This window comes from Candidatus Schekmanbacteria bacterium, from assembly GCA_016219965.1.
In the GTDB taxonomy this organism is placed as follows: Bacteria; Schekmanbacteria; GWA2-38-11; order GWA2-38-11; family J061; genus JACRJM01.
The window spans coordinates 403,700-519,042 of sequence record JACRJM010000015.1; the positions used below are offsets into that span (position 1 = coordinate 403,700).

The following is a 115,343-nucleotide window of genomic DNA, read 5'->3' on the forward strand; positions in this document are numbered from 1 at the left end:
AAGAACTACGAAGCAAGTGATTTCTTTTTTCAATGGCTTGCACGCAGAGGTTCTACCGTAATAAAAGAAGAAATTATGGAGAACAGAAATGAACCAAGATCTGATACAATAATTCAAAGGATGAACAGCATTCTTGCTGAAGTATTAGTGCCAATTATTTCCAGATCAAAAATGATAGGAGTGCTCTGTCTAGGTAAGAAGGCAAGCTCAGAGATTTACAATGAAAACGAATTAAAGCTTTTCCAGACACTTACAAATCAATTTGCGGTTTATGTTGAGAATGCCAAGCTTTACGAGAATTTGAAAGAGTCTAAGAACCTAATGCGCAGATCTGACCGTTTAGCTTCCTTGGGCCAACTTGCTGCAGGTCTTGCGCATGAAATACGCAACCCACTTGTTTCAATTAAAACTTTTTTACAGCTTCTTCCGGAAAGGATTGACGACGAGGAATTCAGAACATCTTTTCTTGGTCTTACAGTAGATGAGGTCGATCGGATTGGAAGGCTTTTAAGCGAATTATTGGATTTTTCAAAACCATCAAAACCTAATTTTACTGAAGAAAATCTTAATGAGATAGTAGACAAAATAATAATGCTTGTAGTAAATGAAGCGAAAAAGAAACATATTGAGATCGAAAGAAACTATCATGACTCATTAAAAAGGGTATTTATAGATAAAGAGCAAATAAAGCAAGTATTCCTAAACATTGCGTTAAATGCTATACAGTCAACTCCGGAAAATGGTAAAATAAGAATTGAAACAAGAAATATTTCTCCAAATGGAAAAACATATGTTCAGGTTGAAGTGTCAGATACTGGAGAAGGTATACCTCCAGATGATTTGGAGAATATTTTCAATCCCTTTTTTACAAAAAAGCATGGAGGATCTGGGTTGGGTTTATCTATTAGCCACCAGATAATACAAGAACATATGGGGGTTATAAAAGTAGAAAGTGAAGTTGGAGTGGGCAGCTCATTTTATGTGAATTTGCCAGTAGATCCATTGTCACTTAATCGAAGGAAGTATGAAAACAGACAATATGAAGAAGAAAATACTGATAATTGATGATTCTCCTGCATTTAGAGAATCTTTAAAGATTATCCTTAAGAATACATATGATGTAACAACATATGATGCTTTTGATAGAATTGATGAAATCCTTACTGATAGTGATGCTGATCTCTTTATTCTGGGTTCAAACTTCCAGTATCCTTCAAAAAATTTAGATTTAAAAAAAATTCATTTTCATGTTCAAGGTAGACCTGTTATTCTTATGTTCGGGGACGAACCGAGTGTTATCTCTCAAATACCTTCATTCAGAAATAATGAAGTCATTCCAAGAGATGCCAAGTCTATTCTCAATATTTTAGATTTAGTTGAAAAGATGTTGCTGAGAAATGTTCAGCAGATAAATTACCACTCTGATGATAATGGCAAGGCTCTAGATAATGAATTTAATTTACTTTCCTTGATTGATAACGGGTTGACAGATACGCTTATGCAGTTAGCGGGGAATACAGTTCCTGTTTTCATAGGTGGTGAAACTGGTACACCAAAGGAGATAATAGCGAGGGTTATACATGACAACTCACCTCTACGAAGTAAAACTTTTTTAAAAATATCCGGAAGAGATTTATCAGAGAATGGTCTCTATGAGCGTCTTGTTGGTTCTCTTCGTCAAGGCAATATATTGGCAGGAACTATCTACATTGAAGAGCTTTCCTACCTCCAGTATGCTGTTCAAGGGAAACTTGTAAGCCTTATTGATGGTATAATTGAAGATGAATTGAAAAGTTACGGGATAGACTCAATAAAAATTATGGTAATTGGTTCATCTCAAAATGAGTTAAGAACTATTTTAAAGGAAGGAAAACTTTCTGACGAGTTTTACTACAAAATTTCATCCATCCCATTTTTTATTCCTCCGTTGAGAGAAAGAACATCTGAAATTAAAAAGATTGCTGAAGAAATCGCTTTGCAAACAACTTACATCTACTCATTGCGGTTAAAAAGTTTTACAACTGATGCCATTAAGCTGATGGAAACTTATCTTTGGCCTGGGAATTTAGATGAATTTAAAAGTGTAATTGTAAGGAGTATTGCCTTTTCAAAAAAGAATATTATTGATGTTGATGATGTTAAATTCTTTTTTGGGAGTCGTGAGTTAAATTTTGTTTCTTCAATATTTGAAAATAATAATTCTTTAGTAAAAGAAGAAGTAAAATCATCAGAAGAATCTGATTTAAAGTCTGTTGAAAATGATATTAAACATAATGATATTATTATGAACCTTGCCCATGAAATAAAAAACCCACTTGTTGGAATAAAGACTTTTGCTAGCCTGCTTCCGCATAAATATAGTGATGAAGAATTCAGAAATGATTTTTACAAAATAGTTACTGCTGATGTTAATAGGATAGATAGCCTTGTTGAGAGGATAATCGAATTTAAAAATGCCAGTCTTGGGTTTGAAGAAAGATGTAATATCAATGAACTTATAAAAGAAGTTGCAGAGGAATCTGTAGAAATAATAGCTGAGAAAAATTTAAGCATTGAGGTGAAACTAGGGGATGATGTCCCTACTGTTGTTGGGTTGAGGAATGCCTTTAAATATGCACTTGATAATCTTATAAGAGTTGTAGCTGAAGATTGCAAAAGAGGAGGAAAGCTAAGGTTTACAGCTAGACGTTACAATGCTAATGGAGAAGGACCTATGGTTGAAGTCCAACTGTTAGGTGAAATGGAACAAGATAAGCCAATTGAAAACTCTCTAAAAATGGATGGCACTGCATTTCTTTTGGCAAAGAGAGCTATAGAGAGATATGATACAGCAGTTATAAGACACAATGAAGAAAAAGAAGGGTATTCAGGTTTTATACTTAAACTAAAACAGATTACTGATCCTCTTCTTGGAGAGTAAAGTAGATGAAAAAAATTCTTATAGTAGATGATGAGCTTAGCGTTAGAGAGTCTCTCAGGATTATATTCAAAAATGATTATAAAATTATTTTAGCAAATAACGGCGAAGAAGCAGTGAAAATCGTTGAAGGCGAATCTCCTGATGTTATGCTCCTCGATATTATCATGCCAGGGATAGATGGGATAGAAGTATTAAAAAGAATTAAGACAATAAATCCAAGTATAAATGTCATAATGTTGACAGCTACAAAAACATTAAAAACAGCTGTTTCTGCTATGAAGATAGGTGCTCATGACTATATCACAAAACCATTTGATATTGATGAGATAAAAGCTATTGTCAGCAAAGCCTGTATTATTAAGCGACATTCATTATATAGTGAATCTTCTGAGGATAGTATAGATCCTTTTAAAAACATAATAGGTGATTCCTTGAAGATGAAGCAGATTTCTGAAACTGTTGGAAAAATTGCTTCAACGGAATCAACTGTTCTAATAACAGGTGAAAGTGGAACAGGAAAAGAATTGATAGCAAAGGTTATTCATAGATTAAGTTCGAGAGAAAAAGGTCCATTTGTTGCGATAAACTGTGCTGCCATACCTGAAATGCTAATAGAAAGTGAATTGTTTGGTGCAGAAAAAGGTGCCTATACCAGCTCAGTTTCCATGAGAATAGGTAAATTTGAGCAGGCAAATGGCGGTACGCTTTTTCTCGATGAAATTGCCGATATTCCTCTCTCGATGCAGGCGAAAATTCTCAGGGCAATACAGGAGAGAGAATTTAACCGTATTGGGGGAGTGAGGACAATAAGTGTGGATATTAGGCTGATAGCAGCTACAAACAAAGACCTTGAAGAGGAAGTTGCAAAAAAGAATTTTCGTTCAGATCTTTTTTATAGAATTAATGTTGTGCCAATTAACATGCCTTCACTTGCAGAAAGAAAAGAAGACATTCCCCTGATTATTGACTATTTTATAAAAAAGAAGTCGGCAGAGCTTGGAATAGAGTGTAAAACCATAAGTGATGAGGCTGTGCAGGTTCTTAAGGAATATACATGGCCAGGAAACGTAAGGGAACTTGAAAATACCATTGAACGACTTATGGTTCTTGTACAAAACAAAGAAATCTTAAGGAGTGATTTGCCTGAACATCTTTCTAAACAAAATTTGCTTATGGAACTAAAAAGAAATGTAATTACAAAAAATATGCTTTTTTACGATGCTGAAAAGGAATTGGAAAAGGAGCTAATCGTTGACGCACTTAAAAAAGCTAATAATATTCAAACGAGAGCTGCTGATATACTTGGTATAAGCAGACGGATGCTTAAATATAAAATGGAAAAGCATGGAATAGAAGTTTAAGATTGTACATTTATGTAAATTTTTTAACAGCTAATTATATCAAATCTATCAATGTCTTATTGATTTTCTGCTGATATCTGTTCAATTTTGTACATCTGAAAAATTTTTTCAGAAATAAGTAACCTCAAGTAAAGCATTAATTGATGTATTGTTTCTCTATGAAATAATTAGCAATAATATTTACTGAAATATTTCTTTGTTTAGAGAAAAAACTGGCATATGTCTTGCTTGTTCAATATTGGTTCACTTCTGTTTCATAAATTATTGGAAAAAAGGAGACACATTTGTTTACAAATATTTTGATAGTAGACGACGAGATTGGACCGCGTGAGTCTTTAAGAATGATATTAAAACCGCTTTATAACGTATTCATAGCTGAGAACGGGACAAAAGCAATGGATATTATTAGAAAAGAACAAATAGATGTTGTTACATTGGATATGCGAATGCCGGGTATACAAGGAACAGAAGTACTTAAGTCTATAAAAAAATATCGCTCAGATATAGAAGTAATTATAGTTACTGGATATGGAACACTAAAAACAGCAATTGAAGGCATAAGGTGGGGAGTTTTTGATTATATTACGAAACCATTTAATGTCTCAGAGATTATTGCAGTTATAAAAAAAGCTGCAGACAGGAGAATATTAAATCTGCAATTTAAGTCGCTTCTGCAGGGTGTCAAGGACATGGAAATGAAGGTGGACTTTAATAGTGCTAAAAACACCCTTATTGAAAACCAGATGTTAATTGAAAGACTTAGAAAATTGTTTATTGAAAACACGGAGGATTCTAAAAAGGTAGAATTAGATTTTCTGGAGTTTATAAAGGTCTTATCAAGTACGCTCGAAAGCAAGGACGCATACACACATGGACATTCAGGAAGGGTTTCATATTACGCAAATGCTATTGCACAACATTGCGGTTTTGATGAATTAGAAAGAAAAGAGTTGCAGATTGCTACGATGCTTCACGACATAGGAAAAGTTGGAATAGATAATCAATGTCTTTTAAAGGAATCAGATTTAACTGAGGAAGAATGGCAGCTAATTAAACAGCATCCAGAGAGAGGAATAGAGCTTATTGAACCGCTTAAACTTTCTGATTTTATTGTGGATGTGGTTTTGCATCATCACGAACGTTTAGACGGTCTTGGTTATCCTGATGGTTTATCTGGTGAAAGTATAAGTCTTCCCGCTAGAATTGCTGCTCTTGCCGATTCATTTGACGTTATGACAAGTGACAGACCCTACAGAAAAGCTTTATCAAAGGAAGAAGTAATAAAAGAAATGCGGATTGGCTCTGGAACTCAATTTGATTCTCAGTTAATAGAATTAATGTTGAGCCTTCTTCAGGATAATAAATCAAATATATTCTTTTAATTATATTTATTTAGGAGTAATTATATGAAGAATAACTTGGTTGTTTGTTTTAACTGTAAAGAAGTACAGAGAATAACAGAGTACGATACTTGTCCTGAGTATGTTGTAAATGGTGAAACCTTAGAATATGAGATTATTGATAAAAATGATAGGGAAGAATTTTTTGAGCGTCATTTGAACCACAAAACAGGTTATGTTACAGAGCTTGAAGGTGAGATAATATCTAGGGGATATTTTTCTGACCCTTCATGTGAATCTTATTTGAAGGCAACTGATGGTACTCGTACGTATGTAGTTCGTGCATGGAGAGAAAATGCAGCAGATAAAATGAAATATGAACTTGTTGAGGAAAATATCCTGGTAAGACTTGAGCACATTGGCTTTGACTCAAAAGAGTTTCTTGATTCAATAGGGTGTCTCTTAAAAAAAGAACGTCTCGAAAGAAATTTGACCGAAAAAATCTTAGATATAATTGATAAAAACATGGGATCTGTACAGCAACACCTTCAACAATTAGAGGAATACGATCTCTCACAAGATAGGCAAATTGCAACTGTAACAAGAAACTGGAAAGAGAAAGTCTTATCTGAAATAAATGGTGTAGTAAAAAATATTTCAAGTGGTCAGGAAAATCCAGATGAGAAGATAAGCGAGATTATAAGAAAAAAGCTTGATGATATAAAATACGAGATTGTAAAATATATAGACCTTACTAATAACTTTTGAGTTGTCGCTTAGTATTTTCCTTCTTTTAACATTAGTTAAACGTTTAATCTCCCCTTATTTAGTCGCGGTTACTATACTAAAAGCATGTATTGGTTGGATAAAAGCCCCAAAATTTCCCACAAAACTTTTAATATTTTAATAATTATATCTCCGCTGCTAAAGATTAATACAAACTTTTCCTGAGATTAAGATAAAATAAACTTGATTTTTTCTTATGCCATCATTTATCTGTAACAAATTATTTATTAAAATAAACGTGTCATAATTATGAGAAACGATGAGGAAATAAGAAAGGACGTTCAGCAAATAAAGCTCCTTATTGAGCGTCTTCGTAGTATGCGTGAACGTGAAATAGTAATGACAAGGATGGGACGTATGCCCAATCATGGAGAAATCAGAGAAATGAACGATCTTAGTGCTTCTATTGAGGCATCAATAAAAAGAAATACTACTATTATTAATTTTAGCACTAGAAAGATTTTTGAAGCACTTAAAAACAGTTATGAAATGAATATGAAAAGCTGGGAAAACAGAAAAAAATTTGCACTTCAGGCTTTTGAAAGAGATATGAAAAAAAAGGTGGAATCTTGAAAATAAAAATAAAGGACATAAGCGGCGGAATAAACTCTGTTCCAGGTTATAAAGCTCTTGGAGTTAGAGCTGGATTAAAAAAGGCTAATAAACCTGATCTGGCAATGATAATCTGTGAAAAACCGGTTGTCACAGCTGGGATTTTTACAAGAAACAGGGTTTGTGCCGCGCCAGTCAAAGTTGCTAAGACAAAAATAAATAGGGGGTTTAAAAGATTAGTACTTATTAATAGTGGCAATGCTAATGCATGTACTGGAGATAATGGTATTATAGCTGTAAAACGCATTGAAAAATACACATCAAAAAAATTTAATATAAAAGAAGGTGAGATTATTTCCTGCTCAACAGGAATAATAGGGCAACAGCTACCGGTGGAAAAAATATTTGCAGGAGTTGATAAACTCGCAGAAAAACTAGCTAAGGGCGATTACTCTGATGCAGCTAAGGCAATTATGACTACTGATACATTTGAAAAAGAAGTAGCATTGGAAGTGAGGGTCGGAAGTCTCACTTCATTCAGAGTTGCAGGTTTTGCAAAAGGGGCTGGTATGATTGCTCCTAACATGGCAACAATGCTTGCGTTTATAGTAACTGATTGCTCTCTAAAAAGGGCAACGCTGAGAAATATCATGAGAGAATGTGCAGAGAGGACTTTCAATAGGATAACTGTTGACGGAGACATGAGTACCAATGATACAGTGCTTTGTCTTGCTAGTACAACTGATAAAGAGTCAATAGGAAATGAAAATAAAATTATTTTTGCGTTTAAAAGTGCCATTTCAGTGTGCATGGAGCGGCTTGCGAGAATGATTGTTGCTGATGGTGAAGGTGCGACTAAATTAATTGAGGTGGAAGTTGTAAATGCTAAAACCGAAAATGACGCTAAGAAAATTGCATCAAAGATAGCAAATTCAAATCTTTTTAAAACTGCTGTTTATGGAGAAAGTCCTAACTGGGGAAGGATAATTGCTGCTGCTGGAGCAGCTGGAGTTAAAATTGATGATGATAAAATTGATATAGCATTTGGAAATATAAAGACTGTCAGAAAAGGCATTGCTGTTCAAGGAACAACTCAAAAATTAAGAAGTTATCTCAAGGAAAAAATAATAAAGATAACCGTAAACATTAATAAAGGATCTTATTCATGCAAGTTTCTTACATGTGATATGACACCTGAATATGTTAAAATAAATGCTGAATACAGTTGAAAAAATATATTTCATCTTGACAGATATTTAGTGTATGTTACAGAACATATCAAATTATATTACTTATCAATAAGTTTGGAGTTATAGGAGGAATCAAATGACAAGGGAAGATCTTAAAGATAGAATTCGCGAAGAACTTGGATTGAGTAAACAAGAATCGTCCGAGATGGTTGAGCAGATATTAAATACAATAAGAGAAACCCTTTCCAAGGGTGAAGATATAATATTGAGTGGTTTTGGAAAATTTGAGATAAGAACAAAGCGTGAAAGAACAGGACGTAACCCCAAAACGGGTGTTCCATATACGATTTCAGCGAGAAAAGTGGTAAATTTCAAGCCTTCAAAACTTTTTAAAGATTTGTTGAACGGTTAAAAAAATATCACTTCTTCTGCTTCCTGGTGCCGGTAGATGGCACTGCAAGTCCGAGCTCAGATAAAACACATTTCAGATCGTCCCATGCATTTTTCTTTTCATTTGGATTTCTAAGCAGATATGCTGGATGGTAAGTGGGCATTAACTTTATGTCCCGGTAGTAATCAAATCTTCCTCGCAAATTTGATATTTTATTTTCAGTCTTAAGCAAGGTTTGTGCTGAGAAAGTTCCAAGCGCTACTATAACTTCAGGCTGTATTATGTTTATCTGCTCGACCAGGAAAGGTTCGCATTGTTCTATTTCATCCTGCATTGGATTTCGATTCTGGGGTGGCCGGCATTTTATAATATTGGCAATAAACACCTGTTCTCTGGAAAGCCCCATAGCGTTAATCATATCGGTTAAAAGCTTTCCAGCTCTTCCAACGAAAGGTTTCCCCTGTATATCTTCGTCACGTCCGGGTGCTTCACCGACAAACATCAGTCTTGCATTATAATCGCCTGCACCAAAAACAATTGTTTTTCTCTCTTCACAAAGTCTGCACCTCTTACAGTCGCCAATATATTCCTTAAGATGTGTAATACGCTCATTCTTTGAGAGCTCCGTCCCTGTATTTTTTTTCATTTCTGTATTGCGCGTGGTAGATAATAAATTTTTAACTCCAAGAGATTTTTGATATTCCAAAAAACTTATAAGATCATCAGTTGCATTCTTGATTTTGTCACTCATTGCTATTCCCTGTTTTTATAAAGCTCACTTCTTTTTTATATACAGCGAATTGCCACGGTCAAGCTTTATTCTTGATTTGAATGATGTTGTTGAAATAAAATAATTTAAATGAATAAAACTTTAAAAAATATTATTGGTCTTATGTTTCTACTCCCTGCCTGCGCAGTGTGTTCAGTCTGCTCTTATGCGTCAGTGAAAACGCTTGTTTATAACAGTAATCTTAATTTAATATTTGGAGCAGGTATAGCAACATATATAGTTGTGAGGCAGTTAATCTACTGGGCAGGATATGATTTCGTTGAGGTTGCGGAAATCCTGGTCCATGAACTAATGCATGGTTTATTTGCTCTTCTTTTCCTTGGAGATATAAAGGCGCTTTCAGTTTCAATTGGAAGAGGTGGCGAAGTGAGTGTTTCAAAGTCTAACTTCCTTGTTGAGCTTTCGCCATATTGTTTTCCAGCGTTGACTATTTTTATCTGCGTCTTAAGGCCTTTTTTCATAAAACAGGCAGACCCATATATAGTTTTCTTTGCTGCCTTCTTTCTTGGATTACACATCTGTTCTCTTATAAGGGATTTCCATTTTGGACAAAGAGATCTAATCAATAATGGAATAATTTTTTCTTTTTCTGTTGTCCTTTTCTTTAATGTGTTGTTTATAGGGATTGTTGCTGTATGCATAAATTCCGGAATATCAGGAGTTCCGCGATTTATGATGCAATTATATGAAACAGGTAAGAATGCCTCTTATTATGTGGCAAGTGCTGATTACACAGAATATATCAGTTCGTTGCAATCAATATTTGAAAGACTACGGACAATTAAACTGGGGTTTTAAAATATGAAAATGATAAATGGGAAAATAGCATTTTTCTTCATCATTCTTCCAATTATGTTTTCATCATGCATACCGGCCGGAGATATTGAACAAAGATTAAATGAGATTGAAGGCAGGGTTAAAAAGCTTGAAGATTATAAGAGTAAAGAGGGTAAACAGATTGAGGATAATGTGAAGAAGATGTCAGGAGAGCTTTCTGAAGCTAAGAGAAATATTGATGAACTGATGAGGAGAACTTCACTTGTTGGTGAATCAATTCAGGAAGAGAAACTGGAAGATAACCGCTAACTTATAACTTATTCTATAAGCAAATATGTATTATCCGGATTTCAAAGAATTTAAAAAAATGACAAAGATGGGGAATCTAATACCCGTCTATACGGAGATCTATGCTGATATGGAAACTCCGGTTTCCGCATTTATCAAGATAGATGACGGGAAATATTCATTCCTCTATGAGAGTATTGAAGGAGGGGAAAAGTGGGCGAGATATTCCTTCCTTGGCACTTCACCATCCCTGGTCTTTAAGTGTAAGGGGAATGATGTAGATATTACAATAAACGGAAAGACTGTAAGAACCGGATTTGTTAGCGATCCTCTGGAAATATTAAGAGGAATAATGGACAACTATTCTCCTGTCAAAGTTAAGGGATTGCCAAGATTTACCGGCGGAGCAATAGGTTTTCTTGGATATGATTTTGTGCGGTTCTTTGAAAAACTTCCGGATACGGCTCAGGACACACTGGATCTGCGTGACGCTGTTTTCATGCTCATGGATTCGATTGTTATCTTTGATAACCTTTCTCACAAGATGAAAATAGTGGCAAACGCGCATATTCCAGAAGGGAAGACCCCGGAAAGTGCCTATAGGGATGCCAGGAAAAGGATAGAAGGAATAATAGATAAACTTAAAAAAAGTAAGAGCCGCAGAGAAACAAAAAAGAGATCTTTTAAAGCTGGAAAGCTGCAGCCAATTTCTAATTTTACAAGAGAGAAGTTTGTCAAAGCTGTTGAAAAGGCAAAAGCATATATAAGAGCAGGCGATGTGATACAGGTGGTTCTTTCACAGCGTTTTTCGGCAGCTTTTGACGGCTCTCCCTTTGCAGTTTACAGAGCGCTTAGAATAATTAATCCCTCCCCATACATGTTTTTTCTGAAGCTTGGTGATATCTGCATGGCTGGCTCATCACCGGAAATACTTGTGAGGGTCGAAGATGGCATAATAGAACTCCGTCCAATAGCAGGTACAAGACCGAGAGGAAAGAGTGAAGATGAGGATAAGAAATTAGAAAAAGACTTGCTTGCGGATCCAAAAGAAAGAGCAGAGCATATAATGCTTGTTGACCTTGGACGAAACGATGTCGGTCGGGTTGCAAAGACAGCAACGGTTGAAGTTAATGAGCTCATGGCAGTTGAAAGGTATTCTCATGTAATGCATATTGTTTCCAATGTGAGGGGCAGGCTTGCAGATAACAATAATGTATTTGATGTCATAAGGGCGTGTTTTCCGGCTGGAACGGTTTCAGGAGCTCCGAAGATAAGAGCTATGGAAATAATTGAGGAACTTGAACCTTCAAGACGCGGAGCTTATGCCGGTGCGGTTGGATATTTCAGTTTCTCAGGGAATATGGATACCTGTATAAATATAAGGACACTGGTATTTCACAAAGGGAAAGTGTACATACAGGGAGGGGCAGGTATTGTTGCTGACTCAGTGCCTGAATCTGAATATACTGAAACCATGAACAAGATGAAAGCTATGCTTGAGGCTTTAAAACTTTCTGATGAACTTGGATATGACTAAAAAGAGCGACATATTAATAGATAATTACGATTCATTTACTTACATCCTCTTTCAATATTTTGGTGAGATGGGAGTAAAGTTCGATGTTTACAGGAATGACGAAATAACAGTAGATGAGATTGAACAGTTTTCACCGCGGAGAATCGTAATATCCCCAGGCCCATGCAGTCCTGAAAAAGCAGGAATATCAATTGAAACGGTAAAGCACTTTGCCGGCAAAGTGCCAATCCTCGGAGTATGTCTTGGCCATCAGTCAATTGGGGCTGCCTTCGGGGCAGATATAGTCCGGGCAAAAAAACTTATGCACGGCAAGACTTCGAAAATTTCTCACAACAACAAAAATGTTTTTAACAATATTCCCAATCCTTTTGAGGCTACAAGGTATCATTCTCTCGTCATAAACCGCAAATCCCTTCCATCGGAGCTTATTGTTACTGCGACAGCAGATGATGGTGAGATAATGGGCATTGTCCATAAGAAGTATAAAATATATGGGGTGCAGTTCCATCCCGAATCTATTCTTACAGATTATGGTAAAAAGCTCTTAAAGAACTTTCTTGATTTATCAAAGTAGGACGCCTGTGATTAAGAAAAGCATATCAACCCTGACTGAAGGCAGTAACCTTTCAGAGCACGATGCCTATCTTGCAATAAAAGAGATTTTGGAAGGGAAGGGAACACACGCCCAGATTGCATCATTTCTCACCGCTCTCAGGATGAAGGGAGAAACTCCTGATGAGATAACAGGGAGCGTGAAGGCTATGAGGGAGATGGCAATAACTTTAAAGCTCAATTCACAAGATGCCATAGACACTTGCGGGACAGGAGGCGACCGAGCAGGGACATTCAATGTATCAACAGCAGCAGCAATCGTTGCGGCAGGTGCAGGGGTTGTTGTCGCAAAACATGGAAACCGTGCAGTCTCGGGAAACTGTGGAAGTGCAGATGTTTTTGAAAAGCTCGGAGTTAAAATAACCCTTCACCCCGATGAGGTTGCAAACTGCATTAATACGGTCGGCATAGGTTTTATGTTTGCTCCAGAATTTCATTCAGCAATGAGACATGCCGCAGAGGTGAGAAGAGAGATAGGGATAAGGACTGTTTTCAATATTCTCGGTCCACTTTCAAATCCAGCTGAAGTGACAAGACAGGTGGTGGGAGTTTACTCATCCGATCTTGCCGGCCTTTTTGCATCGACACTGTTAAAGCTTGGAGTCAAAAAGGCTTACATAGTATACGGCGAGGATGGACTTGATGAGATAACCGTATGCGGAAAAACAGAAATTAAAGAGATTGACGGTGGGAAGGTACTCTCGTACACAATCAGCCCTGAAGATTTTGGAATGGTACGCCATAACAGAGATGAGATTTCAGGAGGAGATGCCGCTTTCAACAGGGACATAATCATAAGAATTCTTAAAGGCTCTGAGGGAGCAAGACGCGATATCGTTCTTCTCAATGCTGCTGCTGCAATAGCGGTTTCCGGCAAAGCTCCAAATATTAAAGAAGGATTGGTTCTCGCAAGGGAATCAATCGACAGCAACTCCGCTTACAAAAAACTTCAGGAACTGATAGAGTTTACGCAGAAGCAGTAAGTATTTCAAAAACCATATATTTTTGTTTACCTGATAAGGACTTACTATTGCACTGTTGATGTCTCGTGTTTTTCACCATCAAAGGTCATGATGACTTTGATATCGTTTATCCGCGTATGAATATTCACGGGCTTCTGCCAGATCTTATAAATATTTTCCAGTGTTGACTTTGCATATAGTGCATTTAGTTCAGCCCCGCTGAAATTGTGGGTAAGAAGAAGTTCTCCGCGGTTCTTGTAGTTGCTGCTATCAACGAGTATTACAGGTTTTCCGAAGTTTGTAAGAGACAAAAGAAGCTGACTCTTAATATTGCGGAACTCCCTGTCGGAGATTTCGTATACATTTTTTTCATTGTTGTAACTGTAAACGAAAAGCTTGTGTTCCAGGCAGAATTCCGGGGTGAGGAAGTCATCTATAAAGGTTATATCATTATGGGTTTTCCGCACTTCAAATATCTTTTCCATCCCGAGCCCGGTTTTCTTGTCCCATTTCCTCTTCTCCTCATAATCTTCGCATTCCATATATTCCGTTCCAAACTTTCCCTTATTCCATCTCTCCTCAATAGCCCTGAATAGTTCAAGCCCCAGTTTATATGGATTTATTGAACCGGGTCTTACCCCCAGAGTCCCCGAGTGATGGTCTGCATAGTCTATTATCTCTGCGTCATTTAAAGCCTTGCTGGTCATTATCTTTGAATGCCAGTAGCTTGCCCATCCTTCATTCATTATCTTGGTCTGTCCCTGGGGAGCAAAGTAATAGCTTTCTTCCCTTATGACCGAAAGAATGTCCTGCTCCCATTTCTGAAGTCTGGCGTTTTCAATAAGGAACTGAAGAATATCCTTCTGCGGTGTGAAGCGCATTTCTTTTTTCTTTGCAAGTTCATCTTCCTTTTTCTTCCTCATTCCTGCAATAAACTCAGGCGGGTTTATAAAACTTTCCATGTAGTCTTTGCTGCGAAGCCGGTCAACTTTTATCCTTGCATCAGCATCAGATTCAGATACCTGAGTTCTGCCGCTGAAATGTACAGAATGAACATCTATGAGATTCTCTATCGAAAGGCATATATCTATAAACTTCTCCACCTTTTCATAGCCGTATTTTTCAATGAATTTCCAGATACGTGAGGCGTGGTTTGCCATTTCATCCATCATTTTGCGGTTTGTTTTCTGGAACCAGAAATTGTTTTTAAAAAAGTCACAGTGTGCGTAAACATGTGCTATCACTATCTTCTGGTCAACAATGTTGTTTCCTTCAAGAAGATAAGCATAGCAAGGGTCATTGTTGATTACCATCTCATAGATTTTATGAAGTCCGTAGGCGTAGCTTTTGGAAAGCCTTTCGTATTCCATTCCGAACCTCCAGTGAGGATAACGGGTCGGAAAACCACCTCGGCTTGCAATCGCATTCATTTCGTCAAATTCAACGACTTCAAATACCACCGGGAAAAAATCAAGTCCCATTTTTTCTGCATGTTTCTCAAGCTCATATTTGATCTTTTTGAGCTCAGTAGGGAATCTCATAGTAAATCATACCTCCTTAAGATTTATTTTCCCTTCCCAAAGAATTCCTTAAGCGAGTCAAGCACTGCTTCTTTGCTGTTTATGCGGGAGAGGAGAAGATTGTCACGGCTAATGATTTCCTCCTTGAGTTCATCAATGAACCTTCCTCCGCTCTGGCTGGATTCTACCTGCCCGTATCCTACGAGGTTTGATATAGGAAGCAGATTATCAGAAAGAATCCTTATACACTTTGATGTGTCCTCTCTTGACCAGTTGTCGCCGTCAGAGAAATGAAAGACATATATGTTCCAGTCAGCGGGATAGTGTTCACGCATTATAATATCGTAGCAAAGCTCATAAGCGGTCGAAATGAGAGTGCCGCCGCTTGTACTTAGGCTGAAAAATGTTTCCCTGCTTACTTCTTTTGCTATCGCTTCATGGACTATGTAGCGTGTCTTTATTCCCTTGTAGTTCGCTCTTAGCCATGTGTCTATCCAGAAGGTTTCAAGCCTTACTATCTCTTTTTCGTTTTCTCCAATGGAGCCTGATATATCCATCATGAGAAATATCACTGCCTGACTGAAAGGGTTGAGCTTAAGCTTGAATGTACGGTATCTCTTGTCTTCCGGGATTGGCACAATTAATGGATTGTCAGGATCATAGCTGCCTGTAAGGATGTGGCGTCTTAGCGCCTGTTTGTAAGTCCTTTTGAAGTGCTTTAAAGATTCAGGACCAGTTTTGTTTATTCCGGTGTACTTTGCTCTTTCAGCGGTAAGGCCTTTTTCTGATTTTGGGACGATCCGCGGAAGTTCAAGCTCTTCAGAGAGGATTGAGGCAAGCTCTTCAAGTGTTATTTCAACCTCAAGGATATGCTCCCCCGGACGGTCTCCTGCCTTGCCATTTCCGCCCTCCTCAGGTTCTCCCACTCCGATAGGTTCTCCGATATCTCCTTCTCCCTGACCAACACCTTTCTGTTTGTTCCTGTCATACCTGAAGTCAGGTATATCTATCTCATTTACCGGAATTCTTACGAGCTGTTTCCCTTTCTTCCCGATAAGCTCGCTGTGGCTTATATACCGGTTGAGGTCTTTTCGTATTTTGTTCTTTACGATTTTTTTAAATCTGCTTAAATCCTGCTCTATACTTAAAACCATTTTACATCCTCCTGGCCATCAAATCTCAGGCATTAACTGTTAATGTTCAGAAACAGTAGCTCAGGCAGAGGATCAAATGCGTTTTGTTTACTTGATATCACCTCTTGCAAAGATGCTTGATACATAATTCAACGTATCTGTGGCGCATGTATCGCAATAACCATACTTTGATATCAGCCTCTCTTTCACGACGTCTATCTTCTTCTGCGTTTCCTTGTCCACAACCTGCGATACAAGAGATGAAAGCTTTATAAAATCTTTCTGGTCCTCAAAAAGCTTAAGTTCCAATGCTCTGTGAAGCCTCTCGTTCTTTTTGTAATCAAAAGCCTTTCCTTCTATTGCAAGGGCTCCTATGTAGTTCATGATTTCACGCCTGAAATCATCCTTCCTGCTGTCCGGTATATCGATCTTCTCTTCAATAGAGCGCATGAGCCTTTCATTGGGTTCTTCATCCTGTCCCGTATATTTGTTTTTCACCTTCTCCTTTTGCGTGTATGCTTTCACATTATCAATGTAATTGGCGCAAAGCCTTGAAATAGCCGCCTCGTCGGCAGAGATTGCGCGCTGGACTTCATTCTTGATTATGTTCTCATATTCTTCTTTAACTACTGAAAGAAGCTCTCTGTATCTTTTTTTCTGGTCTTCGCTTGTTATCAGCGAATGATGTGTCAATCCTTCTTCAAGTTCATTCATTATCATAAACGGGTTAACGCATCCTTCCCCCATATCAGATACAAGAGAGTTGGAAATCTTATCCTGAATATACCTTGGTGAAATCCCTTCCATCCCCTCCCTTAAGGATTCCTTCATCAGTTCTTTTATGTTGTCTTCGGTGAAACCGGGAAGTGATTTGCCGTTGTAAAGTTTCAGTTTCTGGATGAGTGTGAGGCTTGCCTTCTTCGGTTCCTCAAGCCTTGTAAGCACAGCCCACATGGATGCCACTTCTACCGTATGAGGAGCGATGTGCTTTCCCCTTATTTTTTCTTTGTTATAGTCTTTCTCGTAGATTTTCTTTTCATCGTCGAGCTTGACTATATATGGCACGTCTATTTTTACCGTCCTGTCCCGCAATGCCTCCATGTATTCATTGTTCTGGAGTTTGCGGTATTCAGGCTCGTTGGTATGCCCTATTATGACTTCATCTATGTCGGTCTGGGCAAATTTCTTGGGTTTTATCTGGTGTTCCTGGCTTGCACCGAGAAGGTCGTATAGAAAAGCCACATCGAGCTTAAGCACTTCTATGAATTCAATGAGCCCGCGGTTTGCAATATTGAATTCCCCGTCAAAATTGAATGCACGCGGGTCTGAGTCAGAGCCGTATTCAGCTATTTTCCTGTAATTGATGTCTCCCGTAAGCTCTGTTGAATCCTGATTCTTCTCATCTTTAGGCTGGAATGTTCCTATTCCTATACGGTCTTTTTCAGAGAGTACCAGTCTTTTTACAATAATATGTTCGAGAACTTTAACCCAGTCTCCTTCCCATTTTTTTAAAAGTTCCCTGAACTGGAACCTGCATGCAGGGCATAAATCACCCTCTATATGTATCTGTTGGGAACTCTCTTTTCCCTTGTTGAATTCCTCAAGGAACTTTCCCCTGAGATTTACAGGGATGAGGCGAAGAGGCTCTTCATGCATGGGGCAGTCCATATAATCTGACGATCTTTTTAGCTGTTCTGACTTTAGCCCCTTCCAGCTGAAGGTATAAAGTGCTCCCTCCCATCGCTTGGAATAGTCTTCAAATCCTTTTTTAAGAAGCCTTACGATAGTGCTTTTTGAGCCGCCTACCGGGCCATGCAGGAGAAGCACTCTCTTCTCAGTGCCGTACTTCATGGCGGCAGACTTCAAAAAATTAACAAGCTTCATTAATGACCTGTCTATCCCGTAAACAGCGTCTCTTCCTCCAGAGAATGGATCGTCAAAGAAGTGATACCTTACGATTGGCTCTTTATGCTCCCTGTACTCGGTGAAGCCGTGGGAAAGTATCATGTCATATATTCGTTCAAAGGCATTTCTGGTAATTTTTGGGTTTGCTTTTACTAACTCAAGATATTCATCAAACGCTCCTTCCCAGTTCAGCTCTTTGAAGCGTTCAATGTCATCGGTATTTCTGATTGCTAAAAGGTAATCTTCAGATTTGTTCATAATTATGCCTCCCACTTTAAATTGTTGGGATTAATAATTACTTTATTCAGTATATTATTTTATGTCCCTTTCTTTAATATAATATAGGAAAAAAAAACCCAATCTTCAAGAAATCGAAGGATATTAAGCATGATAAATCCTCATTATTTTGACAAAGAGCGGACAACGTGATAAAAAAATCAAATATATAAATATGGGCCTGATTACGACAGATGGAGTTGTTTTAAAGGCGCTCAATTCCGGTGAAAGCGATAAGATATTGTGTTTAATAACGCCGAGAATGGGAAAACTATCTGTTATGGCAAAAGGATCGAGGAAAATAAGAAACCGCTTTTCAGGGGCTCTTGAAGAAGGAAACAGGGTAAGGGCAACAATATACAGAAAAAAAGATGAATCACTTGGTTTCCTTAGCCAGTGCGACATCCTTGATACATGGAAAGAAATCAGGGAGGATTTAGATCACACGGCGGGGTTGTTTTATATTCTTTCTCTTGTAAATGAGCTTGTCCCTGAGGGCGAACCCGGAAGAGAGTGTTACGACCTTCTGGTTGATGTTTTGAAAGTGAGTATTAAAAGCAAAGATATATTTAAGATAATCACTTTTTTTGAGATGAATTTGCTGAGGCTCATGGGAATAGGGCCTGTTGTTACAAAATGTGTAATTTGCGGTTTGAAGACTGAGGAGAACAGGGTCGCTTTTTCGAACATAAAGGGAGGAATAATGTGCCCCAAATGTTCGGATGTAAATTTAAAGACAGGTTCAATATCGCTTGGAGCCTTGAAGACTCTCAATCTTATTGGTAAGCAGGGTTTAAGGATGGAGAATAATATAAGGATTTCCAAAGATTGCAGAAATGATATATCGAATTTTATTTATCCTTATATGGTCTATCATACGGGGAAGGAAATTAAAGCAAGAAAAGTATTAAAGCAGATGGATCTAATATAAGGGGGTAATGTAGATGGACAAAACCCAGAAAAATATGGCAGAATTCCTTGCCAGAGTGGTTGTTACGGAGCTCGTTAAAAAGAAGAAGATAAATCTCGCAACAGATGACCAGGCAGTTATAAAAATTGTTGCTGATATTATTTATGAGGATTTTCATGTTGAGGAAGAATTAAATGAGAAGGTGAGACAGCTATTAAAGGAACATAACAAGGAACTCCAAAGTTCCAATGCTGATTATAACAAGCTTTTTAACATGATAAAGAAGAAGCTCATAGAGGAAGAGGAATTGGACATATAAACTCTGGGCTTAGGGGGTACTATGCGATACAGCCAGGCACGTATTAATAAAGTTTCAAAGAAAATTACAGACACGCTGTTTGAGAAGAAACTAATATCAAACGGCCCGGAAGAGGCTGAAGATATTCGTTACAACATATCAAAAGTGCTGAGCGATGAGTTCAGGATAGAGGAAATTGTGGATGAAGAGGTAAGGCGGATCATAAGAAGTTATTCGCGTCCCATAGACGAGGGAAGCCGCGAATGGGATATCCTCTACAAAAAGCATTACGAAGAGCAGATGGGGAAGAGAAGAAGGTTTTAAGGCTCGAATTTTAAAAGCTCGAAGTTTTTTCCGTCAAACTTCAGATATGAAAAACTCGTGATCCAGTCCCCAAGGAATATCAGATGAACTTCCCTTCCGTTTAAATTTATTTTTTCAAGTCCCTGTTCATGGGTATGTCCGATTACCACTACATCAGTGCCGCTCATAAATTTCTCATTTGCAAATTCCCTGCATGCTTTTTTCAGGCGGGCTGTATTGTCCCTGATATTGTCCCTGCTCAACGCTGACATATAGGTTGCCGCGCGCCACCAGAATCCCGGATGTGTCATGTTCACAGCCCAATAGGAAAGTCTGTTCTTGAGGAAAAAATTCAATATTTTGTGTCCGCTGTCCTTGGAGTTTATATTATCTCCGTGGATGAGGTGAAATTTTACTCCCTCAATTTCCCTATCCATGTAGATGTCCTTTACATCTGCCCCAACAATATCTTTGAAAAAAAGGTCGAACCTGAATTCATGGTTCCCCTCAATAAGAGATAGTGCAGTTCCTGAGTCATGGAGTTCCATAAGTTTTGCAAGCACAGGCACGAACTGCGTGTAAACTACCGATTTATATCCGTACCAGAAGTCAAAGAGATCTCCCAGTACGTAAAGCCCAGTTGCCTTTCCTTTTATGCTGTCCAGGAATTTGATAAGACACTTCTGGTTCTTGTCATTTATATTTCTAAGATGCGCATCTGAAAGAAAATAATACTCTTTTGCCAAAACTGCCTCCTTAATTATCGTGTATTTCTTTTTATCATTATGCGGCGTTTACGGTCAAGTGGAGTGAAAGATGGATCAAGAACTAAAAGACCGTCCTCCGTCCCGGTGATGTCTTAAATCTTGTGTCAGAGTTAAGAGGGGTGCATCCTTAAGATGTTTTTCGGAAACAATTTAATTAAGGAGGTCACCCCATGCAGCAAAGAGCAGTTAAGTTTACGGTACAGGAAGCAATGAGAGAGGTCAAGAGTTTTGATGTTGAAGGGGATTATCGAGCAGCAGCGAGACAAGCGATAAAAGAGGTTTTAGAGAGCCGGATGGCAAATCGGGTAGATGAGTATTTATCAGAGCTTGATAGATTAGACATATCTGATCGTCGGAACGGCAGTTATGACAGGCATTTATTAACAGCTTGCGGCGATGTTTCCATATCAGTTAAACGGACTCGGCAGTTTAGCGGATTGGGTGTGATAAAGGCATTTGAGCGGAGAGATTCTTCAATAGATCAGTTGATTATGAATTGTTTTACACTTGGGTTGGCGACCCGTAAGGTTGGAGTGGCTTTGCTTCCGGTGCTGGGAGAGAAGATATCTCGATCGACTGTCAGCGAAGTATCCAAGCAGCTTGACGCTTTTGTTGATGCTTATCATAAGAGGTCATTGAATAATAAGTATCGTTTTTTGATGTTTGATGGAGTTGTTTTAAAGAATCGAACCGGTGCCGGATCAGTAAAGAAGGTCGTATTGGTGGCCTTGGGAGTTACTCATGATAATAAGAAGGAGGTAATTGATTTTAAGCTTGCCTGCGGAGAATCGCAATCTTCCTGGGAGTCATTTTTAAATGATTTATACCGTCGTGGAATAACAGGAGAAGGAGTAGATCTGATAGTGGTAGATGGAGGCACGGGTTTACTTGCTGCACTTGATATGGTTTATTCCGGAATCCCTGTCCAGAGGTGCTGGGCGCATAAGACCCACAATGTTATTAACTGTGTTAAAGAAAAAGATCAGAAAGCTGTAAAATATGATTTGCACAAGATAAGTCATGCATCCGGAGAAAGGGAAGCCCAGTCGATGTTTAAAGAATTTGCTTTAAAGTGGGGAAAGATATATCCAAAAGCTGTTCTCTGTCTGAGAAAAGATATAGACACATTGTTGAGCTTTTTTAAGATCAAAGACTTAAACCTGTGGAACACAATCAGAACAACCAATGCTATAGAAAGACGCTTCGTAGAGGTAAGACGAAGAACCAGACCTATGGGCGTATTTTCCAACAGAACAAGTATGGAAAGAATACTATTTGCAGTGTTTAGATATGAAAACATTAAAGAAGGTACTGCAACCCCTCTACTAATGACACAAAACTAAGGACGCAACCTCCGTCCCTTCCACCTTGACAGCTACAGGCTTATTTGTTAGCTTCCTGCCGGCTTTTAATGTAAAATCAAAGCGTTGAACAATAACAATCGAGGGTTGTAATGGCAGAAAAAGAGATTATGGAAAAGGCTTATTCTCCGGAGAGCATAGAAGAAAAATGGTATAAGTTCTGGCTGGAAAAGAATTACTTTCATGCGGAAGATTCTTCCGGGAAACCGCCATACGCAATCGTGATTCCCCCTCCAAATGTCACAGGTAGTCTCCACATGGGACATGCTTTAAACAACACAATGCAGGATGTGCTCATCCGCTATAAAAGGATGGATGGCTTCAATGTGCTCTGGATGCCGGGCACAGACCATGCAGGTATCGCAACACAGCATGTAGTGGAAAAGCAGTTGAAGGCAGAGGGGACGAGCCGTCACACGATGGGGAGGGAGAAGTTCGTTGAAAATGTCTGGGAATGGAAAAAGAAGTACGGCGGATTTATCATAAACCAGCTTAAGCGTCTTGGCTCTTCATGCGACTGGGAGCGTGAGCGCTTCACCATGGACGAAGGGCTTTCAAAAGCTGTGCGAGAGGTTTTTGTGCGGCTTTATAACGAGAATCTTATCTATAGGGGTAACTATATAATCAACTGGTGCCCTGTTTGCAGGACTGCCATTTCAGACCTTGAAGTGGAATTCGCGGAGAAAGACGGGAAGCTCTATTACATAACATATCCATACGCAAAAGGTTCAAAGGATGGCTTGATTGTGGCCACAACAAGACCTGAGACAATGCTCGGCGACACGGCGGTGGCTGTAAACCCTGATGATGAAAGATATACTGCACTTAAAGGAAAAAGCGTGATTCTTCCTTTGGTCGAGCGGGAACTGCCGGTTATCATGGATTCCTATGTTGACCCTGCCTTTGGTACGGGAGCGCTTAAGATAACGCCAGCACATGACCCAAATGACTTTGCCATAGGGCTGCGCTACAAGCTTGAGATGATAAACATCCTTGAAACAGATGGCACGTTGAATTCAAATGCCGGCGTCTATAAAGGAATCGACCGCTTTGATGCACGTGAAAAAGTTGTTGATGATTTACGAGCACAGGGGCTTCTTGTAAAAATTGAAGATTACAAACACTCTGTTGGGCATTGTTACAGATGCCGCTCTATAGTAGAACCCTACCTTTCGAAGCAGTGGTTTGTAAAGACTAAGCCATTAGCAGAAGAAGCCTTGAAAGTCGTAAGAGACGGAAGGGTAAAGATAATTCCTTCCATGTGGGAAAACTCCTATTTTGACTGGATGGAGAACATCAGGGACTGGTGTATTTCAAGGCAGATATGGTGGGGGCATAGGATACCGGTATGGTATTGCCTTGACTGTGATGGTGTGACAGTAGCGACCGAGACACCGTCAAAATGCTCAAAGTGCGGCTCATCAAAAATCGAGCAGGAAACCGATGTCCTTGATACATGGTTTAGCTCTGCCCTCTGGCCATTCTCAACGCTTGGCTGGCCTGAAAATACAGAGGCGCTTAAAACATTTTATCCTACATCATGTCTTATCACGGGCTTTGACATACTCTTCTTCTGGGTTGCCCGCATGATAATGATGGGGCTTAAATTCATGGGAGATGTGCCATTCCACGAGGTTTATATTCACGCTCTTGTACGTGATGAAGAAGGAAAGAAGATGAGCAAGTCCAAGGGGAATGTCATTGACCCTCTTCTTATGATAGATAAGTTCGGGACAGACTCTTTCAGGTTCACCCTGGTAGCCCTCGCTGCGCAGGGGCGCGACATCAAGATATCCGAGGCTCGCATAGAAGGCTACAGGCATTTTGTCAACAAACTCTGGAATGCGGCGCGCTTCGTGCTTATGAGTGTAGACGGAGACAGCGCCGGCTTTGATATGGAGAAGGCACGCAAAAATCTAGAATTGAAGGAAATAGACCACTGGATATATTCAAATCTTGACCAGCTTGTAAGCGATGTAAGGAGCGGACTTGACAGCTATAGGTTTAACGATGCGGCAGGAGCCATTTATCAGTTCCTCTGGCACCAGTATTGCGACTGGTTTATCGAGCTTGCAAAAACCGATCTATATTATGAAAATGATGATGAAAATGTAAGTGTAGCAAGGAAAGAAAGCATAAAGTTTGTGCTTGTCGATGTGCTTGAAAAAACTTTAAGGATGCTCCATCCATTCATGCCTTTTGTGACTGAGGAAATATGGCACAAACTCCCGTTGAACAGAGAAGGCCATGGAGAAAGCATAACGGTTGCCCCATTTCCTGTATGTGATGATGTCTCCTGTAATGAGTCACAGGCAGGGAAAATAGAACAGCTAAAAACAATTATTAATTCAATAAGGAACCTAAGAGGCGAGATGAACATCCAGCCGGCGAGCAGGATTGATGTCATAATTAATTTCAGTAATGGTGAAGATCCTGAGCAAATAAAAAAGCTTGAAAGATACATAGCGAGTATTTGCCGGACAAAATCAATCCAGATTGGAACCAATGTCGAAAAGCCTCCGCAATCTGCTGTTGCTGTGAGCCATTTCTTCGAAGCTTATGTGCCGTTGCGCGGTCTTATTGACATTGATGAAGAAAAGAAAAGACTTTCCAAGCAGATTATGAAACTCAGAAAAGATATGGAGCAGACTACACGAAAGCTTTCAAACAATGATTTTCTTGCTAATGCCCCGGAAGAGGTTATAAATAAGGAAAAACGGAAACTTGAAGAGGCGGAGACTGAGATCAAAAGCATAAGCCATCATCTGGCTATTCTTGGAGATTAGATGCCATGAAAATTGACTGGAAGAAAGTTGATCCTTTAATAGAGTGGTCAATTGAAGAGGACATTGGTACGGGTGACATAACTACAGAGGCAGTCCTTGTTGAACACATTCAGGCGAGAGGTGAGGTGCTTGCAAAGGATAATCTCGTCCTTGCAGGAATTGACATCATCCCCCACATACTGTCCAAAGTCACACATGATTTCGAGTTTGAGCCTTATTTCCATGACGGCGACCATGTGCCTGCCGGAAACGTGATTGCAGCAATAACAACAGAAGCGAGGGTGCTGCTTACGCATGAGAGAGTTATTCTTAATTATCTTCAGCGGCTCTCGGGAATAGCAACTAATGCTTCAAAGTTCGCGTCCCTTGTAGAGGGTACAAAGGCAAAGATTGCTGATACGAGAAAAACCACTCCGGGATGGAGGGTGCTTGAAAAATATGCGGTAAAAGTAGGCGGAGGAGAGAACCACAGATTCGGCTTGTTCGACGCTGTTCTTATAAAGGATAATCATATTAAATTGGTTGGCGGAATCGGAGAGGCGGTAAGGAGAATGAGAGGTTTTATACCCCATTACCTTAAACTCGAGGTTGAGGCTTCTACACCGGAGCAGGTAAGGGAGGCTCTTGAAGCAGGAGTCGAGATAATCATGCTCGATAACATGGATGACACTATCCTTGAGGAGATGGTAAAGCTGATAAACGGAAGAGCTGTAATTGAAGTTTCCGGAGGGGTTAACCTTGGCAATGTTAAGAGGATCGCTGAACTTGGAGTAGATCTGATTTCAATCGGAGCTATAACACATTCAGCTCCGGCAATGGACATCAGTATGAATATAAATGCATTGGGATAATTATCCGGAGATTACATGCAGATAAATATTTCAGGAAAGAAAATAAAAAAAGGTGACAGTTTTTTCCTGGTGGCAGGACCATGTGTAATTGAAAATGAGAAACTTTGTCTTGATATTGCAAAACAGGTAAATGCACTCTGCTCAAAGCTTGGCATCTTCTATGTTTTTAAATCTTCTTTTGATAAAGCTAACCGTTCATCTGTAACGTCATTCAGAGGGCCAGGGTTTGAAAAGGGGCTGGATATACTGAATAATGTAAAGGAAAAAGTAAGTGTCCCTGTCCTCTCAGATATCCATGAATCTTGGCAGGCAGAGCCGGCGGCTCATGTCCTCGATATTCTTCAGGTGCCTGCATTTTTATGCCGCCAGACTGACATTATCATTGAAGCAGGAAAAACAGGCAAGGCGATAAACGTCAAGAAGGGGCAGTTCATGGCTCCGGGAGATATCGGGAATATAGTGGAGAAAATACAAAGCACAGGAAACAGGAATGTAATGATAACAGACCGGGGCACGAGCTTCGGCTATCATAATCTGGTCGTTGATTTCAGAGGTCTTGAAATAATGAAGCGCGAGCCTGCCCTTGTGGGATTCGATGCAACTCACAGCGTACAGCTTCCGGGAGATAAGGGGAAAACTTCAGGGGGTGAAAAGGAATTTATAGAACCTCTCATAATGGCTGCATCTGCCGTAGGAATAAATTTCCTTTATGCGGAAGTACATCCAAATCCGCGCAAGGCTCTATGCGATGCCCCGAATACGATGAGTATTGATGAGCTTGAGAATGTGCTGAAAAGAGCAAAGCGCATAGAACGCGAAGCACGGGGATAGCTGATGGCTGTTGCCGGAATCGGGATCGACCATGTTGATATTGAAAAGTTTAAATCTGTCCTTGAGAAAAGAAAAGACAGGTTTCTTAACAGGGTATTTACCGAACGGGAACAGGAAGCGGCGAAAGAAAAAAATTTACTGTTAACTTTAGCCGGAAAATATGCGGCGAAAGAGGCTTTTTTCAAAGCTGTCGGTCCTTCCAAATTATCTGGTATCACATGGAAGGATATAGAGATTTTGAATGAAGAATCGGGGAAGCCAAAGATATTCCTTCATGGCAGAGCGTTAAAAATTGCCAACGCAAATAAGATAAAGAACATCTTCATTTCCATTTCCCACACAGACATTATTGCCATGTCACAGGTCCTACTTGAAACCGATGAGTGACGTTAAAGTTATAAAAGTATCTGCACCCGGAAGGATCTGTCTTTTCGGAGAACATCAGGATTACCTCGGGCTTTGCGTGATCTCGGCAGCAATTGACAGGAGGATTTCTGTTTCCGGTGTCAGGATTGATGAAAAAATCCTTGAAATAGAACTCCCTGATATTGGAGGAAAAGAAATAATCCATCTTGGGAAAGAGAACAGTCCAAAGAATAAACGCGATTATTTAAGAAGCAGTTTCAATGTCCTTCATAGAAGCGGGATTGAAATTTCTTCCGGATACAGGTGCAGGATAGAAAGCACCATACCAATCGGAAAAGGTGTTTCAAGCTCATCAGCGCTCACAGTGGCATGGATAAAGTTCCTGCATATTATCTCCGGCATAGAAAAACCATTATTAGGCTTTGAGCTAGCTGAATATGCCTTTAAGGCTGAGGTCCAAGAATTCAATGAGCCCGGAGGAATGCAGGACCATCTTTGTGCTGCTATGGGCGGGATGCTTTTTATGGATTTTTCAGAAGAGGTAAAAGTTTCAAAAATGTCGCATCTGCTTTCCGGTTTTGTTCTTTGCGACAGCGGCATAACAAAGGATACGATAGGAGTACTTGCGAGAATAAAATCTGAAGTAGCTGACGGTGTAAAGATAATAAAGAAACACATTGATGATTTCAGTTTAATATTTGCGCCGCTTGAAAATATACGGAGTTTAAAAATATATATGCCGGACAATATTTACAGGACAATATGCGCTGTCATAAATATACGGGACCTCACGATTGAAGCCAGGAGTGAGATTGAAAAGGATATACATGACAGTAAAATCATAGGTGAGCTTTTTACCCGACATCACGCACTTTTAAGAGATGGACTTTTGATTTCAACTCCTCAGATAGAAAGACTTATTGATGCTGCTATGAATGGGGGAGCTTTGGGATGCAAGATAAACGGCTCAGGCGGAGGCGGATGTTTTATCGCCTATTGTCCGGGACATGAAGAAGATGTGATAGAGCAGATAAAAAAGGCAGGAGGAGATGCTCATAAAGTAACAATCGATGAAGGAGTCAAAGCTGATGTTTCTTCTTGCCATTGAAAGCTCATGTGATGAAACAGCCGCAGCCGTAATTGAAGACGGCACACGTATTTTGTCCAGTATTGTCGCTTCCCAGACTGATGTTCATTCAAAGTACGGCGGCGTTGTTCCTGAACTTGCCTCTCGCGCTCATCTTGAATCAATTGTCCCTGTTGTTGACGAAGCACTCGAGCAGGCGAATATAGAGCTTGCTGATATTGAAGCTGTAGCTGTGACATATGGGCCCGGACTTGTAGGCTCGCTTCTTGTTGGAGTCTCGTTTGCCAAGGCAATCACATTTGTTAATAAAAAGCCGCTTGTTGCAGTAAATCACCTTGAAGGGCACCTGCTTTCAAGTATTATTGAATATGGAATACCTGAGTTTCCATATATTACTCTTGTTGTGTCAGGCGGTCACAGCAATATCTATCTTGTAAAAAACATAGGGGATTACCAGCTTCTTGGGTTTACAGTAGATGATGCCGCAGGAGAGGCTTTCGATAAAGTTGCCAAGATGCTTGGCCTTGGTTACCCGGGAGGACCATTGATTGACAAAGCCGCCACAAATGGCAGGGAAGGTGCGGTTCAATTCCCAAGACCTTATCTGCGCGAGAAAAAATATTGTTTCAGTTTCAGCGGGCTAAAGACTGCTGTGCTTACGTATCTGAAAAAAGAAGGACTTTACGATTCAAAAACCAAACTTCCTGTTGATGGAAAAATCACTGAGCAAATAAAATCTGATATCGCAAGAAATTTCCAGGACGCTGTTGTTGATGTCCTAGTTGACAAGACTATTTCTGCGGCCATTGAATATGGATGCGGTACTATTACAATTGCCGGAGGTGTTGCCTGCAACAGCAGATTAAGAGAAGAGATGAAACGCTTGTCCAGCGAGAAGAATATAAAAGTGCTTTACCCATCTCTCTCCTATTGTATAGACAATGCCGCAATGATTGGTATTGCCGGCTACTACCGCTATATAAAAGGCGAGCGCGCCGACATGACCTTAAATGCTGTTGCGCGGGTAAAGTTGTAAAGAACTTCTTACTGCTTACAACTCACAAATTATATAATAAGAAGAAAAACGATTGAGTAAAAAAATATTAGGAATTGATATTCCATCAGGGCTTTCAAAAAGAAATTTTTCTGCTCTTTTCATTTCAACGGGTTTAGTAATGATGGTCTATATGATTCCAACCATAATCCTCCCGAGGTTGCTAAAGGAATCTATAGGCATTCCTGAAGCAGATTTTGGGAGAATAAATTCCATCACTCAGAATATCGACACTGTAACTTCCATTCTCTTTCTCTCACTTGTGGGCTCCCTATCAGATAAACATGGGAGAAAGATCCTAATGCTCATAGGGCTTTTGGGCGTATCAGTCGCATTTACTCTCTATTCCTGTTCTCTTCCAGTAGGAGTTTTTTTTAAAGTTAATCCATTATGGTTTGTTTTCTTATTCCAGTTTGTCCTTTCCTTCTCTATGATTTTTGTTTTTTCTCAGCTTATGACGTTAGTTGCTGACTATACTGAAAGAAGAAGCAGAGGGAAAGCCATGGCAATTAGCAGCACTATGATAGGAATAGGGATTACCATCTCGTTTGTATTCTTCTCCCAGCTTCAGAAACAGATAGGTGTAACCAATCTCCTTCTGGTAGGAGCTTTACTCACATCATTAACTTTTCTGATCGTTAAGTTTTTTATTGTGGACAGGATGCCTCATAAAGAAAGAGAGATATCAGCCAAAAGAAATTCAACAATCAAAAACTGGAAAGAAGTATCTTCGGTGGTTGAAAAAAGTCCAGGACTTAAGGTCTGCTTTTTTACAAGCTTTGTAACCTCTTCAGCTAACATCATATTGGGAGCTTTCCTGACCATCTGGGCTGTAAAGGTAGCGGGAAATTTTAATCTAACCCCTGCCGAAGCCACAGCTTTTGGAGGGATGGTAATTGGATTATCAAGTCTGGTGGCTTTAGTTTCAACCTTCTTTTGGGGAATGCTCGTTGACAGGTTAGGCAGGATGCAGGTCATAGCGACAGGATTACTTTTAAATGGGATAGGCTTTTTCCTTATAGGCATGACATCAAACCCGTTCTCTTCGGAAGTAAAACTGTACGGAGTGCTGACAGGGCTTGGTTCAGCAGGAGTTTCTGTCGGGTTTACATCTCTGCTCGCAGATCTTGCTCCCAAAAAGATTCTCGGATCTATATTTGGTATTTCAACTGCTATAGGTTCTTTAGGGACTCTGTTCTTTTTCCAATTAGGAGGATTCCTCTTTGATTATGTCGGCTTCTCAAGCCCATTTTCTATTGTAGGTATAGCTGACCTGATTGCATTTACCTATGCCATCTCTAAGTGGAAGCAGGTATCGAGGATTTCAGAAACCGGCTAAAGATTGAATTACCAATCATAAATATGTGTTTTGAATCAATTGATAAAAATGAAAACTGTCGGGAAACTGAACATTTATTTGCATTTAAAAACAGTAAGTTAGCAAATCTAAAAAAAACTGTCGGATATCTGAACATTCCTGTTTTTGTTGACCAAATAACTCCTGAATAAATAAAGATAGAGATTTCAAAATGTTATGGTTTCTAATACGTTTTGGAACAATTATTGCAAATAAAAAATGCACATAGAAGGATAAAGCTTTTTTTGGGGGGGTGGGATGAAAAGAATATTTCTATTATTAGCGCTTGTCGCATTTTTGTTCACCGGAGTTTCTGCTAACGCAATAGTCATTGAACTTTATGCTGATTCAGCTCCAAATGCATATGGTTCACCGGATTGGCTTCCTTGGAAGACTGATACTTTTGCTGCTGTTGCAGGTGGGACTTTCACAAATATGAGCAATGGCACTTATGCCGGCACCAATACATGGGCGCCGACAGATGGTATAGTTTACAGCACAGGTGATTTGGGTCAAAGGCTCCAATGGATTTACTGGCTTCCCGGTGAAACTGTTGCTGGGCTTGATGGAAGATTCCAGGTTAAAGATGTGGCTGACTGGGATGGGGTTGCATATGCAGGAGGTGCAGTTGTCGATGGTCCGGAAGTTGGATGGTCACAGCCTTTAAGCTGGATGAATTATGACCCGGATGGAATTGCAGGGAGTGGAGATGAAGGTGTAATAGGAACATTTGGAAATGCATGGTGGGCATGGGACAATGTTGCTTTACCATATAGCACGGATGCCAATCCATACAACGAAACTAATATTGCTGATATAACAGGTTTAGCTGGACAGATGTCTGTTTACCAGACTTACTGGACAGGAATGTTCAGGTACAGAGATGAACCAGGCGGTGCGTGGACTCAGACTGGTGAACTTGCGCTATATTTAACTCCGGTGCCGGAACCTTCAACATTGCTTCTCATTGGCGGTGGTCTTGCAGGGCTTTTCTACATAAGAAGGAAAAAAGCCTAATAGACAAAAATCGTAACCTTAAAATCCCCTGTACTTTTATCAGTGCAGGGGATTTTCTTTTCAAATCCTACCTTTTCTTGACACAAGCTGCTTTGTAAAGAATAATACACAACATTATGAATATCCGGTTTGAGAAAAAAAAGCTTATTACCTTATCTGTTGCAAGTATCCTTCCTCTTATAATATGGACGACGGGGTGTAGTTTCTTTGGAGAAAAGAAAGTTGATATTTCCAAGCTTGCCAAAGTTACTATGATAAGAAACTTTTCAGGGAGCGGATATAGCAGGGTTGCAATTGATATGGACAAGGAAGCCCGGTATGAGATCCACAGGATAAACAATCCCAAAAGGATATTTATTGATGTATTTGATTCATATCTCACTTCTGACCTTAATAAGAAAAGCGTCAATGTATCGGATGGAGTTATAAAAACTGTCCGGGCTTCGTATTATAAACCAACTACTGTCCGCATAGTTATGGATGTTGAAAACTTCGACAACTACACAAGCTTCGTGCTCAAAGAGCCATACAGGGTGGTAATCGACCTGTTCGGACAAATCATGGCAAAGCCGGATGACAATGCGCCTCCGATAACTGCTGATAACCAGCCTGTAACTCCTCCCCCTTCCGAGCCTAAAACTTTGAGTCTCTCTAGACAGCTTGGTCTTGGTGTGCACACTGTCGCAATAGATGCAGGTCATGGAGGCAAGGACCCGGGTGCAATAGGAGTTAATGGTCTGCGTGAAAAGGATGTTGTCCTTGATATCGCCTTACGGCTGAAAAAGTATTTAACAGAGCAGTATGGAATGAAAGTTTTAATGACAAGGGCAGATGATGTCTTTATACCTCTTGAAGAAAGAACAGCAATGGCTAATGCGAACAATGCCGACCTCTTCATCTCAATCCATGCGAATGCAAGCAGGAATCTCAATGCTTCCGGTATAGAGACATACTATCTTAATCTTACATCTGATCCGGCAGCTATGGAAACAGCAGCAAGAGAGAACAGTGCATCCATGAAAAACATAAGTGACCTGCAGAAGATATTAAGCCAGCTTCTTGTGAGCACAAAAATTAAGGAGTCCACTTCTCTGGCATCCAGTATCCAGAAGGCTCTTCCTAAAAGTCTTGCAGTTAAATATAGCGATGTGAAGGACCTTGGTGTTAAAAAGGCTCCATTTTATGTCCTTATAGGAGCGAGAATGCCAAGCATACTTGTTGAAACATCTTTCATAACAAATCCGTCTGAAGGGATAAAACTTGCAAAGCCGGAGTACCGCGAAGCCCTTGCAAAGGGTATCCTTGAAGGGATAAGCAAATATATCGGAGACTTCCCTCAGCAGAAAAAAGCAGAGACAGTTAAGGAATCAAGTTCGCGTTAAAAGGAAAAGCACATAATGGAAACTCAACAAATTCTATCCCATTACAAGTCTGTGCTTAAGGCAGGGGAGGAGAAAGTGCGCGGGATGCACCGTGATGGGGCTTCAAGCGAAATAATAAGCGGATTGTTGACATCCCTTTGGGACAACATGCTGGTAAATATATACAGGGATGTATGCAGGATTTACAACCTGGGGAATCTGGATGACCTTATTTCTATTGTAGCTGTCGGAGGATACGGTAGAGAAACTTTGAGTCCTCACTCTGATATGGATATCATGTTGCTTTCATTCGACGGAGTGGACGGAGATGTGGCAGTCCTGAATGAGAAGATACTGCACCTGCTTTGGGACATCAAGGTTGATCTGGGATACAGCGTGCGTACCATAAAGGACTGTGAAGAGCTGTCAAAAACTGATTTTACATGTTTAACATCTATTCTTGAGTCACGCTATCTTCTTGGCAACCGCAGAAGTTTCGAAAATTTTCTTTCTGATTTCCGCAAGAGAGTGATCCACAAACGGATTGATGCGTTTTTAAGGGAAAAAATTCTCGAGCGTAATGAAAGATATGATGAAGTCGGCAGGATAATCCAGGTGCTGGAACCGAATGTAAAAGACGGCGCAGGAGGACTGCGGGATGTCCATACAATATACTGGATTGCAAAAGCTACTGACCAGATTGAAAGAATCACTGAAATAAACAGGATTTCATTCCTTTCAGATGATGAAAGAGGGAGACTCCTCAATGCCTTCAGTTTTATCTGGAAAGTCAGGAACGACCTTCATTATGTGTCGGGAAGGAAAAACGATGTCCTGAGTCTCCAGTTCCAAGCTCAGGTTGCCCATAATCTCGGTTACAGCGATTCAGGAAATAAACCCGCAGTAGAGCATTTTTTAAAGGATTACTATTCCTGTGCGAAGTCAATTGCCCAGGTCTGCACACTTTTCATAAGGAGGATGGTCAGCAGCAGGATGCCTCACGAAAATATGGAGATCGTTTTAAGACAACGACGGATGGAAAACGGTCTCATAGTGATTGGGAACACGCTATATCTGCCGCGTGCGGGTAAAATGCCTGATATCTCATCCCTCCCTGAACTTTTCAGGATTTTCAAATTTGTCCATGATCACGACATAATAATAAGCGAAAAACTTATGTTCTATATTGCAGAGCGCATAAGAAGTATGAAAATAAAAAAGAAGGATATAAGGGAATCTGTCCAGCTTTTCATGGAAATACTGGGATCAAAAAAGAACATTTCCGGTCTTATAAGACTTATGAACGAGATAGGGTTGATAGGTGCGGTTATCCCTGAATTTAAAGATTTGGAGAGTCTGGTACAGTTTGACATCTATCATCATTACACGGTAGATGAGCACGTATTGCTAGCCCTCGAAAAATTGGACGAGCTAATATCCAAAAGCACAAGGCATGATGATCTCCTGATAGGAATTGCAGCAGAACTGGAAAGACGTGACATCATGCGTCTTTCAATTTTACTTCATGACATAGGGAAATCAGGGGGAAAAGGACATGTGGAGCGGGGGACCGCAATGTCAAAGAAAATATTGAAACGGATGGGAATCCCCCGTGAAGAAGCTGACAAGGTCATCATGCTTGTATCTAATCATCTAAGCATGATGCATACGGCTGAGAAAAGAGACTTTTCTGAAAATCGGGTGCTTTACAATTTTGTAATCAGTGCCGGGACGATTGAAGGACTCAGGATGCTTTTTCTGCTTACCTATTGTGATGTGAATGCAGTTTCCCCCCACGCATGGAGCGATTGGAGAAGTGAGCTTGTGAGAAAACTTTATTTCAAGGCATACAATTATTTGTCTATGAGGCTTCATGAAAAGATTGATGAAAAAGGTGAAATCGTGCGTAAGATTGAAACAGTCATCAGAAAGGTAATCGAAAAATCAGACAATATCCTGACCGTTGAAGATGTCAGCAATTTTTTCGACAAACTCCCGCAGCAATATATTATCTCAACTCTCGCAAGCAGGATATTTACTCATCATCGTCTGCTTAAAACAATCCGTCAGGAGAAAAAATTTGTAACATGGGATGTAATACAGAACAAGAGGGCAGGGGTGACAGATTTCCTTGTCTGTTTTGAGGGAAAGATGGGGTCTTTTTCGAAAATATGCGGGGTGCTCACAGCAAAGGGGATATTTATATTAGGTGCTCAGATATACACGACTAATGACGGGTTTGCAGTTGATACACTTCAGTGCAGGCTCTATGACGGAAACCTTGTTTCTGATCCTGAGATATGGCTTGATGTGGAAAAGGAACTTGAAGGGGTACTTTCATCAAGAGTGAGCATGGAAACGGTAATGAGCAGAAAAAAAAGATTCATGTTTGAGGGGAAATTTGATATAGTAAAAATCAATACAGAGATAAGTATAAACAATACAGATTCAGAGTCCTATACTATTATTGAAATCCAGGCTAATGACAAGCTTGGCCTCCTGTATGAAGTAACAAACGCTATCGCTGCCATGAGCCTTGATATAAGCAGGGCAACGACGGTAACGGAAGGGAACAGGGCTGTGCTTGTTTTTTATGTGACCGATGACAGGGGAGAGAAGATAACTGCCAGGAGCAAAGTTGGAGAAATAACAAGTAATCTTAAAGCATTATTAGGAAGCAGAGAGGAGGAGAATAAAAATGTCAGGCCACTCTAAATGGTCTACCATTAAGCACAAGAAGGGTAAGGAAGACGCCAAGAGAGGAAAGCTTTTTACGAAGATTCAGAAGGAAATATCGGTTGCTGCAAGGCTTGGCGGCGGCGATGTTGAAGCTAATCCACGGCTTCGTTCTGCAGTTTTAGCGGCAAGAGGTGCCAATATGCCGGGTGAGAATATCCAGCGTGCGATTCAAAGAGGAACAGGAGAACTTCCGGGAGTTCATTATGAGCAGGCGGAATATGAAGGTTACGGACCGGGAGGTATTGCAGTTCTTGTTGAATGTCTTTCTGACAACAAAAACCGCACAGTTGCTGAGATAAGAAGCATATTTTCGAAGCACGGCGGGAATATGGGGGAAGCAGGGTGCGTTAACTGGATGTTTGAGAAAAAGGGCTTGATACATATTGATAAGAAGGTCGTACCTGAAGATGTGCTCATGGAAAAAGCAATAGAAGCCGGTGCTGATGACATGACTGTCGAAGAGGACGTATATGAGATAGTCACTCCTGTAGAGAATTTTGAGGAAGTTAAAGCCACCATTGAGAAAGCAAAAATACCGATTCAGAATGCCGAGGTTAACATGGTTCCAAAGACCACTGTGCGCGTTGAAGCGGATAAAGCTGAAAAAGTGCTTAGACTAATGGATTCGCTTGAAGACCATGAAGATGTGCAGAAGGTCTATTCAAATTTCGATATTCCGGATGAGATATTGCAGAACATGCAATAACATGGGAGATCATGAGAGTACTCGGCATAGATCCCGGAACAATAGTAACAGGCCTCGGCGTCATAGAAGAGGTTGACTCGACTCTCCGTTGTGTCTATGCAGGGAAAATAAGGACATCTCCGGATGCTAAGCTTTCTCTGCGTCTGAACAGGATTTATGACGGGATACAGGAAGTTCTTACTGCCTATCGCCCTGATGAAGTTGCGATAGAGGATCTTTTCTTTGCGAAGGATGCAAAAGCAGCTTTAAAGCTTGGACATGCTCGCGGTGTTGCCCTGCTTGCAACAGAAAGGAATTCTATCCCTATTGCTGAATATACCCCGACACAGGTGAAAAAGGCTGTTCTGGGTTATGGGCTAGGTACCAAGGACCAAGTGCAGCACATGGTTAAACTTTTGCTCGGGATGCATAACGAGAAGTTCACTGTAGATATAAGTGATGCACTTGCCGTCGCAATATGCCATATTCACAGCCGAAGTCTGCTTTCGAAATTATGCGAGGTCTGAATATAAGTGATAGGCAGGATAAAAGGGATACTCGAAAGAAGGAAACCGCAGGAAATACTCGTTGATGTCCATGGCATTGGGTATAGCATTCACATCCCGCTTTCCACTTTTTACAAGCTTCCGGTCGAAGGCACTGAGGTAGGGCTTGAGATATATACCCATGTCAGAGAGGATACGCTTGACCTCTTCGGTTTTTTATCGCTGTCTGAAAAACATCTGTTCCAATCTCTTATAAGCGTTTCAAAGATAGGGCCTAAACTTGCAATAAATATAATGTCCGGCGCAGAACCCGGCAGGATTGCAAATGCGATAAAGCATGAAGACGTGATTTTTCTTACCAGTATTCCGGGTATCGGTAAAAAAACCGCAGAAAGGCTTGTCTATGAGCTTCGAGGCAAGGAGATTACAGAAGCACTGGAAAAGGGGGATGAAGGAGCACCAATTTCCGGTACCGGAAAAGGAGGAGTGATTGCTGATGTGATATCCGCACTGGTTAACCTTGGCTACCCGGGTGCAGTTGCAGAAGGCGCTGTCTTAAAAGCAAAGAAACATGTGAGAGAAGAAAACTCCGTTGAGGAGATTCTAAAGGAATCACTGAAGTATCTTATAAAACACAGAGACTGACTGATTTTAAATTATGGAAAATATAGTTAAAGACAAAGAACTCCAGCCTGAGGAAAAAGAACTCGAACTTACCCTGAGGCCTTCTGCCTTTGATGAATACATTGGGCAGGACAGTGTAAAAGAAAACCTGAAAATATTCATTGAAGCTGCAAAAATGCGCGGAGAGGCGCTTGACCACTGTATCTTCTGGGGACCGCCTGGGCTTGGCAAAACAACACTTGCATACATAATAGGCCGCGAAATGGGAGTAAATATAAGAGCTACTTCAGGGCCGGTCATTGAAAGGCAGGGGGATCTTGTTGCAATACTTACAAATCTTAAAGAGAAAGATGTGCTTTTCATTGATGAGATACACAGACTCAACAGGACAGTTGAGGAGGTTCTTTATCCGGCAATGGAAGATTTTGAAGTCGATATAGTCATAGGCCAGGGTCCGGCAGCAAGGTCAATGAAACTCAAGCTTCCGCGGTTTACACTTATAGGAGCCACTACTAGAGCAGGGCTTTTAACTGCTCCGTTAAGAGGTAGATTCGGCATAAAACACAGGCTTGACTATTACAGCGATAAAGAGCTTTCAGAAATAATAAAAAGGTCGGCAAGGATAATGAACATCTCTGTTACAGATGAAGGGGCTGTATTGATTGCATCACGCTCAAGAGGTACGCCGCGGACAGGCAACAGGCTGCTGCGCAGGATAAGAGATTATGCACAAATCATGGGTGAGGGATTTATTAATGGCGAAATCGCTGAAAAATCCCTTAAGATGCTTGAGATTGATGAGCATGGACTTGACAGCCTTGACAGGAAGCTCCTTGTTACAATAATTGAAAAATTCAACGGCGGCCCCGTAGGTGTGGGAACGATATCAGCCGTGATAAGCGAAGAGAAAGACACGATTGAAGATGTTTACGAGCCTTTTTTGATACAGAAGGGTTTTCTTGAAAGAACACCAAGAGGACGTGTTGCCACAAGACTTGCCTATAAGCACCTTGGTTTTCCTACTCCTACACAGAATGAGAATCCATTGTTCTGAAAAGCTTAATAGAGTGTTCCCGCGATGCTATTTCTCTGCGTCTTTATCAAGGTCTTCTTCGACTACAACTTCTGACATTGTTTTGCCTTTATAAGCATCGTAAGCATCAATCATCTTTACTATCGGTGCAAAGGGGAAGATAAGGCAGAACTTCTCGCTCGTCCTTATTTTTCTTCCTTCATTGAACTCATAGGCGGCTCTCGGGCCGTAGATAAAAGAATAAAGGCAGGGTGTAAACCCTCCCGGTTTTTGAACATCTGGCCCCTGTTCATCACTATCCGGCATATTGTCGTCTGCAGCAAAGGCAGGAAGTGTCGGGACAAGAAGCAGAAACATCAGAATGACCAACATTACTTTTTTCATATTAAAAGATTTCTCCTTCATTTTTTTTGCGGATTATAATCAAATTACAGGAACTATGTCAAAGAAGTATGTCTGTCTCCATAATCATTGCTTTCACCCTTGCCGCAATCTGATTTATTTACTATTTAATTTAGTAACTGAAGTAAGGAGAGAATTGTGAATAAAAAAATTAAAAAAAACCCTTTTTATAGGGGAGGGTTTACTTATGGAAACAAAAATTAACTGGCGGACAGATTTTAAAAGAGCAAAGGAGGAGGCTAAACAAAGCGGGAAATTCCTTTTCCTTTTTTTCCATCACCCGGAATGCAATGGATGCAACAAGACCATAAAAGAGACTTTTAAGGATGAGAGTGTAATAAGGATGATGGATGAGAGATATATTCCAATGCAGTTTACTATTACAGAGGAAGAAGATCTTGCCTGTAAGTACTGCGTGGAATGGACCCCGACATTTCTGATTTCTGATTCTAGTGGAAATGAACTGGACAGATGGGAAGGTTTCCTCCCTTCAGAGGAATTTATCCCGCAGGTTATCCTGGCTGAAGGGCTATCCTATTTCAGAAAACAGGAATACGACAAAGCTGTATCATGCCTGAATAAAGTAGTTCACGACTACAGCAATTCAGGATTTGCACCGCAGGCAACCTATTATCTCGGCATTTGCCAGTATAAAGGAAGCCACGACACCTCCTATCTCAACAAGACCTGGGAGGAGCTGCATAAGAAATTTCCTGAAAGCTACTGGACCAAAAAAGCCTCTCCATTCCATGGGTAAAATTATAGAGTAAACTTATAGAATGGAGGAGCTTTAAGCCCTTCTCCCTGAAAAGAGAGAGGGGTTTTTCTTTTGTTTTATTTTATTATCCCTTCAAGCTTTCCGTATCCTTCAAACTTCAGATAGAGGGCTGAGGCTAAAAGGAGGGCGGCTATAATGTTTGCAATAAGGTCTCCCGTTCCTGCCTTAAGGCTGCGGTATTGTGTTCTCTTTTCTGTCCTTGCAAATCCGCGGGATTCAAGCGCCCTTGAAAGGGTATCAGCATTTCTCAGAGTTGAAAGAAATACTGGTCCCAGAAGGGGGACAAACTTTTTTATTCTCTCAATTATACTTCCTGAAAAAGGGTCAAAACCCCTTGAACGCTGTGCCTGAATAACAGTTACTGTGGTGCCTACAAATGTCGGGACTAGACGAAGCGCTGTTGTAAAGGCAAAACCAAGCCGGTATGGAACCCCAAGCTCTATAAGCCCTAGACCTATGTCTTCGTTGCGGGTAGTTGAAAGAAAAATAACTCCTGCGATTATAATGGAATTTATTTGCAGCGCTGCTGATAACCCGTAAAGCACTGACTCGACACTTGTGAATCCGAAAAGCGGGGTTATGCCTTTTATGGAAAAAGTCCAGATAGTTATGGAAAACAAAGTTATGATTATCATCAGCTTCCAGACTACTGATAATCTGTCAAGACATTTGCCAAGCGCTGCATGAGATAAGGTAATCAGAATAATGGCAGCATTAAAAGCAGGGTTCTCAAAAAGAAGGGACAGAACAAAGAATACGAGAAGTATGAAAAGCTTTGTCCTCGGGTCAAGCCTTGTGACTATGCAGTCTCTGTCTGTGTATAGAAAGTAATTCATCTTTTTATGATTGCAGATTTAAATTCTTCAATGTTAAGCAAAGTATGTCCAAGCATGGAAGATAATTTCACAACTTCAGGAAGTTTAATATGGCATTCTTTCAGAAGCTTTTCGTTTTTCATCCCATCTCTGGTCCTGCCGTCAAAGGCGATTTTTCCGTCCTGCATTATTATGAGTCGTCTTGCATATTTTGTGATCACATGCATTGAGTGAGTTACCATGATTATTGTGTGTCCTTCGCTGTTAAGCTTAAGGAGGAGATTCATCATTCCCGTAAGCTCAATGTAGTCAAGCCCTGTTGTAGGTTCATCGAGTATTATGATATCGCTCTTCGCCGCTAAAACCGATGCAACTGCAATCCTCTGCCTTTGCCCTTTTGTCAGTACAAAGGGATCATCATTGCGGTTTTCTTCAAGCCCTACTGCTTGAAGTGAATCGCTGACCCTTTTTCTTATCTCATCTTCAGAAAGGGAGAGAAGCTTGGGTGTAAAAGCGACCTCATCTTCAACTGTCTCTGAGAAAATCTGATAGTCAGGGTTCTGGAAAACAAATCCGGCTTTCTGTACAAGATCCAGATGGGTGTAAGTATTTATGTTTTTTCCGTCTATGGTTATTTTGCCTGAAGTGCCTTTAAGAAGACCATTGATCTGTTTAACCAGAGTTGTCTTGCCGCTGCCATTTTTCCCTGCTATGGCAATAATCTCTCCTCTCTTTATAGAAAGGTCTATATTGTCAAGGACAGGGCTTTTTTCATTCTCGTAGAAAAATGTGACTCCTTCCATATTGAGAATCTGCTCTCCATTTGAACTTTCAAATCGTTTATCTTCATTAATGATTTGCTGGACTTTTAAACTGTCAAGATGGAAGCCATTTGAAGTAAAATAGACGTATGCGTCATCAGCATTTTTAAAAGGTTTCCCTGCTCCCAATGTTTGAGCCAATACTGCAAGCTGAGGGGGCATGATTCCCAAAGTCTCAATCTTTGATATGTCCCGGAAAATCTCTTCCGGCGGGCCGTCAATGACAATTTTCCCGCTGTCTATGACTATGCAGCGGTCAGCTTCCATTAGCTCGTCAGTCTCGTGTTCAACGGCAATGATAGCTCGGGTCCTGTCTTTCCTGATGGTGTCAAGGAGTTTAAAGACACTGCTTTTCCCTTCAGGGTCAAGGTCAGTGGTCGGCTCGTCAAGACAAACAAGAAGAGGCTCCATTGCAAGCACTGCGGCGATTGCAAGCCTTTGTTTCTGTCCCCCTGAAAGAAGAGCAGGTTCTTTTAAATTGAAACCGGAAAGTCCAGCAAGGTTTAGGTATTTGTCTATTCTTGTCTTGATCTCTTCATATTCAACGCCGGTATTTTCAAGTCCGAATGCTATTTCAAGCTCAACGCTTGTTGAAAAAAGCTGTGATTCAAAATCCTGGAAAATAATACCTACCTCACCGGATATCTCTGCCACTGACCTGCCGGAGGTTGAAGTTCCATCGATTAAAACTGAGCCTTCAAAGTCTCCTTTTATAAAATGAGGTATCAGACCGTTTAGCGTTAAAATAAAAGTGGATTTGCCGGCTCCGCTTCTGCCGAGTATTGCGATAAATTCACCTTTCTCAATATTCAGTGTTATTGAATTTAGCGCGTGTTTGTGAGTGCGTCTGTATGAGAATGATAAATTCTTTATATCAAGCAGAGCATTTTTTTCAGAGGTCATGGCTCTATGATATAAGACAGCCAATAAGTAAAACCAGCAGAGAGGCAGCAACTGCCCCCGTGGTTCCAAATTTGGCCATCCATTGGTTTGAGGATAGAAATGGGATAGAAGCTGAAATACCTGAGGAAAGAATAAGACCTGCCCCAATGGCACAAAGGCTTCCGGCTATAATCAGGATTTTTCCTGCAAAAGGAGCTGTAGGCGCTTTAAAGTCTGTATCGCTCATAATCTCTGTCCAGAGCAAATCCCACTTTTCAATGCGGGGATAGAGGACTATAAAAACAACAGGACCTAAGATTACGGAAACTACGATGTTGTTGATAAATATTATAGAGCCCAATAATGCAAACGGCACAAGTCCGAGGGAGTCAAGACCTCCTGCTATTATGGATGCACATGCAGCGCTTGAAACGACTCCGATATAGAAAAAAGTCAATATGAATAATATCTTCTTCTTGCTCTTATTATAGATAGAATTGATTTTCCTTGCATCGAAGAGTTTGTAAGCTGTAAGACTATAAAAAAAATTACCAAAGAACCCAAATAATGTTCCTATTCCGAGAGTCCCGAAGAAGTCGCCTATCACGTTCCCGATGGCTGAACCCCATGCACCTGCAGGACCGAAGAGAATACCGAACACCACTGGTATTACTGAGGCAGGTCTTATTTCCGTTGAACCGGGTATTATTGGTATGCTTTTCATGGGAATAACAATAGCGGCGAATATGCCTGCTGTAATGGAGCAGAGCACCACCATCTTTGTATATTTCCACATTGAAAAGATTTCGCGCATATTTTTTTTAAAAATATTATAATCTACTTTGAAGGTAAAAAAAACAGAGAAATGCAATGGTCTTATTAAAGGCGAAAGAATATGGAAGGAACTCTTAAACTGACAAACGGCTCGAGAATTGCTGTCATCGGCGGCGGACCGGCCGGCAGTTTCTTTTCCCATTTTGCGCTGAAGTTTATCAGGAACCAGGGGATTTCCGCGACCGTTACCATCTTCGATGCCAAGTCATTTCTTACTCATCTTCCAAAAGACTGCAATATGTGTGCGGGAGTATTGGGGTTTAATCTGATTAAGAAACTCAAGGCAGAAGGAATTTCTATTGAAGGAAAATCAATACGGCAGGAGATAGCGGGTTACGCATTCCATCTAAAGAACAAATTCATAACTCTTTATAAGGCTCCTCATTCTCCTATTTATACTGTTTTCAGGGGTATGGGACCAGTATCAGACAGTGATGAACACATGAGTTTTGACAGGTTCCTTCTTGATAAGGTAGTTGCCGAAGGTGCACAGTGGAAGAAAGAACATGTTCGTGAGATCATTTCTTCAGGAAAAGAAAAGCCGCGCATTTTAACTGATGAAAATCCTGATGGGGAGGAATATGATTTTGTTGCAGGTGCATTTGGAGTAAATACAAGGCTTTCAAGGGAAATGAGTTTTGGTTATGTTCCTCCTAAGACATGGCACGCCTGTCAGGCAGAGATTCTTGTCGATGAAGAGTTTGTGAATGAGCGAATTGGGAACATGATTCACGTCTTCAATTTTGGTGAGAAAACGATAAAGCTCATAGCTATTACTCCCAAGAAGAATATTCTTACAATTACTGCAATCGGCGAGCATGTGAAGATCAAGGATCTGAAAGAAGCTTTATCATACGGAGAGCTTAAGAACTACATCCCGGCAGGCAGAGAAATAGTCTGCCACTGCCATCCGAAGCTTCCTGTTACGGCTGCGAAGAACCCATTCTCCGACAGAATGGCAATAATAGGTGATGCCTGCGATTCAAGGTATCTCAAAAATGGAATAGAGTCTTCTTTCTTTACCGCTTATTTCGCTGCGGATACTGTTGTTAATCACGGGATTGATAAGGAGAACCTCAAGCTGCATTATTTTAAAAGATGCCGCAAACTATTCGGCATAGATAATCTATGCGGGAAAATGATGTTTGCCGTGAACAACTATATGGCAAAAAACAGATTTTTCATTGCTGCACAAATTGCCATTGCGGATGCTGAGCAGCAAAGTGCTCCTTCAAAGCGGTATCTCAGCAAAAGCATGTGGCATTTCTTCAGCGGAGAAGCTCCATATCTCTGGATCCTCAGAAAGAGCCTGAAGCCGAGGCTTGTTATTAGCTTCATAAAGCAGGCAGGCAGGGCTTTCTTTTTAAACCTCTTTCAAAACAGGAATGTGACAGATAAAGCCAGAAATCTGAGGAAAAAGATTTCCAGGAAAATTGTTGCTGTCCCGACGTACACATGTGAGGAAGGTACACGTGTTGTGATAATAGGCGGCGGCCCGGCAGGTTCAAGCTGTGCCATAAGGCTTTTGAAATTAGCTAAAGAGTCCGGGAAAGATATAAAAGTGACAATATTCGAGGGGAAGGATTATTCTGTAGATTATAACCAGTGCATGGGGATTCTCTCACCTGATGCCATCCGTGTTTTTTTCTCACTTGTGGGGCAGAGGGCATCGGCGCCGCTTTTCAGGAACAGGATTGAACGTTACACGCTTTGTACTGAATCAGAAAAAGTGGATCTTATAAGACGTGAGGACAACAAGCCTTTTTATACAGTAAGAAGGTCGGAGATGGACAGCTTCCTCCTTGATTATGCAAAGTCTCTTGGTGCGGAAGTGATCAGGAGCAGGGTTAACGGCATTGAATTTCCGCAGACCTCGTTTACAGATGAAGTAAGGGTTTACAGCGAAAGCTGTTTCGTAAAGGCGGATGTGGTTGTCGGGGCATTCGGACTTGACGATTCCATGATGGAATGTTTTGAAAAAGCTACGGGCAAGGGGAAGGCTTACAGAAGACCAAAAAAATTCATGAAGACTTTCATAACCAAGATTCAAGCTGACACTAAATTTATAGAAGAAAAATTTGAAAATGGGATATTTGCTTTCCTTCTTTCCACCCTTCCAAGGATAGAATTTGCGGCAATGGCACCCAAGGATGACCAGATAATAGTAAATATTGCAGGAAGGAACATAACTTCACTTGATATGGATGCTTTCCTAAACCACCATGTTTTGCGAAAAATACTTCCTCCCGTAGATATCAGCAATCTTAAGTATTATGCCGGGAGATTCCCGATATCACATTCTACAGGCTCCTTCGGGAACCGTTATGTCATAGTGGGTGATGCAACAGGATGGGTAAAACCCTTTAAATCCCACGGAATTGATATGGCTTTGATTACCGGGGTGAGAGCTGCAGAGGTTCTTTTTAAGTACGGATTTTCCGAGGAGTCGTTCAGCTATTATGCAGACCTGTGCAGGGATTTGACTTCTGACTTCTACTATGGGGCAATGATAAGGTACCTTTCAGGGCTTGGTACTGACTTTAATGCCATGGATTTATTTGTAAGACATTCCCGTGACAATCATTATTTTTATGATGTACTCTACAACTGTATTTCCGGAGATAAATCATACCGTGAGATTGCATCAAGTCTGCTAAGGCTTCGTCTTCTGAAACCACTTCTTAGCGCTATTATGAAAAGTATGCCCGGCGGAAGATCAGGCAGGAATTGATACTGATGGAAATTCTTTGAGCTTTGAGAATGCTATATTCTTTACTTTCTCAAGCTGTTCAGGTGACGGGGCTTCAAAGCGCAAGACAAGTACAGGCTGAGTATTGGATGCCCTGATGAGTCCCCATCCGTCACTTGTCATGAATCTCACTCCATCCACATCGATGACTTTATATATTCCTCTGAAATACTCCGTGAGCTTTTTTACTATTTCAAATTTCTCTTCATCAGTGCAATCTACACGGATTTCCGGTGTATTGTAGAGCACTGGTATATCAGACAGAAGTTCAGAGCAACTTGCGCTGGTTTTAGACAGAAGCTCGGCCATCCTGCACGATGCATAAATGGCATCATCATAACCAAAATATCTGTCTGCGAAGAACATATGTCCGCTCATTTCTCCGCCAAGGGGGGCATTAAGTTCCTTCATCTTGCTTTTTATAAGGGAATGACCTGCCATCCACATCACCGGTGTACCGCCATGTTTTACAATGTCGTCGTAAAGCGCCTGGGAACATTTAACTTCGAATACGATTGGAGCGTTACCTTTTTTAAGAATTTCCCTTGAAAATAGTATGAGAAGCTGGTCCCCCCATATTATGTTTCCCTTGTTGTCTATGACGCCTATCCTGTCTGCATCTCCGTCATATCCGATACCCATGTCGAGTTTATTGTTGCATACTTCAGAAACAAGCGTTGTGAGGTTCTTCTTTATCGTCGGGTCAGGGTGATGGTTAGGGAATCTGCCGTCCGGTGTGCAAAAAAGCTCTGTCACAGTGCATCCTATTTTTCTTAAAAGCACGGGAGCAATGATTGATGCTGCGCCATTCCCGGAATCAATTGCGATATTGAGCGGTTTTTCGAGCTTTATACCTTTTGCAACTGTTTCAATATATTCTTCTGTAACGGAACAACTTTCTAAGCTTCCGCTTCCAGATGCGAATTTGCCGGAGTCGATTATTCTTCTTACATCCTGTATTTCCTCTCCATGAAGCGTTGTTTTATTATAACAGAGTTTGAGTCCGTTAAACTCTGGGGGATTATGACTTCCGGTTATCATTATGCCGCCGTCAACATCAAGATTAAAAAGCGAGAAATAAAGGACAGGTGTAGGAACCATTCCTACATCTATGCAATCTATTCCTGCTGCGCGTGCACCACGAATTGCCGCATCATTGAAACTTTCAGAGCTGAGACGAATATCGTAGCCTATGGATATTTTTTTCCCGCCGCGCTCTCTGATATATGTTCCGAATGCCCTGCCTATAGTTTCAACTATCTCCGGAGTTAAATCCTCTCCTACGAGTCCGCGTATGTCGTATTGTCTGAAGATCTGTGGATTTATCATTTGCAATACTCCCTTCTGTACCATTCAACAGTTTTATTTAAGCCATCTGAAAAAGAGACTTCAGGTGAATAATCAAGAAACTTATTTGCTCTCGTGATATCAGCCAGTGAATGCTTTATATCACCGGCTCTTGGTTCAAAGTAAAGCGGCTGCAAGTTTGTTCCAAGAATAATATTGAGTTCATCTATAAGTTCATTGAGTGTGATACGCTTTCCGCAGGCTACGTTTATCAGGCTTCCCGATATTCCCTGCCTTTCAGATGCTGCAATATTCGCATTCACAACATTTTTTACGAATGTGAAATCCCTTGACTGTTCTCCATCGCCGTAAACTGTTGGCTTTTCTCCTGAAATCATCTGTCGGATAAAAATTGATATGACACCGGAATAAGGTGATGATGGATCCTGTCTGGGGCCGAAGACGTTAAAATACCTTAGCACTACAGTTTCTATTCCATAGAGTTTTGAAAAAACACTACAGTAATATTCGCCAGTAAGCTTTGACACAGCATACGGGGAGAGCGGTTCAGGTGACAATTCTTCTGATTTCAAAAGCTCAATCTTGTCTCCATAGGCTGATGATGAACCTGAGTAAACAAGCCTTCTCACACCCGCCTCCTTTGAAGCTACTAGAAGATTAAGTGTTCCGTCAACATTGGCTTCATTGCTTGTAATAGGGTCTTTCACAGATCTTGTAACTGAAGGGATTGCTCCGATATGGAATACAGTATCAACTCCTTTGACGGCTTTCCTTAAGTCATCGATATTTCTGAGATCGCCCTGTATGAATTCGATCTCCTTGATAACCCTGCTGAGGTTTTCCATCTTCCCGGTTGAAAGATTATCTATTACCCGGACTTTTTTGCCTCTCTTTAACAATTCATCACAAAGATTTGAACCAATAAACCCTGCACCGCCTGTAATCAGGAAAACGGACATATCAACCCTCTTTCTGTATTTTAAATATCCATTCTCGTTAAACGGTAAAGAGTGAGAATCGCTAAAGTTTTATTATCTTTCCCCGGTGAGAATTTATTTTTTTCAGAGCATTGCGCGTGTCAATTATAACCTTGGAATGCGCTGCTATCATTTCATAGTCGAAAGATGAATGGTCTGTTACAAGTACAACACAATCCACTTTTTTAAGAGTATCAGGAGTAAGCTTAGATGAATTAAGCTTTATATCTTTCAGCTTAATTGCAGGCACAAATGGATCGGTGTAGCTCACAATTGCTTCTTTCCCCATCAGCAGGCCTATTATGTCGAGTGCCGGCGATTCCCTCATGTCATCTATATCTTTCTTGTATGAGATACCAAGAACAAAGACTTTTGCACCTTTAAGGCTTTTTTTCTTTTTGTTGAGGACATCAACAATTTTATCCAGAACAAACTCCGGCATATGCGTGTTGACTTCTCCTGCAAGTTCTATAAACCGCGCATTGTAATTTAACTCTTTGAGTTTCCATGAGAGATAATGCGGGTCTATGGGGATGCAGTGTCCGCCAAGACCAGGTCCGGGGTAGAATGGCATAAAACCAAATGGCTTTGTGGCAGCGGCATCTATTACTTCCCATACATCTATATTAAGCTTGTTGCATATTATTGCCATTTCATTCACGAGTCCGATGTTTACACTCCTGAAAGTGTTTTCAAGAAGCTTTACCATTTCAGCAGCATCTGCGGTTTTCACAGGAACAACATTTTCTATAAATTGTGAATAGAAAAGGGCTGCGATTTTAGTGCAGGCATCAGAAATTCCTCCTACGACTTTAGGCGTATTTTTTGTCATGAAACGCTTGTTGCCCGGGTCTATCCTTTCAGGGGAGAAAGCGAGATAGAAATCCCTCCCTGCTTTTAACCCTCCAAGCTCAAGGGTGGGCATGATAAGCTCCCTTGTTGTTCCCGGGTAAGTCGTGCTTTCAAGGACTATAAGCTGTTGCTGCCTTATGAAATTCTTTATCTTTTCAACTGCGGCAACAATATAGGAAATATCAGGGTCTCTGGTTTTCCTGAGAGGTGTGGGGACACAGATGCTTACTGCGTCTGCTTTGGCAAGAACTGAAAAATCAGTAGTCGCCTCGAACAGCCCTTTTTCCATTGCTGTCCTAAGCTCTTTGTCCGGAACATCGAGTACAGGGGAAATCCCTTTTTTTATTCCCGCTACTTTTTTCTCATCAATGTCTATGCCTGAGACATGGAATCCTGCCCGCGCTATCTCCATCGCTAAGGGAAGACCTACATAACCTAATCCTATGACCGCGACACGTGCTTTTCTTGTTTTTATAAGTTTTTCTATTTTCATAATATCAAGCATATAACATGCACATTTCATTTCTTACAAGAAAAAAGAATGTCCTTTAGCTTTATGTCATTGCACTGAAGAGTGCTGAACAATATATAATTAATACTTGCTCTTTTGAAAAAAAACTAATTTGAGATTGGCAGTGTTATTTGCTTTGATAGTGCGAAGGAATAAAAATTATTATTTAATAATTGAAAATAGTTTATATTTGATGTCAATATTACAATCATTGTTTCATAAAAAATTGGAGTTTTTAATGTGTAAATTAAAATCTGACTTGTTTTTCTTTGCTGCCGTAGTGTTCTTGTTAGTGCCATTTATCTTGCAAGCTGCAGGAAAAATAGAACTTCCGCGGACAGGGCAGACCATCAGTTATGCAACAGGAGACGATGGGAATATTCAGGCAGGAGTTGCATGGCCCAATCCACGGTTTACTGATAATGATGATGAAACTGTAACTGACAATCTCACAGGGCTGATGTGGACAAAAGATGGGAATCTCCCAAATGGGTATAAAACATGGCAGGAGGCGCTTGATTACATAGCATCTCTTAACAATAGCAATTATCTTGGGTTTAATGATTGGCGACTGCCAAACGTTAATGAACTTAAAAGTCTTCTTAATGCTGATGAGCCAGATTCATCGATATGGCTTAATACGCTGGGCTTCAACAATGTACAGGCGAGTAACTATTGGTCCTCTTCGACTTATACCAGCTATACTAGTTATGCGTGGTGCGTTGATATGGACTTAGGCGTGTACGTCAATGGTAAGACTTACGATTACTATGTTTGGCCTGTGCGGTCTGGACAGTCTGGATTGTTTGGTTCTTCGGTTATTTCTCTTCCGCAAACAGGGCAATCAAAGTGCTACGAAACATTTGGCGCAGAGATTGCCTGCACGGGTACAGGGCAGGATGGTGATATTCAGGCAGGTGTTGCATGGCCAAATCCACGGTTTACTGATAATGTCGATGAAACTGTAACTGACAATCTCACAGGGCTGATGTGGACAAAGGATGGGAATCTTCCAAACGGGTATAAAAAGTGGCAGGAAGCGCTTGACTATATAGCATCTCTTAACAGCAGCAATTATCTTGGATTTAATGATTGGCGACTGCCGAATGCCAACGAGCTTAAAAGTATTGCAAATGCTGATGAGCCAGATTCAACGACATGGCTTAATACGCAGGGTTTCAACAATGTGCAAGCCAGTAGTTATTGGTCTTCTTCTACGTGGGCCAGTTATACATACTTTGCGTGGCGCGTTGATTTGAGAGGCGGTGTTGTGTGGGACGGAAATAAGGGTGGCTATAACTATGTTTGGCCTGTGCGGTCTGTACAGTCTGGGTTATTTGTTCCTTCAGTTATTTCCTGCAGTCCAAAATCTGGAATGCAGGGGAAGAAGTTAAAAGTTACGATAAGCGGAGAACACTTTGATGGAGCCGGGGCTGTAAGTTTTGGCTCAGGGATAACAGTAATTACATTCACAGTAGTAAGCAATACACAGATAATTGCAAATATAAAAATAAACTCTTCAGCAACTGCAGGCGAGAAAAATGTGAGTGTTACAACGCCGAATGGCAAAGAGGGAATGAGCAGAGCTTTTAGTGTTGGAAATCTTCCCGACCTCAAAGTAAATTCAGTTACATTTCCAAATAAGATAAGTAATAATGAGCTTGCCATAGCTGCCATGATTGAAAATGTTGGAAAGAGAAAAACACATGGTTCTTCTGCAAAATTCTATCTCTCAACAAATAATGATAGCACCAAAACAGATGCTGATATCCCGCTGTGGACCGAACATGTAAGGAGATTAAAGAAGAATCAAAAGCGATTTGTTGTATACGTATGGGATGTTGATGCTGTTTCAGGCACCTATTACATAAAAGTAGTGTGTGACAGCGGTAATACTATAATTGAATCTAATGAGAACAATAATATAAAGGCATCAAAGAAGATTATCATAAAATAAAATTTTATATGCCGAAGTTTGAAATACCAGCGGCTAAACGTGTTTTTGTGGTGTTTGTCCAAAGAATTGCACCTTGTCAGACATCTGCCGGTCTCTCGGTCGGAACTACGTGATTATTTTAATAAACGTCTTTCAAATATCAATCCTTGACCCTGCTTTCGTTATTATCTTATAATTTTTTAAAGAAAGGTTTTTTTAATGAAAAAAGAGTCTGTCAATATAAGAGTCAGGGGAATAGTCCAGGGGGTCGGGTTCAGATATTTTACGGTGCGTGAAGCAAAAAAACTTGGCCTCAGCGGTTTTGTAAGGAATGAACCAGATGGGTCGGTCTATGCATATGCAGAAGGCGGAAAACTTGAGCTTGAGGATTTTATAGATGTGATAAGAAAAGGACCAAGATTTGGCTCTGTCATGGAAGTGGATGTTGAATGGGGGGAGTATAGCGGTGCATACAAGGACTTTGATATAACATACTGAAGGACAATAGGAATGGTTAAACCAAAAGATGTAGTAATGGAGAAGATGGCTCTAAGGGTCTGCGATGAACTTTCAAAAAGAAACATTGAAGGTATTTTTGTAAAGACAAGCGCAGAGGCAAGAAAGATAATCAGAAAAATGATTCCTAAAGGGGCAAAGGTCGGCCTTGGAGGTTCAACAACTCTTAGTGACAGCGGAATAATAGATGAACTGCGTACTATGGAAATCAACCTCCTTGACAGGTACAAAGACGGAGTAACTCCGGAAGAGGTAAATCGTATGAGATATGAAGGTCTTACTTCTGATGTATTCATCGCAAGCACCAATGCCATTACATTAAAAGGAGAATTGATTAATGCAGATGGCATGGGGAACAGGGTCGCTTCAATTATATTTGGTCCGTCCAAGGTAATACTTGTGACAGGGGTGAATAAAATTGTAAAAAATCTTCAAGACGGATTTGAGCGCATATACCTTACAGCCGCTCCTATGAACAGCATAAGGTTTAACGCTAAAACTCCCTGTGCTGAAACAGGTTTATGCGAAGAGGAAACCTGTTATCCTCCAAAAAGGATTTGCAATATTTTTACCATAATAGAGGGGCAGCCTGTACCAGGAAGGCTGTATGTTATAATAATAAATGAAATCCTCGGATTCTGATTCAAAAGATAATATTTCCAGTCTCTCCGGGATAAAAGTAAAGAGATTGTATTCTCCTGAAGACGTCAGGGGACTTGATTATTGTGAATCTCTTGGCTTCCCGGGGGAATATGTATTTACACGCGGTGTCCACCATACCATGTACAGGGGTAGGCTTTGGACAATGCGCCAGTTTGCAGGATTTGGATCTGCAAAGGATACGAACTTCCGTTTCCGCTATCTCCTTGAGCATGGTCAGACAGGTCTTTCTGTTGCCTTTCATCTGCCGACCCTCTTAGGAAGGGATTCAGACCATACTCTGGCGCGCGGCGAGGTTGGTATTTGTGGTGTTGCTATAGACAGCCTTGCTGACATGGAGTCTCTATTTGATAAAATTCCTCTTGATAAGGTCACTACGTCCATGACAATAAACGGCCCTGCCATTGTACTCTTTGCAATGTACTGCGCCCTGGGAGAAAAACAGGGAGTACCTTTAAACCAGATCCGCGGTACAATACAGAATGACATTTTGAAGGAATATATTGCCCAGAAGACTTATATTTACCCTCCGCTACCTTCTATCAAGATAATTACTGATATCTTCAAATTTGGGACAGCGACAGTGCCGAAGTTCAATACAATTAGTATCAGCGGTTATCATATCAGGGAAGCAGGCTCAACTGCGCTTCAGGAGCTTGCTTTTACCATTGCCGACGGAATTGAATATGTGAATGCAGGAATAAGGGCAGGAATAGATATTGATAATTTTGCGCCCCGTCTTTCATTTTTTTTCAATTCACACAATGATATATTTGAAGAAGCGGCCAAATACAGGGCTGCAAGACGAATCTGGGCCAGGATAATGAAAGAAAGGTTCAAGGCAAAAAATCCTGATTCATGGAAGATGAGATTCCATACTCAGACAGCCGGATGCTCTCTTACAGCGCAGCAGCCAAATAATAATATTGTCAGGGTCACTTTGCAGGCACTGGCAGGAATTCTCGGAGGAACGCAGTCTCTCCATACCAATTCACGTGACGAGACTCTTTCGCTTCCAACTGATGAATCTGTCATGATAGCATTAAGGACTCAGCAGGTTCTCGCTTATGAAAGCGGGATTACTGAAATTGCCGATCCTCTGGGAGGTTCCTACTTCCTTGAATCTCTCACTTCAAATATGGAGGATGAAGCTGTTGCTTATATAGAGAAAATTGATGATCTTGGAGGAATGGTTGCCGCAATTGAAGCAGGATTTCCCCAGTCAGAGATAGTCGAAAGCTCTTATAGGTTCCAGCAGGATGTTGATAGTGCAAAAAGAACAATAGTCGGAGTTAACAGGTTCAAGACTCATGATGCCCATTATAAAGGAATAGATGTCCTTAAAATTGCGGAAGAAGTGGAAGGAGAACAGGTTAAGAAGCTTCATGAATTGAAAAAGACGAGAGATAATGGTAATGTAATAAAATCGCTTGATAAAATACATGAAGCTGCTTTACAAAATAAAGATCTCATGTTGCCGGTTCTTGAAGCTGTTAAATGTTATGCAACTGTCGGAGAGATATGCGACAGCCTCAGGGATGTGTATGGCGAGTATGTAGATGCGAAGACTTTTTAGTAGAAAAAAATCTGCGATGCGGTTACAGAGGGGCAAAATAGTGAGAAAAAATGTTTGAAATAAGATTTCATGGACGTGGCGGACAGGGGGCTGTTGTTGCTTCAAAGATACTGGCCCTCGCTTTTTTTTATGATGGTTACTATGTGCAGTCTTTTCCGGTATTTGGACTTGAGCGCAGGGGTGCGCCGGTTGCAGCTTTTTTAAGGGTGGACAAGCAGCCAATCCGTTTACGCACAAATGTTTATCACCCTGACTCGGTTATAGTTCTGGATGAAACGCTTATCAGGTTTGAGAATGTCGCTGACGGATTAAAGGAGAATGGAGATATACTGATCAACACGCGTAAGAATCCCTCTGAGATTGATAGCTTCAACGGGTACAGGGTTTTTACAGTAAATGCCACAGATATCGCGCTAAAATACTGTCTCGGCAATATATCATCACCCATTGTGAACACTGCTATACTTGGCGCATATCTCAGAATAAACAGAAAGACAAAATTCACTTCCCTTGAGAGAGCATTGAGGGAAGAGGTAAAGATAAATACCAAAGATAACCTTCTTGCTGCGCGGGAAGCTTACAGAAAATGTAATATGCTTATGAGTGAGAACAATAGTGAAAAGAAAACGGCAAAATAATATTCCTATCCTTGCGATCTGCAATTCTCCGGTAAATACCAACATAACGGGAGCTTGGAGAAACGTGCGTCCCGTTTATTCGGAGAAAACGCCGCCATGCAGGGAAAGTTGTCCTGCCGGTGAAGACATCGAAGGAGTAATGACTCTTGTTGCTGCAAAGAAATATACTGATGCATGGCAGTTGATCCGTGAAGAAAACCCTTTCCCGGCGGTTTGCGGAAGGGTTTGCTACCATCCGTGCGAAGGGGGATGCAACCGCGGGTATTTTGATGAACCGCTTTCCATCAATGCTATCGAGAGGTTTGTTGCAGACACTGCATACAGGAATAAAATATCGAAGAGCCGGAAGGGTGCTCCTTCAAGGAAGGATAAAGTTGCAGTCATCGGTGCGGGACCAGCAGGCCTTACAGGAGCATACCATCTTGCAAAAAGAGGGTTCAGAGTTACCCTTTACGAAGCTTTTAAGGATCCGGGTGGAATATTAACATATGGGATTCCTTCCTACAGGCTTCCAAAGGATGTTCTTAAGTGGGAGATTGGAAAGATCGCAGATACCGGCGTGGAAATAAACTGCGGGAAAGTGCTTGGGAAAGATATAAAGATTAATGCCCTTCTTAATAGTTTTGACGCTATTCTCCTGGCAACTGGTGCTGCAATATCAAGGAAAATGAGGATTCCCGGAGAGGACTCAGCTAACGTAATTGACGGAAGCAAGTTCCTGCGAGATGTCAGTGCCGGAAGGGTGTCACCTCCAGGCAAAAGAGTTGCTGTCATAGGGGGAGGTAATACAGCTGTAGATGTTGCCCGCAGTGCAGCAAGGCTTGGCAGCAATGTATCTGTTATGTACAGGCGAACAAGGATGGAGATGGGGGCATTCCCTGAAGAGATATCGGATGCGCTGGAAGAGGGGATTCAGTTAAAGTTTCTTGTCGCGCCTGTAAAATTTATAAGCGGTTCAGAAGGAAAGCTTAAATCCATAAGGTTTATAAAGATGAAGCTTGGTTCTCCTGACAGCAGCGGAAGGAGAAAACCTGTTGTTCTTGAAAATTCTGAGTTTGAGGAGAATTTCGACGCAGCTATTATTGCCATAGGAGAAGACATCGACTATTCACTCATTAGTACCTCTAAGGATACTTCAGGATTTAATCCTGATATCAAAAGGGGTGGGATAATTACCAATATGGAGAGGGTTTTTGCGGCAGGTGATTATACAGGCGGAGCGCGGACAGTTGTAGATGCCATAGCAGGCGGAAAAGAGTCGGCTCTTGCCATAGAGAGTATGTTGGATGGTAAAAACTTTTTTATTGAATCTGAAAAAATAAAAATTGGTGATGGAGGCATTTCACTCTGCAGCCGCATTAACAATGTTAATTCTCACATTAAAAAACTTAATACAGTAGTTGAGTACCAGAACATAAATATAGATTATTTCCAACAGGGAGAACCTCCTGGCAGACTGAAGCTTACGGTTGATAAAAGGAAGAATGAGTTTTCAGAGGTGCATTTCCCTGTTAGCAGGGCTGATGCTGTGGCTGAAGCAATGAGATGCTTTAATTGCGGAAGATGCACGGAATGCGATAACTGTTACAAATACTGTCCTGACATATCAGTTTTAAGAAAAGTAAAGGATGGAATCAACTATGAAATAGATTATGACCATTGCAAGGGATGCGGGATTTGTACAGCCGAATGCCCCCGTAATGTTATAGACATGATAGAGGAGTTCAAATCTTGAAAAAAGTACTTATGGGGAACCATGCGGTTTCACTGGGTGTGAAGCTTGCAAGGGTTAATGTCATAGCAGCTTATCCAATAACACCGCAATCACAGATCGTTGAACTTTTATCTGAAATGTGTGCAGACGGCGAGATTGACGCCGAGTTTCTGAAAGTAGAATCGGAACATTCTTCGATGGCATGCTGTATCGGTGCATCGCTGGCGGGAGCACGTGCTTTTACAGCTACTTCATCACAGGGTCTTCTGTTGATGCATGAGATGCTTCACTGGGCAGCAGGTTCACGCACGCCTGTTGTAATGACAAATGTAAACAGGGGGGTAAGTCCTCCATGGACTATATGGACAGATCAAACCGATTCAGTTTCTCAAAGAGATACGGGATGGATTCAGGTTTATTGTGAAAACAATCAGGAGGTCATTGATACGATTCTACAGGCTTACTGGGTGGCAGAGAAGGTGAGCCTCCCATTTATGGTTGTTTATGATGGGTTTTACCTTTCACATACGAGCGAGCCGGTTGATGTACCTGAGCAGAATATAGTTGATAGTTTTTTAAAACCGTATGAACCTTTCTACAAGATAGATGTAGAGAAACCTCACTCCATAAACAGTATTGTTTATCCAAGTCATTATATGGAGTTCAGGCACAATATCAAAAAATCAATGGATTCGGTGCCGTCAATATTGAAGCAGTGTCTGGCAGAATTTAAAAAACATTTTAACCGTGAATACAGTACCATTGAAGAATATAGAAATGATGATGCTGAAATTACACTCATTACTTCAAGCACAGTTACAAGTACTGCAAGAATACTTATTGATGAGTTCAGAAAAAAAGGGATAAAGATCGGGCTTGTAAAACTGCGCCTTTTTAATCCCTTCCCGCACGATGATATACTTCGTGCCCTTAAAGGAAAAAGCAAAGTAGGAGTAATTGACAGAAATTATTCACCCGGCAATGGAGGCGTATTCGCACAGACCCTTAAATTCAGTATTTCACAGGTTGCCGGTATGCCTGAAGTATATCCTTTCATTGTGGGATTGGGAGGAAGAGATGTCACGGAAGAAGTACTTGGAGAAGCTGTTGAGATAATGTTTAATGGAAAGCATAGAGGGGAAAAGGAGATATGGATAGGACTGAAAGACTGAATATCCCTGAAACCGAATTATTTCATCCCGGGCATTATGCGTGCCAGGGGTGCGGTGCGCCGATAGTAACAAGATACATGATGAAAGCTCTCGGGAAGAAAACAATAATTGTTATACCTGCATGCTGCTGGTCTGTTATACAGGGTCCTTATCCATATTCGACTCTTAAGGTATCTGTTGTGCATACTGCTTTTGAAACCGCAGCTTCAACGGCATCAGGGATACGCTCTGCTCTTAAGACACAGGGGAGAAACGACATCCATGTTGTTGCCCTTGCAGGTGACGGAGGAACATTTGATATAGGCCTTCAGGCACTTTCAGGAGCAGCAGAACGGAACGACAATATAATCTATGTCTGTTATGACAACGAAGCTTATATGAACACAGGAATTCAGAGAAGCTCATCAACTCCATTCGGAGCATGGACTACTACAACCCCGGGAAGTCATTACAAAGACAGACCCAAAAAAGATATAATACAAATAATGGCTGCACACCGGATTCCTTATGCAGCGACAGGAAGTGTCGCATATCCTGAAGATCTTTATAAAAAATTCAAGAAGGCTTCTACTATGACAGGTCTTCGTTTTTTCCATATTTTTTCACCATGTCCTCCTGGTTGGAAGTCCGCAACAGATGACTCAATAAAAATCGCCCGATATGCAACATGGTCGAAAATATATCCATTATACGAGGTTTTTGATGGGGAAAGATTCATTGTTACCAAACCTGAGAAGGAAATTCCGGTCAGTGATTATTTCAGCATCCAGAAGAGATTTTCAAATCTTTCAGAACATGACACTGCCTTCATCCAGCAGATGGTAGATGAGCGCTGGATGTCATTGCTAAAATTATCCGGTTCTTCTCCGGAAAAATAAACATAATATATGCGATGATTTTGAATAATATTGTATGACGAAACCAATATGAAAAAAAGAGTCCTGCTCTTTATATTTTTCTTTATGTTCACGGAGTCTTTATCGTGGTTGCTTTTAGAGAAAGCCCATGCAGAGATTAATATTGCAGGGATAAAACTGTCGCCAGCCGTATCAGTGAACTATGGTTATGATGACAATTACACATTTTCCGAAAAAAAGTCAGGAGCATATACTGTTTCTGTATTGCCATCTCTCAACGTGAAGTATATCGAAGGAATTACAGATTTTGAATTTAATGCAAATAGTCCTTACCGTTATTTTTCTGAATCGACAGACAAGAAATCGAAATTCTATGAAACGTTTTATGATTCTCATCTGAATTTCAAACTGCCAATGGATGTCAAAATTGAATTTGACGATAATTTTGTCAGCACTAAGTTAAGCCCTTTTTTAACAGAAGAAAGATTTAATAGGACTGATAGATCTGAAAACCATTTTCACGGGAATTTCACATTACCTTTAGGGACATTGTTAGGTTTCAATATTGATTACAGGAATGACAATTACAGGTATGTTGATAGCGGGGATGCTTTTTTTCCTTTTTCTCTTAATAACAGGAAATATGATAATGTTAGTTTTAGGACCTATTATAAGGTTTTAAGCGACACAAGAGTTTTTTACAGATATAGCTATCAGCGTCTTATCTATAAGAATGATAAAATAAAAAATTTTAGTCAGACGAATAATAACTCTCAGGCACATCAGTCAGATTATGGAATTGATCAATCTATAGGGAACATATTCAGAATTTCTGGGTCAATTGGAACCGGCCAATCAAAGCACGCGTCAGCTGATGGTCGTGGGAGAAATAAGTCTCAGGATGACCGGTTTGTATGGAATACAACGCTCTTTGTAAATGCAGGCGAAAAACTTGATATTTTTTTTAATGTTGGTAGGTCAGTGACAAATACTGATAATTTTACTTCAAAAAACAGAAGCAATGAAAATCTTTCAATATACTTATCACTTAATTCCCAGCTCACGACAAATACTAAGCTAAGCATTATAGGCGGAAGAAGTGAAAGCGTCTCAAGCCTTGAAGCTGATACTGATACAGTTTTTAAAAACTTTACTATAGAACTAGAACAGAAATTCTTTGAAAGGATAAATTCTGACTTGGAGTTCCAGTATGGGATTAATGAATATAGTGGGGGATTTACTTCAATAAAAAATGATAAGCGATGGAGCATTGATGAACGTATAGATTTTAATTTCAACAAACATCTAACATTGGGAGTTGACTACCTTCATCAAAACCGCAGTCTAAACCGCAAAAGCAGTAATGAAAACAGTAACAGCAGCTTTGGGAATTATAATCGCAATGTAGTAACTTTTAATGTAAGATTAAGCTATTAAGCCAATATATAAAAGTGCTAGAATCGAAAACATATAAAAAACAATGGACTTAAGAGTAAAGAGGCTTGACAATGTTTCCTGATATGAATAAATGTTTCCTTACTCTGTTGTGGAGGAAGCCCGCTAATGATTTCAATTAATACATTGGTACGCAATAAAGTGTATTTTGGCAGAAAGATTCTTTTTTTGATTACCGTCTCACTTTTGATTCAGGGATGCAGTTTTATTTGGCCTACTCATATTATAGTAAACCGATACCCCAAAGAGCAGGAGATTCGCGAAGTGGGTAATGACAATACATCACAGCTTTCTGATGTTGAACTGCCTGTAGAAAAAATCGTCAACTCTGAAACTGACTGGTATACTGTTGGACCTGAAGATGTTTTAGAAATAAAAGTTTGGCAGAATAATGACCTTTCAATGGAAGCAAGAGTTAATGATGATGGATCAATTAATTTTCCATTTTTGAAAAAAGTGAAAGTCCTAGGGAAAACTGCCACAGAGATTAGTGCAATGCTTACTTCAATGCTTGCGGAAGGATATGTTTATGAGCCGCAGGTATTTGTTAATGTAAAGGATTATAAGAGCAAAAAGATTTATGTTATTGGAGAGGCAGAAAAAAATGGGACTTATAATCTAAAGAAACCGACAACACTCTTTGAATTCATCGCACAGATGGGAGGTCTTAAAAAGACTGCTGGAAACAGAATAATAATAAAAAGAGTTGAAAAAGAGTTATCAAATGAAAAGATGAGAGAAATTGAAATTCCGGTAGTTGACGGTGAGATACAAAAAAATATTCTTCTTATGGAAAATGATGTTATCGATGTGCCGGAAGCGAAATATTTTATTGCTGGAGAAGTTTCTAAACCCGGTTATTATAAAATAGAGGAAGACTATAATATTTACCAGGCAATAGTTGTTGCTGGAGATTTTACAAAAGCAGCTGATGAAACGAGAGTAAAGCTTTCTAGGGATAGCGGCAGAAATGTTCTGGTGATTAATGTGGAAAAGCTTAAGAAGGGTCTTGAAAGAGGGATATCTGCTACATCTGAAAAGTTCAGGAATCAGATTGAAGAGCTGAAAATTCATGACGGAGACATGATAATTGTCCCTAAAAGTATTTTTTATTCTGAATAAAAAAATAAGTCCGATAGAGACGACCTATGGAAAATGCTAAAAAAATCGACATCACTCCGCATCTGCGAGATTACTTTTATATACTAAAGAAAAGGATAAGGACAATAGTACTTGTTGCTCTCTTTATTATTGTAATGGTGACAATCGCTACTTTTAAACAACAGAAAATATATCAGGCAAGATCTAGGATTATGATTGAATTTGCTGTAAACAGCATAGTTTCATTTACAGATATAGATAAGACATCAGGGTATAATGAATATTTTGAAACTGAGTATGAAATCATTAGAAGTCGTATGGTAGCTCTTGAAGTTGTTAACAGGTTATATCCGAATGATAATTTATCTGAAGATGAACAGATAGCAAGAGCAGAATCCATAAGGAACAAAATAATTGTTGAACCTGTTAAAGGAACGAATCTGGTTGATATTATAATTATGGGACCAGATCCAAAAGAAGCAACCAACCTTGCTAACTTAGTAAGTGATGTTTTTATAGAGAAAAGCCTTGAGGATAAAGTTAACGCATACAAAGCTGCGTCAAGCTGGCTTGATGATCAAATAACATCTGTCATATTGAAAATGAAAAAGGCAGAATTCGATCTTCAGAAATACCGCGAAGAAAAACAGATAATCTCTCCAAAGATAGAGGAGAGCCAGAGTTCTGTTATCTCGGAATTAAATCAAGTAACTGGGGAATTAAAACAACTCCAATTAAAAAAAATAGAGCTCGAAGTTACTTTGAAGCAAATATATGACTTGAAAAATAAAGGGATAGACATAGATGAAACATCACTGCCAAGTGTATTACAAGGTACGGCAGTTCAGGGAATGAGAAGTCAGATCTATGCGTTCAAACAAAAGATTTCGGAATTAAAAACTCTTTATGGTGACAAACATCCTGAACTAGAGAAAATACAAGCCCAATTGAGCGCAATAGATGATAATATAAAGACAGAAATTGAAAAGGTCATAAACCGCATTAACAATGAATATGAGATGATAAGGGCTAAAGAATCGATGCTTAATAAAAGGTCCGATGAGCTCAATCGCAGTGCTATTGGCCTTTTAGAGCGGTCTATCCAATATAACATTCTAGACCGTGAGGTTGACATAAACCGTAACCTCTACGATTATCTTTTAAAAAGGGCTGGAGAGATTAATGTTACAGGAAGTATGCGGTTCAATAATATAAGCCCGGTTGATAAAGCCACAGTTCCAAAAGAGCCAGTAAGCCCAAATGTTCCCAGAAATATCATGTTCGGAAGCATTGTTGGTTTAATCTTTGGTGTCGGTCTTTCATTCTTTTTAGAATATCTTGATAACACTATTAGGACAATAGAGGATGTCGAACATTTTATAAGTGTGCCATTACTAGGTTTTGTTCCTAATATCAATGCGTATATAAGAAGAAGAGGGCAGAACGTATCGGCAGAACTAGTATCTTTTACACATCCTAAATCAACTATATCTGAATGCTACAGAGCTATCAGGACCAATCTTATTTTTTCCAATGAATCACCTCCAAAACTTATAATGATTACAAGTTCAACACCGAGCGAGGGGAAAACAGTTACTTCTGTAAACCTAGCAATAACTATGGCTCAAAGTGAAAAAAAAGTATTACTTATTGACGGTGACATGAGAAGATCCCGTATACATGAAGTTTTTTCTATGGAAAATAAATATGGATTGAGCACGATACTTTCAGAGGAGATTGACCCATTCTCTGTAGTAATTAAAAGTAAAATTCCTAGCCTCTATGTCCTTCCTAGCGGTCCGCTTCCGAAGAATCCGGCAGAACTGCTTATGATGGATCGTATGAAAAAAGTAATGGGTCTTTTGAATGACAATTATGACTATATCATAATTGATGCTCCGCCAGTCATTCCCGTAACTGATCCATCCATTATTTCAAAATATGCTGATGCAGTCTGTCTGGTAGTGAGAAGCGGTGTAACACCGAAGAATATAGCTGAAAAAAATGCAAAGAAGTTTACGGAGTTAGATGTAAAAAGACTTGGTGTAATACTTAATGACGTTGGAAAACAGGATTCAGACTATTATTACAGTGAATATTACTACAGTTACTATAAGCGAGAAGAAGACCACCAGCAGGTTTGATGCATAGATTGTTTGTGTCCAGTTTGCCCTGTATCCAATTGAATATCATATCTTTAGAACGTTAAAAGGCCGGAATTCCAAGTATCAGGAGAACGTGTGATAGAGCACATATTTAAAAGAACACACAATATACTCGTACCATGGGGACTGGTAAAGTTATTTTACAAATGTTTTTTAGCGGATTAAATTAATGCATTTATTTAGGGCGCATATTGTCGCATGCTATGTTAAGAAATAGTCAGAATCAGAGTGATAACTCCAGCCTTCTCGACAGACTGATAGAGTGGGGAATACTTTTATTGATTTTTTTTACACCCCTAGCATTTAGCACAGTCGAACTATGGTCCGAAGCGACTATGGAAGGAATTGTTTTGTTGATTTTCATACTCTGGATAATCAAAATGATGTCAGAAAAAAAAATAAAATATATTTGGACATCATTTGATTTATTTGTCATTTCTTTCATTGCTCTTATAATTTTTCAAATGCTCCCACTTCCAGTTTCTTTGGTAAAACTCTTTTCCCCTCATACAGTTGAGTTAGTGCGGCATCTTATTTCAGATACATCTGCAAATCCAAGATTTTTAAAGATATCCATTGTTCCATGGGAAACTCAGGGTGAACTTATTAAGGTTCTGACATATGCAATGATTTACCTATTAATTATTAATAATTTTAATTCACTTCATAAAATGAAGAAAATATTAGTCTCTATTTCCATAATTGGCGGAATCGAGGCAGTTTACGGTCTTATACAATATATAAGTGGTGATGAAATGCTTTTCAGATTTACAAGACTTGATCATGCAAAGGGAAGACTAATAGGAACATTTCCAAGCGCAGACCATTTTTCTGCATATTTACAGATGTGCATATTCTGTACTCTCGGATATTTAATGTATATAGGTGACTTTGGAGGATTTGCCAGTGGAAGAAAACAGAAACTGAGTTTTATTGATAAAGTACGAAGGTTTTTCCTTGAAGATGATAAGTGGGAAGGTAAGGTAGCACTTTTCATATCTATAATTTCAATGTGTACAGCGATTGTATTTACGAAGTCCCGTGCTGGTATGCTTAGTCTTATCATTTCCATTATCTGTTTTACATTTATTACCAGAATTAAATTTTCATCAAAATGGTCGGTTGCTATAGTGGGAATTATACTGGTTATAACGGTACTTATAGGTGCATGGATTGGTATGACTCCAGTTTTTGACAGGTATTTTCAAATTAACCCTAATGAAGAATTTGAAGAAGGGCGTCCTTCTATCTGGGTAAGTACTTTTAATATATTCCGAGATTTCCCAATATTTGGTTCAGGATTGGGGACTTTTGTTCATATGTACCCGTCATATACTACGAGAAATAATCAGGGATGGGTTAACCATGCACACAATGACTGGCTTGAAATTCTTTCAGATACAGGAATTGCAGGATTCGGTATAGTCATAGCCGGATTTTTTTATCTTACGTTCAAGGGATTTTTTAAAATATTTATTACAAAAGAAAAACAGCTGATATGGGTTTTTATCGGAAACTATATGGCTATTTTTTCAATTGCTATCCATTGCATTACAGACTTTAATCTTAAGACAACTGCAGATAGCTTCCTTTTGGTTGTTATTATTGCCATTTTCATACTGTTAAGCAGAAGTTCGGTTTTTTTGATGGACAGAAAATAATGAAAATAGGGATTGAAGAAAGTAAAATTGAAAATTTTTTTATTGTCTCAGTATTTGTTGTTTTTGTTATCTGCTATTGCATGCTCTATTTCCAGTTTATACTATCTAATAATCTGAGGGAAAGGATATCAGATGTCTTGACTGAAGATTTAAGTAACTATGATATAGAAAGTTATATAAGTGCTACGAGAATGGCATCTTTCAGAAATTACCAACTAGCACTTATTATAGCAGACACTTATGTTGAGAAGATTAATGCCAGGGAAATGTCAAATTCAGAAAATAGTGAAAAAAATGTAGATATAGGCAGGAATACTACTGATAAAAATAAAGCAATAAACTTTTACGAGATGGCTATCAATGGAAATCCAGTGTCTGCAGAATCGCATATTAAACTCGGAGAACTTTATTTCAGAGAAAATAATTATCAGAAAGCGATAAGTTCATTTAAAATAGCTGCAGAGCTTGATGGGAAAAATGCTTATACACTTTTTACAATAGCAGATTACTTTTTCAAGATGGGACTTATAAATGATGGGAAATCTATATTGAGGATTGCATGCAATATAGTTGACGGACTTCTCCCTGAAGGGTTAAGGATTATGTATGAAGTTACAGGTAAAGTGGAAGATCTATATGTAATAACACCAAGAAACAAGGTTTCACTCATGAGTATGGGTTCATTCCTGCGTATGAACAAGATGTACGATGAAGCAATAAAAGTATATAAGGATGTTCTTAATATTGATTCCCATGATCAGTTTGTCTATGCAGCTCTTGTAAATGTATATACAGATATGGGAGACATTGATAAAACTTTAAGTGTATGGGAAGAATCGGTAAAAGCTAATCCGGAAAACCCCGATGCTCTATATGGTCTTGGATTAGCATACCAGAAGATTGGCAATGTCAGCCTTGCAGTTGAAAATATTAATAAAGCTGTTAAATTAGCTGATAAAAATACTCCCAAAATAAATATTGTAAATTATCACCTTGTTTTAATGAATATCTATTTTAGAATGGGGGAGTATGAAAAATGTATTAAAGAAACTGAGGAAATTATCAGCATTGATTATAAATCTGCGAAAGCCTACTATTTTAAGGGTCTTTGCGAACAAAAGATTAAAAATGATTTGCGTGCAGTTGTACTTTCCTTCAAAAAGGCTGAGGAACTGGAACCCGAAGAAATTCAGTACAAAATAACGCTTGCAAATTGCTATAAGGATTACGGTCTTTATAAAAGTGCGGTTTTGGAATGGAAGAAAATAGCTTTAGTCAAGGGCTATGAGAGAAAGGCGGCAACAGAGATAAGCGAACTGATGCAGTCATTGCAAAATTCAAACGTAACAGCAGAAGATAAAGGACTATTTTAAAAAGGTATCTAAATGGACAAAGTTATTTGTAGAAAAATTCTCTATGGCGATGAGGGAATAAAAAGGTTTCTTGATGAAATATTTGCTAATGGCTGGTTCACTCCTGGTAGTAAGCAGATTGTTATTAAACCAAATCTCTGTACACTTGCAACAGTTGAATCAGGAATAATAACAGATATATCATTTGTAAAGACCCTTGTAAGTTTTATTAAATCAAAATCACCATCATCTCAGATAAAAATAATAGAAAGTGACAGTTTTGACCGGACAGCTGAAGAGGTCTTTGAAAAACTTGGATACTGTGATCTTGCGAGGGAAGAGGGGGTTGACCTTATAAATCTTACAAAAATGAGGAGTATCCCTCTTGCGTTTTCAGAAATCCCTTATGAGATTAATCTCCCATTTATTTTTCTGGAAGATATTTTTTACATATCCATTGCTAATCTTAAGACTCATGATTACCAGAAAGTTACATGCGGCTTCAAGAACCAGTTTGGATGCATTCCAGATGTTTTAAAAGAACGCTATCACCCATACCTCGATGAAGTCCTTTACTATCTTGATGGTTTGATTAATCCTGATTTATCTATAGTTGATGGCAGAATTGCTTTAGAAGGTAATGGGCCGGTTGATGGTGAACCTATAAAGTGTGATTCGATGATTGCAGGCAATAGTTCTCTGTCAGTTGATACAGTGTGTGCCAGAGTTGCAGGATTTGATCCGGTGAAAGTACCTTATCTAAGATATGCTTACAAAAAGACCGGATATAATCCTTCCAATATAGAAGTTGTTGGAGATAAATTGGATTTCAATTTTAAATTTATTCCTGATAAGCTTTTCAATGGAATAAGGTTGAAGATATTTGTTATAAGGACATCTAATATTATAACTAATTTTTCCAAAAAAGTGCTCTTTCATCTTTATTATTATGGTTTTATCGCTACAGCCCGTATAGCACCTAAATCAATTATGAAAAAAATAAGGAAGACATGATGAAAAGACTTAGAGCGGGAATTATAGGGTGCGGGATGATATCGAAAATGTTTCATGTGCCCGCAATGACCCATATTCCTGAAATAAAGTTAGAAGCTTTTTCTGATGTCAATAGAGAGTGGGCTAACGAGCTCGCAAGCCGTTATTCAGCGCCATATTCATTTACTGACTACAATGAAATGTTAGGAAAAATTGATATGGTGGTTGTAGCAACTCCAAATGCACTTCATGCAAATATAAGCAAGGTATTTCTTGATGCGGGTATCCATGTTCTGTGTGAGAAGCCTATGGGGATAAATGTTGAGGAGTGTGAAGATGTCTTAAAAAAGGAAACTGAATCAAACGCTATTTTTATGGTCGGACATAGCAGACGTTTTGCTTCAAATGCGATGCTTCTTAAGGAATTTCATGAAAAAGGAATGTTTGGAGAAATAAAATCAATGGAACTTGTGATGGGGCATAGCCATACTCAGTGGATTACTCGTTCAGGATTTTCATTCAAAAAAGAACTTTCCGGAGGAGGAGTTCTTATTGACCAGGGGATTCACCTTATTGATCTTCTTATATGGTTTTCCCCGGGACAAATAACTGTAACTTCATCTGTCGGAAAGGATATTCTTGGGCATGGTATGGAAGATCATGCAGAAATAGAGTTTTCCCTTTTAAATGGCGGGAAAGCCACAATAAAAACCTCAAGGACAGAAGAATGGGATAATTTGTGTACTTTGGAAGGAACAAAAGGATGGGCAAAGTTCCATATTGACGACAAGAGCTTTCTTAAGATTTGCAGTGAAAATCTAAGGGGATGCAGGAAACTAAGGTATCTTCAGATAAAAACAGGACTAAATAATATTTATCTTGACCAAATAAAATATTTTGTAAACTGCATAAACAACAAGGTTTCTCCAATGACATCTGCAGACTCTTCTGTAAAAGGAATTCGCCTTTTAAAAGAATGTTATGCTAAAATGAGCATTATTAAGTAATATAAAAAACAATATGCTCATGTCATTCTTTAGTCTTTCAATCTTGATATATTTTGATTTAAAATTTAGTTCCTCTTTAGAGCGATGGAAATAATTCTCGCACTTACCTATTTTGATGTTAATGGAGTATTTACTGGAGGAACACAGTCCTTGGTAAAGCTTCTTTCTACTGAGCTCTCTGGCAGGGGGCATGATGTAAAAATACTTACTGTAAATCATGATAAAATATCAGAAAAAAAGGATCAAATCACAAAAACTGTAATAAAAGAAAGAGTGACCCTTCTTTCCATTAGCGCTTATGAAATTTGCAGGATTAAATTCTTAGGGAGACATCTTCTTAAGCATCTTAATGCAAGATTTTATTTCAGAACAAAGAAAATTAAAAAAGAAATTGATGAGTCGTGTGCCTTAATATTCTTTGATGTTAATGAAATGTCTTTCCCTCTATGTCTTCTGAGAGAAAAAAAATTGAAGCTTTTTTACTGCTGTACCATGATTGAGAGAGAAAAATACTTTACCCAGAATTATCTTCCCAGAAAGCTATTAAAGATTTGTGCAGATTACTATCTTGTTTCCAACAGTGAAACAGAGAATGCGCTTAACAGACTCGATTTAGACAGCCCCAAAACTATGTTGCTGCCATACGGGATTGAGACTGGAAGATTTATGCCGTTGCATGATATTCATTCTGATAAAGAAGGCTTGAATGTTATCGGTTATATTGGTGGTATTGAGGAAAGGAAGGGGCTTCATGTACTCCTTAAAGCATGTAGAATTCTTAAAACAAAATTTACACTTTTAATAGCAGGGCCGCCGCGTGAAGAAAAATATTATAAGGATGCGCTTAGGGAGATTAGCTTAATAAACGATACAGGCTTAGGAAAGGTAGAGTATCTGGGAAGAATTTCTGATGACGAATTGACAAAATTTTATAACAGACTCGATATCTTTGTTTGTCCTTCGCTTATCGAAGAATTTGGTATAGTTATACTCGAGGCAATGGCATGTGAAGTTCCTGTAGTTGCTTCCGCTGTTGGAGGTATCACCACAATTATATCTGATGGTGTTGACGGAGTATTATCTTTGCCGGGTGATGCAGATGACATGGCTGGTAGAATTGAAAAACTGTTAAACGATAAAACTCTGGTGAAGAATATGGGAATACGTGCAAGAGAAAAGATACTGAAGAATTACTCCATAACCAGAACAGCTGATGGCATTGAAGAACTCATAAACTCTAAAATAACGGGTAACAAACTCACTGCATGAAACCGGTAGCAAGGATAATAAAAAATACTGGCGTTGAAGTAGTGTCAAACGTTTTCAATATGCTCCTCAGTGCTGTATTTACATTTTTCATAGCAAGAGCTTTTGGCCCTGGTCTATATGGAACATTTTCCATCGTTACCACTTTCCCTCTTTTTTTTACTTCTTTCATGCTTTTTGGACTGGATTGCATACTCATAAGAGATATTGCAAGGGATAGAAATGTCGCAGGGAAGATACTCTGCAATGCAATACTTTTTCAGCTTTTGCTGGCCGCGATTACCTTTCTATTAATATCTGTTACTATAGCTATTCTTGGCTATGACACCAATATGAAAGAATTGATAAACCTCTTCTTTTTCTTTTGTATAATTACATCAATAACAACCGTAAATACCACGTCTTTCAGGGCGTTTGAAAGGATGGAATTCAATTCAATCCTGAATACTGGCGAGAAAATATTAGTTCTGTTGTTGGGTATTGCAGCTATTATGAATTCTTACAGGGTCAGAGGGATTATAATAGTATTCATTATCGCAGGGTTGATTAAGCTCGCTGCTTCCATTCTGATTACGTTCAGGAAATTTACAAAATGGGATATGACTGTCGACACAAGTATATGGAAGTATTTTCTTAAAGAGGGTTATCCTGTAGCTGTATCATCATTTTTTACTTCATTCAGATGGAATATTGTAATTCTTGTGATATCAAGGACTTTGACTGAAAGCGATGCGGGTTTTTATAACGCAGCATTCAAACTTACGTACCCGATATTACTTATAACATTTGCCTATTCTACTGCAATATTGCCTATGATGTCGGTATTTCATGATTCTTCAAGAGAAAAGCTAGTAAGAATCTACAAAATATCCTGTAAGCTTGCTATGGCTATAACTATTCCCGTGTCAATATTTATAACATTTTATGCGGATGATATAGTCAGAATAATCCTCGGTGATAAATATACATCTTCAGTTGATGTCCTTAGGATAGTAATCTGGATTCTCCCATTTTCCTTCCTTGTCTATCCATTGGGGAATGTACTTGTTTCTGTAAACCATCAGAAGGATGCTATGGTTGCAAATGGAGTTAATGCAGCTCTGCTCTTTGTATGTGAAATAGTACTTACTGAAAAATACGGCCTTTTAGGCGCATGCGCTGGGATTGTTGCTGCAGAGGCACTATTAGCTGTAATGTATTTTTACTGTGTAACTTTAAGATTCCGGTATATAAGCATTGCTGAATTCCTTCTTAAGCCGTCAGTATCAGGGCTTGGGATGTCGGCTGTGATAATTATGTCATCAGGAGCAGGAAAGATAATAAGCGGGATCGCCGGGTTGGTAGTATACGTTGCTGTTGCTTATTTTTCCAAGGTGTTTAGTTCAAATGAGGTCCAGAAGGTAAGAGAGGCGCTTAGTATTTAAAGGATACGTACCAACAGGAGCATGGTTATGAAAAAAATAGCTTTTGTCTGTCTCACTTTTCACTGGCCACCTCTTGGCGGAGCATGGATTGATGAGAAAGAGGTAATGTCCCGGCTTTGTCAAAAATATGATGTGACGCTCATTGTACCTGAATTTCACCGCTTTTTCCCACGGGGAAAGATAGAGGGTGAAATGCCGTTCAAAGTGGTGAAGATACCGTCGAATGTTTTTTCGTTTAACAGAGTGACATTGCCGTCAGCAATCAGGGAAAAGCTTAAAGAGATAAAACCAGATTGTGTAGTTGTCGGTGAATCCGGTGTAATGAGACCATACATAACATTTGCCGCAAAAGATTATCCGGTAGTACAGAGGTTTTATTCAGCTTCAATTTGGTGTTTCAACCAGAATTACTTTCCCTTCGGCAGAGAGTGCGGGAAAACGCTGCTAAATGATTATTTTGAATGTGTGTGCTGTGCTTTTAAAATGAATAGAAACAGGCTTCATGAGTTTCTGACTTCAACGGCTTTTCTTCCATCCTATCTTGATAAATTAAAGGAATGCTACAGAATATCGCGGGCAATAATAGTATATAATGAAACTATTAAGGAATCTCTCAATGGTTGGTGTGATGATGTAAGAGTCATTCCCGGCGGAGTGGATTGCATAAAATTTACTCCATTAAACGATAGAAAGAATGATAATGAGAAGACTCCATTAAGAATAATACTTCCTGGTCGGGCTGATGATCCTGCAAAAGGACTGGGAACCTTGATGAAAGCAGTATCTCTACTTGGCCGCTTGCGTGATAAAATAGAGGTAAGGGCGACATGGTGTTTTTCTGACCCGCCTGATCTCGGTGATAATGTAAAGATATTTAGCTGGATGAATTATGAGGATCTTCCGGGATTCTATCAGGACAGTGATATATGTGTTGTCCCGTCACTTTGGCCGGAACCATTCGGGATTGCTGCCGTTGAAGCAATGGCTTGCAGCAAACCAGTGATTGCCTCCGATATCGGAGGCCTTAAAGGAATAGTTGAAGACGGAAAGACAGGGTTTCTTGTAGAATCAGGTAATGCTGAAAAACTCGCAGAAAAGCTGGTAACATTTATAGAGGATGCAGAGCTCAGGAGGAAAATGGGGAATGAAGGATTTAAGCGCGTTCATGAAAAGTTCTGCTGGGAATCAGTCATGAAAGAACATTACTTTAAACTATTCAGCGATATTCTTGATTGATGAAGAAAATATTGATAATTAAAATGCGTTTTCCATATCCCATTTTTTCCGGGACTGATCATGTAAGCTTCAATCTTATAAAAGCCCTTTCCGAGGAGCATGAAGTATCTCTTATCTGTCATGTACGGTCTGATGAGAATATAAAGGATATTGCTGTACTGAAGCAATACTGTAAAGAGGTTATAGTGGCCAGATATCCGGTTATAAAGACTGTTTGGCAGCGTATTTGGAAGAAAATCAAACGGGAATTCTTATTTTTGTTTTGTCTTATCCCCAGAGACGTAATTGACAACACTTCAACTGAAATTGAGAAAAAAATAAAAGACCACCTTTCATCCAATAAATATGACATCGTTCAGATAGAATATTTCTATGCTGCAAAATACAGGAAATACATCAAGAACAGCATATCAATAATATTATCCAACGATGCCTATTATGAAACTGTAAAGCAGTTTTATCTTTATGAAAAGAACATAATAAAGAAAGCGGTCAGGTTCTTTGAATATATTGTGACAAAGCGGTATGAACTCAGAGCATATAAGCTATTTGACTGGGTTTTTTTTATAAGCCGGGATGATCTGAAGATAATTGAAAGAGATAATATACTAAAACAGACAAGAGTTATTCCTGTGGCGATGGAAGCCTGTCAAACCAGTAAAGAGTACGAAATCGTTCCCTATTCGATGGTGTTTGTAGGAGGGATGCAGGCACTTTTTAACAGGGATGCAGTAATCTTTTTTTGCAGAGATATATATCCACTTATCCGTTCTGAAATACCTGAGGTCACATTTACGATAGTCGGCAGCTCGCCTGGAGAAGATATTTTGGAATTTACGAAGGAACCTGGAATTACGGTTACAGGCTCAGTTCAGGATGTGTCCCCTTATGTTTCAAAAGCCGCAATTTATGTTGCTCCTTTAAGGATAGGTACCGGAATAAAAACAAAGATTCTTGAGGCAATGAGTATGAAAAAGGCCATTGTCACAACTTCTATGGGAGTTCAGGGTCTTAGTGTTGAAAATGGGAAGGAGTTATTTATTGAAGATGACAGTATTTCTTTTGCAAAACGGGTAATAGATCTGCTTAGAGATCCAGAGAAATGCAAAGTTATTGGATTAAAAGCAGCAGAATATTTCGAGAAAAAACATTATGTTGAATCTATAAAGGCAAGTATATTGGATGCTTACAGGGGGCTCTGAGAACTTTAAAAATGAGAATTTATTTTATAACGCAGACAGATTTTGATATCAATCTTGATATTGCGACATGGAAAGAGATGTCGGAAGCGCTTGTAAAAAAAGGATGCACTGTAAATCTCATACTTCCCAGATTTAAATCTGCAGCAAATATTTATAAAGGAAAGACTCAAATAACACTTCTTCCATGTCCACGTATCAGGTTCTTTTCTTTTCCGTGTTTTCAGTTGTCGGTATTCTTTTATTGTCTGGTGTCGGCCATTTTCGGCAAGTATGATTTAATAATTGCTGACAGTTTTACTGCAATAACACTTGTTCCGCTTGCGCTGCTGAAAAAAATTGGATTATTAAGATTAAAAATTGTATTGGACATAAGAAGCGTTCCAGTTGATATCTACGGGTTAAATGGGAAAATACAGGAGAAACGTTTCAATGCGGCTGTGTGGGTTGCCAAATGGTTATTTGACGGGATAACGGTTATCACTAACTTTTACAGTAAGAAGATATCAAAGGATTTTGACATAAATGAAAAAAGAATTGGTATCTGGACATCAGGAGTTGCAGAAGAAAAGTTTTCTCCATCAATTGATTCAGATATAAAAAAAAGGTTTGGAATAAGTGACAAATTTATTGTTATGTACCACGGAGGTATCGCTTTTTCTCGCGGGATAGATTCATTAATATATGCAATAAAAGCTTTGGAGAATGAAATACCTGATCTCATTCTGATGCTCATTGGCAAGGGGAACGACGACGAGATAAAAAGTATAATTAAAAATGAAGGAATAGAAGAAAGGGTGATATTCCCAGGGTCAGTTCCTTATGAAGAAATACCAGCCTATATAAAGGCATGCGATGTCGGGATACTCCCTTTTCCTGACAGCTTGTGGTGGCGTATGAGCAGTCCTTTAAAGCTATTTGAATATCAGGCAATGGAGAAACCTGTCATTTTGACCAATATTGAATCTCACAGAGAAGCCGCAAAGGACGGGAAATTCCTTTTTTTAATTCCATCTAATTCGGTTAAGGATATCTCTGATGGAATAAAAAAGGCGTACACTATGAAAGACATGCTTCAAGCTCTCGGCCAGGACGGGAGAAAGAGCATTTTGCGGAATGGAACATGGGAAGTTCAGGCACAAAGACTTATTAATTACCTGGAAACCATATAGAATAAATAAAATGGGAATATTAAAGCGTGAGATAAAAAGAATTTTCTTTTACAGGAATGGATTGCTTCTCCTTCTTGCAATATTTATGGTCTATATCTATCGAAACACGGTAATGTTTCCGAGAGGAGTCTATGATATTTTTGTAGTAATCCCGGTAATAGTTCTCATGGTCTTTCTTTATTACAACCCAAGGCTTTGTATTTATATGCTCACTTTATGGATACCTTTAAGAAATCTTATAACAGGAGGAGTTCAGTGGGGAGGTAAAAGGTTTTATATTTTAACCGGTAATTTTCGCTATCTTGACAGCGCTCTTCTCGCGTTGCTTACAATTAAGTGGATGGTTACAATAATTTCGCAGAAAAAACCTTTCATCAGAACACCCATGGATGGTCCCCTGCTGCTTCTCGGTGTAGCAACATTAGCTTCTGCTGTCGCAAACTTCACTTCGCCTGAGATTGCAGTGGTGAACATCCGGACATTTGCGCAGTTTGCTCTTCTATATTATGCAATTGTACAGCTTGAACCGGATAAGGTTTTTTTGAATAATTTAATGAAGTTCTTTCTGTTCATTTCAATGGGGCAGACGGTATCTTCGTTAATGCTTTTTATGTCACCTGATATAGATACATCGTATGGTGATTATGCGATTGGGACATTTGAAGGCGGTACAAATCTCCTTGCTTTGTACGAAGCAATGCTTATGTGCATTACAGTTGGAATTATGAAAAAAATGCCGGAGAAGCTTAAAACATATCTTCCTCTTTTTTTCTGGTATATGATTTCTTTTTTCACTGCATCAGGAAGGTCTGCAATCTATTTTTTCCCGGTAGGGCTTTTTTTTATAGTTCATCAGGATATTAAGGGAGTTTTCGAATTGCTGAAGTCCTACGTTGTCGCATCCATGGTCATAGCTATTGCGATAGGTTTCTTTTTCTTCAGCGGCATAAGTAGTATGTACTATTCAGAAGACCTGAGTGTATTATCACCTAAGGAACTCTATCATCAAACCTTCGAGATGAAAAAAAGCTATGGACGTATGGAGAACTATAAGCTCGGGCTTGATATATTGATGAAAGAATCTCCTTCGGTACTTGTTGGTGTAGGTCCCGGAATGTATCTAAGCAATACGGGGATGTATTTTGACGTACCGCTCTCCAATAAAGCAAATATCGTTGATAGAACAGCGATACAGAAAACTAAGAAGAAAAGATTTCCTCCTGACATCAGTGTTATTTCAACAGAAATGGGAATTATAGGACTTTTCGTTTTTATTTTTATATATTTCAAGGGATTCATGATTTTAAGAACAGGAGTCAAGGTTATTAAAGATCCTTTCTTTGGAGGAGTAGCCATAGGTGGAATAGGAATGTCTGTTGTCCTTTGTTTATCTTCTTTTGCGGAACGGCCTGTTGAAGTAATTTATATGCAGCACATTTTCTGGTTTATGTGTGCTTTGATCCAGAGAATGATCATGATAGAGAGTGAGGAAGAGAAAGACATAAGTCCATGAAGGTAATTGCTGTAAATAAGTTTTATTACATGCAGGGAGGGAGTGAGCGATATTATTTTGAGCTTAACAGACTCCTTAGAGAAAAGGGGATAGAAGTAATCCCATTTTCCATGAAAGATGAAAGAAATGTTAGCTCAGATTATTCTGAATTTTTTGTATCTAATCTGAACCTTCAGGGTAAGCTTTCCTTCAAACAGAAGCTCAGCCTTCCGGTAAGGGTAGTATATTCAAGGGAAGCAAAAAAAAACTTTACCGCGCTTATTGAAAAAGTTAAACCGGACATTATTCATCTCCATAATATAGCTCATCATATATCTCCATCAATAATACCGGTTGCAAAAAAAAAGGGGATTCCTGTTGTTCAGACTCTTCATGATTTCAAGCTTCTTTGCCCGTCATACCTTTTTATAAATAATGGTGAGTCATGCGAACTATGTGCAAATGGAAATTTTCTGCATGCAGTTTCATCAAAGTGCGTGAAAGGCTCATATTTTGGGAGTCTTATATTAGCAGCAGAAATGTTTGTGCATCGTAATAGCGGAATATACAATCTTGCCGACAGGTTTATCTGCCCAAGCCGGTTTATGATAGATAAGTTCAAATCTTATGGAATTATAAGAGATGATAAGCTTGCTTATATCCCAAATTTCGTAAGTGTTGAAGATTTCAAACCATCGAAAGAATATTCTGATTATTATCTATACTTTGGTAGGCTATCCGCTGAAAAAGGAGTTGATGTTTTGATAAATTCTGTTGATCCAACATGGAAGGAAAGACTTTTGATAGCAGGCGATGGTTTAGAGAGGAAAAAGCTTGAAGAAATTAAAAAAGAAAAAAATCTTTCAAATGTAGAATTCCTTGGCAATAAAAGCGGTGATGAACTTAAAGGGATCATAAGGAATTCTATTTTTACAATTATCCCCTCGAGATGTTATGACAACAGCCCACTTGCCCTTTTCGAATCATTTGCCTGCGGGAAAGCCGTTATTGGCAGCAGGATTGGAGGAATACCTGAGCTTATAGATGAGGGAAAAGACGGTCTGCTGTTTGAATCGCAAAACTCAAATGTGCTTAGAGAGAAGATTAAATATCTGCTTGACCATAAAGAATTGGCTGTATCCTACGGTATGGCTGGAAGAAATAAAGTTGAAAAGAGATTTAATTCTGACCTGCATATTGAGCGGATAATTAGTCTGTATAATAGCTTGATGTAAATCAGATATACAAAAAAACAACTACTTGCGGTATCTCATCTGTTCTCGAAATACTCAAAAGCATCAATGATGTCGAGATAAACTCCATCGAAGCCTGCATTGAGTATCTTCGTTAAATAAGAGTTTTCATTACCGTATATTACTCCCTGCCAGTCCTTATTCCAATAGCGAACCTTGTAGTTGCCTGGCCAGTCAGGGTTTTCTTTTGAAAGCCATTTTGGAGGGTCTTTCTTCCATGATTTTTTCCAGTAATACCTGTAGTCTTCTGCTTCACCTATACTCATGTAACATATTACAAGACGCTTCCCGCCGCTTGATTTCATCTTTAACGATTCAACATCAGAAGAAGTCAGTTCTGCGTCATTGAAGAAAAGGTCAATTACAATAAGGTCGTAGTCAGTCTGTTTTAACTTATTGAGAAAATCACCTTTGTCTGAAAATTTCCCCGGGTTTATAATGTAGAGGAAGTTTCTTGCGTCAGCCAATGATTCCACATTCAGAGAATTGGCATTGTACGGTTTTTCAGGATATATGGGTATATTATCAAGTTCTCTGTGATCTGCTGCAAACGATATGTAGCCTTTGCCGAAATTATTTGAGTAGGATTTATCAACGAAAGACTTTTTCCGGCAGTAATCGATTGCAAGCACTTGTATGCTTTGATCTTCTGCAAGCTCTGTAAAGGAGAGCATATAATTCCGTTCGCGCTTAGGTGTAGCAGCATTGTCCCTTTTATATCCGTAGAAGAGATCTTCCCGTCCCGTGCCGTCAATGGCAGAAATATATTCCGAGACGACTTCGCCATCAGCTTCGCCGTTTAGTGTCAGCAGTTCCTGGCCATTTTGGGGAATTACAATGAATGAAGAATCTATTCCTTTAGCGTGACTACTTATCGTTTCTACGAATTTACGCATTTCCTCCCTGTAGTCGCGTTTGGCGGAATATGAAGCACCACCGCACAATTGCTTGTCAGAAAGAATCGCAATGGCTGATAAAAAAACTACAATAAATATTAAATGTTTTTTAATCAAAATATCATTCTATTATCTGGTAACTGAAACTCCTCTTGACACACCAATATTGTTATTCTCATTAGACTCTGTCACTACATTGTTTCCATCGCACTTGACTTTAATGAAATATTTTCCAGACTTGGTGTTAATCTTTGCTTTAATGCTGACAGGAGTACTTTTATTTTTGCCAAGTAATTTAACAGATTTTTTCCCTAGCAAAATATCTCCATCAACAGATTCGGTATTATTATTTGATGAAAGATAGAAAAAAACAGTAGAAGCAGCGGCGCTCTTTTTTCCGATGTTTTTAATTGTTGCCTTTATAGTGGCTTTTTTCCCGGATTTAATCTTGTTGGGAGAAGCAACGACTGTGTTTACTTTAAGATCAGGTGAATTTTCAGGAGGAGTTGCTCCCTGCTGTGAAATATTCTGTGTCTGCCCGCCTGCTGTTATGTTTCCATCACGCTGTTCTGTCCCGCTGTTTGCTGATACTGTAAATGAAATGACTCCTGATCCGCTTCCGCTGTCTCCTGAAGTAATAGTTATCCAGTCAAAATCGGACAGGGCAGTCCAATCACATCCTTCGGATGTAGTTAAAGTTGCACTCCCATTACCTCCGGAAGAGGAAAATGAAGATGTTTCAGATGAGATTGTATAGGTACATACATTTGTTACAGTGACAACAACGTTGTCAGAGCTCTGAAGCCCGTCATTATCAGTTACTGTAAGAGTGAATGTGAAGACCTCTTCAGCATTGCTTATTGCCGGAGCAGTGAATGTCGGTTGTGACGCAGAGTCGTCAGAAAGTGTAACCGATATTCCTCCTGTCTGAGACCATAAGTAAGATGATATTGTACCGTCGCTGTCGCTTGAAGCTGTTCCGTCAAGCTCAACAAGAGTCTCTTCATTAACTGTCTGGTCAGTTCCGGCATTCGCAACAGGTAATATGGCAAGGTTTGTAACTGTTATAACAACACTGTCAGAGCTCTGAAGCGCGTCATTATCAGTTACTGTAAGTGTAAAGGTAAGGACTTCCTCGGTGTTGGTTATTGCCGGAGAAGTGAATGTCGGTTGTGACGCAGAGTCGTCAGAAAGTGTAACCAATATTCCTCCTGTCTGAGACCATAAGTAAGATGATATTGTACCGTCGCTGTCGCTTGAAGCTGTTCCGTCAAGCTGAACAAGAGCCTCTTCATTGACCGTCTGGTCAGGACCGGCATTTGCAACAGGAGGAACAGGAACTGAGTCAGTGACTGTTATAACAACGCTGTCTGTATTCTGAAGGCCATCATTATCAGTTACTGTGAGGGTAAATGTCAGAACTTCTTCAGGAGTATCTATCGAAGGAGCAGTAAATGTCGGCTGTGATGCAGTATCATCTGAGAGGCTGACTGACACTCCACCAGCCTGAGACCATGAATAGGAGGCTATTGTGCCGTCAGTATCGCTCGATGCTGTTCCATCAAGAGTGACCAATAATTCTTCTTGAATTGTCTGGTCAGGGCCTGCATTTGCAACAGGAGGTGTTTTTGAAAGGTTATTGTCGAGCTTTGCAATAAAACCGTCAACACTTTCATTTTGAGTCGTGTCATAAGCGCTGGTGGATGTAGGAAAGTCTGATGATGATGTGTATCCAATAGAGTAAATATTCCTGAAAGAGTCTATAGCTAATTTTTTGGGAAAATCCCAGCTTGAACCGCCCAGATATGTAGAAGCCAATAGTGATGTCAAATCGCTGTTCATCTTTGAGATAAAAATATCAGAGCTTCCTCCGAATGTCCCGCTAAACGCTCCTGCTGTGGTAGGGAAGTTGTCGTCATTAGCGTAACCTGATATGAAAAGATTTCCGTCTGAATCGAACTTTAAAAATTGCCCGTCTGCATTGCTTCCAAGATAAGTTGAAGCCGTGAGTGTTGTAAGATCGTTGCTCAGCTTTGAGACAAAAGGTCCATAGGAGTTGCTTGTTTCATCATAAGCCCCAGTGGTTGTCGGATAGTTGGAAGAGCCGGTAACTCCGGTGACATAAACATTGTCGGATGTATCTATGGCAATAGCTGTTGAAGGCGAAACGTTCCCGTCTTCTCCGCTGGTTCCTCCGATAAGTGTTGAAGCGACTAATGAGGAAAGAGTGCTGTTGAGCTTTGATATAAATATGTCAGTGCTCCCGTGCAATGTCTGGTTGTATACTCCGGTTGTGGTCGGATAATTGGAAGAGTATGTATATCCTACCACGAAGATGTTGCCTGAAGAGTCGGTAGCATGCCCTTCCAAGTAATCTGCGGAACTACCTCCAATGAAGGTAGATGCAAGAAGTGAAGTGAGATCGTTGTTGAATTTTGCAATGTAACCGTCGGTTACGCCATGCAGTGATTTTGAATATGCCGTGGCAGTTGTTTGAAAATCAGAAGATGCTGTCTGTCCGCATATTATTATGTTGTCGGATGAATCCAATGACATTGTATAAGGCTGGTCGTTTCCGCTTCCACCAAGGAAAGTTGATGCTAGCAAAGAAGACAAATCAACGTCAAACATTGATACAAAAAGATCTCCTGCGCTTCCACCTTTGTAAGTTCTATTATAAGCTCCTACGGTCGTAGGAAAATCAGATGAAGTTGAATATCCGTATACAATCACATTTCCGTTTGAGTCTATTTTAATATCAGAAGGTGCGTCTCCGACTGAACCGCCAAGAAAAGTCGATGCTGAAAGAGTGGTAAGTCCGCTGTCAAATTTTGATATAAAGACATTAGAACCGCCATTAATTGTGGTATCGTAAGCACCTTCTGTTGTTGGAAAATCTTCAGGATTGTAATAGGACTTGCTGCTGCCTGTCACATAAACTTCGCCATTCTGCCCGAAAGCTATGCCGAATATAACATCCTCATTTGTTCCGCCCAAGAAGGTTGATGCAAGAAGCGGGTCGATTATTACCGGATAATCATGGTTATATGATGCGACTTTGAATCCATAAGTTAAATTATCATCACTGACGTTATAACTGGCTTGAATATAATTCTTTTCCCCGCGAATATCCTGATAGGCAACAGGCTTAGTGAATTTTGCCGTTCCAAGCTCTGTTTTAACCTCGAGCTCGCCGGATTCATTTACAGTCAGTCCATCAGCGCCTTCAACCATGACACGTATATCTGAGATTTTCCCGCACGGGTCAACTACAAAAAGTTTTTCAACATTTTTTCCGTAAGCTTTAAGATTAAGATGTATGCCGTCATAAACCTCACCAAGAGCCACAGTGTTGTAACTTGAAATGTTGTTCTTCCAGTTGCTGCTGTTTCCCACAAAATAGTTTACCATTGAAGATGATTTCTCTTCTCCGTGAATATCAACGCTATTTCTTCCAATGAGGCTTTCTTTTAAATTTGCATGTTCTACGCTATTTAAGGAATCTCTCTTCGTAAGAGAATAGACTATGTCAGCCTTATCTGTAATAAACACATTTCCAGCAAAGGTGTTGGCATAAAACTTCACCTTCTTATCCATCTGTCCCTGATTTTCTATGAATGGTATTGATATCTTGCCGGCACTGGATATTATATTTTGCTTAGAATCTTCATTTGTTTTTGCGGAAGCAAATGAATAGAACGGAAGCAATAAGATGATTGCAAATAAAACCTTCAAATATTTAATTTTCATTAAGTTGCTCATAAAAAATCCTTTCATTTATTATATGGCTTTTTTTGTTTACTTAACATGTCTGTCAAAAATAGCTCTGTATCAAAAGTTACCGGTTACGTAACTATGGCTGATGCGTTCTGATCAAAGGGATTTGTTCTCATGGCAAGGGAAAAAAGATAGGGATAGTTGTCCTTCATGTGCTGCATATACGCAAGCCATTCGTGTACAAGCAGTGCATATGCCCGTTTTATATCTCCGGCTATGTGTTCAAGATCTGATTCAGGAAGGTTTGAAAAATCGGTTCTATTTTCAAGCTCTTCGGTAAGATGGAATACAGCCCACAACTGGTCAGTAAATGATTCATGTTCAAGAAGAGATGAATTTTCAAGAAGACCGAGAAGAAAGTTCCTCTTTGCCACAAGAAATGTCCTCAGCTCAGGCAAATGAACCTTTCTGATATCGATAGTATAATTATAACTTTTAAGGCGCATAGTTACGTTCGTGAATGCCCCGGCATCCCAGTTGTTATTGACCATGAGCTCTTTTCTGATTTTATCAAGACTTGGATCATAATCTGAAAAGGAGGTGAGAAGCCTTGTCCCAACTTCGCTGAAGAAAGCTCCAATAACCATATTAAGCTTTTCGAGTCTTGCCTGTTTTTCCCTTGTTTCCAGAAGGCGTTGGATAATGAGGGTGATTAACAGAACCTGTATGGGAACAAATCCTATATCCAGTATAAGATAAAAGAAAATATCATGGGCATTCCCGAATATGGCATAATCTATAAGATAAGTGATTATCGATAGCAACAGCAGAGAGATGCCTGCTATTACCTGCCAGCTCAGTTTTTTCATATTAGTTATTTGCGAACAATAAGGTTAATTCAGCATTATTAATTTCACCAAACAGTATACTTTTTAATGGAATTATCAATAGATGAAATTTTCTTTATGAATTCATTCCACATCTGAAATATTTTCTGCCAATCAATTTGTTTCATTGAATTTTTTTCATTATCAATTATAAAGTAGAACAATAAAAAATATTATTCATTCTTTTAGTCTTTTATTGCTTTTAATCTTATATCGATGGAGGAAATCATGAAGCACCAGGAATACATAACAACTAAAGAAGTGAAACGGGTTTGCGATGAGCTGAAAATCAGAGACTGGACCGAGTTGACTGCCCCGAAAGTTTTAAAGGAAGAAGCAAGGCTTATATTATCAGAAGTCAATGTTGAAGGGATGAAGATAAATGCTGATGATTTTGCAGAAGGGCTCGAAGTAGAGCTTGAACATGGGATAAGGTATTCGGATGCCAATGTTACCAATAACCATCCCATTCTTACCGGAAAGATAGTCATTGCCCACCTCAAGGAATCACTTGATTACTATAAAAGGCTCGAAGTAATGGAAATAGAGGGTGACCTTTTAAAGGCTATTCAGTCAAAAGATATTTCAAAGATTGAGCGCTATTACAAAAAACTTGTAAAAGCAAAGCTTGAACTCTCAAAGTCAGAGTTGCAGGAAGTTTCCTGAGACAATCTAAAGAAAATAATTACCATTTATTCCTATTTGGTTGATAAAATACAAAATGAAATTTATAGTCAAGTTTCAATTTCCTTTTCTTTTTTTTAGGGATTCATAAAAAATATTATGGATGAGCTATCAAGAAACATTTCCTATATTTATAAATTTGAATTTGCTGACAGGTCTAAAAAAGAATTCGTAGTAAAGCTTGATGCGAAAACGCTGAATCTGATTCGTATTGAAAAGAGAGATAACCCTGAATGGACTGAACTTACTTATCAAAGATGTCCCAACTGCTCCCTTGATGAAAAAAAACATAAATACTGTCCGGTATCTGCAAGCCTTATTGACATAGTGGAGTTTTTCAGGGAATCCATGTCGTATGATGAAACTGATATTATAATTGAGTGCGCTGAAAGAGGATACCTTAAGCATACGACTCTTCAGCAGGCAATAAGCTCTCTTATAGGAATATATATGGTGACCTGCGGGTGCCCTATTATGGAAAAACTTAAACCAATGGTACGTTTTCATCTTCCCTTTGCAAGCATAGAGGAAACAAAATACCGCGCAATATCGATGTATCTTACTGCACAATATTTCGTGCAAAAGAATGGGAAGGAACCTGACTGGGAACTTAAAAATCTTGCAAAGATCTATGATGATGTACACATAGTGAATGACAGCATATGCCGGAGGCTTACAGGAATCAAGGTCCGCGACGCATCACTCAACGCTCTTGTAAGGCTCGATTTCTTTACAAGCAATATCAATATGGCAGTGACAAAGGAAAAGACAAAAGAGATTGAATCATTTTTTGAAGCGTATTTTAAGTAAAAGAGAAATGGTATACAGAGAAACCTTATATATTCTGCCGCAAAGAAAACCATTGGGGCTTTTTGTTAGAAGCCCATTGTAATAACCATTCTATCTGTGTATCTGAGATTTTATGATGTCGTCGTGTCAGGTTTATTGATTTTCGAATAGGGCTTCCATCAACGGAATAACGATATATTACTTCCATTAACCCCGCTCTTCCTTTTCCGGAGCGGCAGTGCACATGAACGGGTTGGTTTTCAGGGTTTGTCACAAAATTTAAAAATGCGATTATTTGGTCATCTGTAGGGACAGAATAGTCTTTAATTTTTATATTTAAATAATTGTTAAACCCAAGAAAATTTATACCATGTTCGCTGTCATCTTCCTCTTCCCGGAGATTAATGATTGATTTTACCCCATTAACCCTGAGAAACATGAATCCAAGAAAGCTGGGCTGGGCGGAACGGCTAAGGATCTTATCCTTGATTATGAAATAATTGCCCGGTTTCGAAAAAGATAATTTCTCATTGCCTAATAAACTTAACAGGACAAAAATAATGAACATGACTGGCACGGTTACGGAGATGTAAAAAGCTATTCTTTTACTGAAAAAAACTTTTCTCATAGTCAAGTTAACACCTTATTATAAATGAGTTTTCGATGGCGACTTCCATATTTTTTCATCATAGCTTATTTGAAACTTTAATAATAGATATAAAATATCCTTTGAAAAATGAAGAAATTGCAGTATGCAATTTAATTACATGTTATCTCTCTGAATCAGAAAATAACTATTACCTTGCGGGAAAGCCAGTCATGGGTAAAGCGTATGGGACTTCAAAGGGTTCTTTATTCGGATGGACCGGAAAGATTCTCAGTGTTGACCTTAGCAGCAGAAAAACTTGTACGCTTTCAACTGAAGAATACAATGGGAGATTTCTTGGTGGAATAGGAATAGGTGAAAAGATATACTGGGATGAAAGCGCTTCCGGATTCAGCGCATTCGACCCCGCCAATCCTCTTATCTTGATGACAGGTCCATTAACTGCCACACAAGCCCCATCTGCCCCGCGTCTTTCTGTTTGCGGTAAATCACCATGCATATATCCTGAAGGGTTTTCACATGCCAGCCTTGGAGGTATTTTCCCGGCTGAGTTAAAAAAAGCAGGATTTGATGGAATAGTAATCAAAGGAAAAGCTGACAGCCCTGTATATCTCAACATTGAAAACGAAAAAGTTGAAATCAGAGATGCCGGTCATCTATGGGGACTTACCAACAGCATTACCCGTGAGCTGATAAGAAAAGAGACTGGCGAAAAAACAAGTATTCTTTCCATCGGGCCAGGCGGCGAAAACCTCAGCCGTATCAGCATAATTTTCACTGATCTGGCAGGAGCAGCTTCAATGGGTTTCGGCTCTGTAATGGGCTCAAAGAACCTGAAAGCAATATCTGTAAACGGCACAAACAGTGTTCCTGTAGCGGATGAAGAGAGAGTTGCGATGATTCGGAAAAGATTAAGAATAATGAGAGGGGAAGGTTACTATGATATAAGAGAGGTGCCAATAACCATGCCCGGCACTGAAGTTGTAAAGAAAGTCCACTGTCATGGCTGCCCACAGGGATGTTCAAGGTCTTTGCAAAAAAGGGCTTCAGGGGTAGAAGGGATACGCAAATGTCAGACAGGAATGTTTTATTCCCTCTGGGACAAGAGACTCCACGATTCTCCTACAGATGCAAGCTTCATGGCTGCAACCATCGGCAATGATTATTCTTTATGCGTAATGGAAACAGTCTTTCTCCTCCTCTGGCTTGATAAATGCCTTGAAAGGGGAATCCTGACTGAAAAAGATATTGAGCTTCCGGTTTCTCAGATGGGAAGCATAGAGTTCTATGAAGCTTTGGTAAAGAAGATTTCCTACAGAGAAGGTTTTGGCAATGTGCTTGCAGAGGGTGTTCTCAGGGCTTCAGAGATAGTTGGAAAAGAATCGCGTGAAATTACCCGCGGATTTTTAACGCAGACAGGGCGTGCCGTAGCATACAGCCCCAAACTTTTTATTCAATCTGCGCTTATTTATGCTACAGAACCAAGGCCTTTCATAACTGAACTTCATGAGATAATGGAACCATTGGTTAAGTGGGCTCACTGGCATACTCAAAAAGAAGAAAAATCCTATGTTTCAACTGAGGTATTGAGAAAGATAGGAAAAAGATTCTGGGGAAGTGAGAAGTCTGTTGATTTCTCAACATATGAGGGGAAGGCTTTGGCATCAATGATGATACAAAACCGTCAGTATGCAAAGGAATCCCTTATACTATGCGATTTTGCATGGCCGGTCTATGATGATGCGAGCACAGATGACCATGTTGGAGATCCGTCGCTTGAGAGCCAGCTTCTCACAGCAGTAACCGGTAAAGAAATAAATGAAGAGGAGCTTAACCGAACAGGTGAACGGATTTTTAATCTTGGCCGCGCTATTCACCTGAAAGAAGGTAGAAAGGGGAGGGAAGACGATTTCCTTCCGGAGTTTTTCTTTGTTGAGCGGGAAGAACGTGTTGCTGATGGATTTGGTCTGCGCAATCCCGGACTTTTCCTCCCTGCATCAGGGAACGAGGTGATTTCGCGGAAAGGTAAAGCAGTGAATAAAGATGAGTTTGAAAAAATAAAAAATGAATACTATGAGCTTCGAGGCTGGGATTTGGAGACCGGACTCCTTAAAAAAGACTCATTAAAGAGACTAAATCTAATTGAGATTATTGAACCACTGAAAGATAAGGCTCTATAAAAAATAATTTGTTGAGTTTCTTGCAAAAGTTTTTACCACTGAGTTCACAGAGTAAGTGATAATGAAGATGCAGAATATTTTTCTGTGTTTTTTTTTCAGAACTCTAAGGTCTCTGTGGTTTAAATATTTTTAATGGAGGGAAATTATGGCAGTTACCAGCGGAGTAGGTTCAATGGAGGAATCTGAAGTTAAAGAGATGTTCAATACCAACAAGGTCGGCATCCTCTGTCTTGAAGATGGCGAAAAACCCTACGGTGTTGCACTGGAGCATTATTATAACGGCAGAAGCCTTTTGTTTGCGTCAAGCCTGAAACTCGGGCAGAGAAAGATAGATTGTATAAAGGATAACGGCAGAGCCTGTTATGTCATATACGATTCAAGGCGCGAACAGCCTGAATTGATTCAAAAGGATATACGCTGCCGTTCATTGATAATAGAAGGGCTCGTGAGCCTTGCTGCAGTGAGGGAAGTGGATGACAAGGAAAACGGGAAGGTTAAGCTGCAAATAATAAAATTAGAAATTGAAAAAATTGACAATTGGAAATGCCCGCGAAAGAAATGTCATTGGCATGATCAATGGTTCGTCAGGCACCCGGAATTGGTAGAGGGTTTGTAATTACATTTGACAATCTGTTGCAAAAAGAACATACAGTATATTTATATTAAACTATATGTATCATAAATCAATCGGTTGTAAGAAAACGGGAATATCAGCAGTAGTGTTGAGCTCTTCCTCATTTTGCCAGCGGTGATTAGTGATAAAGGCAAGTCTGAAACTTGTCTTGAATAGTTGAGGAAAGGAGGAAAGCTCATGATTCAAGGAACAGTTAAGTGGTTCAATGAAAGCAAAGGCTACGGGTTCATCTCTCATGAAGGTGGCACTGATGTTTTTGTGCACTTTAAAGCCATCGTGAAAGACGGTTTTAAGTCTTTATCTGAGGGAGATAGAGTAGAGTTTGAGATTCAGGAAGGACAAAAAGGACCGAATGCAGTTAATGTAAAGGTTCTGTAGAAGATTCAAATTCTGGAGTATCTAAAAGGCGGTTGTATTCAAATACAGCCGCTTTTTTTTGTAATACCATTTCAGGTTTTTTAGTCGTTCTCTCTTTTTACTTTAAATGAACCTTCGATTGTGTGCTGCTCATTAGGATTTTCACTTGATACAAGGACTCCTTCGAACTTCCCTTTAATATAGGCGCCTACACGGCCATAATGTGTTATTTTTATTTCCCCGCGCGGATAGGTTGTGTAATATAATATTTTATCAGTATCCTTAGATAAAATGGTTATACGATTGTCGGGATAACTTACACTTATTGGGTAGTTTCTTTCAGATTCCCCTTCAAAGGTGATCAATATTTTCTTTTTGCCCGAAGCAAAAAGCTCTGTATAACCTTTGGATGAAATAAATCTGCCTCCTGTATTTTTTGTAAAAGTATAGGGCTTGCCATCAAGTTTAAAAGAAATATATGTTCTTGGAACAGAAGGGAAAGGCACCTTAACCTCAACAGGTCCGTGCTCTGAAACAACTTTGTCGGTGTCTATATCCTTAAGCTTATACCAGTAGGTTTTGCCTGGTTCAACTGTATTGTCTTTGAATTTGTAAGATGCACCTTCAGACGAACTTCCCTTTGAAGCAATGCGCTTCTTATTTATTTTTTTATATGGCCCGCACTCAAAGTTGTTTTCACTGCGGAAGATATTGAAGCCGAGATTTTTATCTTCTGATGCAGTATCCCATTCTAAAAGAATTTCTTTACCTTGTAGGTCCGAGGCAGCAGTAAATGATTTAAGGATAACCAAGGTAGGAGGCGGCGGAGTTATCTGTACCATTACTTCATACCATTTAGATCCTCCCTCAGCATTATCATCAAAATCAATAATCAGCTTATAATCGTTAGTAATGTTCGGTAATCGGTGAATACTTGCAGAAGATCGGCTTGAAATTGGTTTTAAAGTGTATGACATATTATAATTTGGCAATGATGGAGTAAAACCTGAAAACACTGAAGAGTATGCTTCGTAACGAATTTCTGCAGGCGGCTCTTCCGGCCAGTCAGGGGTCCACTTTACAGAGTCCATTTGTTTTTCACCATTTAGCGAAGTGGAAATAATAGTAGGCTTATTGTTGCCCAAATGCCTGCCTACGCGGCGAACTTCAGGTGATGCCACTGCAATGTCCCATCCTGTATTATCAGTTGGTCACGCCCGTCAATATATGCTTTAATATTGATTATATAATCAGGAGGTGGTGATTCCATCTGTATCATTACATGATACAATGCAGAACCTGATTCAGCAATATCATCAAAATCAATAATCAATGTGTAGTCATTAGAAATGCTTGGCTCCTGAGAAATAACTGTAGTGCCGCGGCTTGAAATATCTGTCAGAGTTACATAGGAATTGCTGTCCGGCAACAATGGAGTTAATTCAGAAAACACTGAAGAATATGCTTCATAGCGAATTTCTGCTGGCGGTTCTTCAGGCCATGTCGGAGTCCATTTCACAGAATCCATTTGGGTTTCACAATTGAGCGAAGTAGAAATGATGGTAGGTTTGTTAGCGCCCAAATGCCTGCCTACTGCCGCTGCCTGAAGATGATGCCATTGCAAAGTGCCATCATGTATTATTAATTGATCTTCTCCGTCAATATAAGCTTTTATATCTATGGTATATGTGTCAGCAAACGCACGTCCGGCGTTTGACATCAGCAGCAAAATCGCCAGCAATATTAAAAAATAAATTTGTTTAATTAATCTGTTGCCCATAGTTCGCTTGGCGGAACTGATATGAGCAGAGCATCTTCCCCTGCACCCCAGTTAGTTGCAGTGGTTCCGAGCGCGCCTCTTGTCAGGCCGGCAAAACCTGGTTTGTATATTACCGTTCCCGGAGAATGAGCAGACCATTTTGTGCTGTTGCATCCTCTTATTAGTGTTCTTAGCTGTGTGCCTGTTGAATCATCTTTGACTGTGCCGGACGCATCTGTCCTCTGAGTGTATTTTATCTCTTCATTATCAACCAGAATCAGAGTCTCAGCATCATTTTTCCTGCTTGAAATCTGCGTCGGGTTTCCTCCTATCGCGATGCTATATACAGTCCCGTTCCCATCCAGTCGATCTGTCTCTGTCAAACCAAGCCTGGTTGATCTGAATGCAGGTGACCCTTTATAGTGATTTAAAACACCGGTAAAATCAGGAGAATATATACCACGTGTAAGATTTATAAGAGTGCTTCCTGAGACACTGTTGTAGTTAATTATTTCTCCTTCTATGCATACCGCGCCTCTAGATGGATCAAGTCCCAGGTTGCCTGGTATATCATTTAGCACTACTTCTGTATCTGTGGCCCATAATGGTTTGCCCAGGTAACCATTGTTTGATGGAAGAGTCATATTCAAAGTTGCTGAAGTAGCAATCCTGTTCGATGTGTACTGGATTTTTTCATAATAAATATAAGAAGGTAGTACAGGTTCAGAAGTAGGACGCCTTGCTTCAAGCAAAAGAGTTCCTGATTCAGGATATGATATTGTAGGACTTGGATAAAGGTATGACCCCTCATAGAAATTAGCAGTTGATGCGGTTATTGATCCAAGTGACCTGCTGGTTGGATGTGAAGACACGCTGTCATCAAATATCTGTCTGCTTCCACCGGCATATAGCTTTCCGGCAGATGATTTGAATGTTCTAAAAATAAGCTGATCGTCCCCAAAGCTGTCAGTCGTGACCGTAATCCAGTTTATCCCATCCGCTGTTTTATAGATTCGGCATCCTGTAGCGACTCTTAGGAAAGGCTGGACTGCTACATATATCCAACCTTCATGGCTTCCCGGATAAAACGTAAAATCATCTCTTCCAAAAATATCAAGTGGATCGGTCGGATCAATACCGGTATCAAAACCAGCAAAGGCAGAATTAGGTGAGATGACCGTACCACCCTTGTTTGCTCCTCCGGATGTTGATGGAGTCGGATAACCAATATCAGTATTAGCTGTAAAACTGTCTACACGGCGAATTATATCATTATCAGCGGCTGTATTATTGTATTGTAAATTAGTAAGAGTAAATATCTCGCCGCCGGCATTAATATACGGAGCTACACCCATTGGAAGATTAGAGGTAAATACCCATAGCTGATTTGTTGTCCCTGGAGAGCCTTCAGATGATGGTGAAAAATTCACAAAATGGGACGCTGTCATATTTCCTGTTTCCCCCCAGCCGCGTTCATTAGCGCCGGAACCCAGCCGTATAACGTCCCCTGCAACAGGCGTGAACACAGAGTTACTTACTCCGATTATAACGTCTGTCGCATTATTATCCATAACAATTACGCCCGTATATTCAATGCCTCCATGCTTTACATATGCAAGGTGGTGTGCATAAACATGCGGTATAAGACCTCCGCCGGAAATTACACATCTGTATTCACTGCTTCCTGATGCGCCTGCCGTAACAGAGCTGATAGTTTTTGTTATGTCATCTGATGTAAAATCTATTGCCTTGGTCCAGTCGCTTTTGAGGCGTCCGCCACCGCCTCCATTTTTGGTATCAGCAATATAAAGAACTACTCCGGGCTTGCTAGAGATAGACCCTTTCCCAACATATCCATGTATTGAACCGCCAATAGTACCGGAACCCCCCTGAAGCAATGCAGTTCCGGTAGGATTACCATATTGATCAACATCACCGAAACCGTCAGTCATAACAAAAACCCAGCTACCAGAATTACCTGTAGAAGACCATGCAAGGTCTGCATCAAGCTTGCTTCCTTTATAAGAACGGCCGTACCCGGTTTGACATGTACCGGCAAAAATGCTGCCGTCAAATGAAAAGATTGAGTATATGCCATCTGCATCGGTGTCCTGCCAAACCATAGTCCATTTAGGATTTGCTGATGGATCAAATCTCCATACTTCACCGCCGTTGTTTATAGGAGTTTCCTGACCTCCAAGAAAATTACTTTTACCGGTACCATTATAAAGTTTTCCATTGTAAACGGTTTGAACTCCCCCCCAGTCGTAGTATATTTTATTGTAAGATGCCTCGCTTCCTCCCCAACCATCACTATTTACCTGTGTAAATGATCCTGACGTAGGATCATATTCCCATACCTCGGCACCGCTTCTGGGATTGCCAGCCTCATTTCTGTTTGAATGATCCTGTTTTCCTACTATTGTGTAAATCTTGCCGTTAAGAGCTTCCAGGCTTGGTATAAAACTGTTATCTATTGTATCAGTTGCGTCTTCAGCTGTCGCATTGTCCCATCCGAATGATACTCCCGGACCGGCAATCTGATGCCAGTTATCTGCATAGATTTTTCCACTGAAATTAAAGCTCACTGCCATTGGGTCTGCAAACTTCCACTCAACTGATGACCCCGACATAGAAGGTAATATTTTCTCTCCTCCAGGTGCATGGTCAAAGTAAGGCTTTCCGTCAGGGTCGTAACCGTTTTCATTGTAAACAGAGGCACCGCCTGTAACAGAAGTTATGACAACATGCGTGGCATAGAAGGTTTCTAATGACTTATTTGTAATACGGACTTTTCCGCTAACAATTTTTTTTATGGGATCCCAGTCTAGTAATTCGCTAACCAAAGCAGCATCAGACTCTACATTTTTTCTTGCTGCACGACGTTTTGTTTTCCCATCATTATATACAAATGTGACTGTGCCTGACTCTATATCAACGGTTGCATTAAATGAGGCATGATATTTTTGTTTTGTGGTTTTCTCCGGGCTCTTAGTTGAGGAAGATTTTTCAGAACTGCTGTTTCCGCCGCCACCTGTTCCACAAGCTGCTATAGTTACGAAAAATAAAATGACTGATGATAGTTTTAAAAATCCCCCCCCTTTTTTCATTCCCCTTCCTCCTGTCAATCCAATAATAGATAGAAAACAATTCATTATAGTTTTTTTAAAAAAACAATATGGCAATGTTTGCTACAAAGGCGATTCAAAAGCTAAAAGAATAATATTCCTAAGTTGATCATGAGAATTTGGAATGGGTTCTTGGAATAGTTGTTCAGCTTCAGGACGTTTTTTACTTTAATTAGTTTATATTCTTTTTTCAACATATAATCTTATCAAGTTGTTATAAAAAAATGCTCCAATAGTATTTTTATCTATTTTAAGATTGCAATTTAAATGCCATGGTTTGAACAAGATGTAAAGTATTTTTATAACTATTTGTTTTTTATCAATATTATTTAATTTAATCTCTATCATGTAATATTGTGCGCAAAATAGATTATTAATAAAACTGTTCAGATTACCTTACACTTTTTAGGTGTTCTTATAACTATCTGATATCTTTAAAAAAAATATGTTCAGAAATCCGACATTTGTTTGTTTGACTACAATCATCCTGCACAATTTGGCTTTAACAATGGATAGGATATCAATAAGCGATAATTTAAAAAACTTACTACCACTTTTTCTTTAAAAAATGTTAGAAGCAAAATAAAATTATGGGCAGGAATAACAGGAATAATATGTCCGGGAAATTTATTAATTGGGGGAATGTTTAATGGCTAATAATGAATTGAAACAAAAAATTGCAGAGCAAACAGCAGGAAAAAAGATAGCGCTTATCGGATCATCTGGAAATGTAGGACACAAGGGACTTGCACTGCTTATTGAGAGCGGAAAGGCGGCATCTATCACTGCTTTTGATAAAAAGATACCGCGGATTCAAAACCTCCCTGAGCAGGTAAAAGTTCTAAGTGATGAGAGCGGCGATATTACAAATTCTGATGCAGTTTACAATGCAGTTGCAGGGAATGACACGGTTGTCTGTGCTGTCGGTGTACCGCGCGTTACACCCAAGGGAGAGAAGCCTCTTACTCCTTATGATATTGAAGAAAACGGGATGAAAAACATAGTACAGGCCGCTCTCAAAACCGGAGTTAAACATATTATTTATATCAGCGTTCTTGCTGTAAGACTTGGGGACAAACTGCCGCCATTTCATCATGGTGCTGTTGCAAAATACAGGGCAGAGCAAGCTCTTATCAAGTCCGGCATTTCCTATACAATATTGAGACCCACAGGATATTTTCAGGATTATAGGGAGATGTTTCAATATGCCATATCTGCGAAGTATGATGTCGTTGACAAGGGAACAACGCTGGCTCAGCCGATTGATGAACAGAATATAGCTGAGATGGTCATAGCATCGATCGGGAATGAACAGGCCCGCAACAAGATAATTGCAGCAGGCGGTTCTGAGATTTTTGACAGGATTGAGCTTGCAAAAGTTTTTTCGAAGATAATCAAAAAGGAAATTACTCCCATTTCCCTCACACCTGAAGAATATAAGAAAACATATTTTAACAGCGATCTCATGCTTTTCAGGGCTGTAACTGACAGTGTTCTCTCTAAGACAGAGATGGAAACTCTGAAAGGTGTATATCCATATTTAAAACTGACAAGGCTTGAGGATTATCTTAACAATCCTGATGATCCGGTCCTGAAAGAGTATTTTCAGAAAAAGTAAAACTGACCATATGGAGAAAAAAATATGATTAACTATGATCTTATTGTAATCGGAGCAGGACCCGGCGGTTTAATGGCTGCACGGACTGCTGCGAGAGAGGGGTTGAAAGTCCTGCTTCTCGAACAGCGCAAAGAAATAAGCGACGTTAAGCGTTACTGCAGTCAGTTGATACGCATAGGACCCGGCGGCTTCAGCTCTGCCAAGGCCCCTGCTGATATTGAGATAAAGAAGGTCAATCTTACATTAGAAGTAGATTACAGCAGGCATTTGATCCGTTTAATGAATGTTGATGATGAAGTAAGGATTAACTACAACGGAACCGTAGGCTTTTACCATAATGAGACATGGGTATCGCCGGGTGGATTCTCATTTAACAGCGAAGAATCAAGCGAACTCATTTACGGATTCCAGATAGACAAGAGGGTTTTGATTGGAGGACTCCTTGATGAGTGTATTAAAGACGGCTGCACAGTGAGGAGTGAAACTAGGTGCGTTGACGTAGAGGACACAAGTCAGGGTGTAAGCGTCAGGGTACGTGCCGGCAAAAATGAAGAAACAATAAGGGGAGGGCGCCTGATAATTGCAGATGGTGCTTTTTCACCATTGGTTGAAAAACTTGGATTTAACAAAGAGCGTCCGGAAGGTCCGCCTAATCTCAAATTTCTCGCCTATATCCTTGACAGGATGGACAGCAACTTCCCGGAGTCCCGGCATTTAAAACTCTTGCTCCCATCTCTGCATAAGGGACAGATAAGCATCGGGCGCTGGGCTCACAATACTGTTCAGATTAGTTCATCAACTCCTCTTGTAAGCAAAGTTAAACTCTCAGATGTATTTGACCGGTTAATGAAGAATTCTCCATTTGCATCCTGGTTTTCCAAGTCAAAGATAATTGAGAAGCTTGGTTGTAATATGCCGCTGCGGCCTGCGATATGGGAGCCTGCAAAAGGGAATATCATCTGCTGCGGTGACAATTCTGCCTATGCTGAAACTGCTATCAAAGGAGCATTGGGATGCGGTCACATGGCAGCCAAAGCAAGCAAGACCGGACTTCAGGGAGGAGATGGCGCCAGTGAATACAATGATTACTGGCAGCATGCCTTTAGTTTTCATAGCGCACAGTACCGCAGTTTTGGAAAGCAGATTCTTCCGCCGGCAAGGGTTTTAAACGACAGCGAGACAGATATCCTCTACAAGTGGCTTCAGGATAATAACCTCTGCGGGATGCCGGGCGATGTGCTCACTGATAATATGGCGCGGTTTAAAAGTGATCTTCCCCAAATTGCTGAAAAGGTGATATCCAAGGGTGGACGACCCGGTACCTGATTTTCAAACAAACCAAATGTCTGTTTATGCATTGAAGCTTGCCCGGCAGGTATTTATAGCAAATACGATGGCACGTTCGGGGAACGTGCCCTACAGAAAATAATGTAGGATCAGTGAAAACTGTAGGGTCTGTTAAAATACTTTGTAGGGTCTGCTCCCCGAGCAGGCCGAATAACTATTTTGATGTTTCGAAATGGTCTCCTGCAAGAGATGGCCAGCGGATGGTCAATACAATAGTATTATCTGTCTGAGCCGTACCTCTGTGCTCTATTTCAGGAAACCATACTACATAATCCCCGGGTTTTTCGAGCATTATTCGTTCGATGCTCTCTCCGTGGCGAAACTCGATATGAAAAGACCCTTGAATCAGAATAGACATTGAATGCGCGCTGTAATTGCCTTCAAATATATTATCATTTATATTGTAATTGGCTTCTTTCTGATGAATTCCCCATTTGACCTCTACTAAATTAGAATTCAGACAGGGATCATTTACAAAGTGCCCAAGAACCCAGCCATTTCTCTCAGCCGCACTTTTTACATTTCCTTTTGATACGCCATCCATAACTATACTCCAGATGCAATGACTTAATTTAAAAGCGTAGTGATATCGTTATAAATAATCCAATATCCAGTAAAAAAATAATTCGCCCAAAAGAACTGCTTCCACTTCTTCTTTGAAAAATGTTAGAAAGAAAAATAAAAAAAGGGGACAGAAAATATCCGTCCCCTTGAGATTGAATAGCGGGGGCAAGATTTGAACTTGCGGCCTTCGGGTTATGAGCCCGACGAGCTACCTGACTGCTCCACCCCGCATCGAGTGGACGAGTTTATAAGCGCCATTTGATGATTTGTCAAGGGAAGTTTTGATATATCTGATATTGGTGATGAGGAAAGTAATATGAAAGCTATGGTTTTGGCGGCTGGGCGCGGTGAAAGGCTTAAGCCTCTTACATTGACAAGGGCAAAGCCGGCTGTGCCGGTTTTCAACAAGCCTATGATAGTGCGTGCGCTGGATTTTCTTTTCAGAAATGGAATAGATGAAGCAGTTGTGAATCTTTATCACCTTCCATCTTCTATAGAAGACGCTGTAAGAAATGAAGAGAGCAGGATGCATAATGTGGTGTTTTCCGTGGAGGAAAAACTCCTCGGAACAGCAGGGGGACTTAAAAAAGCTGAAAGTCATTTTCTTAATGAAACGTTTATTATGATTAACAGCGATACCCTGCTTGAATTCGACATAGATAGAATGCTTGATTTTCACAGGAAATCCGGTGCAATAGCTACAATGTTGTTGGCAAAACCTGAGAACAATGACCCCTTCGGGAAGGTAAGTATTGATGAGGCTAACCGTATCATTGATATTCTGGGGATGGTTTCTCCGGGTTGTTCCGCAAAGCAGATGAATTTTATTGGTGTGCATATCTTTGAACCTGAGATTTTGTCCTATATACCAGACGGGATGCCCTCAGAGATAAATGCCTCCATATATCCGAAGATGATCAGGAAGGGGGAAACTGTCATGGCTTATGAACATCGGGGGCCATGGTATGATATAGGTACACTTGAAAGATATGTCGGGGTCCAGACCGGAATACTGAAGGAAGGCAGGAGAGATTTTCAGGAGAAAGGCTTTTCCGGCAATAACTGCCTTTCACCCCATAATGAACAGATTGATAGCTCTGCGAATGTGATATATTCTGTTATAGGAAAAAATTGTTTTATAGGGAAGAACAGTAAAATAACCGGCAGTATACTTCTCGATAATGTTGAAGTTAATGAAGGTGCTGTTGTCGAAAATTCAATAATTGAAAAGAATGTAAAGGTAGCTGCGGGAGAAGTACTTCATAATTGTGTAAAATACTTTGACCCTGAGAGCGGCGGGGAAACTGTTTCGAAAATATAAGGAAAATTTTATGCTTCTTGCCATAGACGTAGGGAATACCAACACTGTGATTGGCGTATTTGACGGTGATAATTTTATCACTGACTGGAGAATTGCCACTGTCAGCACATGGACTGCTGATGATTTCTTTGTCACATTCAAAAACCTATTTGAGTTCGAGAAAAGTGTCTTTCTTGAAGAGATAAAAGATGTGATTATTTCAAGCGTTGTTCCTGCAACGATTGCGCCTTTGAAAGAGATGGCTGAGAAATATTTCAAAGCTAAGCCGGTAGTTGTTGACAACAAGGTAAATACAGGTCTCAAAAATCTCTATGAGAATCCAGCGGAAGTAGGAGCCGACAGGATAGTGAATGCCGCCGCTGCTTATAAACGGTATGGAGGTCCGACTATTGTCGTTGACTTCGGAACTGCGACAACATTCTGCTACATCACGTCTAAAGGAGAATATTGCGGAGGAATAATAGTCCCCGGGATAAAAATATCAATGGACGCCCTTTTCCAGAAAGCGGCAAAACTCCCAAAGATTGAGCTGATAAAACCGCCGACTGTCATTGGCAAAAACACGGTTAACAGTATGCAATCGGGAATATTGTACGGATACGCTGCTCTTGTTGACGGATTGATAACAAGGATGGAAAAGGAGGTCGGGAAAAAATGTTTTGTTGTTGCAACAGGCGGACTTGCTATGCTCGTTGCAGGAGAAAGCAAAAAAATAAAAGAAATAAACCAGATGCTCACCATCGAAGGCCTTAAGATAGTCTATGAATTGAACAAGAAGAAAAAGAAAACATAAGAACAACCCATAGCTTACATCCCGTCCTCCCCTGTTGCGCAAAATGCAATCAGGGGATTTTTTTGTCATTGACTTAAGAAGACTTGACAAAATGAATAAACGGTATATTCTGAATAATCAGAATAATCAGAATATACAAAATGGAGGTTGTCATGCAGAAAAGAAAAAAAGGAAAAAAAGAGAGCAAGGCATGCTGTGGTTCCGGAATGGTATCCGCCATGAAAGGGTGCTGTAAGGTGGACGCGGTTGTCCCGGTTGATTCAAGGGGACAGATAGTGCTGCCAAAGGAACTTCGAAAAAGAGCAGGGATCAAGGAAGGAGAAAAGATTGCGTTAATAAGCTGTGAGACCGGAGGGGATGTAATGTGCATTGCCCTGGTAAAGGCAGATCATTTTGCGGAAATGGTAAAAGGCGCTCTTGGACCGATGCTTAAAGACATAATGGAATAAGGGATAATTCTTATATGAGGGATATACTATGGAAAAAGAAGAAATAAAAAAGGCTGTAAGGGAAGGTTATGGGAAGATTGCCAGAGGTGGAGGCTCATGCTGCGGTCCTTCAAAATCATGCGGTGATGCTTCTGATCTTAGAAAGAACATAAGCAAAATGATTGGCTACAATGATGAAGAACTTAAAACAGTGCCAGGAGATGCCAATCTCGGTCTTGGATGCGGGAACCCAATCGCTATTGCACTTTTAAAAGAAGGAGAAACTGTTCTTGACCTCGGCTCAGGTGCAGGACTTGACTGTTTCATTTCAGCAAAAGCAGTTGGTGAAAAGGGGAAGGTAATAGGGGTTGACATGACTCCGGACATGCTTGACAAAGCTAGAAAGAATGCCGCGGATGGAAACTATAAAAATGTCGAATTCAGGCTTGGGGAAATTGAAAATCTTCCGGTTGCAAACGACTATGTGGATGTAGTAATCTCAAATTGCGTCATAAACCTAGCTCCCGACAAAAAAAGGGTATTCGACGAAGCTTTCAGGGTGTTAAAACCGGGTGGAAGGATAGTTGTTTCGGATGTTGTATATGTAAAAAAACTGCCTCAGGAAATCCTTGAAAAGATTTCAGCATATGTGGGATGTATTGCAGGAGCCTTAAAAAAAGAGGAATATATTGAAGCAATAAGCAATGCGGGTTTTACGGCAGTCAGCATAATGAACGAAAAATCTTTTCCGCCGGAAGGAACTCACGAATTCCGTGGGTCAGGAGAGTTTATGAAACAGTTTAATATTCCGGTGGAAAAAATAAAAGAAATTGCCGGCTCAGTATTAAGTATTACTGTGACGGGAAGTAAACCGTAAAAGGTATAATTTTTGGAGGACAGGACATTAGCATTCGTTTAATCTCACTGCAAATAGGAAGCGTCAGGACGTATGGAGCTGAAGGTTCAGATGATCCGGCGGACCGTCCCCAGAATATATGGACAAGCGGATTTATCAAAGAGCCTGTTGATGATAAACTATGGGCAGGCAAGGAAGGTATAGAGGGAGATGGACAGGCAGACCGTAAGAATCATGGAGGCGCTGACAAGGCTATACTTGCATACTCCGCAGGGCATTACCCTGTGTGGAGAAAAGAACTTAATCTTCCTCAGCTTGCTTATGGGGCATTCGGTGAAAATTTCACAATCGAAGGACAGGATGAAGATTCGGTTTGTATAGGTGATATTTATTTAATAGGAGAAATACGGGTACAGGTTTCACAGCCCCGCCAGCCATGCTGGAAACTTGCAAAGTTCCTGAATGTAAGCGATCTAGTTGCCCGTGTGCAGGATACAGGACGCACAGGTTGGTATCTCAGAGTTCTTACTGAAGGTTTCATTGAAAGCAACCTGCCTGTAACCCTTGCCGAGCGTCCATATCCTGAATGGACTACAAACCTTGCCAGCCGCATAATGCTTAAGTGTACAGAAAACCCTATGGAGGATGCAGCAAGACTGGCATCATGTCCGGCGCTTTCAATTAGCTGGAAAGAATCTCTGACTGCCATTGCATTTGACGGAAAAGGGAAGGACACTAAGGACAGAATATCCGGGCCGCGGTAATTACTGTTTAACCTGACATTTATCTTATCCCCCTCTTTTTTATTGAAAAAAAAATATCCGGTGTTACAGTCAACAACTAATTTTTTTTAGAAAAGATGAATACTTGGCAACCTTTTCTATTGGCAATACTCTTTTTGTTTAATGTTTCTTAATCTTTTCATTGAAATTAACTGCATATTATTATGGGAATAGGACTATTAAAAAGTAACAGCCTGGTGAGGCAGGCTATATTTATAGCGCTTATATTTTTTATTACTTTTCAGGGTTTGTCCAGAGGAGAACTAAACGAGAGGATAATAAGCATTAATGTCTCAGGAAACCAGAGGATAGAAGATTCCACGATTTTGGCAAAAGTAAAAAGCAAGGTAGACGACTACATGGTCTCTTCATTCATAAGCAATGACGTTAAAAGTATATTTTCTCTCGGCTTTTTCACTGATGTTAAGGTTGAGGCTGACTATACGGCGGAAGGTGTAAAAATAACCTTTGTAGTCGAGGAAAAACCGACTGTGAGGGGCGTTTCATTTGAAGGAAACAAAGTGCTGGACAATGATAAGCTGAAGGAAGAATCAACTATCATTGCTGATAGCATCCTTAACAGAAGCGAGATTGAGAACACCATAAAAAAAATAAGAGTCAAATACCAGGGCGAAGGTTATTATCTTGCGGAAATTGATTACAGACTCAGACCGCTTCCAAGGAATTCTGTAGAAGTGGTCTTTAGGATTAAAGAAGGGAACAAGGTTGTTCTTAAGAAGCTCTATTTTCAGGGAAATAAATCTTTTTCTGATGATGAGTTAAAAAAGATTTTAAAAACCAGAGAAGACTGGCTATTTGGCTGGGCTACGGAAGCCGGGGATTTCAATGATACAGAATTCAAGACAGATATGCAGCGAATCGACTCGTTTTATCAGGATAATGGTTTCATAGAAGTTGATATAAGTGAGCCGGATATAGAGATGTCTGCAGACCGAGCTTTTATGTATATAACAGTCCAGATTAATGAAGGAAGGCAGTTTACGGTAGGAAAACTGGAGATTGAAGGGAACACACTTCTTTCAGATGAGGATGTAGCCAATGTGCTGGGGTTCAGGAAAGGCTCTGTTTTCAGCAGAGGAAAGCTTGAAAAAGGAATTGCAGACCTCAGCGATTTTTATTCCCAGAAAGGATACCTCTTTTCTGACATCGTACCAGTAAGGAATTATCACAAAGATCTCCCTATAGTTAATCTTAATGTATCGATAGAAAAGGGAGAGAAGTTCTACATAGGAAAAATAGATATCAAGGGGAATACAAAAACCCGTGACAATGTAGTAAGACGGGAACTAAGCATAAGAGAAGGGGATCAGGCAGACAGCCTGAAATTGCGGCAAAGTAGGGAAGATGCATTTCAGCTTGGTTATTTCGAGGATGTGAAAATCAAGACTAAAAGAGGGAGCCAAAGGAACCTGCTTGATGTTCAACTTGATGTGGAAGAAAAGCCTACCGGAACATTGACTTTTGGCGGCGGTTACAGCTCTGCAGAGCAGATTGTAGGAATGGTAAGCGTATCTGAAGAAAACCTTTTTGGAAAAGGATGGAAAGCTTCACTTTCAGGGCAATTCAGTACAAGGACAACAGAGTTCGATTTGAGCTTTGCAGACCCTTATTTCCTGGACAGAAACCTTCTTGCAGGAATTGACCTTTACAATACAAAGACTGAAGATTTCTCCAACAATGACTACGTATTAAAAAGGACCGGAGGAAGGCTTAAGTTCGGATGGATGTTATATGAAAGATTCCGGGCCAATATATTCCCTTCCATATCAATGACAAATACGACAAGGATAACATCGAGGAAAGATATTATACAGAGTGCCAGAAGAACATTCTTAAGTGATTTCATATCTGGAAAAGTATCGAAAGCCGATTTGAGAGATGATTTGGACACATGGAGGAAGTATAAAAACTCAATTTATCTCAAAGAGCTTCAGAAATCTTCCGGTTCATTAAGCGAAAACAGTATTTATATGAGCGTTTCAAGAACCACCTATAACAACCCCATTTTCCCGACTGCTGGTTCAAACATAGAGTTATCCTATGAGCCTGTTGGAGGGCCTCTTGGAGGTGACGTAGGGTTTTACAGGATGGAGCTTGATGCAAGCTATTATTATCCCTGGAAATGGGGGACTTCATGGCATATACGCGGACTTTTAGGTTATGTTGACGGTTATTTTGGAAAAGAAGAACCTATTTATGAGAGATTCAAGCTCGGAGGTTCAAAGGACCTAAGAGGTTACAAAGAACAGACTATTGGTCCAAAAGACAAGGCAAACTCTGACTGGAATTTAGGCGGGAATAAAGAGATTGTAATGAACCTGGAATATATCGTTCCAATTTTACCAAATCAGTTCCAATTGGTCCTTTTTTATGATATGGGAGATGCTGTGGGAAACGGACAAACATTTCCACCGAGCACAATGAAGAAAAGTGTGGGTATAGGCGCCCGTCTGGCGCTTCCAATCGGACCTGTTCGTTTGGATCTTGGGTATGCGCTTGATCAGGAAAAGGGGGAATCTCCAGTGCAGTTCCATTTCGGGGTTGGGGGATCATTCTTTTAATCAGGCTTTTAATCAAAAGGGAGAGGGAAAAAATGAAAAAAGTTTCATTAATGTTGACAGTAGTTTTTTTGATGTTTATCCCCTACATGGCATTCCCAATAGAGGGGAAAATAGGAATAGTGGATCTGCAGCAGGTGCTTAATGATTCCAAGAAGGGCAAAGAGGCAATAAAAATGCTTGAAAGTGAATTTGACCTTAAGAAGAAAGATATGGATGAAAAAGAAAAAGAGCTTCAGTCATTACAGGATGAAATGGTAAAACGCGCAGCCTTCTGGAGCGACAAAGTAAAGGCTGAAAAGGAAGATGAGTTCAACAAAAAGCTGAAGAACTGGAAGAGGCTGCAGGTTGATATCAAGGATGAGTTTGAAAGAAAAAATAAATCCTATACTGATAAGATTCTTGCTGATATTATAGATCTTGTAAAGCAGGTTGGAAAAAGAGACGGTTACAACATTATACTTGAGAAACAAAATGCCATTTATTCGTCAGATGTGGTAGATTTGACACCGCGTGTTATTGAGCTTTATGACAGTGTGAATTCATCAACATCAACTTCGGCCGGTTCGGCTTCTGCAGGAACAGGCAACTCTGCACCTGCAAAATAAAAATTGGAGGTCTTGATTGTGAAAACCCTCAGGGAGCTTGCTGATTTTTTAGGCGGAAAGATAATAGGAAATCCTGATACCCAGATAAAAGGGGTGTCCGGTATAGAAAATGCAAAGGAGGGTGACATTACTTTCATTGCAAGCCCGAAATATATTGATGCAGCGAAAACTACCAATGCGTCCGCAATTATCGCACCTGAAGATATTCCCGGATGTAATGCTGCCAAGCTGGTTGTGAAAAATCCATATCTTGGTTTTGCAAGGACTGTCGAACTTTTTCTTGTCAGAAAAAGAGAGCCGCACGGTGTTGATGATAAGGCAAACATCGGGAACAACGTGACGCTGGGGAAAGACATATCAATATTTGCTTACGCCGTGATTGACAATGATGTGAAAGTGGGGGACAGGGTTACAATATATCCCGGAGTTTTTGTCGGAAGGGGCTCGGTCATAGGTAACGATACAATTATTTACGCGAATAATGCAATACGGGAAGAAACGTCAATAGGGCAGAGAGTAATAATACATTCCAACTGTTCCATCGGAGGCGATGGCTTCGGGTTTGTTCAGGAAAAAGGAAAACATTTAAAAATACCGCAGGTTGGAAATGTAGTTATAGAAGATGATGTTGAGGTAGGGGCAAACGTTTGTATAGACAGGGCAACTCTCGGTACGACTATCATAAGAAAAGGGACCAAGATAGATAACCATGTCCAGATTGCCCACAATGTTGATATAGGCGAGAACTGCATTCTTGTTTCGCAGGTCGGTATCTCCGGAAGCTGCAAGATAGGGAACAATGTTGTCCTTGCTGGACAAGTAGGAATTGCAGACCACATAAGGATTGGAGACAATGTTATCGTCGGTGCAAAATCAGGCGTAGGACGCAATGTGCCTGCAAATTCTCTGATAAGCGGCGCTCCGGCCTATGAACACAGCAAGTGGAGGAGGACGCAGGCTTGTCTCCCAAAACTTTCTGATGCGTTTAAAACAATCAGGAGTCTGGAGAAGAGGATAAAACATCTGGAGAAGAAGTTAGATTCAAAATAACTTAAAAGTTTTAATGGTGGAGAATGATATGCTTTTCGGAATAGACAGAATCCTTCAGCTTTTGCCGCATAGATACCCGTTTCTGATGGTTGACAAGGTGCTTGAGTTCGAGAAGGAAAAAAGGATTGTGGGTATCAAGAACGTCACTGCGAATGAGCCCTATTTCATGGGGCATTTCGGAGAGTATCCGGTGATGCCCGGAGTTATGATAGTAGAGGCGCTTGCACAGCTTGGATGTATACTCCTCCTTGAAAGCACTGGAGAGCTTCAGAAACTTGTGTATTTCAGGAGTATTGAAAATGTGAAGTTCAGAAAAAAGGTACGTCCCGGTGATGTTATGAAAATGGAAGTCATAGTCACAAAAAGGAAAGGCCCTCTCTGGAAGGTTGATGCCAAGGCTTTTGTCGATGATGAAATAGTAACCGAGGGGGTACTTCACGCATTCGCCTCAGATGAGACAGTCGCCGAACTAAAGGGAAAAAACAAGTAAAATGATCCATAAAACAGCTATAATCGAAGAAGGTGCAGTAATAGGAAACAATGTAACTATTGGTCCCTTTTCTATAGTAGGAAAGGATGCAGTTATCGGAGACGGGACAGTCCTGTCGTCAAATGTATTGATTGAAGGGTGGACAACTTTAGGCAAAGACTGCCAGATAGGCTCTGGCGCGAAAGTCGGCGGTCCGCCTCAGGATTTCAAATACAAGGGAGAGAAGTCGTTCGTCGTTATAGGTGATGGCACAATAATAAGGGAATATGTGACAGTCCACAGGTCATCCAAGGAAGGCGGAACTACAAGGGTGGGCAGCGGCTCTATGCTCATGGCATATTCCCACATAGCCCATGACTGTTCGATTGGGAACAATGTTGTAATAACAAATTATGCAGGGCTCTCAGGACATGTCACAGTAGAGGACAGGGCTATAATATCAGGTTTTGTAGGAATACATCAGTTTTGCCGCATCGGTAAGCTTGCACTTGTAAGGGGATTTTCCGGCATTTCAAAGGATATAGCGCCTTTCACTATTGTGTGGGGAATAACCACAGTGCCTTACGGTCTCAATCTCGTGGGGCTGAAGAGGAGCGGTGTATCAACAGCAGGGATAAAGGAACTCAAAAATGTTTACCGTATCTTTTTCCAGAGCGGCCTTACCAATGAGGAAGCATTATCAAAGATAGAAACCGAAGTTGAACAGACGGAAGAAGTGAAACACTTTGTGGAATTCGTAAAGAGTTCCAAACGCGGTGTATGTAAAAAAGAAAAAGAAGAAGGAGACGTATTTTGAACAAGCTAAGGGCAGGTGTAATAGGTACAGGGCACATGGGGCATTACCATGTTAATGTTTATGCTGAACAGCTTACCAACGTGGAACTCGTTGGGATCGCAGATTCCGACCAGAAGAAAGTGTCGGAACTTGCGGAGAAGTACGGTATTGCAGGCCACACGGATTACCGGGAGCTTCTGAAAAATATCGATGTTGTAAGCATCGCAGTGCCTACAGCGGCACATTATCAGGTCGCCAGGGACTGCCTTGAGGCAGGGGTTCATGTACTCCTTGAAAAACCGTTTACAACGACTCTTGATCAGGCAAAAGAGCTTCTTGATATTGCCGGCAGAAAAAATCTGATTCTTCAGGTTGGTCATGTTGAACGTTTTAACGGTGCTGTGCAGGAGCTTAAAAAGATAGTGAAAGATCCCTATCTTATTGAAAGCCGCAGAATCGGCCCGTTTATCTCCCGCGTTAAGAATGACAATGTTATTATGGATCTCATGATCCATGATATTGATATAATCCTTAATATCATCGGTGACATGCCTTCCAGTTTCAGCGCTTACGGGAAAGCCATATGTTCCGGGAAAACTGACGTTGCCTGCGTCCAGCTTCAATTTGACAACGGTTGCATAGCATCTGCCATTTCAAGCCGTGTATCTGAAAACAAGATGAGGACACTTGCCATAACACAGAAAGACGCATATATATTCCTCGATTATACAGATCAGGATATACACATTCACAGACGGGCTGAATCAGGCTATCTTGTAAGCAGGCAGGAAATAAGATACAAACAGGAATCCTTTATAGAGCGTATATTTGTTTATAAAGACAACCCGTTGAAGCTTCAGATAAAGCATCTTATAGACTGTATAACCGACAGGGAAAAGCGTCTTGTTTCCGAGGATGACGAACTGAGATCTCTTGAGCTTGCTCTAAAGATAATAGATGCACTCAGATAAATCCGGTTTTTTCCCTATATAGCAAAGTGCCGAGCATGTCTGTCTCCAAAAAAAAATCTGTGCTCATGATTGTTGGAGATCCCTCCGCTGACATGTATGGTGCCGGTGTAATACGCGAACTTAAGGCCCTGCACCCTGAAATCAACATCATAGGAACAGGCGGCGACCTGATGAAGGAAGCAGGACTTGACCTCATGTATAACGTGAGGGATATGTCGGTAATAGGCTTGTTTGAGGCTTTTTCCAAAGGAGCATTGCTGCGGCGCATCCGGAAAAACATTCTAAGAGTAATTGAAGAAAATAATATCAGTGCCGCCCTTCTTGTGGATTATCCCGGTTTTAATCTTTATCTTGCTTCAATCTTAAAGAGCAAGAATATACCTGTCGTCTATTATATCAGCCCGCAGGTCTGGGCATGGAGAAGCGGACGGATAAAAAAAATAAAAGAACGCGTAGACAGGATGCTGGTTATTCTCCCCTTCGAAGAAGAACTTTACCGCAATTCCGGAGTGAATGCGAGTTTCGTCGGGCATCCGCTCCTTGAGATCATAGACGAAGATTTAAAAAAATCAGAGAACATCATTCCATGGAAAAAATCAGACGGCCCTGTTGTTGCACTTATGCCGGGTAGCCGCAAAAAAGAGATACATTTTCTTCTTGCTGACATGCTGAAGGCGGCGGAAATAATTTCCGCACAGATTCCAGATGTATCTTTTGTCCTGCCTGTGGCGCAGGGGCTTGATATAAAGAGCATCGAGGCATTGCTTCCGCGGAGTATTGATATAAAGCTTACAGATGGAAGAGCAAGAGAGGTTCTTCGAAACAGCGATTTTGCAGTTATATGTTCAGGCACTGCGACCTTAGAGGCTGCGATTATAGGAACTCCTTTTATAATAATTTACCGTCTTTCAAAATTAACTGAATTTATAGGCAGGAGATTTTTAAAAATTCATAACTGGGGGCTGGTTAATATAGTTGCAGGAAAGGAAATAATTCCTGAGTTAGAGCAGGAGGAGGTAAATCCTGTCAACATAGCTTCCTTTGTTGTCGAGGCGCTCAAATCTCCTGATAAACTTTCTGAAATGCGAAATGACCTTTCGAAGATAAGAAGCATGCTTGGCGAAAGAGTCGCGTCGGCAAGGGTTGCCGCTGTGATTTCTGAATATATATGAAAGAGATGTTTGTACATTATAATTGGCTTGGTAGTCCAGCTCTGGCACTGAAAAGCAGGTGCCTGCCGCTGGATCTGCCAAGCCAAACAGTTTTATCCAAATGAGTATACAGAAAAAAATCAGTTTAAAAGATAGTATTCTCCTTTTCCTTCTCCGTACTCTTGGGGTGGGTGCTGTAAGGTTTATCTGCTGGTCATGCAGGATGGAAGTGGAAGGAATGGAATATGTAAAAGAGATGATGTCCCGCAGGGAATCATATCTTTGCGCATTCTGGCATCAGAGGATATTTTTCAGCATGGCTTTGTTCAGGGATACAGGGGGACGCCCTATGGTAAGCTTAAGCCGTGACGGAGAATATATAACGACAGTTCTCAAAGGTCTTGGCTATGACCCTGTTAGAGGCTCTACATCAAAGCGCAGTTACGAGGCATTCAAGGAACTTCTTGATGAAACGAACGAAGGAACTCAGCTTGGTATCACACCTGACGGACCAAAAGGCCCGCCGCGGGAAGTTAAAGACGGCATTCTCTATCTTGCAAAATATTCAGGAAGACCCATAGTTCCTGTTTCAGGAAGTGCATCAAGCTTCTGGATCTTTAATAGCTGGGACAGATTTATAGTCCCAAAACCCTTTAGCAGGATATCAATAAAATTCAGCCCGCCGGTTTATGTGAACAGGGAAGCAGATGAAAAAGAGATTGAAATCAAGAGAGCTGAAATTCAAAACTCCCTTAACAACCTTTCCGACGAAGTTGACCGGGAAACAGGCCACACCCCACTGCCAATATCACGTATAAAAAATTGAATCGTCATATAAGCTAAAAATCGATTCATATGAATCCCGCCACTCCCACTTGCCCTTTCCCTATTTTCTGATAAGGTACTCAGAAAGAAAACTTTCTTGAGGGGTTATTAGTTGGGGGAAATCAAGCAGCCTGAGCGGGCGAAACTTTTCTGCGCCATTATGTATGCTGAAAGTGCTGATTATGCATCTGTAATTAGCGACCTTGAAAAGACTTTCGGAAAAGTTGAGACACGCGGGGAAAAGTATCCATTTACCTACACTGATTATTACACTCCGGAATTCGGCGGGAATCTGTATAAGGAAATGGTGGTGTTCGGAGGTACTGTGGAGCAGGTGAAGCTCGCTGAAATAAAGCGTTTTACAAACTCTATTGAAGAAAAATATCTTGCAGAAAATGGCAAAAGGAGTATCAATATTGATCCTGGATTTATTCTGCCATCCAAGCTGATTCTGGCTTCTACAAAAGATTTTAGCCACAGGATTTATATCGGTGAAGGGATATATGCGGAAATTACGTTCATGTTCAGCAGGAAAGGTGTTAGATTCCTTGATTGGACTTATCCTGATTACCGGAGCAGTGAAGTCTCAGGTTTTTTTATTAAAGTGAGAGAGAAATACATGAGTGAGATGAAGTCCGGGGGTAAACCGGAATGAAAGACATTGAATGGATTTTCGCCGAAGAGAATCATGAGCTTGCCGGGGAAATAAGCAGGAAGTTTGGTATTTCTCTAATAACTGCCCAATTGCTTATCAATCGCGGTTGTGATGATTTTGACAAGGCTATGAAGTTTATGAATGAAGACGAGAGTTCTTTCTTTGCGCCTACTCTGATGTGCGATATGAAAAAAGCAGTAAAACGCACAATAGAGGCGTGCAGGAACGGTGAAAAAATTCTCATCTTCGGTGATTATGATGTTGACGGCACAAGCTCGGTCGTTATGTTAATCAAGACGTTGAGGGCGATTGGCTGCAAGTGCAATTATTATATACCCAGAAGGCTGAAGGAAGGTTACGGGCTTAATTGCGATGTCGTGAAAACTGCCGCAAGTGAGGGATATACGCTTCTTATCACTGCTGACTGCGGGACAAGCAATTTAGAAGAAATAAGTCTTGCCGGAGAATGTGGGATCGAAGTCATAGTCCTTGACCACCACCTTCCTTCGGAGCAGATGCCTGATGCTTTTGCGATAGTAAATCCCAAGCGCCCTGACTGTACTTATCCATTCAAGGACCTTTCAGCTTCAGGAATAGTCTATAAGTTCTGTTCGGAGATTCTCGCAGGAGACCATTTCCCTGAGTTGATGGAAGAGCTGCTTGGCCTTGCCGCAATGGGTACTGTTGCAGATATTGCACCTCTCTGCGGGGAGAACCGTGCGATAGTAAAAAAAGGACTCCAGATTCTCAACAGGACATCAAACCCGGGTCTTAATGCGCTTCTTGAAAGAAGGGAGCTTCTTCATAAAAAGATAATGCCCTGGCATATTTCATTTGTCCTGGCGCCTGTAATAAACGCAGAGGGAAGGGTTCACAAATATTCAGAGAACGAACCTGACGGAATTTCAGAAGTCGTCGAGCTTTTCGTCTCAAATGATAAAAAATCTCTGGACAGATATGTGGCGATGCTTTGTGAGGATAATGACAAGAGGCAGGAGATTGAAAAAAGTATAGTTGCTGAAGCAAAAAATATGATCGAAAGAAGGGCAGTTTCTAAAGACATGCCGGGTTACGTTTTTTATAATGCTCAATGGCATCCCGGAGTGATTGGGGTTGTTGCATCAAAGCTTTCCGAGGAATTAAGAAAACCTGTTTTCATCATAGGTGAAGGGGGACGGGGTTCTGCAAGGTCTTCTATCAGTTTTGATATTTACTCAGCAGTCAAAAACTGCAGCGAGATGATGCTTTCATTCGGCGGGCACAGACATGCGGCCGGATTCAGGATGGAGCCTTCATTGGTTGAAGACTTTACAGATGAGATAAACAAATACTGCGCTTCAGTCTTGAAGGAAGATGATTTTATCAAAAAAGAATATGTGGACATCAATGTTGAGCTCTCACAGTTGGGACCGGACATTGTCAATGAAATAGACATGCTCGAACCATTCGGCTATGGGAATCCGCAGCCTGTTTTCTGCTCTTCGCCGGTTTATTCAGGCAATTCTCCCCGTATCGTAGGAACAGACCACCTTAAAGCGGTTTTCAACCAGGGGAATACCGAGATACAGGCTATTGCCTTTAAAATGGCGAACAAGAAAAGCCTTCTCGACAGGAATCTTCCTCTTTCAATAATATATACTCCTCAATTCAATGAATGGGACGGAGAGAAAAGAATACAGCTTAAAATAAAGGATATTAAAGCTTTGTAAAAAGTAATAATTGCGCTTGCAATTAAGGATGCTCTATAGTATTAAAAAAAGACATTAATTAAAAAAACTGCTGGGAGCTCCATAATATAGAGAAAAACAGTTATTTTTTGACTTTAACAAGAAGTTATATTTAATGATTCAGCTGCTACCGGGCTGAAAATATTGACCGAAGCAAAAAGCCTGGTGAAGTATGAAGTTTACAAATGATAAGAGTGGGCAATACCCGCTCTTTTCTTTTTTAGCTATATAGAAGAGGCGTTGTAAATAATGCTGGCTAAAAAGCTGGAAGAAATTCTTTTGCCTGTTTTAAACAGCGAGAATCTGGAATTAGTTGAGATTAAAGTAGGCGGGGCTGAAAGACGCCCTGTGATAAAGGTGTTCATAGATAAAATGGGCGGCGTGGCAATCAAAGACTGTGAGAACGTAAGCCGGCAGTTTTCGACTCTCCTTGATGTTGAAGGATTTGAGATAGATGGAGAGGAGATCAAAGATTATGTGCTTGAGGTTTCATCGCCTGGTCTTGACAGGCCTCTAAAGAGTGAGAAAGATTTTTTAAAAGCACTGGGGAAGAATGTGACTGTTACTGCTAAAAATGCGGATGGAAAAACAAAAACATTTTCTGGCAAGATTATGAGTGCTTCAGAAAACTCTTTTGTAATTGAGAAAAGAGGCTCTAAGGAATTGGAAGAAATCCAATACAGCAGTCTTGTTAAGGCTGTGTTTGAGGTAAGGTTCTAAATATGAGAAGCCAGATATTTCAGATAATTGACCAGATAGCGAGGGAAAAGGGAGTTGAAAGGGAGGCTATGTTCTCTGCCATTGAATCAGCGGTAGAATATGTGGCAAGGAAAAAATACCCTGAAAACACCATTATCAAAGTAAGGTTCAATTCAAAGGATGAGCATTTCGAGCTTTTTGCCCTTAAAAAAGTCGTCGCAGAAGTCACTGATAAGGAAACAGAGATTTTGCTTGATGATGCACATTCTATATCCCCTGAATGCAATGAGGGAGATACCATTGAAATCAAGCTCGAGACGATAGATCTGGGAAGAATAGGCGTCCAGACAGTAAAACAGGTGATAAGCCAGAAGCTTAAAGATGTTGAGCGTGACCAGGCTTACAGTGAGTTCCTTAAATTAAAAGGGGACATCATAACAGGAACAGTTGACAGGATTGAAAAGGGGAATTTAATAGTTGACCTTATCAAAGCTGACGGAATTATTTTTTATCGCGACCAGATACCCAAAGAGAAATTCCGTAAAGGCGACAGGATAACTGCATATGTTGCAGAAGTTAACAAGTCTCCTAAAGGCTTGCAGATAATTCTCTCAAGGACTAGTTCTGAACTGCTTATAAAACTTTTTAAGAGCCAGGTACCTGAAATAGAGGATGATATAGTAATAATCGAAGGTGCATCAAGAGACCCAGGCTGGCGTGGAAAGATCGCTGTAAGAAGCTTGGAAAAAGATGTTGATCCGGTCGGTGCATGCGTGGGAGTTAGAGGAAGCCGTGTTCAGGCAGTGGTAAGAGAACTTAGCGGTGAGAGAGTTGATATTGTACGATGGTCTGCGGAGCCAAAGGAATTTGTCAAGAATGCCATCATGCCTGCCCAGATAATATCTGTGAAGGTTGACAAGCCTTCGAAAAAAGCGACTGTAATAGTCGAAGATGATCAGCTCTATCTTGCCATAGGGAAAAAGGGACAAAACGTCAAGCTTGCATCTATGCTTACCGGATATCATATAGATATCTTTTCAAGGACTGAGGCTGAAAGCGGGAAGGATGCATCAATATCGAAACATATGGCTGTGGAACAGTTGTCGTCAATACCCGGGATAAATACAGAACTTGTTGAAGCTCTTGTTGAAAAGGGTTATAAGAATGTTCGGGCTGTAAGCGATGCCGATGCGGCTGAGCTTGCCCTTATACATAACATTGGAATTGAAAAAGCAACACATCTGATTGAGTCAGCTATGCGTATGCTTAAAAACGGGGAGTCTTGATGTCAAATGGAGAAAGAGTGCATGTCCTGGCTAAAAAGCTTGGCATGTCGAGCACTGACCTTGTTAACAAGCTGAACAAAGAAGGAATAACGGTTAAAAGCCATATGAATCTCCTCGACGAGGAGACGAGCCAGCTTGTGCTTGCCATGTTTGGTGGTGCAGAGGCTGATGGTGCAAAGGTTTCCTCAAAAACTGCAAAACTTCCTAAAACTCAAAAGACTGAAAAGGCGCCATCTCCAAAAAAAGAAACTGCGAAAAAAGCTGAACCCAAAAAGGCTGAAGCAAAATCTGAAAAAGAGGGAGTGAAACCTGCTAAAGCCCAGGCAAAGCCTGAGAAAACTGCAAAGAAACCTGAGACTTTGCTGGAAAAAGAATCTATAGAGCCAAAACCTGCTAAAGCACCGGAACCGGTCAAGACTGCAAAGGTTGAAAAGGAACGTGAAGTTGCTGTTGTCCCCGAACCGGCAATAAAGCATGTTGAAGCTCCGTCAGAGACGGAAATAGAGATTACAGAGGGAATAACGGTTAAAGAGCTCGCAGTAAAGTTTTCTAAAGAACCAAATGAGATAATTAAAAAGCTGATAAGCCTCGGGGTTATGGCTACCATAAACCAGCTCGTTGATTTTGAAATTGTAAAAAAACTGGCTGATCTGTTCAACCTCAAAGTAAAGCTTGCAGAACTAGAAGTATCTGTTGAAACGATAGAAGCTGAAGATCCTGCTAAGCTGAAAAAAAGACCTCCTGTAGTAACAATAATGGGGCATGTAGATCACGGGAAGACTTCACTTCTTGATGCTATCAGGGAAACAAATATAATCGCCAAGGAAGCAGGCGGGATAACGCAGCATATAGGCGCTTACCATGTAGAGCTTGACAAGGGGACAGTGGTTTTCCTTGATACTCCGGGCCATCATGCTTTCACTGCAATGCGCGCGCGCGGTGCAAGTGTTACAGATATAGTTGTTCTCGTCGTTGCGGCGGATGATGGAGCTATGCCTCAGACAATAGAGGCTATTGACCATGCAAAGGTTGCAAAGGTTCCTATAATAGTTGCTGTGAACAAGATAGACAAACCAAATGCTGATCCCCAGAGAGTCCGTCAGGCTCTTGCAGACCATGCTCTGATACCGGAAGAATGGGGCGGCAATACGGTTTACGTTGACATTTCTGCAAAAAGGAAAACAGGGATAAATGATCTTCTTGAGCTTATACTCCTTCAGGCAGAACTGCTCGAATTAAAAGCAAATCCTGACAAGAAAGCTTTGGGGGCAGTCGTTGAAGCAAAGCTTGACAAGAACAAGGGACCTCTGGCTACCGTACTGATCCAGAGCGGGACTCTGAAGGTTGGAGATGCTTTTGTCGCAGGAGTGCATAGCGGGAAGGTGAGGGCGCTTTTCAGTGATCAGGGGAAAAAGGTGATTGCGGCGACACCATCAATGCCTGTTATGGTACTGGGTTTTTCAGGAGTACCGGAAGCAGGGGATTCCTTTGTTGTCGTGGAAGATGAAAGAAAAGCCAAACAGACTGCCCTGATAAGGATGCAGAAACGCAGAGATGAATCAATGGCAGGTCCCAAGAAGATTTCTCTTGAAGAACTTTCAGAGCAGATAAAAAGAGGAATAGTAAAGGAACTTAATATAATCTTAAAAACAGATGTGCAGGGTTCTGCTCAGGCTCTTGAAGATTCAATAACGAAACTCGCTACAAGCGATGTAAAAGTAAAGATAATCCATACAGCTACCGGAGGGGTTACTGAAAGCGATGTTATTCTCGCTTCAGCGGCAAATTCAATAATAATAGGATTTAATGTAAGACCTGAACCTAAAGCCACTGCTCTTGCAGAACGTGAACGCGTTGATATGCGCTTCTATACCATAATTTACGACGTGATTAATGATATAAAGGCTGCAATGGAAGGGCTGCTTGAGCCTACAATACGCGAAAAACAGATTGGAAGGGCTGAGATCCGTGAGGTATTCAATATAACCAAAGTCGGCGCAGTAGCAGGTTGTTATGTCCTTGAAGGAAAGCTAACAAGAACTGCCAGCGTCCGACTTGTAAGAGACAATGTGATAGTCTATAAGGGTAAATTGGCCTCACTTAAGAGATTTAAAGATGATGTTAGAGAGG

Annotated in this window: 100 protein-coding genes and 1 tRNA gene (2 of these 101 running past the window's edge); 80 read left to right on the plus strand and 21 right to left on the minus strand. The window is 40.1% G+C overall.

The genetic code is table 11. The features are described from left to right. The 8 genes from HZA77_15110 to HZA77_15145 all read left to right on the plus strand — a co-directional run. On the plus strand, positions 1–1,065 hold the final stretch of the coding sequence (locus HZA77_15110) for a GAF domain-containing protein (protein ID MBI5376761.1). 1,089 nt of this gene lie to the left of the window's left edge; the window shows 1,065 of its 2,154 coding nt (coding positions 1,090–2,154); its start codon lies beyond the left edge, outside the window; it ends in the stop codon at positions 1,063–1,065. After that, positions 1,025–2,920: a sigma 54-interacting transcriptional regulator gene (locus tag HZA77_15115; protein MBI5376762.1), complete on the plus strand. Its 1,896-nt coding sequence runs from the start codon at positions 1,025–1,027 to the stop codon at positions 2,918–2,920. The genes HZA77_15110 and HZA77_15115 overlap by 41 nt, the downstream gene beginning before the upstream one ends. A gap of 5 nt (positions 2,921–2,925) precedes the next feature. Then, positions 2,926–4,281, plus strand: coding sequence for a sigma-54-dependent Fis family transcriptional regulator (locus HZA77_15120; GenBank protein MBI5376763.1), 1,356 nt, complete (start codon positions 2,926–2,928; stop codon positions 4,279–4,281). Positions 4,282–4,565: 284 nt separating this feature from the next. After that, positions 4,566–5,663, plus strand: coding sequence for a response regulator (locus tag HZA77_15125; GenBank protein ID MBI5376764.1), 1,098 nt, complete (start codon positions 4,566–4,568; stop codon positions 5,661–5,663). A 24-nt stretch (positions 5,664–5,687) separates the two neighbouring features. Continuing rightward, complete coding sequence (locus tag HZA77_15130; GenBank protein ID MBI5376765.1) at positions 5,688–6,389, plus strand: hypothetical protein; 702 nt, start codon at positions 5,688–5,690, stop codon at positions 6,387–6,389. A 267-nt stretch (positions 6,390–6,656) separates the two neighbouring features. Further along, complete coding sequence (locus HZA77_15135; GenBank protein ID MBI5376766.1) at positions 6,657–6,980, plus strand: hypothetical protein; 324 nt, start codon at positions 6,657–6,659, stop codon at positions 6,978–6,980. After that, a complete protein-coding gene (argJ, locus tag HZA77_15140) occupies positions 6,977–8,188 on the plus strand; it encodes a bifunctional glutamate N-acetyltransferase/amino-acid acetyltransferase ArgJ (protein ID MBI5376767.1) in 1,212 nt (403 codons plus the stop codon). The genes HZA77_15135 and argJ overlap by 4 nt, the downstream gene beginning before the upstream one ends. A 97-nt stretch (positions 8,189–8,285) precedes the next feature. Further along, the gene (locus HZA77_15145; GenBank protein MBI5376768.1) at positions 8,286–8,561 is read left to right on the plus strand and encodes an integration host factor subunit alpha; all 276 of its coding nucleotides are present in this window, start codon (positions 8,286–8,288) and stop codon (positions 8,559–8,561) included. 7 nt (positions 8,562–8,568) lie between these two features. Here the strand turns inward: HZA77_15145 and HZA77_15150 are convergent, their stop codons facing one another. Continuing rightward, positions 8,569–9,291, minus strand: a complete 723-nt coding sequence (locus HZA77_15150; GenBank protein ID MBI5376769.1) for a uracil-DNA glycosylase — start codon at positions 9,289–9,291, stop codon at positions 8,569–8,571. Positions 9,292–9,399: 108 nt separating this feature from the next. On the opposite strand from HZA77_15150, the gene HZA77_15155 reads away from it, so the two are divergent. Genes HZA77_15155 through trpD form a run of 5 tightly spaced genes read left to right on the plus strand, consistent with a single transcriptional unit; the run spans position 9,400 to position 13,527 of the window. Next, entirely contained in the window at positions 9,400–10,128 is a 729-nt protein-coding gene (locus tag HZA77_15155) for a hypothetical protein (GenBank protein ID MBI5376770.1), read from the plus strand. A 3-nt stretch (positions 10,129–10,131) separates the two neighbouring features. After that, positions 10,132–10,416 (plus strand): hypothetical protein, encoded by a 285-nt coding sequence (locus tag HZA77_15160; GenBank protein MBI5376771.1) that lies wholly within the window; start codon positions 10,132–10,134, stop codon positions 10,414–10,416. 25 nt (positions 10,417–10,441) lie between these two features. Continuing rightward, positions 10,442–11,932 carry an anthranilate synthase component I gene (trpE, locus tag HZA77_15165; GenBank protein MBI5376772.1) on the plus strand — a complete coding sequence of 497 codons (1,491 nt, stop codon included), beginning with the start codon at positions 10,442–10,444 and terminating at the stop codon, positions 11,930–11,932. Further along, a complete protein-coding gene (locus HZA77_15170) occupies positions 11,925–12,506 on the plus strand; it encodes an aminodeoxychorismate/anthranilate synthase component II (GenBank protein MBI5376773.1) in 582 nt (193 codons plus the stop codon). The genes trpE and HZA77_15170 overlap by 8 nt, the downstream gene beginning before the upstream one ends. Positions 12,507–12,513: 7 nt before the next feature. Next, positions 12,514–13,527, plus strand: a complete 1,014-nt coding sequence (gene trpD, locus HZA77_15175; GenBank protein MBI5376774.1) for an anthranilate phosphoribosyltransferase — start codon at positions 12,514–12,516, stop codon at positions 13,525–13,527. Between the two features lie 44 nt (positions 13,528–13,571). Here the strand turns inward: trpD and HZA77_15180 are convergent, their stop codons facing one another. The 3 genes from HZA77_15180 to HZA77_15190 all read right to left on the minus strand — a co-directional run bounded on the left by HZA77_15180 (position 13,572) and on the right by HZA77_15190 (position 18,322). Next, positions 13,572–15,047 carry a SpoVR family protein gene (locus HZA77_15180; GenBank protein ID MBI5376775.1) on the minus strand — a complete coding sequence of 492 codons (1,476 nt, stop codon included), beginning with the start codon at positions 15,045–15,047 and terminating at the stop codon, positions 13,572–13,574. Between the two features lie 23 nt (positions 15,048–15,070). Continuing rightward, the gene (locus HZA77_15185; GenBank protein MBI5376776.1) at positions 15,071–16,180 is read right to left on the minus strand and encodes a DUF444 family protein; all 1,110 of its coding nucleotides are present in this window, start codon (positions 16,178–16,180) and stop codon (positions 15,071–15,073) included. An 87-nt stretch (positions 16,181–16,267) separates the two neighbouring features. Further along, the gene (locus tag HZA77_15190; GenBank protein MBI5376777.1) at positions 16,268–18,322 is read right to left on the minus strand and encodes a serine protein kinase; all 2,055 of its coding nucleotides are present in this window, start codon (positions 18,320–18,322) and stop codon (positions 16,268–16,270) included. A 193-nt stretch (positions 18,323–18,515) separates the two neighbouring features. Between HZA77_15190 and recO the strand changes: the two genes are divergently transcribed. The 3 genes from recO to HZA77_15205 are packed head-to-tail and all read left to right on the plus strand — an operon-like array spanning position 18,516 to position 19,872. Beyond that, the gene (gene recO, locus HZA77_15195) at positions 18,516–19,271 is read left to right on the plus strand and encodes a DNA repair protein RecO (protein ID MBI5376778.1); all 756 of its coding nucleotides are present in this window, start codon (positions 18,516–18,518) and stop codon (positions 19,269–19,271) included. Between the two features lie 13 nt (positions 19,272–19,284). Next, positions 19,285–19,569 carry a DUF507 family protein gene (locus HZA77_15200; GenBank protein MBI5376779.1) on the plus strand — a complete coding sequence of 95 codons (285 nt, stop codon included), beginning with the start codon at positions 19,285–19,287 and terminating at the stop codon, positions 19,567–19,569. Between the two features lie 21 nt (positions 19,570–19,590). Next, entirely contained in the window at positions 19,591–19,872 is a 282-nt protein-coding gene (locus HZA77_15205) for a DUF507 family protein (protein ID MBI5376780.1), read from the plus strand. On the opposite strand, the gene HZA77_15210 is transcribed toward HZA77_15205, so the two are convergent. Beyond that, on the minus strand, positions 19,869–20,597 hold the full coding sequence (locus tag HZA77_15210; GenBank protein MBI5376781.1) for a UDP-2,3-diacylglucosamine diphosphatase: 729 nt from the start codon (positions 20,595–20,597) through the stop codon (positions 19,869–19,871). The genes HZA77_15205 and HZA77_15210 overlap by 4 nt on opposite strands. A gap of 191 nt (positions 20,598–20,788) precedes the next feature. Here HZA77_15210 and HZA77_15215 point away from each other — a divergent pair, with 191 nt between their 5' ends. From HZA77_15215 to ruvB, 15 genes are all read left to right on the plus strand, one after another. Next, complete coding sequence (locus HZA77_15215) at positions 20,789–21,961, plus strand: IS256 family transposase (GenBank protein ID MBI5376782.1); 1,173 nt, start codon at positions 20,789–20,791, stop codon at positions 21,959–21,961. 110 nt (positions 21,962–22,071) lie between these two features. Then, positions 22,072–24,765 carry a valine--tRNA ligase gene (locus HZA77_15220; GenBank protein ID MBI5376783.1) on the plus strand — a complete coding sequence of 898 codons (2,694 nt, stop codon included), beginning with the start codon at positions 22,072–22,074 and terminating at the stop codon, positions 24,763–24,765. Between the two features lie 5 nt (positions 24,766–24,770). Then, the gene (nadC, locus tag HZA77_15225; GenBank protein ID MBI5376784.1) at positions 24,771–25,616 is read left to right on the plus strand and encodes a carboxylating nicotinate-nucleotide diphosphorylase; all 846 of its coding nucleotides are present in this window, start codon (positions 24,771–24,773) and stop codon (positions 25,614–25,616) included. Positions 25,617–25,631: 15 nt separating this feature from the next. Next, positions 25,632–26,447, plus strand: a complete 816-nt coding sequence (kdsA, locus tag HZA77_15230; GenBank protein MBI5376785.1) for a 3-deoxy-8-phosphooctulonate synthase — start codon at positions 25,632–25,634, stop codon at positions 26,445–26,447. A gap of 3 nt (positions 26,448–26,450) precedes the next feature. Next, entirely contained in the window at positions 26,451–26,834 is a 384-nt protein-coding gene (acpS, locus tag HZA77_15235) for a holo-ACP synthase (GenBank protein ID MBI5376786.1), read from the plus strand. Continuing rightward, positions 26,818–27,921, plus strand: coding sequence for a hypothetical protein (locus HZA77_15240; protein MBI5376787.1), 1,104 nt, complete (start codon positions 26,818–26,820; stop codon positions 27,919–27,921). Before acpS ends, HZA77_15240 begins: the two co-directional genes overlap by 17 nt. Continuing rightward, positions 27,884–28,936, plus strand: coding sequence for a tRNA (adenosine(37)-N6)-threonylcarbamoyltransferase complex transferase subunit TsaD (gene tsaD, locus HZA77_15245; protein MBI5376788.1), 1,053 nt, complete (start codon positions 27,884–27,886; stop codon positions 28,934–28,936). Before HZA77_15240 ends, tsaD begins: the two co-directional genes overlap by 38 nt. Before the next feature lie 52 nt (positions 28,937–28,988). Continuing rightward, positions 28,989–30,293: an MFS transporter gene (locus HZA77_15250; GenBank protein ID MBI5376789.1), complete on the plus strand. Its 1,305-nt coding sequence runs from the start codon at positions 28,989–28,991 to the stop codon at positions 30,291–30,293. A gap of 276 nt (positions 30,294–30,569) precedes the next feature. Next, positions 30,570–31,328 (plus strand): PEP-CTERM sorting domain-containing protein, encoded by a 759-nt coding sequence (locus HZA77_15255; GenBank protein MBI5376790.1) that lies wholly within the window; start codon positions 30,570–30,572, stop codon positions 31,326–31,328. 116 nt (positions 31,329–31,444) lie between these two features. Beyond that, complete coding sequence (locus HZA77_15260; protein ID MBI5376791.1) at positions 31,445–32,710, plus strand: N-acetylmuramoyl-L-alanine amidase; 1,266 nt, start codon at positions 31,445–31,447, stop codon at positions 32,708–32,710. 15 nt (positions 32,711–32,725) lie between these two features. Further along, on the plus strand, positions 32,726–35,404 hold the full coding sequence (glnD, locus tag HZA77_15265) for a [protein-PII] uridylyltransferase (GenBank protein ID MBI5376792.1): 2,679 nt from the start codon (positions 32,726–32,728) through the stop codon (positions 35,402–35,404). Further along, positions 35,388–36,134 carry a YebC/PmpR family DNA-binding transcriptional regulator gene (locus tag HZA77_15270; GenBank protein MBI5376793.1) on the plus strand — a complete coding sequence of 249 codons (747 nt, stop codon included), beginning with the start codon at positions 35,388–35,390 and terminating at the stop codon, positions 36,132–36,134. Before glnD ends, HZA77_15270 begins: the two co-directional genes overlap by 17 nt. An 11-nt stretch (positions 36,135–36,145) precedes the next feature. Next, the gene (gene ruvC / locus HZA77_15275; GenBank protein MBI5376794.1) at positions 36,146–36,640 is read left to right on the plus strand and encodes a crossover junction endodeoxyribonuclease RuvC; all 495 of its coding nucleotides are present in this window, start codon (positions 36,146–36,148) and stop codon (positions 36,638–36,640) included. A 6-nt stretch (positions 36,641–36,646) separates the two neighbouring features. After that, a complete protein-coding gene (ruvA, locus tag HZA77_15280; protein ID MBI5376795.1) occupies positions 36,647–37,264 on the plus strand; it encodes a Holliday junction branch migration protein RuvA in 618 nt (205 codons plus the stop codon). A gap of 13 nt (positions 37,265–37,277) precedes the next feature. After that, positions 37,278–38,297 (plus strand): Holliday junction branch migration DNA helicase RuvB, encoded by a 1,020-nt coding sequence (gene ruvB, locus HZA77_15285; protein MBI5376796.1) that lies wholly within the window; start codon positions 37,278–37,280, stop codon positions 38,295–38,297. A 27-nt stretch (positions 38,298–38,324) separates the two neighbouring features. Here the strand turns inward: ruvB and HZA77_15290 are convergent, their stop codons facing one another. Beyond that, positions 38,325–38,660 carry a hypothetical protein gene (locus HZA77_15290; protein ID MBI5376797.1) on the minus strand — a complete coding sequence of 112 codons (336 nt, stop codon included), beginning with the start codon at positions 38,658–38,660 and terminating at the stop codon, positions 38,325–38,327. 205 nt (positions 38,661–38,865) lie between these two features. Between HZA77_15290 and HZA77_15295 the strand changes: the two genes are divergently transcribed. Further along, the gene (locus tag HZA77_15295; protein ID MBI5376798.1) at positions 38,866–39,435 is read left to right on the plus strand and encodes a thioredoxin fold domain-containing protein; all 570 of its coding nucleotides are present in this window, start codon (positions 38,866–38,868) and stop codon (positions 39,433–39,435) included. 77 nt (positions 39,436–39,512) lie between these two features. Here HZA77_15295 and HZA77_15300 read toward each other — a convergent pair whose 3' ends face one another. The 3 genes from HZA77_15300 to HZA77_15310 are packed head-to-tail and all read right to left on the minus strand — an operon-like array spanning position 39,513 to position 42,770. Then, complete coding sequence (locus tag HZA77_15300; protein MBI5376799.1) at positions 39,513–40,292, minus strand: energy-coupling factor transporter transmembrane protein EcfT; 780 nt, start codon at positions 40,290–40,292, stop codon at positions 39,513–39,515. Further along, positions 40,289–41,995, minus strand: a complete 1,707-nt coding sequence (locus tag HZA77_15305; protein ID MBI5376800.1) for an ABC transporter ATP-binding protein — start codon at positions 41,993–41,995, stop codon at positions 40,289–40,291. The genes HZA77_15300 and HZA77_15305 overlap by 4 nt, the downstream gene beginning before the upstream one ends. Before the next feature lie 4 nt (positions 41,996–41,999). Continuing rightward, a complete protein-coding gene (locus HZA77_15310; GenBank protein ID MBI5376801.1) occupies positions 42,000–42,770 on the minus strand; it encodes a QueT transporter family protein in 771 nt (256 codons plus the stop codon). A 99-nt stretch (positions 42,771–42,869) separates the two neighbouring features. On the opposite strand from HZA77_15310, the gene HZA77_15315 reads away from it, so the two are divergent. Then, entirely contained in the window at positions 42,870–45,539 is a 2,670-nt protein-coding gene (locus HZA77_15315; protein ID MBI5376802.1) for a hypothetical protein, read from the plus strand. On the opposite strand, the gene HZA77_15320 is transcribed toward HZA77_15315, so the two are convergent. From HZA77_15320 to HZA77_15330, 3 genes are all read right to left on the minus strand, one after another. Then, the gene (locus HZA77_15320) at positions 45,525–46,886 is read right to left on the minus strand and encodes a phosphomannomutase/phosphoglucomutase (protein MBI5376803.1); all 1,362 of its coding nucleotides are present in this window, start codon (positions 46,884–46,886) and stop codon (positions 45,525–45,527) included. The two genes, HZA77_15315 and HZA77_15320, sit on opposite strands and share 15 nt — an antisense overlap. Continuing rightward, positions 46,883–47,824: an SDR family oxidoreductase gene (locus tag HZA77_15325; protein MBI5376804.1), complete on the minus strand. Its 942-nt coding sequence runs from the start codon at positions 47,822–47,824 to the stop codon at positions 46,883–46,885. Before HZA77_15325 ends, HZA77_15320 begins: the two co-directional genes overlap by 4 nt. Positions 47,825–47,885: 61 nt before the next feature. Beyond that, complete coding sequence (locus HZA77_15330; protein ID MBI5376805.1) at positions 47,886–49,199, minus strand: nucleotide sugar dehydrogenase; 1,314 nt, start codon at positions 49,197–49,199, stop codon at positions 47,886–47,888. 244 nt (positions 49,200–49,443) lie between these two features. Between HZA77_15330 and HZA77_15335 the strand changes: the two genes are divergently transcribed. The 22 genes from HZA77_15335 to HZA77_15440 all read left to right on the plus strand — a co-directional run bounded on the left by HZA77_15335 (position 49,444) and on the right by HZA77_15440 (position 77,032). Beyond that, positions 49,444–51,162: a DUF1566 domain-containing protein gene (locus HZA77_15335; GenBank protein MBI5376806.1), complete on the plus strand. Its 1,719-nt coding sequence runs from the start codon at positions 49,444–49,446 to the stop codon at positions 51,160–51,162. Between the two features lie 198 nt (positions 51,163–51,360). Beyond that, the gene (locus tag HZA77_15340; protein ID MBI5376807.1) at positions 51,361–51,639 is read left to right on the plus strand and encodes an acylphosphatase; all 279 of its coding nucleotides are present in this window, start codon (positions 51,361–51,363) and stop codon (positions 51,637–51,639) included. A gap of 12 nt (positions 51,640–51,651) precedes the next feature. Continuing rightward, positions 51,652–52,299 (plus strand): lactate utilization protein, encoded by a 648-nt coding sequence (locus HZA77_15345; protein MBI5376808.1) that lies wholly within the window; start codon positions 51,652–51,654, stop codon positions 52,297–52,299. Further along, on the plus strand, positions 52,280–53,893 hold the full coding sequence (locus tag HZA77_15350; GenBank protein MBI5376809.1) for a methylmalonyl-CoA mutase family protein: 1,614 nt from the start codon (positions 52,280–52,282) through the stop codon (positions 53,891–53,893). Before HZA77_15345 ends, HZA77_15350 begins: the two co-directional genes overlap by 20 nt. Positions 53,894–53,943: 50 nt before the next feature. Next, complete coding sequence (locus HZA77_15355) at positions 53,944–54,531, plus strand: 2-oxoacid:acceptor oxidoreductase family protein (protein ID MBI5376810.1); 588 nt, start codon at positions 53,944–53,946, stop codon at positions 54,529–54,531. Next, positions 54,509–56,266 (plus strand): FAD-dependent oxidoreductase, encoded by a 1,758-nt coding sequence (locus tag HZA77_15360; protein ID MBI5376811.1) that lies wholly within the window; start codon positions 54,509–54,511, stop codon positions 56,264–56,266. The genes HZA77_15355 and HZA77_15360 overlap by 23 nt, the downstream gene beginning before the upstream one ends. Continuing rightward, positions 56,263–57,417: a pyruvate ferredoxin oxidoreductase gene (gene porA / locus HZA77_15365; protein MBI5376812.1), complete on the plus strand. Its 1,155-nt coding sequence runs from the start codon at positions 56,263–56,265 to the stop codon at positions 57,415–57,417. Before HZA77_15360 ends, porA begins: the two co-directional genes overlap by 4 nt. Continuing rightward, entirely contained in the window at positions 57,396–58,295 is a 900-nt protein-coding gene (locus tag HZA77_15370) for a pyruvate synthase subunit beta (GenBank protein ID MBI5376813.1), read from the plus strand. The genes porA and HZA77_15370 overlap by 22 nt, the downstream gene beginning before the upstream one ends. A 48-nt stretch (positions 58,296–58,343) precedes the next feature. Then, the gene (locus HZA77_15375; protein MBI5376814.1) at positions 58,344–59,711 is read left to right on the plus strand and encodes a hypothetical protein; all 1,368 of its coding nucleotides are present in this window, start codon (positions 58,344–58,346) and stop codon (positions 59,709–59,711) included. 126 nt (positions 59,712–59,837) lie between these two features. Then, on the plus strand, positions 59,838–60,851 hold the full coding sequence (locus HZA77_15380; GenBank protein MBI5376815.1) for a polysaccharide biosynthesis/export family protein: 1,014 nt from the start codon (positions 59,838–59,840) through the stop codon (positions 60,849–60,851). A gap of 26 nt (positions 60,852–60,877) precedes the next feature. Then, positions 60,878–62,974 (plus strand): polysaccharide biosynthesis tyrosine autokinase, encoded by a 2,097-nt coding sequence (locus HZA77_15385; GenBank protein MBI5376816.1) that lies wholly within the window; start codon positions 60,878–60,880, stop codon positions 62,972–62,974. 401 nt (positions 62,975–63,375) lie between these two features. Then, the gene (locus HZA77_15390; GenBank protein MBI5376817.1) at positions 63,376–64,656 is read left to right on the plus strand and encodes an O-antigen ligase family protein; all 1,281 of its coding nucleotides are present in this window, start codon (positions 63,376–63,378) and stop codon (positions 64,654–64,656) included. Then, positions 64,656–66,029, plus strand: a complete 1,374-nt coding sequence (locus HZA77_15395) for a tetratricopeptide repeat protein (GenBank protein ID MBI5376818.1) — start codon at positions 64,656–64,658, stop codon at positions 66,027–66,029. The genes HZA77_15390 and HZA77_15395 overlap by 1 nt, the downstream gene beginning before the upstream one ends. A gap of 12 nt (positions 66,030–66,041) precedes the next feature. After that, on the plus strand, positions 66,042–67,022 hold the full coding sequence (locus HZA77_15400; protein MBI5376819.1) for a DUF362 domain-containing protein: 981 nt from the start codon (positions 66,042–66,044) through the stop codon (positions 67,020–67,022). Continuing rightward, positions 67,019–68,008, plus strand: a complete 990-nt coding sequence (locus HZA77_15405; GenBank protein ID MBI5376820.1) for a Gfo/Idh/MocA family oxidoreductase — start codon at positions 67,019–67,021, stop codon at positions 68,006–68,008. Before HZA77_15400 ends, HZA77_15405 begins: the two co-directional genes overlap by 4 nt. 84 nt (positions 68,009–68,092) lie before the next feature. Continuing rightward, a complete protein-coding gene (locus tag HZA77_15410; GenBank protein MBI5376821.1) occupies positions 68,093–69,277 on the plus strand; it encodes a glycosyltransferase family 4 protein in 1,185 nt (394 codons plus the stop codon). Beyond that, positions 69,274–70,698, plus strand: a complete 1,425-nt coding sequence (locus tag HZA77_15415; GenBank protein ID MBI5376822.1) for a flippase — start codon at positions 69,274–69,276, stop codon at positions 70,696–70,698. The genes HZA77_15410 and HZA77_15415 overlap by 4 nt, the downstream gene beginning before the upstream one ends. A 27-nt stretch (positions 70,699–70,725) precedes the next feature. Further along, the gene (locus HZA77_15420; GenBank protein ID MBI5376823.1) at positions 70,726–71,934 is read left to right on the plus strand and encodes a glycosyltransferase family 4 protein; all 1,209 of its coding nucleotides are present in this window, start codon (positions 70,726–70,728) and stop codon (positions 71,932–71,934) included. Positions 71,935–71,957: 23 nt separating this feature from the next. Beyond that, positions 71,958–73,136: a glycosyltransferase gene (locus HZA77_15425; GenBank protein MBI5376824.1), complete on the plus strand. Its 1,179-nt coding sequence runs from the start codon at positions 71,958–71,960 to the stop codon at positions 73,134–73,136. 11 nt (positions 73,137–73,147) lie between these two features. Next, on the plus strand, positions 73,148–74,305 hold the full coding sequence (locus tag HZA77_15430; GenBank protein MBI5376825.1) for a glycosyltransferase family 4 protein: 1,158 nt from the start codon (positions 73,148–73,150) through the stop codon (positions 74,303–74,305). 10 nt (positions 74,306–74,315) lie between these two features. After that, positions 74,316–75,818 carry a hypothetical protein gene (locus tag HZA77_15435; GenBank protein MBI5376826.1) on the plus strand — a complete coding sequence of 501 codons (1,503 nt, stop codon included), beginning with the start codon at positions 74,316–74,318 and terminating at the stop codon, positions 75,816–75,818. Next, positions 75,815–77,032, plus strand: a complete 1,218-nt coding sequence (locus tag HZA77_15440) for a glycosyltransferase family 4 protein (protein ID MBI5376827.1) — start codon at positions 75,815–75,817, stop codon at positions 77,030–77,032. The genes HZA77_15435 and HZA77_15440 overlap by 4 nt, the downstream gene beginning before the upstream one ends. A 35-nt stretch (positions 77,033–77,067) precedes the next feature. Here HZA77_15440 and HZA77_15445 read toward each other — a convergent pair whose 3' ends face one another. From HZA77_15445 to HZA77_15455, 3 genes are all read right to left on the minus strand, one after another. Next, positions 77,068–78,060, minus strand: a complete 993-nt coding sequence (locus tag HZA77_15445; protein MBI5376828.1) for an endo alpha-1,4 polygalactosaminidase — start codon at positions 78,058–78,060, stop codon at positions 77,068–77,070. 15 nt (positions 78,061–78,075) lie between these two features. Continuing rightward, positions 78,076–81,696, minus strand: a complete 3,621-nt coding sequence (locus HZA77_15450; protein ID MBI5376829.1) for an SBBP repeat-containing protein — start codon at positions 81,694–81,696, stop codon at positions 78,076–78,078. A gap of 95 nt (positions 81,697–81,791) precedes the next feature. Beyond that, positions 81,792–82,532 (minus strand): hypothetical protein, encoded by a 741-nt coding sequence (locus tag HZA77_15455; protein MBI5376830.1) that lies wholly within the window; start codon positions 82,530–82,532, stop codon positions 81,792–81,794. 246 nt (positions 82,533–82,778) lie between these two features. Here HZA77_15455 and HZA77_15460 point away from each other — a divergent pair, with 246 nt between their 5' ends. Beyond that, positions 82,779–83,216, plus strand: a complete 438-nt coding sequence (locus HZA77_15460) for a hypothetical protein (protein MBI5376831.1) — start codon at positions 82,779–82,781, stop codon at positions 83,214–83,216. Positions 83,217–83,333: 117 nt separating this feature from the next. Continuing rightward, positions 83,334–84,044 carry a hypothetical protein gene (locus tag HZA77_15465; GenBank protein ID MBI5376832.1) on the plus strand — a complete coding sequence of 237 codons (711 nt, stop codon included), beginning with the start codon at positions 83,334–83,336 and terminating at the stop codon, positions 84,042–84,044. A 25-nt stretch (positions 84,045–84,069) separates the two neighbouring features. Here the strand turns inward: HZA77_15465 and HZA77_15470 are convergent, their stop codons facing one another. Continuing rightward, positions 84,070–84,651 carry a dual specificity protein phosphatase family protein gene (locus HZA77_15470; GenBank protein ID MBI5376833.1) on the minus strand — a complete coding sequence of 194 codons (582 nt, stop codon included), beginning with the start codon at positions 84,649–84,651 and terminating at the stop codon, positions 84,070–84,072. Between the two features lie 35 nt (positions 84,652–84,686). Between HZA77_15470 and HZA77_15475 the strand changes: the two genes are divergently transcribed. From HZA77_15475 to HZA77_15485, 3 genes are all read left to right on the plus strand, one after another. Next, positions 84,687–86,810 carry a hypothetical protein gene (locus HZA77_15475; GenBank protein ID MBI5376834.1) on the plus strand — a complete coding sequence of 708 codons (2,124 nt, stop codon included), beginning with the start codon at positions 84,687–84,689 and terminating at the stop codon, positions 86,808–86,810. Between the two features lie 145 nt (positions 86,811–86,955). Continuing rightward, positions 86,956–87,426, plus strand: coding sequence for a hypothetical protein (locus HZA77_15480; GenBank protein MBI5376835.1), 471 nt, complete (start codon positions 86,956–86,958; stop codon positions 87,424–87,426). Between the two features lie 195 nt (positions 87,427–87,621). After that, complete coding sequence (locus tag HZA77_15485) at positions 87,622–87,822, plus strand: cold-shock protein (protein ID MBI5376836.1); 201 nt, start codon at positions 87,622–87,624, stop codon at positions 87,820–87,822. An 80-nt stretch (positions 87,823–87,902) separates the two neighbouring features. On the opposite strand, the gene HZA77_15490 is transcribed toward HZA77_15485, so the two are convergent. Genes HZA77_15490 through HZA77_15500 form a run of 3 tightly spaced genes read right to left on the minus strand, consistent with a single transcriptional unit; the run spans position 87,903 to position 92,670 of the window. After that, the gene (locus HZA77_15490) at positions 87,903–88,982 is read right to left on the minus strand and encodes a hypothetical protein (GenBank protein MBI5376837.1); all 1,080 of its coding nucleotides are present in this window, start codon (positions 88,980–88,982) and stop codon (positions 87,903–87,905) included. Further along, positions 88,955–89,521 (minus strand): hypothetical protein, encoded by a 567-nt coding sequence (locus tag HZA77_15495; GenBank protein ID MBI5376838.1) that lies wholly within the window; start codon positions 89,519–89,521, stop codon positions 88,955–88,957. Before HZA77_15495 ends, HZA77_15490 begins: the two co-directional genes overlap by 28 nt. Before the next feature lie 44 nt (positions 89,522–89,565). After that, entirely contained in the window at positions 89,566–92,670 is a 3,105-nt protein-coding gene (locus HZA77_15500; protein MBI5376839.1) for a hypothetical protein, read from the minus strand. A gap of 667 nt (positions 92,671–93,337) precedes the next feature. Between HZA77_15500 and HZA77_15505 the strand changes: the two genes are divergently transcribed. Together HZA77_15505 and HZA77_15510 are read left to right on the plus strand one after the other, a co-directional pair. Next, positions 93,338–94,306, plus strand: a complete 969-nt coding sequence (locus HZA77_15505; protein MBI5376840.1) for an NAD(P)H-binding protein — start codon at positions 93,338–93,340, stop codon at positions 94,304–94,306. Between the two features lie 24 nt (positions 94,307–94,330). Then, positions 94,331–95,632 carry an NAD(P)/FAD-dependent oxidoreductase gene (locus HZA77_15510; protein MBI5376841.1) on the plus strand — a complete coding sequence of 434 codons (1,302 nt, stop codon included), beginning with the start codon at positions 94,331–94,333 and terminating at the stop codon, positions 95,630–95,632. A gap of 175 nt (positions 95,633–95,807) precedes the next feature. Here the strand turns inward: HZA77_15510 and HZA77_15515 are convergent, their stop codons facing one another. Together HZA77_15515 and HZA77_15520 are read right to left on the minus strand one after the other, a co-directional pair. Continuing rightward, complete coding sequence (locus tag HZA77_15515) at positions 95,808–96,197, minus strand: signal peptidase I (GenBank protein ID MBI5376842.1); 390 nt, start codon at positions 96,195–96,197, stop codon at positions 95,808–95,810. A gap of 177 nt (positions 96,198–96,374) precedes the next feature. Continuing rightward, positions 96,375–96,448, minus strand: a tRNA-Met gene (locus HZA77_15520). Positions 96,449–96,533: 85 nt separating this feature from the next. Between HZA77_15520 and HZA77_15525 the strand changes: the two genes are divergently transcribed. The 18 genes from HZA77_15525 to infB all read left to right on the plus strand — a co-directional run. Continuing rightward, on the plus strand, positions 96,534–97,538 hold the full coding sequence (locus tag HZA77_15525; GenBank protein MBI5376843.1) for an NDP-sugar synthase: 1,005 nt from the start codon (positions 96,534–96,536) through the stop codon (positions 97,536–97,538). Between the two features lie 10 nt (positions 97,539–97,548). Continuing rightward, positions 97,549–98,331 (plus strand): type III pantothenate kinase, encoded by a 783-nt coding sequence (locus tag HZA77_15530; GenBank protein ID MBI5376844.1) that lies wholly within the window; start codon positions 97,549–97,551, stop codon positions 98,329–98,331. A gap of 218 nt (positions 98,332–98,549) precedes the next feature. Further along, positions 98,550–98,780 carry an AbrB/MazE/SpoVT family DNA-binding domain-containing protein gene (locus HZA77_15535; protein ID MBI5376845.1) on the plus strand — a complete coding sequence of 77 codons (231 nt, stop codon included), beginning with the start codon at positions 98,550–98,552 and terminating at the stop codon, positions 98,778–98,780. 28 nt (positions 98,781–98,808) lie between these two features. Then, positions 98,809–99,636, plus strand: a complete 828-nt coding sequence (arsM, locus tag HZA77_15540) for an arsenite methyltransferase (protein ID MBI5376846.1) — start codon at positions 98,809–98,811, stop codon at positions 99,634–99,636. Between the two features lie 26 nt (positions 99,637–99,662). After that, on the plus strand, positions 99,663–100,379 hold the full coding sequence (locus tag HZA77_15545) for an MOSC domain-containing protein (GenBank protein MBI5376847.1): 717 nt from the start codon (positions 99,663–99,665) through the stop codon (positions 100,377–100,379). 182 nt (positions 100,380–100,561) lie between these two features. Further along, complete coding sequence (gene bamA, locus HZA77_15550; GenBank protein ID MBI5376848.1) at positions 100,562–102,979, plus strand: outer membrane protein assembly factor BamA; 2,418 nt, start codon at positions 100,562–100,564, stop codon at positions 102,977–102,979. 32 nt (positions 102,980–103,011) lie between these two features. After that, positions 103,012–103,584, plus strand: a complete 573-nt coding sequence (locus tag HZA77_15555) for an OmpH family outer membrane protein (GenBank protein MBI5376849.1) — start codon at positions 103,012–103,014, stop codon at positions 103,582–103,584. Between the two features lie 15 nt (positions 103,585–103,599). After that, entirely contained in the window at positions 103,600–104,634 is a 1,035-nt protein-coding gene (lpxD, locus tag HZA77_15560; GenBank protein MBI5376850.1) for a UDP-3-O-(3-hydroxymyristoyl)glucosamine N-acyltransferase, read from the plus strand. Positions 104,635–104,662: 28 nt separating this feature from the next. Beyond that, the gene (gene fabZ, locus HZA77_15565) at positions 104,663–105,124 is read left to right on the plus strand and encodes a 3-hydroxyacyl-ACP dehydratase FabZ (GenBank protein MBI5376851.1); all 462 of its coding nucleotides are present in this window, start codon (positions 104,663–104,665) and stop codon (positions 105,122–105,124) included. 1 nt (position 105,125) lies between these two features. Next, positions 105,126–105,920 carry an acyl-ACP--UDP-N-acetylglucosamine O-acyltransferase gene (gene lpxA, locus HZA77_15570; protein ID MBI5376852.1) on the plus strand — a complete coding sequence of 265 codons (795 nt, stop codon included), beginning with the start codon at positions 105,126–105,128 and terminating at the stop codon, positions 105,918–105,920. After that, positions 105,914–106,870, plus strand: a complete 957-nt coding sequence (locus tag HZA77_15575) for a Gfo/Idh/MocA family oxidoreductase (GenBank protein MBI5376853.1) — start codon at positions 105,914–105,916, stop codon at positions 106,868–106,870. Before lpxA ends, HZA77_15575 begins: the two co-directional genes overlap by 7 nt. A gap of 35 nt (positions 106,871–106,905) precedes the next feature. Next, a complete protein-coding gene (gene lpxB, locus HZA77_15580; GenBank protein ID MBI5376854.1) occupies positions 106,906–108,042 on the plus strand; it encodes a lipid-A-disaccharide synthase in 1,137 nt (378 codons plus the stop codon). Between the two features lie 100 nt (positions 108,043–108,142). Beyond that, positions 108,143–108,847, plus strand: coding sequence for a lysophospholipid acyltransferase family protein (locus tag HZA77_15585; GenBank protein MBI5376855.1), 705 nt, complete (start codon positions 108,143–108,145; stop codon positions 108,845–108,847). A 111-nt stretch (positions 108,848–108,958) separates the two neighbouring features. Further along, positions 108,959–109,501, plus strand: a complete 543-nt coding sequence (locus tag HZA77_15590; GenBank protein MBI5376856.1) for a DUF4416 family protein — start codon at positions 108,959–108,961, stop codon at positions 109,499–109,501. Beyond that, complete coding sequence (gene recJ / locus HZA77_15595; GenBank protein ID MBI5376857.1) at positions 109,498–111,210, plus strand: single-stranded-DNA-specific exonuclease RecJ; 1,713 nt, start codon at positions 109,498–109,500, stop codon at positions 111,208–111,210. The genes HZA77_15590 and recJ overlap by 4 nt, the downstream gene beginning before the upstream one ends. A 267-nt stretch (positions 111,211–111,477) precedes the next feature. Continuing rightward, entirely contained in the window at positions 111,478–111,948 is a 471-nt protein-coding gene (locus HZA77_15600) for a ribosome maturation factor RimP (protein MBI5376858.1), read from the plus strand. Positions 111,949–111,950: 2 nt separating this feature from the next. Further along, on the plus strand, positions 111,951–113,213 hold the full coding sequence (nusA, locus tag HZA77_15605) for a transcription termination/antitermination protein NusA (GenBank protein MBI5376859.1): 1,263 nt from the start codon (positions 111,951–111,953) through the stop codon (positions 113,211–113,213). Then, on the plus strand, positions 113,213–115,343 hold the 5' portion of the coding sequence (gene infB / locus HZA77_15610; protein ID MBI5376860.1) for a translation initiation factor IF-2. Its footprint extends 107 nt past the window's final position; only the first 2,131 of its 2,238 coding nucleotides appear in the window; the start codon lies at positions 113,213–113,215; the stop codon falls past the right edge of the window. Before nusA ends, infB begins: the two co-directional genes overlap by 1 nt.

Coding starts and splice junctions, on each gene's coding strand:
- HZA77_15215 (MBI5376782.1), top strand. CDS start 20,789: ATGCAGCAAAGAGCAGTTAAGTTTACGGTACAGGAAGCAATGAGAGAG.
- HZA77_15420 (MBI5376823.1), top strand. CDS start 70,726: ATGAAAAAAATAGCTTTTGTCTGTCTCACTTTTCACTGGCCACCTCTT.
- HZA77_15460 (MBI5376831.1), top strand. CDS start 82,779: ATGAAGCACCAGGAATACATAACAACTAAAGAAGTGAAACGGGTTTGC.
- HZA77_15290 (MBI5376797.1), bottom strand. CDS start 38,660: ATGAAAAAAGTAATGTTGGTCATTCTGATGTTTCTGCTTCTTGTCCCG.
- HZA77_15395 (MBI5376818.1), top strand. CDS start 64,656: ATGAAAATAGGGATTGAAGAAAGTAAAATTGAAAATTTTTTTATTGTC.
- HZA77_15415 (MBI5376822.1), top strand. CDS start 69,274: ATGAAACCGGTAGCAAGGATAATAAAAAATACTGGCGTTGAAGTAGTG.
- HZA77_15160 (MBI5376771.1), top strand. CDS start 10,132: ATGAAAATGATAAATGGGAAAATAGCATTTTTCTTCATCATTCTTCCA.
- HZA77_15440 (MBI5376827.1), top strand. CDS start 75,815: ATGAAGGTAATTGCTGTAAATAAGTTTTATTACATGCAGGGAGGGAGT.
- tsaD (MBI5376788.1), top strand. CDS start 27,884: ATGAAGGAGTCAAAGCTGATGTTTCTTCTTGCCATTGAAAGCTCATGT.
- HZA77_15435 (MBI5376826.1), top strand. CDS start 74,316: ATGGGAATATTAAAGCGTGAGATAAAAAGAATTTTCTTTTACAGGAAT.
- HZA77_15135 (MBI5376766.1), top strand. CDS start 6,657: ATGAGAAACGATGAGGAAATAAGAAAGGACGTTCAGCAAATAAAGCTC.
- HZA77_15270 (MBI5376793.1), top strand. CDS start 35,388: ATGTCAGGCCACTCTAAATGGTCTACCATTAAGCACAAGAAGGGTAAG.
- HZA77_15535 (MBI5376845.1), top strand. CDS start 98,550: ATGAAAGGGTGCTGTAAGGTGGACGCGGTTGTCCCGGTTGATTCAAGG.
- HZA77_15190 (MBI5376777.1), bottom strand. CDS start 18,322: ATGAACAAATCTGAAGATTACCTTTTAGCAATCAGAAATACCGATGAC.
- HZA77_15305 (MBI5376800.1), bottom strand. CDS start 41,995: ATGACCTCTGAAAAAAATGCTCTGCTTGATATAAAGAATTTATCATTC.
- HZA77_15450 (MBI5376829.1), bottom strand. CDS start 81,696: ATGAAAATTAAATATTTGAAGGTTTTATTTGCAATCATCTTATTGCTT.
- HZA77_15455 (MBI5376830.1), bottom strand. CDS start 82,532: ATGAAAAAACTGAGCTGGCAGGTAATAGCAGGCATCTCTCTGCTGTTG.
- HZA77_15145 (MBI5376768.1), top strand. CDS start 8,286: ATGACAAGGGAAGATCTTAAAGATAGAATTCGCGAAGAACTTGGATTG.
- HZA77_15500 (MBI5376839.1), bottom strand. CDS start 92,670: ATGAAAAAAGGGGGGGGATTTTTAAAACTATCATCAGTCATTTTATTT.
- acpS (MBI5376786.1), top strand. CDS start 26,451: ATGGCTGTTGCCGGAATCGGGATCGACCATGTTGATATTGAAAAGTTT.
- HZA77_15480 (MBI5376835.1), top strand. CDS start 86,956: ATGGCAGTTACCAGCGGAGTAGGTTCAATGGAGGAATCTGAAGTTAAA.
- HZA77_15120 (MBI5376763.1), top strand. CDS start 2,926: ATGAAAAAAATTCTTATAGTAGATGATGAGCTTAGCGTTAGAGAGTCT.
- HZA77_15260 (MBI5376791.1), top strand. CDS start 31,445: ATGAATATCCGGTTTGAGAAAAAAAAGCTTATTACCTTATCTGTTGCA.
- nusA (MBI5376859.1), top strand. CDS start 111,951: ATGAGAAGCCAGATATTTCAGATAATTGACCAGATAGCGAGGGAAAAG.
- glnD (MBI5376792.1), top strand. CDS start 32,726: ATGGAAACTCAACAAATTCTATCCCATTACAAGTCTGTGCTTAAGGCA.
- HZA77_15530 (MBI5376844.1), top strand. CDS start 97,549: ATGCTTCTTGCCATAGACGTAGGGAATACCAACACTGTGATTGGCGTA.
- HZA77_15585 (MBI5376855.1), top strand. CDS start 108,143: ATGAGTATACAGAAAAAAATCAGTTTAAAAGATAGTATTCTCCTTTTC.
- HZA77_15465 (MBI5376832.1), top strand. CDS start 83,334: ATGGATGAGCTATCAAGAAACATTTCCTATATTTATAAATTTGAATTT.
- HZA77_15555 (MBI5376849.1), top strand. CDS start 103,012: ATGAAAAAAGTTTCATTAATGTTGACAGTAGTTTTTTTGATGTTTATC.
- HZA77_15505 (MBI5376840.1), top strand. CDS start 93,338: ATGGCTAATAATGAATTGAAACAAAAAATTGCAGAGCAAACAGCAGGA.
- lpxA (MBI5376852.1), top strand. CDS start 105,126: ATGATCCATAAAACAGCTATAATCGAAGAAGGTGCAGTAATAGGAAAC.
- HZA77_15295 (MBI5376798.1), top strand. CDS start 38,866: ATGGAAACAAAAATTAACTGGCGGACAGATTTTAAAAGAGCAAAGGAG.
- arsM (MBI5376846.1), top strand. CDS start 98,809: ATGGAAAAAGAAGAAATAAAAAAGGCTGTAAGGGAAGGTTATGGGAAG.
- HZA77_15335 (MBI5376806.1), top strand. CDS start 49,444: ATGTGTAAATTAAAATCTGACTTGTTTTTCTTTGCTGCCGTAGTGTTC.
- HZA77_15345 (MBI5376808.1), top strand. CDS start 51,652: ATGGTTAAACCAAAAGATGTAGTAATGGAGAAGATGGCTCTAAGGGTC.
- HZA77_15170 (MBI5376773.1), top strand. CDS start 11,925: ATGACTAAAAAGAGCGACATATTAATAGATAATTACGATTCATTTACT.
- HZA77_15475 (MBI5376834.1), top strand. CDS start 84,687: ATGGCGACTTCCATATTTTTTCATCATAGCTTATTTGAAACTTTAATA.
- HZA77_15390 (MBI5376817.1), top strand. CDS start 63,376: ATGATGTCAGAAAAAAAAATAAAATATATTTGGACATCATTTGATTTA.
- HZA77_15410 (MBI5376821.1), top strand. CDS start 68,093: ATGGAAATAATTCTCGCACTTACCTATTTTGATGTTAATGGAGTATTT.
- HZA77_15315 (MBI5376802.1), top strand. CDS start 42,870: ATGGAAGGAACTCTTAAACTGACAAACGGCTCGAGAATTGCTGTCATC.
- HZA77_15405 (MBI5376820.1), top strand. CDS start 67,019: ATGATGAAAAGACTTAGAGCGGGAATTATAGGGTGCGGGATGATATCG.
- HZA77_15400 (MBI5376819.1), top strand. CDS start 66,042: ATGGACAAAGTTATTTGTAGAAAAATTCTCTATGGCGATGAGGGAATA.
- HZA77_15600 (MBI5376858.1), top strand. CDS start 111,478: ATGCTGGCTAAAAAGCTGGAAGAAATTCTTTTGCCTGTTTTAAACAGC.
- HZA77_15310 (MBI5376801.1), bottom strand. CDS start 42,770: ATGTGGAAATATACAAAGATGGTGGTGCTCTGCTCCATTACAGCAGGC.
- HZA77_15300 (MBI5376799.1), bottom strand. CDS start 40,292: ATGAATTACTTTCTATACACAGACAGAGACTGCATAGTCACAAGGCTT.
- HZA77_15510 (MBI5376841.1), top strand. CDS start 94,331: ATGATTAACTATGATCTTATTGTAATCGGAGCAGGACCCGGCGGTTTA.
- HZA77_15320 (MBI5376803.1), bottom strand. CDS start 46,886: ATGATAAATCCACAGATCTTCAGACAATACGACATACGCGGACTCGTA.
- HZA77_15485 (MBI5376836.1), top strand. CDS start 87,622: ATGATTCAAGGAACAGTTAAGTGGTTCAATGAAAGCAAAGGCTACGGG.
- HZA77_15425 (MBI5376824.1), top strand. CDS start 71,958: ATGCGTTTTCCATATCCCATTTTTTCCGGGACTGATCATGTAAGCTTC.
- ruvC (MBI5376794.1), top strand. CDS start 36,146: ATGAGAGTACTCGGCATAGATCCCGGAACAATAGTAACAGGCCTCGGC.
- recJ (MBI5376857.1), top strand. CDS start 109,498: ATGAAAGACATTGAATGGATTTTCGCCGAAGAGAATCATGAGCTTGCC.
- nadC (MBI5376784.1), top strand. CDS start 24,771: ATGAAAATTGACTGGAAGAAAGTTGATCCTTTAATAGAGTGGTCAATT.
- HZA77_15350 (MBI5376809.1), top strand. CDS start 52,280: ATGAAATCCTCGGATTCTGATTCAAAAGATAATATTTCCAGTCTCTCC.
- HZA77_15375 (MBI5376814.1), top strand. CDS start 58,344: ATGAAAAAAAGAGTCCTGCTCTTTATATTTTTCTTTATGTTCACGGAG.
- bamA (MBI5376848.1), top strand. CDS start 100,562: ATGGGAATAGGACTATTAAAAAGTAACAGCCTGGTGAGGCAGGCTATA.
- HZA77_15370 (MBI5376813.1), top strand. CDS start 57,396: ATGGATAGGACTGAAAGACTGAATATCCCTGAAACCGAATTATTTCAT.
- HZA77_15515 (MBI5376842.1), bottom strand. CDS start 96,197: ATGGATGGCGTATCAAAAGGAAATGTAAAAAGTGCGGCTGAGAGAAAT.
- HZA77_15430 (MBI5376825.1), top strand. CDS start 73,148: ATGAGAATTTATTTTATAACGCAGACAGATTTTGATATCAATCTTGAT.
- HZA77_15150 (MBI5376769.1), bottom strand. CDS start 9,291: ATGAGTGACAAAATCAAGAATGCAACTGATGATCTTATAAGTTTTTTG.
- HZA77_15355 (MBI5376810.1), top strand. CDS start 53,944: ATGTTTGAAATAAGATTTCATGGACGTGGCGGACAGGGGGCTGTTGTT.
- HZA77_15180 (MBI5376775.1), bottom strand. CDS start 15,047: ATGAGATTCCCTACTGAGCTCAAAAAGATCAAATATGAGCTTGAGAAA.
- HZA77_15115 (MBI5376762.1), top strand. CDS start 1,025: ATGAAAACAGACAATATGAAGAAGAAAATACTGATAATTGATGATTCT.
- HZA77_15325 (MBI5376804.1), bottom strand. CDS start 47,824: ATGTCCGTTTTCCTGATTACAGGCGGTGCAGGGTTTATTGGTTCAAAT.
- HZA77_15525 (MBI5376843.1), top strand. CDS start 96,534: ATGAAAGCTATGGTTTTGGCGGCTGGGCGCGGTGAAAGGCTTAAGCCT.
- recO (MBI5376778.1), top strand. CDS start 18,516: ATGGGCCTGATTACGACAGATGGAGTTGTTTTAAAGGCGCTCAATTCC.
- HZA77_15130 (MBI5376765.1), top strand. CDS start 5,688: ATGAAGAATAACTTGGTTGTTTGTTTTAACTGTAAAGAAGTACAGAGA.
- lpxB (MBI5376854.1), top strand. CDS start 106,906: ATGTCTGTCTCCAAAAAAAAATCTGTGCTCATGATTGTTGGAGATCCC.
- HZA77_15470 (MBI5376833.1), bottom strand. CDS start 84,651: ATGAGAAAAGTTTTTTTCAGTAAAAGAATAGCTTTTTACATCTCCGTA.
- HZA77_15380 (MBI5376815.1), top strand. CDS start 59,838: ATGATTTCAATTAATACATTGGTACGCAATAAAGTGTATTTTGGCAGA.
- kdsA (MBI5376785.1), top strand. CDS start 25,632: ATGCAGATAAATATTTCAGGAAAGAAAATAAAAAAAGGTGACAGTTTT.
- HZA77_15330 (MBI5376805.1), bottom strand. CDS start 49,199: ATGCTTGATATTATGAAAATAGAAAAACTTATAAAAACAAGAAAAGCA.
- fabZ (MBI5376851.1), top strand. CDS start 104,663: ATGCTTTTCGGAATAGACAGAATCCTTCAGCTTTTGCCGCATAGATAC.
- HZA77_15255 (MBI5376790.1), top strand. CDS start 30,570: ATGAAAAGAATATTTCTATTATTAGCGCTTGTCGCATTTTTGTTCACC.
- HZA77_15155 (MBI5376770.1), top strand. CDS start 9,400: ATGAATAAAACTTTAAAAAATATTATTGGTCTTATGTTTCTACTCCCT.
- HZA77_15495 (MBI5376838.1), bottom strand. CDS start 89,521: ATGTCAAACGCCGGACGTGCGTTTGCTGACACATATACCATAGATATA.
- HZA77_15185 (MBI5376776.1), bottom strand. CDS start 16,180: ATGGTTTTAAGTATAGAGCAGGATTTAAGCAGATTTAAAAAAATCGTA.
- HZA77_15220 (MBI5376783.1), top strand. CDS start 22,072: ATGGCAGAAAAAGAGATTATGGAAAAGGCTTATTCTCCGGAGAGCATA.
- trpE (MBI5376772.1), top strand. CDS start 10,442: ATGTATTATCCGGATTTCAAAGAATTTAAAAAAATGACAAAGATGGGG.
- ruvB (MBI5376796.1), top strand. CDS start 37,278: ATGGAAAATATAGTTAAAGACAAAGAACTCCAGCCTGAGGAAAAAGAA.
- HZA77_15200 (MBI5376779.1), top strand. CDS start 19,285: ATGGACAAAACCCAGAAAAATATGGCAGAATTCCTTGCCAGAGTGGTT.
- HZA77_15205 (MBI5376780.1), top strand. CDS start 19,591: ATGCGATACAGCCAGGCACGTATTAATAAAGTTTCAAAGAAAATTACA.
- HZA77_15340 (MBI5376807.1), top strand. CDS start 51,361: ATGAAAAAAGAGTCTGTCAATATAAGAGTCAGGGGAATAGTCCAGGGG.
- HZA77_15385 (MBI5376816.1), top strand. CDS start 60,878: ATGGAAAATGCTAAAAAAATCGACATCACTCCGCATCTGCGAGATTAC.